General features: G+C 67.5%; 99 protein-coding genes (2 of these 99 cut by a window edge). 49 read left to right on the forward strand and 50 right to left on the reverse strand.

Annotation, left to right across the window (positions count from 1 at the left end; translation table 11 throughout):
- From U4Z64_RS15420 to U4Z64_RS15450, 7 genes are all read left to right on the forward strand, one after another.
- Nucleotides 1–212 carry the 3' portion of a class II aldolase/adducin family protein gene (locus U4Z64_RS15420; protein WP_124484933.1) on the forward strand. It extends 634 nt beyond the left edge of the window, so 212 of the gene's 846 nt are visible here — the last part of the coding sequence; its start codon lies beyond the left edge, outside the window; it ends in the stop codon at nt 210–212.
- 35 nt (nt 213–247) lie between these two features.
- Complete coding sequence (locus U4Z64_RS15425) at nt 248–1,282, forward strand: ABC transporter substrate-binding protein (RefSeq protein WP_044842987.1); 1,035 nt, start codon at nt 248–250, stop codon at nt 1,280–1,282.
- A 4-nt stretch (nt 1,283–1,286) separates the two neighbouring features.
- On the forward strand, nt 1,287–2,393 hold the full coding sequence (locus tag U4Z64_RS15430) for an ABC transporter permease (RefSeq protein WP_321820394.1): 1,107 nt from the start codon (nt 1,287–1,289) through the stop codon (nt 2,391–2,393).
- A complete protein-coding gene (locus U4Z64_RS15435) occupies nt 2,387–3,211 on the forward strand; it encodes an ABC transporter ATP-binding protein (protein ID WP_124484935.1) in 825 nt (274 codons plus the stop codon). The genes U4Z64_RS15430 and U4Z64_RS15435 overlap by 7 nt, the downstream gene beginning before the upstream one ends.
- Nucleotides 3,212–3,261: 50 nt before the next feature.
- Entirely contained in the window at nt 3,262–4,446 is a 1,185-nt protein-coding gene (locus U4Z64_RS15440; protein ID WP_321820395.1) for a cytochrome c, read from the forward strand.
- A gap of 37 nt (nt 4,447–4,483) precedes the next feature.
- Nucleotides 4,484–5,443 carry an ABC transporter substrate-binding protein gene (locus tag U4Z64_RS15445; protein WP_321820396.1) on the forward strand — a complete coding sequence of 320 codons (960 nt, stop codon included), beginning with the start codon at nt 4,484–4,486 and terminating at the stop codon, nt 5,441–5,443.
- Nucleotides 5,444–5,541: 98 nt separating this feature from the next.
- Complete coding sequence (locus tag U4Z64_RS15450) at nt 5,542–6,408, forward strand: MOSC domain-containing protein (RefSeq protein ID WP_124485076.1); 867 nt, start codon at nt 5,542–5,544, stop codon at nt 6,406–6,408.
- 22 nt (nt 6,409–6,430) lie between these two features.
- Here U4Z64_RS15450 and U4Z64_RS15455 read toward each other — a convergent pair whose 3' ends face one another.
- Both U4Z64_RS15455 and U4Z64_RS15460 read right to left on the reverse strand, forming a co-directional pair.
- Nucleotides 6,431–7,822, reverse strand: coding sequence for a sensor histidine kinase (locus U4Z64_RS15455; protein ID WP_321820397.1), 1,392 nt, complete (start codon nt 7,820–7,822; stop codon nt 6,431–6,433).
- Between the two features lie 196 nt (nt 7,823–8,018).
- Entirely contained in the window at nt 8,019–8,693 is a 675-nt protein-coding gene (locus tag U4Z64_RS15460) for a response regulator (RefSeq protein WP_044842980.1), read from the reverse strand.
- 125 nt (nt 8,694–8,818) lie between these two features.
- On the opposite strand from U4Z64_RS15460, the gene U4Z64_RS15465 reads away from it, so the two are divergent.
- The 4 genes from U4Z64_RS15465 to U4Z64_RS15480 all read left to right on the forward strand — a co-directional run bounded on the left by U4Z64_RS15465 (nt 8,819) and on the right by U4Z64_RS15480 (nt 14,122).
- Nucleotides 8,819–9,919 (forward strand): ABC transporter substrate-binding protein, encoded by a 1,101-nt coding sequence (locus U4Z64_RS15465; protein WP_044842979.1) that lies wholly within the window; start codon nt 8,819–8,821, stop codon nt 9,917–9,919.
- A gap of 122 nt (nt 9,920–10,041) precedes the next feature.
- On the forward strand, nt 10,042–11,814 hold the full coding sequence (locus U4Z64_RS15470) for an iron ABC transporter permease (RefSeq protein ID WP_321820398.1): 1,773 nt from the start codon (nt 10,042–10,044) through the stop codon (nt 11,812–11,814).
- Nucleotides 11,807–12,874 (forward strand): ABC transporter ATP-binding protein, encoded by a 1,068-nt coding sequence (locus U4Z64_RS15475; protein WP_321820399.1) that lies wholly within the window; start codon nt 11,807–11,809, stop codon nt 12,872–12,874. Before U4Z64_RS15470 ends, U4Z64_RS15475 begins: the two co-directional genes overlap by 8 nt.
- A 153-nt stretch (nt 12,875–13,027) precedes the next feature.
- Nucleotides 13,028–14,122 (forward strand): porin, encoded by a 1,095-nt coding sequence (locus tag U4Z64_RS15480; RefSeq protein ID WP_321820400.1) that lies wholly within the window; start codon nt 13,028–13,030, stop codon nt 14,120–14,122.
- A gap of 175 nt (nt 14,123–14,297) precedes the next feature.
- On the opposite strand, the gene U4Z64_RS15485 is transcribed toward U4Z64_RS15480, so the two are convergent.
- The gene (locus U4Z64_RS15485; protein WP_321820401.1) at nt 14,298–15,260 is read right to left on the reverse strand and encodes a zinc-binding alcohol dehydrogenase family protein; all 963 of its coding nucleotides are present in this window, start codon (nt 15,258–15,260) and stop codon (nt 14,298–14,300) included.
- Between the two features lie 46 nt (nt 15,261–15,306).
- Nucleotides 15,307–15,558 (reverse strand): hypothetical protein, encoded by a 252-nt coding sequence (locus tag U4Z64_RS15490; RefSeq protein ID WP_321820402.1) that lies wholly within the window; start codon nt 15,556–15,558, stop codon nt 15,307–15,309.
- 95 nt (nt 15,559–15,653) lie between these two features.
- On the opposite strand from U4Z64_RS15490, the gene U4Z64_RS15495 reads away from it, so the two are divergent.
- Nucleotides 15,654–16,433 (forward strand): AraC family transcriptional regulator, encoded by a 780-nt coding sequence (locus U4Z64_RS15495; protein WP_124665826.1) that lies wholly within the window; start codon nt 15,654–15,656, stop codon nt 16,431–16,433.
- A 104-nt stretch (nt 16,434–16,537) separates the two neighbouring features.
- Here U4Z64_RS15495 and hpaI read toward each other — a convergent pair whose 3' ends face one another.
- The 7 genes from hpaI to U4Z64_RS15530 are packed head-to-tail and all read right to left on the reverse strand — an operon-like array spanning nt 16,538 to nt 22,442.
- Nucleotides 16,538–17,344, reverse strand: a complete 807-nt coding sequence (gene hpaI / locus U4Z64_RS15500) for a 4-hydroxy-2-oxoheptanedioate aldolase (RefSeq protein ID WP_321820403.1) — start codon at nt 17,342–17,344, stop codon at nt 16,538–16,540.
- Between the two features lie 12 nt (nt 17,345–17,356).
- Nucleotides 17,357–18,160 carry a 2-oxo-hept-4-ene-1,7-dioate hydratase gene (gene hpaH / locus U4Z64_RS15505; protein WP_124484945.1) on the reverse strand — a complete coding sequence of 268 codons (804 nt, stop codon included), beginning with the start codon at nt 18,158–18,160 and terminating at the stop codon, nt 17,357–17,359.
- Between the two features lie 20 nt (nt 18,161–18,180).
- A complete protein-coding gene (locus tag U4Z64_RS15510) occupies nt 18,181–18,573 on the reverse strand; it encodes a 5-carboxymethyl-2-hydroxymuconate Delta-isomerase (RefSeq protein WP_044842970.1) in 393 nt (130 codons plus the stop codon).
- Nucleotides 18,574–18,602: 29 nt separating this feature from the next.
- Nucleotides 18,603–19,451: a 3,4-dihydroxyphenylacetate 2,3-dioxygenase gene (hpaD, locus tag U4Z64_RS15515; protein WP_321820404.1), complete on the reverse strand. Its 849-nt coding sequence runs from the start codon at nt 19,449–19,451 to the stop codon at nt 18,603–18,605.
- 54 nt (nt 19,452–19,505) lie between these two features.
- A complete protein-coding gene (hpaE, locus tag U4Z64_RS15520; RefSeq protein ID WP_321820405.1) occupies nt 19,506–20,969 on the reverse strand; it encodes a 5-carboxymethyl-2-hydroxymuconate semialdehyde dehydrogenase in 1,464 nt (487 codons plus the stop codon).
- A 22-nt stretch (nt 20,970–20,991) separates the two neighbouring features.
- Complete coding sequence (locus U4Z64_RS15525) at nt 20,992–21,756, reverse strand: fumarylacetoacetate hydrolase family protein (RefSeq protein WP_257772484.1); 765 nt, start codon at nt 21,754–21,756, stop codon at nt 20,992–20,994.
- Complete coding sequence (locus U4Z64_RS15530; protein ID WP_044842966.1) at nt 21,753–22,442, reverse strand: fumarylacetoacetate hydrolase family protein; 690 nt, start codon at nt 22,440–22,442, stop codon at nt 21,753–21,755. Before U4Z64_RS15530 ends, U4Z64_RS15525 begins: the two co-directional genes overlap by 4 nt.
- Before the next feature lie 153 nt (nt 22,443–22,595).
- Here U4Z64_RS15530 and hpaR point away from each other — a divergent pair, with 153 nt between their 5' ends.
- On the forward strand, nt 22,596–23,036 hold the full coding sequence (gene hpaR / locus U4Z64_RS15535; RefSeq protein ID WP_124665820.1) for a homoprotocatechuate degradation operon regulator HpaR: 441 nt from the start codon (nt 22,596–22,598) through the stop codon (nt 23,034–23,036).
- Between the two features lie 82 nt (nt 23,037–23,118).
- Here hpaR and U4Z64_RS15540 read toward each other — a convergent pair whose 3' ends face one another.
- On the reverse strand, nt 23,119–24,330 hold the full coding sequence (locus tag U4Z64_RS15540) for an SDR family oxidoreductase (RefSeq protein ID WP_321820406.1): 1,212 nt from the start codon (nt 24,328–24,330) through the stop codon (nt 23,119–23,121).
- Between the two features lie 641 nt (nt 24,331–24,971).
- Here U4Z64_RS15540 and U4Z64_RS15545 point away from each other — a divergent pair.
- Nucleotides 24,972–25,319, forward strand: coding sequence for a DUF3564 family protein (locus U4Z64_RS15545; RefSeq protein WP_044842963.1), 348 nt, complete (start codon nt 24,972–24,974; stop codon nt 25,317–25,319).
- A gap of 398 nt (nt 25,320–25,717) precedes the next feature.
- Nucleotides 25,718–27,610, forward strand: coding sequence for a peptidoglycan D,D-transpeptidase FtsI family protein (locus U4Z64_RS15550; RefSeq protein ID WP_321820407.1), 1,893 nt, complete (start codon nt 25,718–25,720; stop codon nt 27,608–27,610).
- 194 nt (nt 27,611–27,804) lie between these two features.
- On the opposite strand, the gene U4Z64_RS15555 is transcribed toward U4Z64_RS15550, so the two are convergent.
- The 5 genes from U4Z64_RS15555 to U4Z64_RS15575 form a co-directional block, all read right to left on the reverse strand.
- Nucleotides 27,805–29,520: a cation:proton antiporter gene (locus U4Z64_RS15555; protein ID WP_321820408.1), complete on the reverse strand. Its 1,716-nt coding sequence runs from the start codon at nt 29,518–29,520 to the stop codon at nt 27,805–27,807.
- Nucleotides 29,521–29,729: 209 nt separating this feature from the next.
- Nucleotides 29,730–31,157, reverse strand: a complete 1,428-nt coding sequence (locus tag U4Z64_RS15560) for a cytochrome c (protein WP_321820409.1) — start codon at nt 31,155–31,157, stop codon at nt 29,730–29,732.
- Nucleotides 31,154–32,932: a GMC family oxidoreductase gene (locus tag U4Z64_RS15565; RefSeq protein WP_321820410.1), complete on the reverse strand. Its 1,779-nt coding sequence runs from the start codon at nt 32,930–32,932 to the stop codon at nt 31,154–31,156. Before U4Z64_RS15565 ends, U4Z64_RS15560 begins: the two co-directional genes overlap by 4 nt.
- A complete protein-coding gene (locus tag U4Z64_RS15570; RefSeq protein ID WP_321795266.1) occupies nt 32,932–33,669 on the reverse strand; it encodes a gluconate 2-dehydrogenase subunit 3 family protein in 738 nt (245 codons plus the stop codon). The genes U4Z64_RS15565 and U4Z64_RS15570 overlap by 1 nt, the downstream gene beginning before the upstream one ends.
- A gap of 639 nt (nt 33,670–34,308) precedes the next feature.
- Entirely contained in the window at nt 34,309–34,725 is a 417-nt protein-coding gene (locus U4Z64_RS15575) for a DUF3995 domain-containing protein (RefSeq protein WP_321811217.1), read from the reverse strand.
- Between the two features lie 352 nt (nt 34,726–35,077).
- Here U4Z64_RS15575 and ald point away from each other — a divergent pair, with 352 nt between their 5' ends.
- Nucleotides 35,078–36,193 carry an alanine dehydrogenase gene (ald, locus tag U4Z64_RS15580; protein ID WP_321820411.1) on the forward strand — a complete coding sequence of 372 codons (1,116 nt, stop codon included), beginning with the start codon at nt 35,078–35,080 and terminating at the stop codon, nt 36,191–36,193.
- A gap of 33 nt (nt 36,194–36,226) precedes the next feature.
- Here ald and polX read toward each other — a convergent pair whose 3' ends face one another.
- A complete protein-coding gene (gene polX / locus U4Z64_RS15585; RefSeq protein WP_321820412.1) occupies nt 36,227–38,011 on the reverse strand; it encodes a DNA polymerase/3'-5' exonuclease PolX in 1,785 nt (594 codons plus the stop codon).
- A gap of 167 nt (nt 38,012–38,178) precedes the next feature.
- Nucleotides 38,179–38,571 carry a TraR/DksA family transcriptional regulator gene (locus U4Z64_RS15590; protein ID WP_124665810.1) on the reverse strand — a complete coding sequence of 131 codons (393 nt, stop codon included), beginning with the start codon at nt 38,569–38,571 and terminating at the stop codon, nt 38,179–38,181.
- Between the two features lie 342 nt (nt 38,572–38,913).
- Between U4Z64_RS15590 and U4Z64_RS15595 the strand changes: the two genes are divergently transcribed.
- Complete coding sequence (locus tag U4Z64_RS15595) at nt 38,914–39,087, forward strand: hypothetical protein (protein ID WP_185640812.1); 174 nt, start codon at nt 38,914–38,916, stop codon at nt 39,085–39,087.
- Nucleotides 39,088–39,160: 73 nt separating this feature from the next.
- Here U4Z64_RS15595 and U4Z64_RS15600 read toward each other — a convergent pair whose 3' ends face one another.
- On the reverse strand, nt 39,161–40,552 hold the full coding sequence (locus U4Z64_RS15600; RefSeq protein ID WP_321820413.1) for an undecaprenyl-phosphate glucose phosphotransferase: 1,392 nt from the start codon (nt 40,550–40,552) through the stop codon (nt 39,161–39,163).
- 32 nt (nt 40,553–40,584) lie between these two features.
- Nucleotides 40,585–41,367 (reverse strand): Crp/Fnr family transcriptional regulator, encoded by a 783-nt coding sequence (locus tag U4Z64_RS15605; protein ID WP_124484962.1) that lies wholly within the window; start codon nt 41,365–41,367, stop codon nt 40,585–40,587.
- A 904-nt stretch (nt 41,368–42,271) separates the two neighbouring features.
- On the opposite strand from U4Z64_RS15605, the gene U4Z64_RS15610 reads away from it, so the two are divergent.
- The 6 genes from U4Z64_RS15610 (at nt 42,272) to U4Z64_RS15635 (ending at nt 49,158) form a co-directional block, all read left to right on the forward strand.
- Nucleotides 42,272–43,054, forward strand: a complete 783-nt coding sequence (locus U4Z64_RS15610) for a Crp/Fnr family transcriptional regulator (protein WP_193759904.1) — start codon at nt 42,272–42,274, stop codon at nt 43,052–43,054.
- Between the two features lie 168 nt (nt 43,055–43,222).
- Nucleotides 43,223–43,474, forward strand: a complete 252-nt coding sequence (locus U4Z64_RS15615) for an acyl carrier protein (RefSeq protein WP_044842951.1) — start codon at nt 43,223–43,225, stop codon at nt 43,472–43,474.
- Entirely contained in the window at nt 43,471–44,667 is a 1,197-nt protein-coding gene (locus U4Z64_RS15620) for an acyl-CoA dehydrogenase family protein (protein ID WP_321820414.1), read from the forward strand. The genes U4Z64_RS15615 and U4Z64_RS15620 overlap by 4 nt, the downstream gene beginning before the upstream one ends.
- On the forward strand, nt 44,664–45,635 hold the full coding sequence (locus U4Z64_RS15625; RefSeq protein ID WP_044842949.1) for an amino acid--[acyl-carrier-protein] ligase: 972 nt from the start codon (nt 44,664–44,666) through the stop codon (nt 45,633–45,635). The genes U4Z64_RS15620 and U4Z64_RS15625 overlap by 4 nt, the downstream gene beginning before the upstream one ends.
- Nucleotides 45,632–46,687, forward strand: a complete 1,056-nt coding sequence (locus U4Z64_RS15630; protein ID WP_321795250.1) for a DUF1839 family protein — start codon at nt 45,632–45,634, stop codon at nt 46,685–46,687. Before U4Z64_RS15625 ends, U4Z64_RS15630 begins: the two co-directional genes overlap by 4 nt.
- Nucleotides 46,684–49,158, forward strand: coding sequence for a glycosyl hydrolase 2 galactose-binding domain-containing protein (locus U4Z64_RS15635; RefSeq protein WP_321820415.1), 2,475 nt, complete (start codon nt 46,684–46,686; stop codon nt 49,156–49,158). Before U4Z64_RS15630 ends, U4Z64_RS15635 begins: the two co-directional genes overlap by 4 nt.
- Nucleotides 49,159–49,221: 63 nt before the next feature.
- On the opposite strand, the gene U4Z64_RS15640 is transcribed toward U4Z64_RS15635, so the two are convergent.
- Together U4Z64_RS15640 and U4Z64_RS15645 are read right to left on the reverse strand one after the other, a co-directional pair.
- Nucleotides 49,222–50,613: a sigma-54 dependent transcriptional regulator gene (locus U4Z64_RS15640; protein WP_321820416.1), complete on the reverse strand. Its 1,392-nt coding sequence runs from the start codon at nt 50,611–50,613 to the stop codon at nt 49,222–49,224.
- A gap of 472 nt (nt 50,614–51,085) precedes the next feature.
- A complete protein-coding gene (locus U4Z64_RS15645; RefSeq protein WP_207671188.1) occupies nt 51,086–51,616 on the reverse strand; it encodes a hypothetical protein in 531 nt (176 codons plus the stop codon).
- Between the two features lie 293 nt (nt 51,617–51,909).
- Here U4Z64_RS15645 and U4Z64_RS15650 point away from each other — a divergent pair, with 293 nt between their 5' ends.
- Together U4Z64_RS15650 and U4Z64_RS15655 are read left to right on the forward strand one after the other, a co-directional pair.
- Nucleotides 51,910–52,494 carry a drug:proton antiporter gene (locus U4Z64_RS15650; RefSeq protein WP_321820480.1) on the forward strand — a complete coding sequence of 195 codons (585 nt, stop codon included), beginning with the start codon at nt 51,910–51,912 and terminating at the stop codon, nt 52,492–52,494.
- Nucleotides 52,491–54,065: a mannose-1-phosphate guanylyltransferase/mannose-6-phosphate isomerase gene (locus U4Z64_RS15655; protein ID WP_321820417.1), complete on the forward strand. Its 1,575-nt coding sequence runs from the start codon at nt 52,491–52,493 to the stop codon at nt 54,063–54,065. The genes U4Z64_RS15650 and U4Z64_RS15655 overlap by 4 nt, the downstream gene beginning before the upstream one ends.
- Before the next feature lie 125 nt (nt 54,066–54,190).
- On the opposite strand, the gene U4Z64_RS15660 is transcribed toward U4Z64_RS15655, so the two are convergent.
- Entirely contained in the window at nt 54,191–55,480 is a 1,290-nt protein-coding gene (locus U4Z64_RS15660; protein WP_321820418.1) for a right-handed parallel beta-helix repeat-containing protein, read from the reverse strand.
- 371 nt (nt 55,481–55,851) lie between these two features.
- On the opposite strand from U4Z64_RS15660, the gene U4Z64_RS15665 reads away from it, so the two are divergent.
- From U4Z64_RS15665 to U4Z64_RS15675, 3 genes are all read left to right on the forward strand, one after another.
- Nucleotides 55,852–56,901 carry a glycosyltransferase family A protein gene (locus U4Z64_RS15665; RefSeq protein ID WP_321820419.1) on the forward strand — a complete coding sequence of 350 codons (1,050 nt, stop codon included), beginning with the start codon at nt 55,852–55,854 and terminating at the stop codon, nt 56,899–56,901.
- 439 nt (nt 56,902–57,340) lie between these two features.
- The gene (locus U4Z64_RS15670) at nt 57,341–58,489 is read left to right on the forward strand and encodes a glycosyltransferase (protein ID WP_321820420.1); all 1,149 of its coding nucleotides are present in this window, start codon (nt 57,341–57,343) and stop codon (nt 58,487–58,489) included.
- Between the two features lie 27 nt (nt 58,490–58,516).
- Nucleotides 58,517–59,596, forward strand: a complete 1,080-nt coding sequence (locus U4Z64_RS15675; RefSeq protein WP_321820421.1) for a glycosyltransferase family 1 protein — start codon at nt 58,517–58,519, stop codon at nt 59,594–59,596.
- A gap of 59 nt (nt 59,597–59,655) precedes the next feature.
- Here the strand turns inward: U4Z64_RS15675 and U4Z64_RS15680 are convergent, their stop codons facing one another.
- The 8 genes from U4Z64_RS15680 to U4Z64_RS15715 form a co-directional block, all read right to left on the reverse strand.
- Nucleotides 59,656–60,825: an acyltransferase gene (locus U4Z64_RS15680; RefSeq protein ID WP_321820422.1), complete on the reverse strand. Its 1,170-nt coding sequence runs from the start codon at nt 60,823–60,825 to the stop codon at nt 59,656–59,658.
- A 111-nt stretch (nt 60,826–60,936) separates the two neighbouring features.
- The gene (locus U4Z64_RS15685; protein ID WP_321820423.1) at nt 60,937–62,367 is read right to left on the reverse strand and encodes an MBOAT family O-acyltransferase; all 1,431 of its coding nucleotides are present in this window, start codon (nt 62,365–62,367) and stop codon (nt 60,937–60,939) included.
- Between the two features lie 52 nt (nt 62,368–62,419).
- On the reverse strand, nt 62,420–63,340 hold the full coding sequence (locus U4Z64_RS15690; protein ID WP_185735438.1) for an SGNH/GDSL hydrolase family protein: 921 nt from the start codon (nt 63,338–63,340) through the stop codon (nt 62,420–62,422).
- Nucleotides 63,341–63,577: 237 nt separating this feature from the next.
- Entirely contained in the window at nt 63,578–65,521 is a 1,944-nt protein-coding gene (locus U4Z64_RS15695) for an HAD-IIIC family phosphatase (RefSeq protein WP_321820424.1), read from the reverse strand.
- 55 nt (nt 65,522–65,576) lie between these two features.
- A complete protein-coding gene (locus tag U4Z64_RS15700) occupies nt 65,577–65,822 on the reverse strand; it encodes an acyl carrier protein (protein ID WP_059666713.1) in 246 nt (81 codons plus the stop codon).
- Nucleotides 65,823–66,193: 371 nt separating this feature from the next.
- The gene (locus U4Z64_RS15705; RefSeq protein ID WP_321820425.1) at nt 66,194–67,528 is read right to left on the reverse strand and encodes an oligosaccharide repeat unit polymerase; all 1,335 of its coding nucleotides are present in this window, start codon (nt 67,526–67,528) and stop codon (nt 66,194–66,196) included.
- Nucleotides 67,525–69,798 (reverse strand): polysaccharide biosynthesis tyrosine autokinase, encoded by a 2,274-nt coding sequence (locus U4Z64_RS15710; RefSeq protein ID WP_321820426.1) that lies wholly within the window; start codon nt 69,796–69,798, stop codon nt 67,525–67,527. The genes U4Z64_RS15705 and U4Z64_RS15710 overlap by 4 nt, the downstream gene beginning before the upstream one ends.
- A 58-nt stretch (nt 69,799–69,856) precedes the next feature.
- The gene (locus tag U4Z64_RS15715; RefSeq protein ID WP_321820427.1) at nt 69,857–71,083 is read right to left on the reverse strand and encodes a polysaccharide biosynthesis/export family protein; all 1,227 of its coding nucleotides are present in this window, start codon (nt 71,081–71,083) and stop codon (nt 69,857–69,859) included.
- Here U4Z64_RS15715 and U4Z64_RS15720 point away from each other — a divergent pair.
- Nucleotides 71,070–71,630 carry a hypothetical protein gene (locus tag U4Z64_RS15720; protein WP_321820428.1) on the forward strand — a complete coding sequence of 187 codons (561 nt, stop codon included), beginning with the start codon at nt 71,070–71,072 and terminating at the stop codon, nt 71,628–71,630. The genes U4Z64_RS15715 and U4Z64_RS15720 overlap by 14 nt on opposite strands.
- 161 nt (nt 71,631–71,791) lie before the next feature.
- Here U4Z64_RS15720 and U4Z64_RS15725 read toward each other — a convergent pair whose 3' ends face one another.
- Complete coding sequence (locus U4Z64_RS15725) at nt 71,792–73,648, reverse strand: alpha/beta hydrolase (RefSeq protein ID WP_321820429.1); 1,857 nt, start codon at nt 73,646–73,648, stop codon at nt 71,792–71,794.
- A gap of 582 nt (nt 73,649–74,230) precedes the next feature.
- Here U4Z64_RS15725 and U4Z64_RS15730 point away from each other — a divergent pair.
- The 8 genes from U4Z64_RS15730 to U4Z64_RS15765 all read left to right on the forward strand — a co-directional run bounded on the left by U4Z64_RS15730 (nt 74,231) and on the right by U4Z64_RS15765 (nt 82,366).
- Nucleotides 74,231–75,490: an oligosaccharide flippase family protein gene (locus U4Z64_RS15730; RefSeq protein WP_321820430.1), complete on the forward strand. Its 1,260-nt coding sequence runs from the start codon at nt 74,231–74,233 to the stop codon at nt 75,488–75,490.
- A gap of 508 nt (nt 75,491–75,998) precedes the next feature.
- On the forward strand, nt 75,999–78,200 hold the full coding sequence (locus U4Z64_RS15735; RefSeq protein ID WP_321820431.1) for a glycoside hydrolase family 3 C-terminal domain-containing protein: 2,202 nt from the start codon (nt 75,999–76,001) through the stop codon (nt 78,198–78,200).
- A gap of 399 nt (nt 78,201–78,599) precedes the next feature.
- Nucleotides 78,600–78,671: a pyrroloquinoline quinone precursor peptide PqqA gene (pqqA, locus tag U4Z64_RS15740; RefSeq protein WP_124485082.1), complete on the forward strand. Its 72-nt coding sequence runs from the start codon at nt 78,600–78,602 to the stop codon at nt 78,669–78,671.
- Between the two features lie 84 nt (nt 78,672–78,755).
- The gene (pqqB, locus tag U4Z64_RS15745) at nt 78,756–79,667 is read left to right on the forward strand and encodes a pyrroloquinoline quinone biosynthesis protein PqqB (protein ID WP_321820432.1); all 912 of its coding nucleotides are present in this window, start codon (nt 78,756–78,758) and stop codon (nt 79,665–79,667) included.
- Between the two features lie 103 nt (nt 79,668–79,770).
- The gene (gene pqqC, locus U4Z64_RS15750) at nt 79,771–80,523 is read left to right on the forward strand and encodes a pyrroloquinoline-quinone synthase PqqC (protein WP_044843142.1); all 753 of its coding nucleotides are present in this window, start codon (nt 79,771–79,773) and stop codon (nt 80,521–80,523) included.
- Entirely contained in the window at nt 80,520–80,795 is a 276-nt protein-coding gene (pqqD, locus tag U4Z64_RS15755; protein WP_044842933.1) for a pyrroloquinoline quinone biosynthesis peptide chaperone PqqD, read from the forward strand. Before pqqC ends, pqqD begins: the two co-directional genes overlap by 4 nt.
- Entirely contained in the window at nt 80,767–81,939 is a 1,173-nt protein-coding gene (pqqE, locus tag U4Z64_RS15760) for a pyrroloquinoline quinone biosynthesis protein PqqE (protein ID WP_415750576.1), read from the forward strand. The genes pqqD and pqqE overlap by 29 nt, the downstream gene beginning before the upstream one ends.
- 133 nt (nt 81,940–82,072) lie before the next feature.
- The gene (locus tag U4Z64_RS15765) at nt 82,073–82,366 is read left to right on the forward strand and encodes a putative quinol monooxygenase (RefSeq protein WP_124484984.1); all 294 of its coding nucleotides are present in this window, start codon (nt 82,073–82,075) and stop codon (nt 82,364–82,366) included.
- A gap of 156 nt (nt 82,367–82,522) precedes the next feature.
- Here U4Z64_RS15765 and U4Z64_RS15770 read toward each other — a convergent pair whose 3' ends face one another.
- Nucleotides 82,523–83,443 carry a LysR family transcriptional regulator gene (locus tag U4Z64_RS15770; protein ID WP_044842930.1) on the reverse strand — a complete coding sequence of 307 codons (921 nt, stop codon included), beginning with the start codon at nt 83,441–83,443 and terminating at the stop codon, nt 82,523–82,525.
- A 120-nt stretch (nt 83,444–83,563) separates the two neighbouring features.
- On the reverse strand, nt 83,564–84,661 hold the full coding sequence (locus U4Z64_RS15775; RefSeq protein ID WP_321820433.1) for a porin: 1,098 nt from the start codon (nt 84,659–84,661) through the stop codon (nt 83,564–83,566).
- On the opposite strand from U4Z64_RS15775, the gene U4Z64_RS15780 reads away from it, so the two are divergent.
- The 3 genes from U4Z64_RS15780 to U4Z64_RS15790 all read left to right on the forward strand — a co-directional run bounded on the left by U4Z64_RS15780 (nt 84,614) and on the right by U4Z64_RS15790 (nt 86,493).
- Nucleotides 84,614–85,270 (forward strand): hypothetical protein, encoded by a 657-nt coding sequence (locus U4Z64_RS15780; protein ID WP_321820482.1) that lies wholly within the window; start codon nt 84,614–84,616, stop codon nt 85,268–85,270. The two genes, U4Z64_RS15775 and U4Z64_RS15780, sit on opposite strands and share 48 nt — an antisense overlap.
- A 126-nt stretch (nt 85,271–85,396) precedes the next feature.
- Nucleotides 85,397–85,984, forward strand: coding sequence for an IMPACT family protein (locus U4Z64_RS15785; protein ID WP_044842928.1), 588 nt, complete (start codon nt 85,397–85,399; stop codon nt 85,982–85,984).
- A 107-nt stretch (nt 85,985–86,091) separates the two neighbouring features.
- Nucleotides 86,092–86,493, forward strand: coding sequence for an H-NS histone family protein (locus U4Z64_RS15790; protein ID WP_235879370.1), 402 nt, complete (start codon nt 86,092–86,094; stop codon nt 86,491–86,493).
- 55 nt (nt 86,494–86,548) lie between these two features.
- Here U4Z64_RS15790 and ppk2 read toward each other — a convergent pair whose 3' ends face one another.
- The gene (gene ppk2 / locus U4Z64_RS15795) at nt 86,549–87,499 is read right to left on the reverse strand and encodes a polyphosphate kinase 2 (RefSeq protein WP_044842926.1); all 951 of its coding nucleotides are present in this window, start codon (nt 87,497–87,499) and stop codon (nt 86,549–86,551) included.
- Between the two features lie 218 nt (nt 87,500–87,717).
- A complete protein-coding gene (locus U4Z64_RS15800) occupies nt 87,718–88,167 on the reverse strand; it encodes a winged helix-turn-helix transcriptional regulator (RefSeq protein ID WP_124665981.1) in 450 nt (149 codons plus the stop codon).
- A gap of 336 nt (nt 88,168–88,503) precedes the next feature.
- Between U4Z64_RS15800 and U4Z64_RS15805 the strand changes: the two genes are divergently transcribed.
- The gene (locus U4Z64_RS15805) at nt 88,504–89,427 is read left to right on the forward strand and encodes an alpha/beta fold hydrolase (RefSeq protein WP_321820434.1); all 924 of its coding nucleotides are present in this window, start codon (nt 88,504–88,506) and stop codon (nt 89,425–89,427) included.
- A 124-nt stretch (nt 89,428–89,551) separates the two neighbouring features.
- On the opposite strand, the gene ggt is transcribed toward U4Z64_RS15805, so the two are convergent.
- The gene (ggt, locus tag U4Z64_RS15810; protein ID WP_321820435.1) at nt 89,552–91,273 is read right to left on the reverse strand and encodes a gamma-glutamyltransferase; all 1,722 of its coding nucleotides are present in this window, start codon (nt 91,271–91,273) and stop codon (nt 89,552–89,554) included.
- 401 nt (nt 91,274–91,674) lie between these two features.
- On the opposite strand from ggt, the gene U4Z64_RS15815 reads away from it, so the two are divergent.
- The 3 genes from U4Z64_RS15815 (at nt 91,675) to U4Z64_RS15825 (ending at nt 98,407) form a co-directional block, all read left to right on the forward strand.
- Nucleotides 91,675–92,199: a metal-dependent hydrolase gene (locus tag U4Z64_RS15815; protein WP_044842922.1), complete on the forward strand. Its 525-nt coding sequence runs from the start codon at nt 91,675–91,677 to the stop codon at nt 92,197–92,199.
- A 292-nt stretch (nt 92,200–92,491) separates the two neighbouring features.
- On the forward strand, nt 92,492–96,994 hold the full coding sequence (locus tag U4Z64_RS15820) for a DEAD/DEAH box helicase (RefSeq protein ID WP_321820436.1): 4,503 nt from the start codon (nt 92,492–92,494) through the stop codon (nt 96,992–96,994).
- A 138-nt stretch (nt 96,995–97,132) separates the two neighbouring features.
- Nucleotides 97,133–98,407: an APC family permease gene (locus U4Z64_RS15825; RefSeq protein WP_124484993.1), complete on the forward strand. Its 1,275-nt coding sequence runs from the start codon at nt 97,133–97,135 to the stop codon at nt 98,405–98,407.
- A gap of 96 nt (nt 98,408–98,503) precedes the next feature.
- On the opposite strand, the gene U4Z64_RS15830 is transcribed toward U4Z64_RS15825, so the two are convergent.
- From U4Z64_RS15830 to pcaQ, 3 genes are all read right to left on the reverse strand, one after another.
- On the reverse strand, nt 98,504–98,800 hold the full coding sequence (locus tag U4Z64_RS15830; protein WP_321820437.1) for a Fis family transcriptional regulator: 297 nt from the start codon (nt 98,798–98,800) through the stop codon (nt 98,504–98,506).
- Between the two features lie 70 nt (nt 98,801–98,870).
- Complete coding sequence (locus tag U4Z64_RS15835; protein WP_321820438.1) at nt 98,871–99,230, reverse strand: type II toxin-antitoxin system RelE/ParE family toxin; 360 nt, start codon at nt 99,228–99,230, stop codon at nt 98,871–98,873.
- Between the two features lie 107 nt (nt 99,231–99,337).
- Nucleotides 99,338–100,351, reverse strand: coding sequence for a pca operon transcription factor PcaQ (pcaQ, locus tag U4Z64_RS15840; protein WP_321795187.1), 1,014 nt, complete (start codon nt 100,349–100,351; stop codon nt 99,338–99,340).
- Between the two features lie 277 nt (nt 100,352–100,628).
- On the opposite strand from pcaQ, the gene pcaH reads away from it, so the two are divergent.
- Together pcaH and pcaG are read left to right on the forward strand one after the other, a co-directional pair.
- Nucleotides 100,629–101,336, forward strand: coding sequence for a protocatechuate 3,4-dioxygenase subunit beta (gene pcaH / locus U4Z64_RS15845; protein ID WP_124484995.1), 708 nt, complete (start codon nt 100,629–100,631; stop codon nt 101,334–101,336).
- Between the two features lie 3 nt (nt 101,337–101,339).
- The gene (gene pcaG, locus U4Z64_RS15850; protein ID WP_044842915.1) at nt 101,340–101,933 is read left to right on the forward strand and encodes a protocatechuate 3,4-dioxygenase subunit alpha; all 594 of its coding nucleotides are present in this window, start codon (nt 101,340–101,342) and stop codon (nt 101,931–101,933) included.
- Nucleotides 101,934–102,394: 461 nt separating this feature from the next.
- On the opposite strand, the gene U4Z64_RS15855 is transcribed toward pcaG, so the two are convergent.
- Nucleotides 102,395–103,174, reverse strand: a complete 780-nt coding sequence (locus tag U4Z64_RS15855) for an AraC family transcriptional regulator (RefSeq protein ID WP_044842914.1) — start codon at nt 103,172–103,174, stop codon at nt 102,395–102,397.
- A gap of 142 nt (nt 103,175–103,316) precedes the next feature.
- Between U4Z64_RS15855 and U4Z64_RS15860 the strand changes: the two genes are divergently transcribed.
- The gene (locus tag U4Z64_RS15860; protein ID WP_321820439.1) at nt 103,317–104,096 is read left to right on the forward strand and encodes an alpha/beta hydrolase; all 780 of its coding nucleotides are present in this window, start codon (nt 103,317–103,319) and stop codon (nt 104,094–104,096) included.
- Between the two features lie 35 nt (nt 104,097–104,131).
- Here the strand turns inward: U4Z64_RS15860 and U4Z64_RS15865 are convergent, their stop codons facing one another.
- The 8 genes from U4Z64_RS15865 to U4Z64_RS15900 all read right to left on the reverse strand — a co-directional run bounded on the left by U4Z64_RS15865 (nt 104,132) and on the right by U4Z64_RS15900 (nt 113,544).
- Nucleotides 104,132–104,959, reverse strand: coding sequence for a M55 family metallopeptidase (locus U4Z64_RS15865; protein ID WP_321820440.1), 828 nt, complete (start codon nt 104,957–104,959; stop codon nt 104,132–104,134).
- Nucleotides 104,956–106,047 (reverse strand): P1 family peptidase, encoded by a 1,092-nt coding sequence (locus tag U4Z64_RS15870; protein WP_321820441.1) that lies wholly within the window; start codon nt 106,045–106,047, stop codon nt 104,956–104,958. Before U4Z64_RS15870 ends, U4Z64_RS15865 begins: the two co-directional genes overlap by 4 nt.
- Nucleotides 106,047–106,940, reverse strand: a complete 894-nt coding sequence (gene gsiD, locus U4Z64_RS15875; RefSeq protein WP_044842910.1) for a glutathione ABC transporter permease GsiD — start codon at nt 106,938–106,940, stop codon at nt 106,047–106,049. The genes U4Z64_RS15870 and gsiD overlap by 1 nt, the downstream gene beginning before the upstream one ends.
- Before the next feature lie 13 nt (nt 106,941–106,953).
- Entirely contained in the window at nt 106,954–107,874 is a 921-nt protein-coding gene (gene gsiC / locus U4Z64_RS15880) for a glutathione ABC transporter permease GsiC (RefSeq protein ID WP_044842909.1), read from the reverse strand.
- A gap of 67 nt (nt 107,875–107,941) precedes the next feature.
- Entirely contained in the window at nt 107,942–109,504 is a 1,563-nt protein-coding gene (gene gsiB, locus U4Z64_RS15885) for a glutathione ABC transporter substrate-binding protein GsiB (protein WP_321811178.1), read from the reverse strand.
- Nucleotides 109,505–109,633: 129 nt separating this feature from the next.
- A complete protein-coding gene (locus U4Z64_RS15890) occupies nt 109,634–111,583 on the reverse strand; it encodes a dipeptide ABC transporter ATP-binding protein (RefSeq protein ID WP_321820442.1) in 1,950 nt (649 codons plus the stop codon).
- Nucleotides 111,584–111,610: 27 nt separating this feature from the next.
- Nucleotides 111,611–112,597 (reverse strand): isoaspartyl peptidase/L-asparaginase family protein, encoded by a 987-nt coding sequence (locus U4Z64_RS15895; RefSeq protein WP_124485004.1) that lies wholly within the window; start codon nt 112,595–112,597, stop codon nt 111,611–111,613.
- Complete coding sequence (locus tag U4Z64_RS15900) at nt 112,594–113,544, reverse strand: MurR/RpiR family transcriptional regulator (RefSeq protein ID WP_044842905.1); 951 nt, start codon at nt 113,542–113,544, stop codon at nt 112,594–112,596. Before U4Z64_RS15900 ends, U4Z64_RS15895 begins: the two co-directional genes overlap by 4 nt.
- 449 nt (nt 113,545–113,993) lie before the next feature.
- On the opposite strand from U4Z64_RS15900, the gene U4Z64_RS15905 reads away from it, so the two are divergent.
- Both U4Z64_RS15905 and U4Z64_RS15910 read left to right on the forward strand, forming a co-directional pair.
- On the forward strand, nt 113,994–115,265 hold the full coding sequence (locus U4Z64_RS15905; protein ID WP_321820443.1) for an MFS transporter: 1,272 nt from the start codon (nt 113,994–113,996) through the stop codon (nt 115,263–115,265).
- Between the two features lie 27 nt (nt 115,266–115,292).
- Nucleotides 115,293–115,343, forward strand: the beginning of a protein-coding gene (locus U4Z64_RS15910) for a glycoside hydrolase family 31 protein (RefSeq protein ID WP_321820444.1). Its footprint extends 2,370 nt past the window's final position; 51 of the gene's 2,421 nt are visible here — the first part of the coding sequence; the start codon lies at nt 115,293–115,295; its stop codon lies off the right edge, out of view.

The raw sequence follows: 115,343 nt of genomic DNA on the forward strand, positions 1-115,343 counted from the left end.
CGACGGTCGAGGCCGCCGCGTGGTGGTACATCGCGCTCGACAACGCCGCGCACACGCAGCTGCTGGCCGAAGCGGCCGGCACGCCGCAACCGATCGATCATGCGACCGCGCGACACACGCACGGCCAGATCGGCGGCCCCGACGGCGCATTGCACGCGTTCGACAGCCTGTTCGCGCGCGTCGTCGCCGACGAACCCGACCTGCTCGACTGAGCGCCCGCCGCACGACCGGAACCAGAGACCACACCATGACCAAAACCACCGCACCCGCGCCGACCGGCGCCCATGACGACAAGCGCCGCCGGCTGCTGCGCGCGGCCGGGGCCGCCGCGCTCGCCGCACCGGCGATCACGCTCGGCCGCAAGGCCTGGTCGGCGCCGCCGCTGAAGAAGCTCACGTTCGCGTGGAACCAGAACGCGTTCTGCCTGACGCCGATCGTCGTCGCGCAGGAGAACGGCTTCTTCGAGAAGAACGGGCTGAAGGTCGAACTGATCAACTACAGCGGATCGACCGACCAGCTGCTCGAATCGATCGCGACCGGCAAGGCCGATGCCGCGGTCGGGATGATCCACCGCTGGCTGAAGCCGCTCGAAGCCGGCTTCGACGTGAAGATCATCGGCAGCTCGCACGGCGGCTGCGTGCGGCTGCTCGGGTCGAAGACGGCGGGCGTGACGACCCTGCAGGCGCTGAAGGGCAAGACGGTCGGCGTCAGCGATCTCGCGGCGCCCGGCAAGCATTTCTTCTCGATCCTGCTCGCGAAGAACGGCATCGATCCCGAACGCGACATCACGTGGCGGCAGTATCCGGCCGACCTGCTCGGCGTCGCGGTCGACAAGGGCGAGATCCAGGCCATCGCCGACGGCGACCCGAACCTCTATCTGCTCGAGAAGCGCAGCAACGGCGCGTACACCGAACTCGCGACGAACCTGTCCGGCGAATATGCGCGCAAGGTGTGCTGCGTGATCGGCGCGCGCGGCGACCTCGTGCGCAACGACCGCCCGGCGGCCGCCGCACTCGCGCGCTCGATCGTGCAGGCCACCGAGTACACGCACGACAACCCGAACGAAGCCGCGAAGGCATTCGCGAAGTATTCGCCGAAGATCAACCCCGACGACCTGCGCAAGCTGTACGCGACGCTGACCTACACGCACCACCCGACCAACGTCGACCTGCAGCAGGAAATCGCGTTCTACGCGGACGATTTCCGCCGCATCAGCGTGCTGAAAAAGAGCACCGACCCGCAGCGCTTCGCGCAGCAGGTCTATGCGAACGTGCTGGGGTGACGCGATGTCGACGATCGAACACGCGTCCGCCGCGCGCACCGCGTCCGCCTCGGGCAATGCCGCCACCGCGGCGCCGCCCGCGACTGCCACGTCCCGTCCCGCGTGCACGGCCTGCGACGCGACGCTCGCGGCCGAAGCCCGCCGCGCACGCACCTGGCCGACCGGCGTCGTCGCGGCGCTCGCGTGGGCCGCGCTCGGCGCGGTGACCTACGTGTGGCCGAACCGCGTCGTCGGTTTCACCGACTGGGCGTACACCGACACGTTCGGCATCGCCGCGTGGGCGATCGGCGCGCTGCTGCTGGCCGCCGCGACGCTCGGCCATCGCGTGCCGGCCACGCGTGCGCGGCTCGCCCGCGTGCGCCCGGCCGGCCCGTGGCTCGTGGCGCTGCCGCTCGTGCTCGCCGTGTGGGAAATCGTCACGGCCAAGACCGGCTGGCTGCCAACGCCGTTCTTCGCGCCGCCGCAGGCGCTGATCGAGGTCTACGCCGACGACTGGCCGCGCCTTGCCGGCAGCGCCGGCAACACGCTGAAGCTGCTTTCCCTCGGCTTCGCGTACGGCGTCGCGGTCGGGTTCGCGGTCGGCGTATCGATCGGCTGGTCGCGCCGCATCGGCTACTGGGTGCATCCGGTGCTGCGCGTGCTCGGCCCCGTGCCGGCCACCGCGCTGCTGCCGCTCACGTTCTACTTCTTCCCGACGAGCTATTCGGCCGCCGCGTTCCTGATCGCGCTGTCGACCGGCTTCCCGGTCGCGGTGCTGACGTGGTCGGGCGTCGCGAGCGTAAACCGGCAGTACTACGACGTCGCGCGCACGCTCGGCGCGAACGCGCGCTTCCTCGTGTTGCGCGTCGCGATTCCGGCCGCGCTGCCGCACGTGTTCGTCGGCATCTTCATGGGGCTGAGCGCGTCGTTCACGGTGCTGGTCGTCGCCGAGATGATGGGCGTCAAGTCGGGGCTCGGCTGGTACCTGAGCTGGGCGCAGGGCTGGGCATCGTACGTGAACATGTATGCGGCGCTGATCGTGATGGCGCTGCTGTTTTCCGGGCTGATCGCGCTGCTGTTCGCGGTGCGCGACCGTGTGCTCGCGTGGCAGAAAGGAACCGTCAAATGGTAAGCGCCGCCGTTCTCGAATCGTCCGTTGCCACGCCGCCCGCCGCGCTCGACGCCACGGCGCCGCGCGGCGCGCGCATCGACATCCGCCGCGTGAGCCACGCGTTCGACGGCCCCGGCGGCCCGCTGCCGGTGCTCGACGACGTCACGCTGTCGGTCGCGGCCGGCGAATTCGTCGCGCTGCTCGGCCCGAGCGGCTGCGGAAAATCGACGCTGCTGCGGCTCGTCGCGGGCCTCGACGCCGCGCGGCAAGGCACGATCGCGCAGGACGGCACGCCGATCGAGCGGCCCGATCCGTCGCGCATCGTCGTGTTCCAGGATCCGACGCTCTACCCGTGGCGCCGCGTGCGCGCGAACGTCGCGCTCGGCCTCGAGGCGCGCGGCGTGGCCCGCACGTCGCAGCATCGCGTCGACGATGCGCTCGCGCGCGTCGGGCTGCAGGAATTCTCGAACGTGTTTCCGCATCAGCTGTCGGGCGGGATGGCGCAGCGTGTCGCGCTCGCCCGCGCGCTCGTCAACGATCCGCGCCTGCTGATCCTCGACGAACCGCTCGGCAAGCTCGATTCGTTGACGCGGCTGACGATGCAGGCCGAGTTGACCGCGCTGTGGCAACGCGACGGGTTCTCCGCGCTGCTCGTCACGCACGATGTCGAGGAAGCGCTGTTTCTCGCGCAGCGCGTGATCGTGTTCGGGCCGCGGCCCGCACGCATCGTCGCGGAACTGCGTGTCGACCTGCCGTATCCGCGCCATCGCGGCGACCCGCGTCTCGCCGAACTGCGTCACGAAGCGCTGCGGCATCTCGGACTCGATGCGAGCTGGTAGATGCGCAGTGCCTTTCGCAGGATGGCCGGTGCGCGGCAAGGGCCGCGCCGATGAACGCGCCGCCGTTCGCCGACTGGGCGCTCCTGTTCCTGCAACTGCTGTATCGCGCACAGATCGCGTTGGCCCGGGTGCTGCATGCGATCGGCCTGACCGGCGATGCCGACGGACAGGCCGCGTGGCCCTGGGCACACCGCATCGCGCTCGAAACGCTGCGCATCGACGCGGGGCTCACGCGACAGCTTGCATTCGCCGTCGCGATGACCACGCTCGCCGCGGCGCTCGGCTGCATCGCACTCGTGTCGCGCAAGTGGCGGGCGGCAGCGGCGATCGCCGCGCTGGCCGTCGCGTGGTTCGCGCCGTGGCCGCCGGCGTCGCTGTGGCTCGCGCCGGCGGTGCCCACGAGTTTCCAGCGCAGTCCCGCCGCGTTTTCCGTCGTGAACCTGATGCGCGGCGCGCATCTGTATGCGCAGCATTGCGCAGCCTGTCACGGCGCGGACGGCCGCGGCGAAGGCCCGCTCGCGGCGAGCCTCGCGCATTGGCCGCCGACCTTCGCGGGCGCACTGCTTGCCCGCCGGCTCGACGGCGAACTGTATTGGCGCATGCGGCACGGTACGCGCGACGCGCGCGGCGCGGCGTCGATGCCGGGCTTTGCCGCGACGCTCGGCCCGTCCGACACGTGGGCCGTGCTCGATTACCTGAAAGCGCTGTCGGCCGGCAGCGGCGCGCAGGCGGAAGGGGCGTGGCCCGTGCCCGTTCCGCTGCCGGCGCTCGACGTGCGCTGCGGCAGCGCCGCGCCGCAACCGCTCGAGCGCTGGCGAGAAGGCCAGCGCGTGCGCATCGTCGCGCTCGCGCCGGGCGGCACGCCGCCGCGGGAAGACCCGCGCTGGCAGACGCTGCTCGTCACCGCCGGCGATCCGTCCACGCCGCCACCGCCGGTCATCACGCGCGCGAACTGCGTCGCATCGACGCCCGATGCATGGCAAGCGTTCGCGACGATTGCCGGCGTGCCGCCCGCTGTGTTCGGCGGCACGCAACTGCTTGCCGACCGGCGCGGCTGGCTGCGGGCGCGCGCGTTGCCGGGCAGCGCGGGCTGGTCGGCCAACGACTTGCTGTGCCGCTCCGATGCCGCGGCGCGAGCGCCGGCCGGCGCCGCGAACGTCGATCCGCTGACCGCGCTGCTGCTGCGCGTGGACGCCGAACCCGTACGCGACGTGCAGGCCGGGCTCCCGCATTGAATCCCTGAACCGTTTTCCCGACGAACCGAACTTCACGATGAATCCGACCCGACGCCACTTCCTCGCGCAAGCGAGCGCCCTCGCCGCCGCCGCCCTCGCCGCCGCGCCGGCCACGCTGCATGCGCAATCGGACGCGCGGCCGCTGCTGCGTGCCGGCGACCAGAAAGGCGGCCTGCGCGCGCTGCTCGAAGCGGCCGGCGAACTGAACGGCCTCGCGTACGACATCGCATGGACCGAATTCCCGGCCGCCGCGCCCCTGGCCGAAGCGCTGAACGCGGCGGCCGTCGACTGCGGGCCGATCGGCGACGCGCCGGTGATCTTCGCGCTCGCCTCGGGCGCCCGCATCAAGGTGATCGGCGCGAACCGGTCCGACCCGTACGGCACCGCCGTGCTCGTGCGGCCCGACGCGACGCTGAAGGACGCCGCCGACCTGAAAGGCAAGCGCATCGGCACCACGCGCGGCTCGATCGGCCATTTCGTCACGTTGAAGGCGCTCGACGCGGCCGGCCTGCCGCCCGACGCCGTTTCGTTCCGCTTCCTGCCGCCGGCCGACACGATGCTTGCGCTCGCAACCGGTTCGATCGATGCGTGGGCGACGTGGGAACCCTATACGGCCCTCGCGGAAACGAGCGGCCGCGCGCGCGTGCTCGTCAACGGCCGCGGCCTGTGGTCGGGCTTCAGCTACATCGCGGCGACCGACGCGGCGATCGCGTCGAAGCGCGACGTGCTGCACGACTTCCTGCAACGGGTGGTGCGCGCGCAGGTCTGGTCGTACCGGCACGTCGACGCGTATTCCGCGGCACTCGCGCGCATCATCGGCATCCCGCCGGCGGCCGCGAAGCTGCAGTTCGAGCGCCGCAACACGCGCTGGCAGCCGATCGACGCGACGGTGATCGCCGGGCAGCAGCGTACGGCCGACTTCTACCTGAAGGCCGGGCTGCTGCGCCAGCCGCTCGACGTGCGCACGACCTTCGACCTCGGCTTTCCGCTGGCGTGACCGGCCGCGGCCGTGCGGCGGCCTGCAACCGCCCAAACGGCTTTCGCACGATCTGGCACAATCGCGATTCGACCATCCTGCCCGTGTCAGCCAGCGTCATGCCAGCCATCTCCGAACTCTTCGTCTACCCGATCAAATCCTGCGCCGGCATCGCGCTGTCGCGCGCGCAACTGCTCGAAACGGGCCTCGCGTACGATCGCCACTGGCTGATCACCACCCCGGACGGGATGATGATCACGCAGCGCACGCACCCGCGCCTCGCGCTGATCCGAACCGCGCTCGAGCACGACGCGCTCGTGCTGAACGCGCCGGGCATGCCCGAGATCCGCACGCCGCTCGACGGCGACGCGACGCCGGCCACGCCGAAGATGGCCGCGACCGTCTGGCGCGACACCGTCGACGCGATCGACACGGGCGCCGCGACAGCCGCATGGCTCACCGAATTCCTCGGCACGCCGCTGAAGCTCGCGCGCTTCGGCGCGGATGCGCGCCGCGGCTGCAACCGCAAATGGACCGGCGACATCGACACGCACACGCAGTTCGCGGACGGCTATCCGCTGCTCGTGATCGGCCAGTCGTCGCTCGACGACCTGAACGCGAAGCTCGTCGCGAAAGGCGCGCCGGCGATTCCGATGAACCGCTTCCGCCCGAACATCGTCGTGTCGGATCTCGATGCGTATGAAGAGGATTTCGTCGAGCATCTCGACGCCGAAGGCGACACACCCGTGCGGCTGCGCCTCGTGAAGCTGTGCACGCGTTGCCCGATGCCGACGATCGACCAGGTGACCGGCGCGCCGAACCCGGCGTGGCCGCACGAGCCGACCGACACGATGCAGACCTATCGCGCGAATCCGAACTACGACGACGCGCTGACGTTCGGCATCAATGCAATCGTCGTCGAAGGCGCGGGAGCCTGGCTGGAGGTCGGGCAATCGCTCGAGGCGGAGATTGGATTCGGCGATTGAGCGACTGAGCGAACCAGCCCTTCTACTGCGCCGCCGTCGGCAACATCACCGTCACGATCAACCCGCCTCCCGCCGCATCGGCCAGCGTCACGCTGCCCTGATGCACGCGCGCGATCCCGCGCACGATCGACAGCCCGAGCCCCGTGCCTTCGACCGTCTGCGTCTTGCTGCCGCGATGGAAGCGCTCGAACACCGCGTCGCGTTCGGCGGCCGGAATGCCCGGCCCGTTGTCGATCACGTCGAGCCGCGCATGGTCGCCATCGCGCGACACGCGCACCGTGATCACCGCGCGATCGCCCGAATAACGAATCGCGTTGTCGATCAGGTTGCCGATCAATTCGCCGAGCAGGTCCGGTTGGCCGAGCACGTCGACATCCGCCTCGTGCTCGAAGCCGAGATCGATGTCGCGCGCGCGCGCGACCGGCGACCAGTCGAGCGTCACGCTGCGCGCGAGCCGGTGCAGCGCGACCGGCTGGTGCGCGACCGCCTGGCCGCTGTCCGAATCGAGCCGCGACAGCGACAGCAGCTGCTGGACGATCTTCGCGGCCTGCCGCACCGCGCCGTTCACGCGCCGCAGATGCACGTTCACGCGCGGCTGCTCGTCCGGCCGCAACGCCAGCTCGACGCCGGCCTGCACCGCCGCGAGCGGGGTCTTCAGCTGATGGGCCGCGTCCGCGAAGAAACGCCGCCGCGCGACCTGCATCCGCTGCGTGCGGCCGATGTACTGGTTGATCGACTCGACGAGCGGCGCGAGTTCGCTCGGCATGCCGCCGGTATCGAGCGGCGTCGGATCGCCGTCGCTGCGCGCGGCGACCGTCGCCGACAGCCGGTTCAGCGGCCGCAGCCCGCGCCCGACGCCGAGCCACACGATCCCGAGCGCGAGCACGACGAGCAGCCCCTCCTGCAGCAGCGAGCCCATCAGGATCTCGCGCGCGAGCGCCTGGCGCGCCTCGATCGTCTCGCCGACCATCACCCACACGATGCGCGTCTGCGCGGTCGGCACGTCGTGCACCGGCACGCGCAGCGCGGCCATGCGCAATTGCTCGCCGCGATAGACGACGTTGTAGTAGCGCGTGACGAACAGCGTGCCGTCGCCCTGCGGCAGCGGCAGGTCCGGATAGCCGGTGATCGTGCGGCCGTTGTCCTCGCGGATCAGGTAATAGATCTTGCCGCCGTCGCCCGACTCGAACATCTCGAGCGCGAGATACGGCAGGTCGACCTCGATCTCGCCCTCGTTGAACCGCACGCCTTCGCGGATCGACTTCAGCGACGACGACAGCGTGCGGTCGAACGCGACGTGCGCGGCGCTCATCGCGCGCTGATACGTGAGCCACGAGTCGAGCGCGAGCAGCCCGAGCAGCGGCAGCAGCAGCCACAGCGCGACCTGCGCGCGCAGGTTCGGGCGTGTCACCATGCTGCCCGCCGGGCTGCACCGACCAGCGTGGCGGAAAACGCGTGCGGCCTCGCTCCGCGCCCGTGCAGCCGGCCGGCTTTGCCAGGCCGGCCGCGGATGGCAGACGCGCCCCCGGCAGGCCGCGAACGTGTTGATCCCGAGCAGCGCTTTGGCGCGTACCGCGGCCCCATGCAAAGAAGGCAAGCCCGGCGGTGGTTCATCCGGCCGCCTTCGCTTCGAGCAAGTATCCGAGGCCGCGCAGCGTGACGATCGCGACACCGGTGTTCTCCAGCTTCTTGCGCAGCCGGTACACGTAGATCTCGATCGCATCCGCGTTGACCGACTCGTCGAGCCCGAAGATCTTCTCCGACAGCGTCTCCTTGTTGATCGCGCGGCCGTTGCGCAGGATCAGCACCTCCAGCACCGAGCGCTCGCGCGGCGTGAGCGGCAGCGGTTCGCCGGCGAGGTGGAAGCTGCGGTCGATACTGTCATACGAAAGCGGCCCGCACTCGACCCGCGAATGCTCGTGGCCGAGGCTGCGCCGGATCAGCGCGCGGGCGCGCGCCTCCAGCTCGGTCAGCTCGAACGGCTTCGCGAGGTAATCGTCGGCGCCGAGATCGAGCCCCTTCACGCGGTCCTCGACCGAGCCGTGCGCGGTGAGGATCAGCACCGGCACCGGATTGCGGCGCGCGCGCAGCCGCCGCAGCACTTCGAGCCCGTCGAGCTTCGGCAGCCCGAGATCGAGGATCACCAGCGCGTAGTCCTGCGTGCGCAGCACGTGATCCGCCGCCTCGCCGTCCGCCATGTGATCGACCGCGAAGCGCGCGGCACTCAGCGCGTCGTTCAACGACTGCGCAAGGTTCGGGTTGTCTTCGACCAGCAGCACACGCATGGGGACCTCGGGAAATCCATGACACAAAGGACGCTATTGTGAACCGAAATGAAAGCAGGCTGAAAGTGCGTCGCAATTAACATCCGCGTCACTCGAACAACACACACGCATAACTGGAGGAAGACATGCCGTTTGCACCGAAGCAGCTCGCCGCCGCGCTGGCGATCGTCCTGGGCACCGCCGCCGGCGCCGCCACCGCACAGGTTCCGGCCGGGTATCCGGGTAACTACCAAGGTGTCGTCGACGCCGCGAAGAAGGAAGGCAAGCTGATCGTCTACTCGACGACCGACACGGGCCTCGTGCGCCCGCTGATCAAGGACTTCGAAAGCCTGTATGGCGTGAAGGTCGAGTACAACGACATGAACAGCACCGAGCTGTACAACCGCTACATCAGCGAGAACGCCGCGAGCAGCACCAGTGCCGACGTGCTGTGGAGCTCGGCGATGGACCTGCAGGTCAAGCTCGTCAACGACGGCCTGATGACGTCGTACGATTCGCCGGAAAGCGCGAACGTGCCGCAATGGGCGCAATACCAGAAGCAGGCATACGGCACGACGTTCGAGCCGCTCGCGATCGTCTACAACAAGCGGCTGATTCCCGAGAACGAGGTGCCGAAGACGCGCACCGACCTGATCAAGCTGCTCACGTCGCAACCCGACAAGTTCAAAGGCAAGCTGACGACGTACGACGTCGAGAAATCCGGTGTCGGCTTCAACGCGCTGACGCAGGACGCGCACCTGAACGAGAAGGTCACGTGGGAGCTCGTGAAGGCGATCGGCGCGACCGGTCCGAAGCTGCAGTCGAGCACCGGCGCGATGATGGAGCGCATCTCGTCGGGCGAGAACCTGATCGGCTACAACATCATCGGCTCGTATGCGTACGCGAAGGCGAAGAAGGACAAGTCGATCGGCTACGTATTCCCGAAGGACTACACACAAGTCGTGAGCCGCCTGGCCACGATCTCGAAGAAGGCGAAGAACCCGAACGCCGCGAAGCTGTGGGTCGACTACCTGCTGTCGAAGCGCGGCCAGACGCTGATCGCGAACCAGGCGAACCTGTACGCGATTCGCACGGACGTGACCGGCGAAACGTCGGCCGCGAGCCTCACGAAGGAACTCGGCGATTCGCTGAAGCCGATCCCGATCGGCACCGGCCTGCTCGTCTATCTGGACCAGTCGAAGCGGCTCGCGTTCCTGAAGCAATGGCAGCAGGCGATCAAGAGCTGATCCGCTGATTCGCTGATCGGCTTCGGCCGACCGACGGCCGCCCGCCGCACGCCGCGCGGGCGGCCCCTTCCCCATACCGACTTCCTAGAGGCGGCCATCCGGATGGCCGCAGGGGCGAACTCATGCTTTCAACCAGCACACGCGGAGCGGCGCCGGCCGTTCCGCCCACCACCGGCCAGGGCGGCGCGATTCCCGCGCTGCAGGTCAGCAACCTGCAGCCGCTCGCCGGCATGCTGCGCTGGATCGTCGTCGCGGTGCTCACCGTCGCGGTCGCGCTGCCGCTCGGCTTCATCCTGTTCCAGAGCCTGCTGTCCGCGCCGTTCTTCGACGCGAACAAGACGCTCGGCGTCGAAGGCTTCCGCTTCATCTTCACCGACCCGGACTTCTGGTCGGCCGTGAAGAACTCGTTCATCATCGCCGGCGGGATGCTGTTCATCTCGATCCCGCTCGGCGGCATCCTCGCGTTCCTGATGGTGCGCACCGACCTGCCCGGCCGTCGCTGGCTCGAGCCGCTGCTGCTCACGCCCGTGTTCGTGTCGCCGATGGTGCTCGCGTTCGGCTACGTGGTCGCGGCCGGCCCGGTCGGCTTCTATTCCGTGTGGTTCAAGGAACTGTTCGGGGTGCAGAACGTACCCTGGAACGTGTACTCGATCTTCGCGATCACGATGATCGTCGGCCTCACGCACGTGCCGCACGTGTACCTGTACTCGTCGGCCGCGCTGCGCAACCTCGGCTCGGACGTCGAGGAAGCAGCGCGCGTGACGGGGGCGCGGCCGTTCCGCGTCGCGCTCGACGTGAGCCTGCCGATGACGATGCCCGCGCTGCTGTTCGCCGGCGTGCTCGTGTTCTTCCTCGGCTTCGAGGTGTTCGGGCTGCCGCTCGTGCTCGGCGATCCGGAAGGCCACCTCGTGCTCGCGACCTACCTGTACAAGCTGACCAACAAGCTCGGCGTGCCGTCGTATCACCTGATGGCCGCGGTCGCGGTGTGCATCGTCGCGATCACGTTCCCGCTCGTGCTGCTGCAGCGCCGCCTGCTGAAGACCGCGAACCGCTTCGTCACGGTGAAGGGCAAGGCCGGCCGTGCGACGGTGCTGCCGCTCGGCGTATGGCGCTGGGTCGCGCTCGCGATCGTCACGCTGTGGCTGATGCTGACGGTGATCGTGCCGATCTCGGGCATCGTGCTGCGCGCGTTCGTGAGCAACTGGGGCGAAGGCGTCGCGCTCGCCGAAGCGCTGACGCTGTCGAACTTCATCGAGCTGTTCGAGCAGGACAACCTCGTGCGCGCGATCGTCAACACGCTCGGCATCGGCGTGATCGGCGGTGCGCTCGCGATCGGCTTCTACTCGCTCGTCGCCTTCGCCGGCCATCGCCGCAACGACTGGGCGACGAAACTGCTCGACTACCTCGTGCTGCTGCCGCGCGCGGTGCCGGGCCTGCTCGCCGGTCTCGCGTTCCTGTGGATCTTCCTGTTCGTGCCGGGCCTGCGCGAGCTGAAGAACTCGATGTGGAGCATCTGGATCGCATACACGGTCGTGTGGCTCGCATACGGGATGCGGCTCATTCAAAGCGCGCTGCTGCAGGTCGGCCCGGAACTCGAGGAAGCCGGCCGCAGCGTCGGCGCGACGCGCAGCCGCGTGTCGCTCGACGTGACGCTGCCGCTCGTGCGCTTCGGCCTGCTCGCCGCGTGGCTGCTGATCTTCATGATCTTCGAGCGCGAATACTCGACCGCCGTCTATCTGCTGTCGCCCGGCACCGAAGTGATCGGCGCGCTGCTCGTGTCGCTGTGGGCGACCGGCGCCGTCGACCAGGTTGCCGCGCTCTCTGTCATCAACATCGCGATGGTCGGCGCCGGTCTCGGCGTGGCCCTGCGCTTCGGAGTGAAACTTCATGGATAAGCTCATCGTCGACGACCTGCATCTCAGCTATGGCGCCAACCCGATCCTCAAGGGCGTGTCGTTCGAACTGAAGGCCGGCGAAGTCGTGTGCCTGCTCGGCGCGTCGGGCAGCGGCAAGACCACGCTGCTGCGCGCGGTGGCCGGCCTCGAACAGCCGTCCGACGGGCGCATCCAGCTCGACGACCGCGTGTTCTTCGACGGCGCGCGGCACGTCGACCTGCCGGTCGAACAGCGTTCGCTCGGCCTCGTGTTCCAGTCGTACGCGCTGTGGCCGCACCGCACCGTCGCCGACAACGTCGGCTACGGGCTCAAGCTGCGCCGCGTGGCGCCGGCCGAACAGAAGCGCCGCGTGCAGACCGCGCTCGACCAGCTCGGCCTCGGCCACCTCGCCGAGCGCTTTCCGCATCAGCTGTCGGGCGGCCAGCAGCAGCGTGTCGCGATCGCGCGTGCGCTCGTCTACAACCCGCCGGTGATCCTGCTCGACGAGCCGCTGTCGAACCTCGACGCGAAGCTGCGCGAGGAAGCGCGTGCGTGGCTGCGCGAGCTGATCGTGTCGCTCGGGCTGTCGGCGTTCTGCGTGACGCACGACCAGACCGAAGCGATGGCGATGTCCGACCGCATCCTGCTGCTGCGCAACGGCCGCATCGAACAGGAAGGCACGCCGGCCGAGCTGTACGGCGCGCCGCGCTCGCTGTACACGGCCGAATTCATGGGCAGCAACAACCGCATCGACGCGCGCGTCTCGGCCGTCGACGGCGAACGCGTGACGCTCGCCGGCGACGGCTGGGAGCTGCAGGCGCTCGCCCGCGACACGTTCGCGCCGGGCCAGGACGCGCAGGCCGTGATCCGCCTCGAACGCGTGCAGGTCGCCGACGGCCCGGGCGCGAACCGGCTGCAGGCCGACCTCGTCACGTCGATGTATCTCGGCGACCGCTGGGAATACCTGTTCCATTGCGGCGAGATGCGCCTGCGCGCGTTCGGCCACGTGCCGCGCGCGGCCGGCAAGCACTGGATCGAATTCCCGACCAACGACTGCTGGGCGTTCGCGAAAGCGGGCTGACCCGCTTCGCGGCGGCTCGTGTGCCGCCGCGCGTGCATTCAACATGCTTTTGCGACTCGAATCGGCGGACGCTTCATGGCGTCCGCCGATGGCGTGTCGAATACGCGTTTTACGTTTCGACCAACCCACAACAACCAAGGAGACACCGTCAAAATGAAGTCACGTGCAGAACGTTCTATTCGAACAGTAGTCCTCACCAGTTCAGCCGCGGCAGTAGCCTCTCTCGCCGCGCCGGTCGCGCACGCGCAGTCGTCGGTCACGATCTACGGGATCATGGACGCCGGCATCGAATACACGAACCATGCGGCACCGGATGGCGGCAATTCGTTCAAGCTGAAGTCGGGCAACAAGAACACGTCGCGCTGGGGCTTGCGCGGCGTCGAGGATCTCGGCGGCGGTTTGAAGGCGGTGTTTCGCCTCGAAAGCGGCATCGATCTCGCGAATGGCGCGTCCGACGACGGCCCCGACTCGATCTTCGCGCGCCGTGCGACGGTGGGCCTGAAAGGCAAATGGGGCGAGCTGACGCTTGGCCGCAACTTCACCGTCACGTACGACTACATGATGCCGTTCGACCCGATGGGTTACTCGCAAAACTATTCGTGGGCGTCGTCGTCGATGGCGACCGGCGGGCGCAAGGACGGCATGTTCACGCGCTCGTCGAATGCGGTGCGTTACGACGGTGAATTCAGCGGCTTCAAGTTCGGCGCGCTGTATGGCTTCGGCAATGTGCCGGGCAGCGTGAAGACCAGCTCGAAATACGACTTCGCGCTCGGCTACGAGACCGGCCCGTTCGCGGCGGTGCTCACGTTCGACCGGCAGAACGGCGCGGCCGACAGCGTCACGCCGGCCGATACCGTCAACTACATCCAGGGGATTCACGCGGGCCTGAGCTACGATTTCGGCAACCTGAAGACGATGGCCGGCTATCGCAACTACAAGCGCACGTTTCGCACCGCGGCGGCGAACCAGCTGAGCGATATGTACTGGCTCGGCGGGTCGTACCAGTTCACGCCGACGTTCTCGCTGATCGCGGCCGTCTATCACCAGAACATCAAGGGCGGCACGGATGCCGACCCGACGCTGGTATCGGTTCGGGCGCAATACGCGCTGTCGAAGCGCACGGTGCTGTACGCGGCCGGCGCGTTCGCGATCGCGAAACACGACCAGAAGGTCGGCGTGTCGCGCGATTTCGCCGGGTATGGCACGACGCAGGTCGGCGTGACCGCGGGGATTCAGCAGCGGTTCTGAGTGTGACGACGCGGGCGGCGGGTGACTTTGATGTCGCGCCGCCCGTTGTCGGTACGCACCACCGCCCTGCTTCGCACCGCGCGTTCGCAATCGTCTAACGGCTCGACGCGACGGTGGATGCCAGTCTGCCGCCGGTGCGCGCACCGATCGCGTCATGTCCACGGACTGCGGCCGGTCAATCGCCGCGCATCGTGAATACCGGGCGCACCCGACTGTTCGCATCGCCCCAGTGTTCGCCGACCGCCGACAGCGGCACCGTCCGCGTTTCGAGCGTCAGCCCCGCCGGGCCTGCCGCGTCGAACACGCCGCGCACCGAAGCCAGCAACCCCGGCAGCGACACGCTGCCGATACCGCTGCCCAGCAATTCGATCGCGGTGGCACGCAATACGGCGCCCGGCAGCAGCACGTCCGCGCCGCCGATCGAGCCGATCTGCACGAAGCGCAACCGACGGCCGTCGGGCGTCGCCTTCGCGGCGGAAATCAGCAGTGCGAGCGCGCTCGCCCCCCAAAGATAGTCGAGCACGACGTCCACACCCGCGCGGAAATGCGGTTCGAGCGCGCGGGCCAGATGCGCGTCGTCCTGTTGAAGCGACACGACGGCGTCTGCACCGGCGTTCAGCAACGCGTCCAGCGCGGCCGCGTTGCGGCCCGTCGCGATCACCTTCGCGGCGCCCAGATGCTTTGCGATCCGCACCGCGAGCCCGCCCGAGGCGCCCGTCGCGCCGTTGACCAGCACCGTCTCGCCCGCGACCAGCCGCGCGCGCTCGGTCAGCGCCGCCCAGGACGACATGCCGGGAATTGCGATAGCGGCGGCCGTCACGTCGTCGAGGTTGTCCGGCAGCGGCACGCACTGCGCGTCGGGCACGATCGTGCGTTCGGCCATCGCACCGAACGGCGCGGGCGCGCCGAAGAAATAGACGCGCCGGCCGTCGTCGCCGCGCCCCACGCCGTCGACGCCGACGACGAACGGATAGCCGCCGCCGGACGAATAGTGCGTGCCCGCCGCGCGCGCCTGCGCAAGACGGCTCAACGCGGACGCCGTCACGTCGATCAGACGGTGGCCGGGTATCGCATGCGGCGCTTCGAACTCCATATGAACGGGGCGCTCGCCGGCGCCCGTCACGACTGCTGCTTTCATGCCGACTCCTTGATTGATGGATCTCGATCGACGGTTCCGTCGTGTATCAGCGTGCGTCGAGCCACGCGCGCAGTGCTGGATCGCGCACTTCCAGCACGTCGAACAGGCCGAGCGCACGCACCGCGGGCAATGCGTCGAGCGCGTCGGCTTCGGCACGGGCGCGCTCGGCGGGCGCCGCATCCGGATCGGTCAGCACGCGCGCATTGACCAGGAACGCGCCGACGGTGCCCTTGCGGATCGTCGTTCCGCCGGCCTCGATCCGGTCGGCATGGTCGGGAAGCATCTGTTCGGCTCGCATCGCGTCGTACTCCGGTTGTCATCGATGGACGCAGTTTAGGCGTGCGCAGCCGGCCGATGTCCGGTATAACAGTCATTCGATACTGAAATCCGGCCATGACCGATCCACTCCTGCCCGCCCGATTCGTCACGTCCGACGACGGCCCGTTCGTCGTCGCCGCCGTGCTGTCGCAGCGCGACCCGCGCATCACGCCGCCGCATGCGCACGCGCGCGGCCAGCTCGTCGGCGCACTGAGCGGCGTGGTGTCGATCGGCCTCGACGACCAGGACTGGGTCGTACCGGCGATTCATGCGATCTGGATTCCGCCGCATTGTCGGCATTCGCTGCGCTCGTTCGGGCCGATTTCCGGATGGTCGGCGTTCGTCGCCGAAGCGCGGTGCGCGGGGTTGCCTGACGCGCCGCGCGCGATCCGCACCACGCCGCTGCTTCGCGAAGCCGTGCAGCGCGCGGCAAGCTGGGGCGATGCGGAACTCGATGCCGCGCAGGCGCGCATTGCCGACGTGATCCTCGACGAGATCGCGTCGTCGGAGGTCGAAGCACTGGGGCTGGTGCGGCCGCAGGATCCGCGGCTCATGAAGATCACCGATGCGCTCGCCACGAACCTCGCGAACAACCGGCGACTGGAGGAATGGGCAGCATGGGCCGGCATCGGTGCCCGGACGATGAGCCGCCGCTTCGTCGCCGAGACAGGGCTGACGTTCGCGCAGTGGCGTCAGCAGGCACGGCTGCTGCGGGCGCTGGAGAAAATCGCCGACGGCGTGCCGGTCACGACGATCGCGCTCGATCTCGGGTATGACAACGTGAGCGCGTTCATCGACATGTTCCGGCGGGCGACGGGGACGACGCCGGGAAGGTATATGGAAGCGGGACGATAAGGTCGGCGCGATGCGCGGCGATGACGCAAGCCGATTCCCGTATCCCGTACGATTCAACAAACGAAACAGAATGCGTCCCTTATAAAAGATCCCGTCCGCTTCGCTCAATACGTCCCATCCCCCTTCTTCACCGCGCCCCCACCGTTCCCCTTGAACTGCGCCGCCAACCGCTCCGCACTCCTCGCCAGCAGCGTCGTATCGACCCCCACCGCAACAAACAGCGCCCCCGCTTCCAGATACCGCCGCGCCGCCGCCTCATCCGCGCTGAGAATGCCCGGCGCCTTGCCTGCCGCCTTGATTGCCCGGATCGCGCCGTCGATCGCCGCCTGCACCTCCGGATGCCCCGGATTGCCGAGGTGCCCGAGATCGGCCGCCAGATCGGCCGGCCCGATGAACACGCCATCGACGCCGTCCACCCGCGCAATCGCATCGATCGCGTCGAGCCCGGCACGCGTCTCGACCTGCACGAGCACGGCCATTTCGTCGTTCGCGCGATGCAGATAATCGCCGACGCGGTTCCACCGCGACGCACGCGCGAGCGCACTGCCGACGCCGCGGATCCCGTGCGGCGGATAACGCGTCGCGGCCACCGCCGCGCGCGCTTCGTCGGCGCTCTGCACCATCGGCACGAGCAACGTCTGCGCGCCGAGATCGAGCACCTGCTTGACGATCACCGGATCGTTCCACGGCACGCGCACGACCGGCTGCGACGGATACGGTGCGATCGCCTGCAACTGCGCGAGGATCGTCGGCACCGTGTTCGGCGCATGTTCGCCGTCGATCAGCAGCCAGTCGAAACCGGCGCCCGCGACGACTTCGGCGCTGTACGGATTCGCCAGGCCGAGCCACAACCCGATCTGCGCGTCGCCACGCGCGAGCGCGGCCTTGAAGACATTCGACGGAATCTGCATCGCTCGCTCACCTCATGCGAAATAGCACTGGATCGTCCCGAGCGGGCCGTAGTCGACGCTGAACGTGTCGCCCGAGCGCGCCGCGCACGGCCGCGTGAACGAGCCGCCGAGCACGACCTGCCCCGGCTCCAGCGCGACGTCGAAGCGCGACAGCCGATTCGCCAGCCACGCGACGCCATTGGCCGGATGGTTCAGCACGCCGGCCGCGACGCCCGTTTCCTCGACCACGCCGTTGCGCGACATGATCGCCGCGACCCAGCGCAGGTCGACGTCCTGCGGCCGCACCGGCCGCCCGCCGATCACGACGCCCGCGTTCGCCGCGTTGTCGGCGATCGTGTCGAACACCTTGCGCGGCCGCTTCGTATCGGGGTCGATCGACTGGCTGCGCGCGTCGATGATCTCGAGCGCGGGCACCACGTAATCGACCGCGTCGTACACGTCGAAGATCGTGCAGTTCGGGCCGGTGAGCCGCTTGCCGAGCACGAACGCGAGTTCGACCTCGACGCGCGGCACGATGAAGCGCCCGGCCGGGATCGTGCCGCCGTCGTCGAAGAACATGTCGTCGAGCAGCGCGCCGTAATCGGGCTCGTCGATCTGCGACGTGTTCTGCATCGCCTTCGACGTGAGGCCGATCTTGTGCCCCTTGAGCGTGCGGCCTTCCGCGAGCTTGAGGGCGACCCACGCGCGCTGGATCGCATACGCGTCGTCGATCGTGATGTCGGGATGGTCGAGCGAGATCTGGCGGATCTGCTTGCGTTCGCGCTCGGCGTCGTGCAGACGCTGCGCGAGCTGGTCGATGATGGCGGGTTCGAGCATGGTCGGATCGGGAATGGGGTTCAGCCGGCCCGCTTGTAGCGGGCGTGAATGTTGTTGTGCTTGTACGAGCCGCTTTCGCTGAACTCGGTCAGCTCCATCGACAGCGCGAGATAGCGCTTCGCGTACAGCTCCGCGAAATGCGCCTTGATCGCGTCGAACAGCGCGTCGCACGCGGCCTGCTTGGTCTCGTCGCTGCGGCCCGAGCCGATCTTCAGCGTCACGTGGACGAACGCGTCGTCCTCCGTGCCGTCGGCGACGCAGTAATCCTGCAGCTCGATCGCGCGCGAGCGGATGCCGCCGGTCGGAAACACGCCGCCCTGCGCGATCAGCGTCGCGTTGATCGTGCGCAGCAGCGCGGGAATGCGCGCGTCGTCGCGGATGTTCGCGGTGTATTCGACGACGATGTGTGGCATGGCAACGCTCCGGATAGGTGATGCGGCGCTCAGGCGAGCGGGAAGATCGCGTTGATCTGCCCGGTGCCCGAGCTCGCGAAATAGTCGGTGACGATCTCGACGGGCTTGTCGTAACGATCCCAGCCGAGCAGGCCGAGCAGCATCGCGGTGTCGTGCATGCCGCCTTCGCCGTGACAATGCGTGTTGTACTCGGGCAGCATCGCGCAGAAGGTCCTGAAATCGCCCTGCTTCCAAAGCTCGACCACGCGCAGGTCGACCTGCCGGAAGAACTCGCGGCTGATCTGGTGGATCGATTCCTCCGGGCTGCCGTTGTCGTTGAAGCGATGCGACAGCGAGCCGCTCGCGAGGAACGCGACGTTCGAATCGCTCTTTTCGATCGCCTCGAGCAGCGCCTCGCCGAAGCGCCGGCTTTCGTCGAGCGTATGCCACATGCACCAGCCCGCGATCGACACGACCTTGAAGTGCTGGTCGGCGTTCATGTAGCGCATCGGCACGAGCGTGCCGTATTCGAGTTCGAGGCTGTCGATCTCGTGTGCGCGCGTCGCGATGCCGCGTGCGCTGGCCGTCTCCGCGATCAGGCGGCCGAGTTCGGGGTTGCCCGGATACGCGTACTGCATGTCGCGAATGAAGTGCGGCAGCTCGTTGCTGGTATACGTACCCGCGAACCGCGCATTGCAGTTCACGTGATAGCCGGCGTTGACGAGCCAGTGCACGTCCGACACGACGATCGTATCGACGCCGAGCGCGCGGCAGCGCTCGCCGATCAGCTGGTGGCCGCGGATCGCCGCTTCGCGGCAGCCGTGATGCCTGCCGGGCAACTCCGACAGGTACATCGACGGCACGTGCGTGATCTTCGCGGCGAGGGACAGTTTGCCCATCGTTCAAGTCTCCGTATCGTTCGTTCTTGCTGGCAGCGCCACGACCCGCGCCCGTCACACGCCCCAGCGGGGAATGTGATGCGAACCCATCGAGATGCACACGTTCTTGATCTCCGCGAACACCTCGAAGCTGTACTCGCCGCCTTCGCGCCCGGTGCCCGACTCCTTCACGCCGCCGAACGGCTGGCGCAGGTCGCGCACGTTCTGGCTGTTCACGAACACCATCCCGGCCTCGATCCCGCGCGCGAGGCGATGCACCTTGCCGACGTCCTGCGTCCAGATGTACGACGCGAGCCCGTAGGACGTGTCGTTCGCAAGCCGCAGCCCGTCCTCCTCGTTCTCGAACGGAATCAGGCACGCGACCGGCCCGAAGATCTCTTCCTGCGCGATGCGCATCCGGTTGTCGACGTCGGCGAACACGGTCGGGCGCACGAAATTGCCGTTGCGCAGATGGTCGGCGAGGCCGGCCGGCTTGTCCGCGCCGCCTGCCACCACGCGCGCGCCTTCCTGCTCGCCGATCCGGATGTAGCCGGTCACCTTCTCCCAGTGCTGGCGCGTGATCATCGCGCCGAGCTGCGTCGCCTGATCGGACGGATCGCCGACCACCAGGTTGTTCGCACGGCGCGCGAATTCCTGCACGAAGCGGTCGTAGACCGTGCGCTGCACGAAGATCCGCGAGCCCGCGGTACAGCGCTCGCCGTTGATCGAGAAGATCGTGAACAGCGACGCGTCGAGCGCGCGGTCGAAATCGGCATCGTCGAAAATCAGCACGGGCGACTTGCCGCCGAGCTCCATCGAATATTTCTTCAGGCCCGCGCGCTCCATGATTCGCTTGCCTGTGACCGTGCCGCCCGTGAACGACACCGCGCGCACGTCCGGATGGCGCACCAGCGCGTCGCCGGCCGTCGCGCCGTAACCCTGCACGACGTTCAGCACGCCCGCCGGAATGCCGGCTTCGAGCGCGAGCCGGCCGAGCTGGTCGGCCGTCAGCGGCGACAGCTCCGACATCTTCAGCACGGCCGTGTTGCCGAGCGCGAGACACGGCGCCGTCTTCCACGTCGCGGTCATGAACGGCACGTTCCACGGCGACACCAGCGCGCACACGCCGACCGGCTGGTACAGCGTGTAGTTCAGCATCTGGTCGTCGACCGGATACGTGCGGCCGTTCATCTGCACGCACACTTCCGCGAAGAAGTTGAAGTTCTCGGACGCGCGCGGAATCAGCTGCTTGCTCGTCTGCGCGATCGGCAGGCCGGTGTCCTGTGTCTCGAGCGCGGCGAGCATCGGCACGTTCTTCTCGATCAGCTCGCCGAGCTTGCGCATCAGCTTCGCGCGCTCCTTCGCGGGCGTGTTCGCCCACTTCGGGAATGCGTCCTTCGCCGCGCGCACGGCCGCGTCGACTTCGGCCTCGCCGGCCGACGCGACGTCGGTGATCGCGTCGCCCGTCGCGGGATTCAGCGTCGTGAAGGTCTCGCGGCTCTCGACCTCACGGCCGCCGATCCAGTGCTTGATGGTCATGTGCTCTCCTTGGGCGACGGGCTCAGCCGGCGCGATAGTAGTCTGCTTCGCCGACGATCGTGTTCACGAGCCGGCCGATTCCTTCGATTTCGGTCACCACTTCGTCGCCGGGCTTCGTATCGGCCAGCCCTTCCGGCGTGCCGGTCAGGATCAGGTCGCCCGGCGAGAGCGTCATGAAGCTGCTGATGTGCTCGATCAGCGCGGGCACGTCGAAGATCATGTCGCGCGTGCTGCCGCGCTGCGTCTCCCGGCCGTTCACCGTCGTGCGCAGCGTCAGGTCGCCCGCGTCGCCGATCTCGTCGCGGCTGACGAACCACGGCCCGAGCGGCGTGCAGGTGTCGCGGTTCTTCACGCGCAGGTTCGGGCGGTAGTAGTTTTCGAGGTAATCGCGGATCGCGTAGTCGTTCGCGACCGTGTAGCCGGCGACGTGGTCGAGCGCCTGCGCGCGGCTCACGTTGCGCGCCGGGCGGCCGATCACGACGGCCAGTTCGCACTCGTAGTGCATGTGCGTCGCGTCCGCCGGGCGCACGGTGCGCGAGCGGTGACCGATGAACGTGTTCGGCCCCTTCAGGAAGATCAGCGGCTCGCTCGGCGCGTTGAACGCGAGTTCCTTCGCGTGGTCCGCGTAGTTGAGGCCGAGCGCGAACGTCGTGCGCGGCGCGACGGGCGGCAGCCACGTCACCACGTCCTCGGCGACCACGCGGCCCGTGTCGAGGCGGATCGCGCCGTCGCCGGCCGGTTCGGCCGCATGCAGTGCGCCGTTGTAGATCACGCGCGCCGTCTTCATCGTGCTTCCTCCGCAATCAGCGTATGCCGCAACGTGCCGATGCCGGCGGCGGCAATCTCGATCGTGCTGCCCGCGCGGGCACGCGGTGCGCCACCCGCGACGCCGAGCAGCAGCACGTCGCCCGCGTCGAACGACATGAACGCCGTCACGTCGGCGATCAGTTCCCGCACCGGGCGGATCAGCGTGGCGGTCGACGCGGACACCACGGCATCGCCGTCGATCCGCACGGTCAGGCCGATCGCGTCGACATCGCCGAGCGCGGCCGCCGGCACGATCGCCGGGCCCAGCGGGCAGAAGCCGTCGCGACACTTGAAGCGCACGGCCGGACGGTAGTAATCGGGATGCGGGACCGACACGTCGCTCGCGAGCGTGAAGCCGTGCACATAATCGAGCGCCTGCGCGGCCGGCACGCGCGTCGCGCGCCGCGAGAACACGACGGCCAGCGACGCGCCGATCTCCAGCGCGTCGACGCCCGCGGGCACCACGACGGCCGCGCCATCGGCCGCATGCGTGTTGGCCGGTTTGATGTAAAGGATCGGCGCCTGCGGCGGACGACCGTAAGGCGGTGCGTGCACGGCATCGCCGAGCGCGTCGAGTGCGGCGCGCTCGTTGAGCAGCGCACCGTAGACGGTACCGATGGCGACCGGCAGCGGCGGCGCCGCGGCGGTCCTGCAAGACAGCTCCATGCGTCATTCCCCTGCCGCGCGTCGCGGCGCATCGTCAATAGTTAACATCTTAAGTAAACAATCGGACGCTGGCAACCGCGATTACCCTGATACATGAAATTCAGCACCGTCGGCTGTTAAGATTGATGCGTCCCCGTCCATTCCCCACCCCCGATGAACCGTACGCTCGACCATCGCAACCTGGCCATGCTGCTGCTCGAGGCCCGCGAAACGCTGATGGGCCTGTTCCGCCCCATTCTCAAGGAATTCGCGCTGACCGAACAGCAATGGCGGATCATCCGCGTGCTCGACGGCGAGCCGGCGAATGCGCTCGAAGCGGGACAGATCGCGCGCCGCTGCTGCATCCTCAGCCCGAGCCTCACCGGCGTGCTGGAACGGATGGAGCGCGACGGCCTGATTACGCGCACACGCGCGCAGGAAGATCAGCGCCGGCTGCTGGTGAGCCTGACGCCGCAAAGCAGGAAGCTGGTGACCGAAATCGGCCCGCGCATCGACGAGCAGTATCGCCAGCTCGAAGCGCGTTTCGGCCAGGACGGCCTGGACGACATCTACCGTGCGCTCGACCGGCTGATCGAACTCGGCAGCGCGTCGTAGGGCCTGCCGCGGCCGGACCGCGGCGAGCAGCGGCGGGCGAACCCGAACCCGGGAACCGGCAAGCCGCTGATCGCGCGGGCCGTCAGTGCAGCGCCCCGCGCATCAGTTGGGTCACCGCGACGCCGCGGGACGTGCGCATGCATTCCTCGACGTAATCGATGAACGGCAGCGGCTCGAAATCGATTTCGTCGCGCACGCGGCGGTTGTCGAACACGCGATCGACCGTCGCGAACTCCGCGCCACGCTGCAACGCCCGGCCGATCACGCGCTCGAGCGCCGGATCGGACCGCCCGAGCACGTCGCGCACCACGAGCGGCAGGTCGGCCGGCGCACACGCGGCGTAACGCGGCGCACCCGTCATGCCGGCCGCCTCGTCCATCGCGCGTACGATCTGCGCGACCTGCGGCGCCTCGTCGCCGGCCGACACGTGGTACACGTCGTGCATCAGCGTCGGCTTCACGGCCAGCAGCATCGTCGCGCGTGCGACGTCGTCGACCGACACGATGTCGATGCGCGTCATCGGCCGTGCCGTGAAGCGGCGCGCCGCGTGCGCGACGCGGAACATCCAGAACGAATTCGGCGCGGGCCGCGTGCCGAGCACCGTGTGACCGACGACGTGCGACGGACGCACGACGACGAGCGGCAGCCCGAGCGCGCGCAGGCGCTGCTCCGTTTCCGCCTTCGCCTGCAGGTAGCCGGCCGCGAGCACCGCGCCGTGCAGCCCGTCGCTGCCCTGCGCCGCGTCGCTCGCGGCCGCACCCGCCATTTCCTCGTAAACGATCCCGCCGCGGCCCGCATGCGCGTAAGCGGTGCCGACGTACACGAAACGCTGCAGTTGCGGTGCGTGCGCGAACCGCTCGGCAAAGCGCAGCGAATCGGCGAGATCAGCCCGCAGATGCGAACCGTCGGCCGGCGACGCGTGGCCCGCGCAGTGAATCACGTGCGTCGCGCCGGCGAGACGCGGCGCGTCGGCGCCCTGCCACACGTCGCCGAGTGTACCGACGACCACGTTCGCGTCGCCGAGACGCGATGCCCAGTACGGCGCGAGCCCTGCGCGCAGCGCCGCTTCACGCAAACGCGCGACCGCGTGGCCGCGATTCCCGGCGCGCACGACACACACGATGCGCTCGAGCAAGCCTGCGTTGACGAGCGCCGTCAGCACGGTACTGCCGATGAAGCCGGTCGCGCCGGTGAGCACCAGCCGCCCGACGTTGGCCGCCGCGACCGGTGCGCTGGCCGGCGACACGAGGCTCGTGCGCCAGTTGAGCGACAACGCGGTTTTCCAGATCAGCACGATAGTCTCCTTCGAAGAATCGGCCGGACGGCGCGCCAGCCCCGGATCGCGGCGCTGCGCACGGCGGTCGGCCGGGCCGGGGCCGACGCTCGCCCCGGCAGTCCCGACCGGCTGCGGCCCGCGATCGCGTCGATCGCGTCTCTGACACGAGGTGGCGGCTTGCCACGGACGGGCCGTCCGCGGCCCAGGATCGGGAAAATCCCAGTGTGGGGCCGGATCGTCCGGAAGTCTGTCCTGAAAGTTTCGTGAAAGTGTGTGGATTTGTGCACGAATGTCGGGGTGTGTCGTGCCGGCCGGGTCGTCAACTCGGTGAAACGCCCGGTCGGGCAGCTTGCGACGGAGGTTCGCCGGCGTGCTGCGGGCCAGCGCTTCGGCGCGACACATCGACGCGCCCCGGCCTAGTCATCGCATATCCCGGGCCGACCCGGAGCGAGGCCGCGGCACGCAGATCGCGGTGTCGTCTGCGTTTGCACGCGGGGCCGGAATCCGCGCGTATCGTCAGACGTCCTTTCATCCGAGACACCAATAGACACAATGCGGATTTATTGAGGATTATCGCTTGCGTTTCACTGCAGTCTATCTAGACTATCCAAACCAAATCGGTCGAATGTGTCATTTTCTACTTTCCAGGAGACGTTCCAATGCGCCTCACTATCCGGATTAATGGCAGCGAATCGGCAACCCGGCACTCGTACGCGGTGTTGTGGGTCGATACCGACGAGCGGCTGTGGTCGCGCGAGGCACACCAGGGCATCGATCTCCCGGCCTGGGGCAAGGTTCGGGACGTGGAAGGCGCGATGGCCCTCTGCGCCGCCGACAGCGGGAATGCCGTGTGCCAGTTGAAGGGCCTGTCGTTCAGCGCGATGCAGCGCGAACAAGGTCCCGCGGTGCTCGCCGGCGAGCACCCCGACGGCGCGTGGCGCCTGCAGGCGGTCGATCGCTCCACGGCGGAGCCGGAATACCACGAATTCATTTCCGTCGCGCGATAGGTATTTTTGACGGCAATCCTCTGCGGTTTTCGGGTTTATTCCGGTTTCCGTGATATTCATTTCGATATTCAGAAATAACGGCGCCTCTCTTCGAGGCGTTTTTATTTTTCCGTCCCGAAAATAATCGGGGCCGGGTTGATTGAGTCGCCCCCCGGTCACGACCCGCCGCGCGATTCCGATTCGTCGGCGACATCGGGCAATGCCCGCGCGGCCATTCCTGCCTTCGTTCCCGCCTTCGTTCCCGCCTTCGTCCCGCCTTTTCCGCCCGAAGCCCGGTCGCCGACGCGCATCTTTTACGGGGCCGAAGCACAGTTTCCCCACACGACGTTTACTCATTTATTACAATCACATTATTCCAATTGACTTGCCGCCGTCCGGCGGCCCGACCCGGCCCTTGCATGCGCGTGAAAAAGAAGACCCACCCCGCCGATCCGTACGCCGCCGCGACCAAGCACCCGATGCTCGCGTCGCGCTTGCCGATGTGGCGCTCGAAGCTGGTCGTGATCATGGTGTCCCTCGGTTTCGCCGCGCTGATCGGACGCGCGTTCTGGGTGCAGGTCGCGAATCAGGATTTCTATGTCGGTGAGGGCCAGAAGCGCTACCAGCGCACGATCGAGCTCGACGCGATGCGCGGGCGCATCGTCGACCGCAACGGCGCGATGCTCGCGGTCAGCCTGTCGACCTATGAAATCTGGGCGAACCCGAAACAGGTCGCCGAAATCGACTATCCGCAGATCGCGAAGCTGCTCGACATGCCGCTCGCGGAGGTGAAGCGCCGCCTGCGCAACGACCGTACGTTCGTGCTGCTCAAGCGGCAGATCGACGCCGAGACCGCAAGCCGGCTCGGCAAGCTCGAGATCGACGGCATCACGCAGATCGCCGATTCGAAGCGCTTCTATCCGGAGGGCGAATCGGCCGCGCACGTGGTCGGCTTCACCAACGTCGAGGACAAGGGTCAGGAAGGCGTCGAGCTCGCGGCGAACGGGCGGCTGTCGGGTACGTCCGGGCAGCGCGAGGTGATCCGCGACCGGCTCGGCCGCATCGTGTCCGACACGCGCCCGCTCGTGCCCGCGCAGCACGGCGCGACGATCGAACTGACGATCGACCGGCGGATCCAGCAACTCGCGTTCAGCCAGCTCAAGGCCGCGGTGCTCGAGAACAACGCGGTGGCCGGCAGCGTCGTCGTGCTCGACGCGCAGAACGGCGAAATCCTCGCGCTCGCGAACTATCCGACCTTCGACCCGAACGACCGTGCACGCCTCACGGGCCAGCAGCTGCGCAACCGCGCGGTGATCGACACGTTCGAGCCGGGCTCGACGATCAAGCCGCTCGTCGTCGCGCTGTCGATCGACGAGCGCAAGGTCACGCCGAACACGATCATCAACACGTCGCCGGGCACCTACAAGATCGGCCCGGCCGTGATCCACGACACGTCGAACCACGGCTCGCTGACCGTCTCGCAGGCACTGCAGAAGTCGAGCAACGTCGCGCTCGCGAAGCTGGCGCTGAACCTGCCCGCCGAAACGATCTGGAACAAGTACCAGGAATACGGGATCGGCCGCGCGCCGGAACTGACGTTCCCGGGCGTCGCGTCGGGCCGCCTGCGCGGCTACAAGCGCTGGCGGCCGATCGAGCAGGCGACGATGGCGTACGGCTACGGGCTGTCGATGTCGCTGCTGCAGATCGCGCAGACCTACACCGCCTATGCGGGCGACGGCACGCTGCACCCGGTGTCGCTGCTGAGGAACGGTTCCGACCCGCAGACGGTCGAGGCCCATCGCGGCCATCGCGTGACGTCGCCGCAGACCGCGGCGGCGATCCGTTCGATGCTCGAGTCGGCCGTCGGCGAAGGCGGCACGGGGCGCCGCGCGCGCGTCGACGGCTACCGGATCGGCGGCAAGACGGGCACGGCGCGCAAGCAGGTCGGCGCAACCTATGCGAAGGGCAAGTACCGCGCACTGTTCGCGGGGATGGCGCCGATGAGCAACCCCCGCCTGATCGTCGCGGTAATGATCGACGAGCCGCGCGGCAAGGGTTATTACGGCGGCACGGTGGCCGGCCCGGTGTTCTCGTCGGTCACGAGCGGCTCGCTGCAGCTGCTCGGCGTGCCGCCGGACGCGCCGGTCGAGCCCACGCCGAATGCGCCGCTCAAGGCTGCCGCGCCGCAAAAGACGGTCGCGGCGCCGAAGGCCGCCGTGCAACCGAAGACGGCAGCCGGGCAACAGGCGTCGGCACCTGTGAAAACGGCCGCGCAAGCCGGCGCGGCCGTACAGACGAAGGCGGCGGGCTGAAGCCGCCTGGGTGTTGGTGGAGTCGCCGGGCGTGGCGCGGCGGCGAACAGGTCGGCTGACCGATCGAGATCGGCCGTTCGCTACGTAGAACCCGCCGCACGCGCCGTTCCGAGAGGCCGGCGCAATCCTGTAATCCCGGCGATCCGCGCAGTCGCGGCGATCCTGTCGATCCGAGCGATCCCGGCCGCTAACCATCAATGCGCGGCCGCCACCGGCTTCGCCATCCTGCCGAGCACGTGCTCGGTCATCCCGCGCGCGAGTTCGCTCTCGCCCATGAACACGGTGCCGATGCCCTCGCTCGACAGCAGGTCGGCCTCGTCGCTGCTGTTCGTGCACAGCACGACCTCCAGCGCCGGATTGAGCGTGCGCGAGATCTCGACGATCTGCCGCACGTCGAATACGTCCGGCAGCGTGACGACCAGCATCCCGGCGCGCGCGATATGCGCCTGCACGAGCACGATCGGCTCGATCGCGTCGCCCGACACGGCCGCGACGCCGTCCGCGCGCAGCTTCTCGACGAGCTCGCGATTCTGCTCGACGACGACATAGGCGATCCCGCGCTCGTCCAGCGCATGCGCGATCCGCGTGCCGACCTTGCCGTAGCCGACGATCACGACCTGGCCGGTCAGGTGCGTCTGCGGCGTCGACATCGGCAGCGCGGCGAGCGGATCGTCGCGTGCCTCGAGCTTGCGCGCGAACACCGAATGCTTGCGGATCCATGCGAGCGCCGGATCGATCATCGCGAACAGCAGCGTGTTCATCGCGATCGAGATCAGCGCGACCGCGAGAATCAGGCTTTGCCCCTCGGCCGACAGCAGCCCGAGCGCACGGCCGAGCCCCGCGAGGATGAACGAGAACTCGCCGATCTGGGCGAGACCGGCCCCGACCGTCAGCGCGGTGTTCAGCGGATAGCGGAACGCGATCACGAGCGCGACCGCCGCGAGCGTCTTGCCGATCAGCACGATCGCCGCGACCTCGATCACATGCAGCGGCTCGGCGAGCAGCACCTTCGGGTCGAACAGCATCCCGACCGAAATGAAGAACAACACCGAGAACGCGTCGCGCAGCGGCAGCGTCTCGTCGGCGGCACGCCGGCTGAACTCCGACTCGCGCATCATCATCCCGGCGAAGAACGCGCCGAGCGCGAACGACACGTCGAACATCTTTGCCGCGCCGAACGCGATGCCGACCGCCGCGGCGATCATGCACAGCGTGAACAGTTCGCGCGAACCGGTGCGCGCGACGAGCCACAGGATGCGCGGGAACACGCGCTTGCCGACCACGAGCATCAGCGCGATGAACGCGGCGACCTTCAGCATCGTGACGCCGAGCGTGCCCCACACGCTGCCGCCGGCCGCGTGCGCGTCGCCGGGCGGCGTGCCGCCGAGCAGCCCCGCGACGGGCGGCAGCAGCACGAGCACGAGCACCATCACGAGATCCTCGACGACGAGCCAGCCGACCGCGATGCGTCCGTTGACGGTCTCGACGAGCCCGCGCCCCTCGAGCGCCCGCAACAGCACGACCGTGCTCGCGACCGACAGCGCGAGCCCGAACACGAGCGCCGCGCCGAGGCTCCAGCCCCAGGTGAGCGCGAGCCCGCCGCCGAGCAGCGTCGCGACGGTAATCTGGACGACGGCCCCCGGCAGCGCGATCTTCCTCACCGCGAGCAGGTCGCCGAGCGAAAAATGGAGGCCGACGCCGAACATCAGCAGCATCACGCCGACTTCCGCGAGCTGCTGCGCGAGCGACAGGTCGCCGACGAAACCGGGCGTGCCGGGGCCGATCACGATCCCGGCGAGCAGATAGCCGACGAGCGGCGGCATTTTCAGCAGCGACGCGAGGTAACCGAAGATCATCGCGAGACCGAAACCGGCCGCGAGCAACGCAATCAGGCTGATGTCATGAGGCATCCCCCCTCCCGAGTTCTTGTAACGATTTAGTAAGGTTCAAGAATGGAAGGATAAGGGATGAGGCGAAAAATTGGCGCGCCACCGCGAAAAATTCACGCATTGGTGCGCCATTGCGGGGTGCAACCCCGGTCGGGCGGAACGCGCCCCGCGGGCCGGCCGGCGCCGCGAGGCGGAGCGGGTGGGCGGGGCCGGATGCCCCGCCGCGTGGGTCAGCGCGACGCTTGCGGGAACCGCGCGCCCGGCGGCGGCTCCGGCCGCGTCGACGGCACGCTCTTGCGCACCTTCGCGACCTGCGCGGCCGTGATCGCCGTCCCCGTATTGCCCCAGCTCGTGCGCACGAAGTTCGACACGTCCGCGACTTCCTGGTCCGACAGGCGCCAGCCGAACGGCGGCATCGTGAAGGTCGACGGCGCGGTGTGCGTGCCCTTCAGCGCGCTGCCCGACAGCACGACGTGGATTACCGAAGTCGGATCGTCGCCCTGCAGGACCGGGTTGCCGGCGAGCGCCGGGAACACCCGCGCGTAGCCGTGGCCGTCGCTGCGGTGGCAGGCCATGCAGTTGTCGCGATAGACCGCCGCGCCCGGCTTGCTCGCGTCGCCGGTCTGCAGCGCGTGCGCGGCCGTCGCGTCGTACGCGTACGGTGTCTCGCCCTGCACCTTTGGCGGCAGCGTCTTCAGGTAGCGTGCGATCGCCGTGAGATCGTCGTCGCTCATGTGCTGCATGCTGTGGCCGACCACGTCCGTCATCCCGCCGAACGCGGCCGTGCGCAGCGTGCGGCCGGTCTTCAGGAACTGCACGATCTCGGTTTCGTTCCACGTGCCGAACCCGGTGCGCGGCTCGCCGCGCAGGCTGGTCGGCACCCAGCCGTCGATCGCCGCGCCGCCGGCCAGGAAGTCGAGGCCGCCCGCGTCGGTCAGCGCGCGTTCCTGCATCGTCGCCGCCCGCGGCGTGTGGCACGCGCCGCAATGGCCGAGTCCCTGCACGAGATACGCGCCGCGCGCGACCACCGGATCGGTGTACGGCGCCGCATCGAACGGCTTCGGCGCCGGCGCGAACATCTTGCGCCAGAACGTCAGCGGCCAGCGCATCGACAGCGGCCACACGATGTCGACCGCGCGGTTCTCGTGCTCGACCGGCGCGACGCCGTGCATGAAGTACGCGTACAGCGCCTTCATGTCGTCGTCGGTCAGCCGCGAATACGACGGGAACGGCATCGCCGGGTACATCGTGTCGCCGTTCTTGCGCACGCCCTCGCGCACCGCGCGGGTGAAGTCCTCATACGTCCAGCCGCCGAGGCCCGTCTTCGGGTCCGGCGTGATGTTCGTCGAGTAGATGCCGCCGATCGGCGTGTCGAACTTCAGCCCGCCCGCGAACGGCTTGCCGCCGCTCGCGGTGTGGCACGCGATGCAGTCGCCCGCGCGGGCCAGATATTCGCCGCGCTTGACGAGGTTCGCGTCGGCAGACTGCGCGACCGGTGCGGCGGCCGGGCCCGAAGCCGCGGCGGGCGCGGATGCCGGCTGCGCGAACGCGGCGCCGCCCGCGAGACCGAACGCCGCCCATGCCGTGCCGATCGCCAGTGCGCGCCGCAGCGGGGAAATCCGGCGCGCGGCGTTGTGGTGGTTCACTGTCCTCTTCATACGGTCACCAGCGGGGCGGGATTTTTCAGGTATTGCTCGCGGATCGCACGTGCCGACCAGTAGGCCAGCGCCGCGATGATCCCGGTCGGGTTGTAGCCGATGCCCTGCGGCAGCGCCGACGCGCCCATCACGAACACGTTGTGCACGTCCCAGCACTGCAGGTAGCGGTTCAGCACGCTCGTCTTCGGATCGGTGCCCATGATCGCGCCGCCGACCAGGTGAGTCGTCTGGTACGCGCGCGAATCGAAGTGCTTGCCGAACTCGCGCGTCGACACGCCGATCGCCTTCGGCCCCATCGCCTCCGCGATCTTCTTCATCTGTCCGGTCACGTATTGCGCCATCCTGATGTCGTTGTCCTTCCAGTCGAAGGTCATCCGCAGCAGCGGCTGGCCGTACGAATCGCGATAGGTCGGATCGAGGTCGAGATACACGTCGCGGTACGACATGTTCGTGCCGTGCGCGTCCATCGAGATCGTGTGCGCGTAGTTGTCCTTCACGGCCTTCTTCCACGCCGAGCCCCACTGCGGCGTGCCGGGCGGCGTCGCGATGCCGCTGATCGGCTTCACGCCGGCCTGGTTCACCCACAGCGGCGAGCCGCCGACGAAGCCGAGCGGGCCGTGGTCGAAGTTGTCGGCGTTGAAGTCGTCCACCGCGACGCCGTTGCCGCCCGCGCCGATGAACGGGTTCGTGTAGGTGTCCTTGTCGAAGAACGCCTTGATCGTCGACAGGTTCTGGTACGCGAAATTGCGGCCCACCACGCCTTCGCCCGAGATCGGGTCGTACGGCTTGCCGATGCCCGACAGCAGCAGCAGGTGCACGTTGTGATACTGGAACGCGGCGACGATCACGAGATCGGCCGGCTGGTGCACTTCACGGCCGGCCGGGTCGACGTAGGTGACGCCCGTCGCGCGCTTCTTCGTGTCGTCGAGGTCCACGCGCAGCACGTGGCACTTCGAGCGCAGCTCGAAGTTCGGCACCTGCTTCAGCGCCGGGAGGATGTTCAGGTTCGGCGACGCCTTCGAGTACATGTAGCACGCGTAGCCGCTGCAGTAGCCGCAGAAGTTGCACGGCCCCATCTGCACGCCGTACGGGTTCGTGTACGGACCCGACGTGTTCGCCGATGGCAGCCGGTACGGATGCAGCCCGAGCGACTTCGCGGCATCGGAGAAGCGCTGCGCCGAATACGTATTGAGCTGCGCGGGCAGCGGGAAGTTGTCGCTGCGGTTCGCCTCGAACACGTTGCCGTCGCCGACCACCTTGCCGCCGACCTTGTACGCCTGCCCCGACGTGCCGAACACCTTCTCGGCGAAGTCGAAATACGGCTCGAGTTCGTCGTAGGTAACGCCCGTGTCCTGGATCGTCATCCCTTCGGGGATGAACTTCTTGCCGTAGCGCTCTTCGTAGTGGCTGCGCAGGCGCAGCTCTTCCGGCGTGATCCGGAAATGCACGCCCGACCAGTGCAGCCCCGCGCCGCCGACGCCCTCGCCCGGCAGGAACGCGGCAAGCTGCCGGTACGGCAGCGCGGTGTCCTGCACGCCGTGGCGGATCGACACGGTCGTCTTCGACAGGTCGAGGAACAGCTTCTTGCGGACGTTGTAGGTCAGCTCGTCGATCGTGTTCGGATACGCGCCGTCCGGATAGGTGTCGCGATACTCGCCACGCTCGAGCGCGACGACGTTCAGGCCCGCTTCGGTCAGTTCCTTCGCGAGAATCGCGCCGGTCCAGCCGAAGCCGACGATCACCGCATCGACGTGCGGCTTCTTTTCTGCGGCCATCAGGTGCGCTCCCCGTTGATCGAGACGGGGCCGTACGGGTACGGCTTGCCGTTCTGGTTGACGAAATCCATGAAGTCGGCGCGCGCGCCCGGAAAACCGATCATCTTCCACGCGGCCATGTCGTGATTGCCGCCATGCACCGGATCGCAGAAGTAGCCTTCGCGCGTGTTCTGCAGCAACAGGCCGAAGAACACCGCGGACGGCACGTCGTCGATCTGCGCGCCGCCTTTTTCCAGTTCGCCGAGCACGGTGTCGCGGGTCGGAGCGTCGAGGTCGGCGAACGCCTTGCCGTGGGCCTTTTCGCAATAGCGGTTGACCGCCGCGATGCCGAGCCGGTAGATGTCGCGCGGCACGAGCTTGAGCTGGTAGCCGAGCTCGGGCACGCCCTGCTGGAACGGCCCCTGCATGTACCACGTCGCGCCGTGCGCGTACGGGGTTTCCATCTGGCGGTCGATGAATTCGGGCACGCCGGATTCGAGCGCGCCAGGGCCTTCGGCATCGGCCGGGATCAGCCGGTCGACGGCGGCCTGGACGAACGCCCACTCCTTCGCATCGAAGAAGGTCGGCTTGTACGGCGCGCGTTCAGCGCCGGCCGACGCGGTGGAGGCATTGCCGGCCGTGGTCGAGGACGACGACGAGCGCAGGTCGCAACCGGCGACCGACGCGATCGGCACGAGCGCGACCGACGTGCGCAGGAAGCGGCGACGCGAGTTGGGTTTGTCGGGTGGCGTGGACATGGTCGGATGTTGATCGTTGGGGAGCGTGATTCGGGAACCCGCATTCCGGATGCGGCATACCCGACACGGTAGCCATGCCGCGCGCGGCCGGCCGTCCTTTCTTGCGATGTTGCGAGCAAGCTCGATGCAGGCGCCGGCCGCGCACTGCGCGGTGGCGCCCGTCATGCAGCCGCGCGGCGCGCCGGTTCCGGCAGCCGCGCGGGGTCGACCTCTTCGCGGGTCTTATCGTCGGACAAATACAGGCTTGCCGCCCGCATCTGCCCCTCATCGCCATGGCCTATTCAACTTAGACGCCGCGCCGGCCGACGGCAAGCGCAACGTGCACGACCCTCAATTCGGGCCCGGCGACAAACGCCGCGAATTATAGATGGAACCGGTTCCATTTCCAAAGGGTTCAACGCAATTCATTGCATCGAAAACCGCAATAATGAGGAAATCGTTTTCCGGAATACGCAAGAGCCGTGGCGCGGCCGCGGCGTCGATCGCAGGGCCGGACGCACGCGCGGGCGTCGCCCGACCGGCGCCCGTCGTTTTTCAGGGTTGCCCTGCCCGCGCCGCTCGGCGCTTTCCGATGCGGCGCCCGCGACGCGCGTTACCGCGTCGCGCGCGGCAAAACGGCCGTCCCGCTCGACGCGGTGCTCACCACGGCCACAGCATCGATGCGATCGACAACGAAAGCGCCGCGCACAGCGGCGAGTAACAGAGGCTGTCCATGCGCGCGAAACGCGACCCGCGAACCCGCTTGAAGAAGCCGACGTAGCGGAAATCGCCGACCGCGCGCACCGCGAAGATCAGTGCGAGCGCAACGATCGCGAACGCGATCGCGCCGGGATACAGGTTCGGCCACAGCCAGCCCGCGCGCGACGCCACCGCGCTTGCGCCGGCCAGCAACGCCGCCGCGACGGCGAGCGTGCCGGGCACGGTCGGCCGCAGCAGCGGTACGCCGTCCTGTTCCGGAATGGCCGCATGCTTGCCGAGCCGTCCACCGAACGCCCAATAGACGTGAACGAGTGCGATCGCACAAAGCGTCGGCACGCTGAAATACGCGCCCGTCATGTCGGTAAGCTTCCTTGTCTCATCGTGTCGTCGTGTCGTGATCCAGCCGGAAGGAATCCGGCGCGCGGCCCCGCTCCGCGCCATCCGAGACGATACCCAAACAGCGTGCCGCATGCAGTGCGACGTCCGGTCGCAATACGCCATGCCGCGTGTTGCGGTGCAGTGCGCGCGCACCGTCGCATCGGGCCGCCGCTTGACTTCCCTCCGGGCGCCGCTACCCTCTTATTCCAGTACGGCACGCGAACCGTGCATGCGCAACCGTCGCTCACGTGCCGTTCGCCGGCACGCACGATCGGACGATCGGGGCGCGCCCGGGCACGACAACCATAACGAATACCCATGGAGGCGACTCATGCTGATCGGTGTGCCGAAGGAGATCAAGAATCACGAATACCGCGTCGGCCTCACGCCGGCCGGCGCACGTGAGCTCACGCGACACGGCCATCACGTGCTCGTGCAACGCGGCGCGGGCACGGCAATCGGTCTGCTCGACGACGACTACACGGCAGCAGGCGCCGCACTGTGCGACGACGCGCGCGACCTCTTCGCGCGCGCCGACATGATCATCAAGGTCAAGGAGCCGCAGGCGGCCGAGTGCGCGATGCTGCGGCGCGGACAGATTCTTTATACGTATCTGCATCTCGCGCCCGATCCCGGGCAGGCGGCCGCGCTCGTGAAGTCCGGCGCGGTCTGCATCGCGTACGAAACCGTGACGGGCCCGGGCGGCGGACTGCCGCTGCTCGCGCCGATGAGCGAGGTCGCGGGGCGCATGTCGATCCAGGTCGCGGCAACGCACCTCGAAAGCCCGCGCGGCGGCCGCGGGGTGCTGATGGCCGGCGTGCCCGGCGTGCCGGCCGCGCACGTCGTGGTGCTCGGCGCGGGCGTGGTGGGCACCGGTGCGCTGCAGATGGCGGTCGGCCTCGGCGCGCGCGTCACCGTGCTCGACACGAACGTGGGCCGGTTGCGCCAGCTCGATCTGGTCTTCGCGAACCGGATCGCGACCGTCTGCTCGAACGCGCATACGATCGACGAAGCCGTGCGCGACGCCGACGTCGTGATCGGCGCGGTGCTCGTGCCGGGCGCGTCGGCGCCGCGGCTCGTCACGCGCGACATGATCGCGACGATGCGCACGGGCGCCGTCGTCGTCGACGTCGCGATCGACCAGGGCGGCTGTTTCGAGACCTCGCATGCAACGACGCATGCGCAGCCGACCTTCGTCGTCGACGGCGTCGTGCATTACTGCGTCGCGAACATGCCTGGCGCGGTCGCGCGCACGTCGACGTTCGCGCTGAACAACGCGACGCTCGGCCATGCGCTCGCGCTCGCCGACAAGGGCTGGAAACGCGCAATGGCCGACGACCCGCATCTGCGCGCGGGCCTGAACGTGTGCGACGGCCACATCACGTACGAGGCCGTCGCGCTGGCGCTCGGGCTGCCGTACGTACCGGCGGAAGACGTGCTGGCCTGACTTCGGCATGCGTGACGGCGCGTACGCGCGCCGTCACGCGCCCTTCGGGCGGCCGCGCTTCGACGCGATGCTTGTGCCGGTTGTGCCGGTTGTGCCCATCGTGCGCGCCAACAGCGGCCGCAGTTGCGTGAGCGTGCGCGTGTTGAGCACGTCCTGTCGCGTGAGCCACCCGCGCCGCGCCTGGCCGATACCGTATCCAAGATTGTCCAGATCGTCCGCGCACCGCGCGTCCGAGCCGATCGCCACCGCGACGCCGGCCTTGGCGGCCTCGCGGCACCAGACGTCCGGCAGATCGAGCCGCCGCGGGTCGCCGTCGAGTTCGACGAAGCAGTGGCGCGCGGCGGCCGCGGCGAGCACGCGCGGCACGTCGAGTTCGCATGCGTCGCGTTCGCCGAGCAGCCGGCCGGTCGGATGCGCGAGGATCGTGAAATACGGGTGATCGATCGCGCGCAGCAGCCGCTCGGTCTGCGCGTCGCCCGGCAGGTCGAAGCGGTCACGTACCGCGCCGACCACGAGGTCGAGCCGGCCGAGCACGTCGTCGGCCACATCGAGGCTGCCGTCCTCGCGAATGCCCGCCTCGACGCCCTTCAGCAGCACGAAGTCGTCGAATGACGCATTGAGGCGGTCGATCTCGTCGATCTGCCGTACGAGCCAGTCGGCATCGGTACTGCCGCCGCCGGACTCCGGCATGCGATCGGTGACGGCCAGATACGCGAGCCCGCGCGCACGCGCCGCGTCCGCCATCGCGCGCAGGCTGTCGCGCCCTGCCGACGCGTCGGTATGCGCATGCAGATCGCCATGAACGTGCTTGCGTTCGACCAGCGCCGGCAGCGCGCCGACGCGCGACGCGTCGATCTCGCCGCGGCCCTCGCGCAACTCGGGCGGCACCCAGTGAAGGCCGATCGCCTCGTAGACGGATGCCTCCGTCGCGCCCGCGATCCGCTCGTCGCCGCGGAATACGCCGTATTCGTTGATCTTCAGCCCGCCGGCCTGCGCGATCCGGCGCAGCGCGATGTTGTGCGCCTTCGATCCCGTGAAGTAGACGAGCGCCGCGCCGAACGCGTCGGCGTCGACGACGCGCAGGTCGACCTGCAGCCCGTTGCCGAGCACGACGCTCGAACGCGTCTTGCCGTTCGCGAGCACGCGTGCGACCTCGCCGTAGCCGACGAACGCGTCGGCCACGGCGGCCGGATCGCGTGCGGTCACGAGGATGTCGAGATCGCCGACCGTCTCCCGGCAGCGGCGAAAGCTGCCGGCCGGCACCGCTTCGCCGACGCCGCCCACCTTGCGCAAGCGCTCGAGCAACGGCATCAGCGATTGCGCGGCATCCGGCAGCAGAAAGCGCTGCGGCTCGCGCTTCAGGCGCTCGTCGAGCGCGTCGAGCAGGTGCGCTTCGGTCTTCGCGCCGAAACCCGGCAGCGCGCGCACGTGCCCGCTCTTCGCTTCGACGCGCAGCTGCTCGAGCGAGTCGACGTGCAGTGCGTCATGCAGCGCCTTGACGCGTTTCGCGCCGAGCCCCGGCACGTCGAGCAGTTCGACGATCGCGCCCGGCAACGCATGGCGCAGCGTTTGCTGCAGTTCGCAGGTACCGGTCGCGGCGATCTCGCGCAGCTTCGCCGCGAGATCGGCACCGATCGATGGAATCCGGCCGAGATCGCTGCCGCTCTCGATCATCGCCGGAATGTCGCGCCCGTAGTCGGCGATCGTACGGGCCGCGTTGCGGTAGGCACGCACGCGGAACGGGTTGGCGCCCTGGATCTCGAGCATGTCGGCGATTTCGGTGAAGACGGCCGCGCACTCGGCATTGTGGATCGGCATGATCGGCGTGGCTCCCTTCCACGTGGATGGCGCCGTGCGCCGGCGTGCCGGCGTCGGCCCGCCCGGCGCCGCATGTCGACGGCGGCGGGTGCCCGTTGGTCATCCTGCGCCGATTGCCCGTGTCGTGCCGCGCGGGGCTCGCTGCTTGCGTGGCCCCTGCACCGGCGTCACAGCGATGCGCGCGGTGTCGTCGCGTAGCGCCGCTCGTATATCGACTGGCAATGCGTGCAACGCTCGGCGGTCGGGCGCGCGAGCAGTCGCTCGTAGCCGACCGGTGCATCGCAATCGATGCACTCGCCGTAGCTGCCGTCGCGCATGCGCTGCTGCGCGCGCCCGATCGCGCGCAACTCGGCCAGCTTCATCCCGATCAGCGCGTGATCCATGTCGACGAACAGATCGGCATTGGCCTCGTCGCCCTCGTCCGGCGCCGCGCCGGCAAGCTCCGCATAGGACTCCGACGCGCGCTGGTCCTCGCTCGCCCGGATCTCCGCACGCAACGCCTGCTCGCTCTCGGTCAGCCGTCGCTGCAGCGTCTGCCGTTGTTCTCGATCGAGCGCCATCGCCGTCCCTCCTTTTCCGGGTTCCGCGCAATGAGGCATGCGGCGCGCGGTTGTCGCGCCGGTGCACGGCGGCCCGGGATGCCCGGCTCGTCGTGCCCGGATGCGCGTCCGGCCACATGAAGTGCGGGACGCATTCGACGCAGCATAAACCCAATGCACACGCATGTGTTGACCGGCGTCAGCGCCCCCATCGCGCATCAGAAACCGGGGACCGATGCGAAAACCTCGCGGGGCAGCATTCGTCTGACGCAGCCCCCGTTGAGGTCGATCAATCCCCTGTAAAAAGTTGCGTCGTAGATTGAGAGCATGCGCGGCGAATCCGCGGCTTTCCGGGAGAACGTCATGTTGTTCGGCGTCGTCATCTGGGTGGCCCTTGCGGCCCTGTTCCCGACGATGGTCGTGCCGACGATCCAGCACGCCATCCAGCCGTCGAGCGCGCAGGCCGCGCCCGACGCCAGCCCCGCCGTCTCGCCCGCTGCGTTGCCGGCAGCCGCTCAGCCGCCGGCGCACAGCTGAAGCGCGGTTGCGGGACGCGTCGTATCGAGGCCGGAAGCACGAGTCGACGCTCGATACTTCGCACTCCTCTTCATCAAAACGCGTTGCGCCCGACGAAGCCGCGCACGACCGTCATCAGGATGATCTTCATGTCGAACCAGAAGCTCCAGTTCTGCATGTAGAACAGGTCGAACTTCACGCGCGCGGCCATCGCCTCGACCTTGCGTGTCTCGCCGCGATAGCCGTTCACCTGCGCCCATCCCGTGATTCCCGGCCGGACGCGATAGCGATACATGTAGCAGTCGATCAGTTGCCGGTAGAAGTCGTCGTGTTCGATCGCGTGCGGACGCGGGCCGACCACCGACATCTGGCCGAACAGCACGTTGAAGAACTGCGGCAACTCGTCGAGCGACGTGCGTCGCAGGAACGCGCCGACCGGCGTGATGCGCGCATCGTTGCGCGAGGCCTGTCGCACGATACCGGGCTGTACGCGATGCACGCGCATCGTCCTGAACTTGAGGATATGGAACTCGCGCCCGTCGGCGCCCTTGCGGCGCTGCCTGAACAAGACGGGCCCCGGCGACGACAGCTTCACCGCGATCGCCAGCGCCGCGAGCAGCGGCAGCAGCGGAATCAGCACGGCGCCGGCGAACAGCCGGTCGAACGCGAACTTCGCCCACAGTTCCGGCGCGGAACGCGGCGTGGTCGCGAGGTTGATGGCCGGCATGCCGAGCACATCGGTCGCGGATCGCTCGACGACCGCCATCTGCCGCACGTCCGGCAACAGCCGCAGCTCGACGAACTCGTCGCGCAGTTCGCGCACGATGCGCTGGATGCGTGACTCGTGCGACATCGGCAGCGTGAGCCACACTTCGTCGATCTCGCCGCCGCGGATCATGCGCCGCAACGCGACCCAGTCGTCGATCACCGGCACGCCGCCGATCCCGTCAGCCGTGGCCGCGGCCGGTGCATCGTCGTCGAACACGCAGGCAGCCGCGAACGGCCCGGCCGGTTCGAGCTGCATGCGCTCGATCGCCACCCGTCCGTAAGCGGTCGCCCCGACGACCGCAACCCGCCGCTGCCGCGCGCGCGGATCGCCACGCTTCATCGCCAGCGCGCAGAGTGCCAGCCTGCCGAGCAGCAGTGCCGCGTCGCCGGACAGCACCGTCCGCGCGATCCAGCGCGTCGTGACCGTGCCGCCGCGGTTCATGATCCACATCGTGCCGGCCACCGTCAGCGTACCCACGCACAAGACGGCCACCACCGTGCGCGTCAGCACGGCACCGCCGTCGTGCGGCGACGCCGCGCCGCGCGTCACGCGCACGCTGCGCGGCAACAGCGCGACGGTCAGCACGCACAGCAATGCGACCGTGCCGCGCTGCGCGTCCGACAAATCGTGCCACGCGAGCCCCATCGCAGCCTGCGCGGCGAGCGCACCTGCCAGCACCAGCGCAACATCGACCGCGGCGATCGCGGCGCGTCGCATCGCATTCGTTCCACCTGCCATCGCATGCATCGTCACACACCGTGCGCGGGGAAACCGCCGTGCAGGTCCTGCATGCGCGGCCGCACCGGCAACGCACGCGCGCCGGCCCGCGTGCCGAGCAGCCGGCGATAGTCCGCGCGAATCAGCTCGTAGCACTCGCATGCCTGGCGCTCGAGACCGTCGCGATCGAGCACGGTGATGCGGCCGCGACGCTGACGGATCAGCCCGGCTTCCTGCAGGTTGCCGGCCGCTTCCGTCACGCCTTCGCGACGCACGCCGAGCATGTTCGCGATCGTCTGCTGCGTGACGGCCAGTTCGTCGCCGTCGATCCGGTCATGCGCGAGCAGCAGCCAGCGGCTCAACTGCTCGCTGACCGAGTGATGCCGGTTGCACAACGCGCTGCGCGAAATCTGCGCCATCGTCGCCTGGCAGTAGTTCAGCAGCAGCCGATACGTCGCCGGCGAACGTTCGAATTCCGAGCGCATCACGCAGGTCGGCACGCGGTAGGCCATCCCGCCGATCCGGACTTCAACGCGGTTCGATACCGCGGTGCCGCCGACGAGCGTCGCGAGGCCGACCACACCTTCGCGGCCGACCACGGCGACCTCGACCATCGCTCCGTCCTCCATCAGGTGCTGCACCGACATCATGGCGGTGGTCGGGAAATGCAGGTGGCGCATCGGTTCCCCGACACGGTCGAGCATGCCGGCCTTGATCCGGACCAGTTCGAGGTGCGGTGCGATGGCACGGATGCTGTCCTCCGGAAGGGCATCGAGGATGGCATTCGCCGAATAGCTCGAGTGAAGATGAAGCATGTCTGTATCCCTTTTATCGTCCGCGCCGCATGCAGCCGCGTCAGCGGAATTCGTTATCGCGATGCGCGCCCGGACGGCGACGCGGGTTGCGGCCCACAACCCTCGATCCAATCGACCCACGGCGTCTCGCCGCTGGATCGAATCGGCAGTCCCGTTTCGACACGCCCGTTTCGATAAGCGATTTACGTGCCAATACCGGCTCCATCCTTAATATATAAATGACTTGCGATTTAGCACCCCCGAATAGCCGGTCGAAAACCGCAAAAAACGTCTCATTTCCGGACACCCGCTTGCGTCGCGGACGCAGCCGGCGATTCGACTGATCATTGGGCGCGGGGCCGGCAGTGGAACCGGCAGCGGCGCGGGAGTCTTATCGTTCAATAACTTACACCCGGTTTTCAATTGTTTCCATGATGTCTCAAACGGGCCAGAGTCGCGTGCCGCACGCTCGAATGGTCGTTTGAAACTGTCTCAAATATGAATCGCCGGATTAATTTACAACACTGTAATCAAACGCACACATCTCACGCAACACTATGATTCAATTAATAAATCATACCCGCGAATCTCAATTGTCAAATAATGTTCAATGCATTCTAGATAATTTTCTTGTACGATGCACTTCGTTGCCGGATTGATTCTCGATCAGCACCGAATTCGCGATTCACCCTCCAGTGCAATTAATTCATACGAAGACGATCTTCAAATACCTATAACCTTTTCATTTACCCCGAACCGTCAAACATTGTGAAGTGACGTAATGCGCAATTTATCGAATTGAATTGCGTGCTAGCCTTTTCCGCCATCGGCATTCGAATTTCTATGAACACGAATCCGCACGTGCGTGCTAAATCCCCGTGGATGGCGCCGCGCGATGTGCGATCGCTCCCTACGAGGATCCGCCGTGACCCACCAGGCCAATGACGCCGTCGCCCACGCGAGCGGCATGATCGAGCTTTCCCACAGCTTCGACGCCAACCGGTTCGTCGCGGCCCTCGACCGCGACGAACGCGCGACGCTGATTGCCAACCTCCAACTCGTTCACCTGAAATCGGGCCAGGTGCTGTGCGAACCGGGTGAAATGCTCAACGCGGTCTACCTGCCCGTCACGACGGCGATTTCGCTGCAGTACGTGTCGTCCGGCGGCATGACGCTGGAAGTGGCCGAGATCGGCAGCGAGAGCGTCGTCTGCGACGACGTGATCGGCGGCAGCGGCCGGATGCCGTGCCGTGCCGTCGCCTGCCGCGACGGCTTCGTCTACCGGCTCGACCGGCGCATCTTCGCGGCCGCGTTCGACGCGTCGCCGGTGATTCGCCATCTAGTGTTCGTCTGCGTGCGGCTGCTGATGGCCCAGGTCTCGCAGATCACGTTCTGCAGTCGCCATCACGTCCTCAAACATCAGCTATGCAGATGGTTCCTGCTCGCGTACGACCGGTCGCGCAGCATCGAGATCCAGATCACCCACAGCATGCTCGCGCAGATGCTCGGCGTGCGGCGCGAGACGGTCACGGATGCGGCCGGGGAGATCCAGAAACTCGGCCTGATCCGTCAGTACCGGAGCTCGATCGAGCTTGCCGACCTTGCGGGCCTCGAGAAAATGTCGTGCGGCTGCCGCGCGATCGTGCGCGACGAGATGAAGCGCATCCTGTCGGCCGACTCGGGCGTGAGCGCCGCGGCACGCGCGTGATGCGCACGGCGTGCCGGCGCACGCGTGCGACCCGAGTCAGCCGATTGTAGGGTGGCGAACAGAACGCCGGGCGTGCGAATGGTCTACTGATGCCGGACTGCCGGGGGGATGTCAGCGCGCTGCGCGCGTCCGCCCTTGCGGACGACACCTCACACGCCGGAGCAGCACGTGAAAAACGAAATCAGAACCATCCTCAAGCACGTCGCCCACCTCGAAGCCGCGATCGACTCGATCGGTGACGGGGATGACCTCTACGAAGCGGGCCTCTCCTCGCTCGATACGATCCAGCTGATGCTCGCGATCGAGAAGCAGTTCAACATCGAGATTCCCGACGAGATGCTGAACCGCAATCTGTTCCGCAGCGTCGACGCGCTCGCGGACACCATCGCGACCCTGCAACGCGCCGAGCATTCCGCATGAGCGCGCTGCTTCCCGAACTCGCGGCCGACGACGAACCACGCCGGCTCGACGAGGCCGCGCACGCCGTCGCGCAAATCGCCGCCCAGCACGCGGATGCGGTCGACCGGGACGCGCGCTGCCCCGTCGAGGCGATCGAGGCCATGCGTGCGCGCCGCCTGCTGAGCGCAATGGTCCCGACCCGGCTCGGCGGCGCCGGCGCGTCGCTGGCCGACGTCGCATCGGCATGCTCGATCCTCGGCCAGGCCTGCGCATCGTCGGCGATGGTGTTCGCGATGCACCAGATCCAGGTGGCCTGCATCGTCAATCACGCGGCCGACCAGGGCTGGCACAAGCTGTTCCTGCAACAGCTCGCGCGCCATCAGTGGCTGCTCGCGTCGGCGACGTCGGAGGACGGCGTCGGCGGTAACCTGCGCGCGAGCCAGTGCGCGCTCGAGACCAACGGCGGCGAATTCCGGCTGCACAAATCCGCGCCGACGATCTCGTACGGCGACTACGCGGACGGCATCCTCGCGACCGCGCGGCGCGACGCCGACGCGCCGGCGTCCGAGCAGGTGCTCGTCACGGTGCTGCGCGACGGCTATACGCTCACGCGCCGCGGCGAATGGGACACGCTCGGCATGCGCGGCACGTGCAGCAACGGCTTCGTGCTCGATGCACAGGGCACGACCGTGCAATGCCTGCCCGTGCCGTTCGCGCAGATCGCGGAACAGACGATGGTGCCGGTTTCGCACATCCTGTGGGCGGCGGTGTGGATCGGCGTGGCCGGCGACGCGTTCCATCGCGCGCACCAGTTCTTCCGCACGCAGGCGCGCCAGACCGACGGTGCGCCGTCGCCCGCGTCGCGGCGCATCGCCGAATCGCTTGCGCTGATGCAGGCGATGCAGGCCCGCGTCGACAGCGTGCTGCGCCTCTATGCCAGCGCGTCGCCCCGCTCGTGGTCGGCCGGCATGGCCTGGGCCGCCGAGATCAACACGCTGAAGACCTATGTGTCGTCGACCGCGCTCGAAGTCGCCCAGCAGGCGATGATGATCTGCGGGATGGCCGGCTACAAGCACGGCACGCCGTTCAGCATCGGCCGCCACCTGCGCGACCTGCACGCGGCGCCGCTGATGATCAGCAACGACCGCATTGCCGCCAATACCTCGAGCCTGCTGCTCGCACTGCGTCCCGCGACGCTGGAGAAACATTCGTGAACGATCGCCTCTCCGTGCCTTCCGCCGCCACCCCGTCCGACGCGCCGCTCGACCGCGCGGGCGTCAATCCGCTGCGCGACGAGCTGATCGATGCGGGCCTGCTCGTGTCGACCGGCATCCAGGGCCTGTTCGGCCGCAGCGAGCGGTTCGAGCGCGTCGTCGAAGCGCTCGACGCGTTCGTCACGCGCCTCGGCGCCGACCAGCAGGCCGAAGTGCTGCGCTTCCCGCCGGCGATGAGCCGCACCGAATTCGAGCGCAGCGAATACATGAAGAGCTTCCCGCAACTCGCGGGCAGCGTGCATGCGTTCTGCGGCGACGAACAGCGGCACCAGCGCGTGCTGCAGTGTCTCGACCGCGGCGAGGACTGGACCGAAAGCCAGAAGCCGACCTACGTCGTGATGACGCCGGCCGCCTGCTATCCGGTCTATCCGGTCGTCGCGCGCGCCGGTGCGCTGCCCGGCGACGGCCGCATCGTCGACGTGTTCTCGTATTGCTTCCGCCACGAGCCGTCACTCGACCCGACCCGCATGCAGCTGTTCCGGATGCGCGAATACATACGCATCGGCACGCCCGAGCAGATCGTCGCGTTCCGCGCGACGTGGATGGAGCGCGGCACACGGATGATCGAGGCGCTGCAACTGCCGAACGCGATCGATCTCGCGAACGATCCGTTCTTCGGGCGCGGCGGCAAGATCGTCGCGAACAGCCAGCGCGAGCAGAACCTGAAGTTCGAGCTGCTGATCCCGATCGAGCACGACGACCGCCAGACCGCGTGCCTGAGCTTCAACTACCACATGGATCACTTCGGGCTGCTGTGGGACATCCGCACCGCGACAGGCGACGTCGCGCACACGGGCTGCGTCGGCTTCGGCCTCGAGCGGCTGACGCTCGCGCTGTTCCGTCATCACGGTTTCGACCTCGACGCATGGCCGGCCGACGTTCGCGACGTGCTGTGGGGTACGCGATGAAATTCGTGTCCCGCGACGGCGAGGACGCGTCGTTCGAGGACGTGCGCCACCGCGCACGCCACTATCGGCCGCACCCGCTGCACAGTCAGGAGATGGTCTGGAAACAGACCAACTGCTATGTCGACATGTGGCTCGAGGTGCTCCGCTGGTGGGGCCTCAACCCGTACGCGGCGCTGCCGTTTACGATCGCGCTCGACTTCGAGGGCGACCAGTTCACGTTCTTCAAGTTTCCGCACGACGAACTGGAGCGGCTGTACGGCATCGTCGTGCAGGAACACTCGATCTACGAGCCGCTCGACCAGCACATCGAGACGCAGGTCGCGCGCGGTCACCTGATGATCGTCGAGGTCGACGCGTGGTTCCTGCCGGACACGCGCGGCAGCAGCTACCGCACGCAGCATACGAAGACGACGATCGGCATCGACTCGATCGATCGCACGCGCCGCCAGATCGGCTACTTCCACAACAGCGGCTATTACGTGGCCGAGGACTTCGACTACAACGGGCTCGTCGGCGGCTGTTCGCCGATGCCGCTTCCGCCGTACGTCGAGTGCGCGAAGCGGCGTTTCGCACCGCTCGACGAGCGCGCGCTGTGCGAAGTCTCGCTCGCGTCGCTGCAGCGGCATCTGCGCCGGCTGCCGGTCGTCAATCCGGTCACAGCGTTCCGGCGCCAGTTGCAGCTCGATGCGAAATCGCTCGCCGATTCCCCGCTCGAACGCTTCCACGCGTACTCGTTCAATTCGGTGCGGCAACTCGGCGCGAACTTCGAACTGTTCGGCCATTACGCGCGCTGGCTGCAGGCGAGCGGCTGCGTCGGGCCGTTCGCCGAGATTCGTACCGCCTGCGACCGCATCGCGTCCGAAGCGATGGTGCTGGAGTTCCGGCTGGCGCGGGCGTGCGCGCGCGGCAAGGAAGAGCGCGGCGACGCGACGCTCGAAGCGATCGAAGCGGCTTACGCCGACCTGATCGACTGCGCACGGCAGATCGCCCCGCCGCTGCAGCACGCGGCGCCCGTGCGCGTCGACGCGGCCGCCGTGCCGTTGCTGCGGTGACGCGCGCGCATGCCGCGCTCGCGTGGTCGCTGCTCGCCACGCCCGCGGGTGCCGCGCGCGGGCCGCTCGATCTTCCCGCCGACGGCTGGATCGCCGCCCCCGTCCCCGGCACGGTCGCGCAGGCGCTCGCGCTGGCCGGCCGGGCCGACGATACCGCGTCGCTCGACGAGCGCGACCACTGGTATCGCGTCGAACTGCACGGGCACGGGCCGCGCGTGCTGCGCTTTCACGGCCTCGCGACGCTCGCCGAGGCATGGCTCGACGACACGCCGATCCTGCGTTCGCACAGCATGTTCGTCGCGCACGACGTGCCCGTGTCGCTCGACGGCACGCACCGGCTGACCGTCTGCTTCCGCGCCCTCGCGCCGCACCTGCGCGATGTGCGCGCACCGCGCCGCGCACGCTGGCGCACGCGGCTCGCCGAACCGGCGACGTTGCGCACCGTTCGCACGTCGCTGCTCGGGCATATGCCCGGCTGGTTTCCGCGCTGCGTGCCGACCGGTCCGTGGCGGCCCGTCGACGTGCTGGACCCTGCCGACGGTCCCGTTCTCGTTCATTGCGACCTGCACGCGCGCATCGACGGCGATACCGGCTGGCTCGATGCGGAACTCGCGTTCGCCGGGCCGCTGCCCGATGCGTTTGCAGCCCGGCTGTCGTGCGGCGAGCACCACGCGACGCTCGAACGACGCGGCGCCGACCGGCTCCATGCGACCGTCGCGGTGCCGAACGTGCGCCGCTGGTGGCCGCACACGCATGGCGAACCGGTGCTCTACGAGGTCGCATTGCACATCGGCGCCGAACGGCGGCCGCTCGGCGCGACGGGCTTTCGCACGATCGAACCGGACGCGGGCGACGACGGCAAGGGATTCGGGTTGCGCGTCAACGGCGTGCGCGTATTCGCGCGCGGCGCATGCTGGAGCAGCGCCGCACCGCTCGCGCTGCACGCGGACGACGCGACCTATGGCCGCCTGCTCGGATACGCGCGCGACGCCGGCTTCAACATGATCCGCGTCGGCGGCACGATGACCTACGAGGCCGACGCATTCCATGCGTGGTGCGACCGGCTCGGACTGCTCGTCTGGCAGGACTTCATGTTCGCGAACTTCGACTATGCGCTCGACGATCGCGCCTTCGCGGACGCCGTCGGTCGCGAAGCCGAACAGTTCCTCACGCGCGTGCGCGCGTCGCCGTCGCTCGCGGTGCTGTGTGGCGGCAGCGAGATTGCGCAGCAGGCCGCGATGTCGGGGCTCGGGCCGAAGCAGCGCTTCCTCGAACTGACCGCCGAGCGCCTCGCCGACCACGCGGCGGCACGGCGGCCCGACGCGCTGTACGTCCCCGACTCGCCCGACGGCGGCGTGCTGCCGTTCATGCCGCGCGAGCGCGTGTCGCACTATTACGGTGTCGGCGCGTACCTTCGCCCGCTCGACGACGCGCGTCGCGCCGACGTGCGCTTCGCGAGCGAATGCCTCGCGTTCGCGAACGTGCCGTGCGATGCGATGCTCGCCAGCCTCGGCTGGCCGGGCGTGCACGAGCCGCGGTGGAAAGCGGCCGTGCCGCGCGACCCCGGCACGTCGTGGGATTTCGACGATATTCGCGATCATTATCTGCAGACGTTGTACGACGTGGCGCCCGACCGCCTGCGGCGCGAGGATCCGTCGCGCTACTTCGAGCTGTCGCGCGCGGTGATCGCGGACCTGATGCGGGACACGTTCTCGGAGTGGCGGCGCACCGGCTCACGCTGCGCGGGTGCGCTCGTCTGGCAGTTCCAGGATGTGATGGCGGGCGCCGGATGGGGCTTGCTCGATGCGGCGCATCGGCCGAAATCGGCGTGGTATGCGCTGCGCCAGGTACTTCAGCCCGTGCAGGTCCTGCTCGTCGACGAAGGGCTGAACGGGCTCGACGTGCACGTGATCAACGAGCGGCCGGCGCCGCTGTCGGCGGCCGTCGAGCTGGTCGCGCTGCGCGACGGCCGCACACCGCTCGCGCGTGCCGGCGCTCCGGTCCGGATCGCCGCGCACGACACGGTGCGGCTCGATTCGGCCGAATTGCTCGGCCGCTTCTTCGACTGGACCTACGCGTATCGCTTCGGCCCGTGCGAGCACGATACCGTCGTCGCGACACTGCGCGCCGACGACGGCACGCTGCTGTCGCAGGCGTTCTACTTCCCGTCCCGCACGCACCCGGCCGTGTTCGCCCGCCGCGAGCCCGGCATCGACGCATGCGTGTCGCGCACCGGCGACACGTGGCACGTCGATATCGGCACGCGCCACGTCGCACGTCACGTGCAGATCGATGCACCGGGCTTCGTGCCGCGCGACGACTGGTTCGATCTCGCGCCCGGCACGCCGGCGCGTGTCGCGCTCGTGCCGCTCGCGAACACCGGCGGCCAAGCTGCCGCCGGCGCGCCGCCGACCGTCGAAATCCGCGCGGTCAACGCCGCGCGAACCGTGCGTGCGGCGTTGACCGGCTGACGCGAGCCGGCGCGGGACCCGGATCACGCACGCGCACACGCTCGCACGGCCGCACCGCGCGCGTCAGTCCGACGACCCCGTGCCGCGCGGCCGCTCGATGCCGTACGCTTCCATCCAGCGATAGAGCGTTGCACGCGACACGCCGAGCTCGCGCGCGGATGCGGCGACGCGTCCGCGCGTGCGCAGCAGTGCGGTTTCGATCGCTTCGCGCTCGATCGACTTGCGGATGTCGGCCACCGACGGCGACGCCGCGTCGAGACAGTATTCGAGCTCGAGGTCCTGCGCCGTGATCAGGCGCCCTTCCGTCATCACGACCGCGCGCCGCACGCGGTTGATCAGTTCGCGCACGTTGCCCGGCCAGTCATGCTTGTAGAGCGCCGTGATCGCATCCGTCGAAAAGCCGCGCACGCGATGGCGCGCGTCGCCGCGAAAGCGTTCGAGCATGTGATCCGCGAGCAGCTCGATGTCCTTGCCGCGCGCGCGCAGCGGCGGCTGGTCGATGCGCATCACGCAAAGACGGTGGAACAGGTCCGCGCGGAAACGCCCTTCTTCCATCGCTTCGCGCAGGTCGACGTGCGTCGCGGAGACGATCCGCACGTCGACCGGCACCGGGTCGCTGCCGCCGAGGCGATGAATCGCGCGCTCCTGCAGGAAGCGCAGCAGGCTCGCCTGGCTCTCGTGCGGCAGGTCGCCGATTTCGTCGAGCAGCAGCGTGCCGCCGTTTGCGGCCTCGACGTAGCCGATCTTGCGCGCGTTCGCGCCGGTAAACGCGCCGCGCTCATAGCCGAACAGTTCCGATTGCAGCAGGTGGGGCGGGATCGCACCGCAGTTGACCGCGACGAACGGGCCGTTGCGCCGTTCCGAATGACGATGGATCGCGACGGCCGTCAGTTCCTTGCCGGTTCCCGTCTCGCCGAACACGAACACGGGCGCGTCGGTGCGCGCGAAGCGCCGCACCGTATCGAACAGCCGCAGCATCGCGCTGCAGGTGCCGACGATGCCGTTCTCCTGCGATTCGAGGCGTTCCCGATCGCGCGCGAACAGGCATTCCATTCCGTACGCATGGCCGACCGTATCGGCAATGCGTTGGTGCGACGCGGGCAACGTGATGTAGTCGAAGCAATAGTCGCGCAACAGCGCGCGCACGTTCGGCGAGGCGGTCTGGCCGGTCTCGACGAGTGCGACCCACACGACGTCGCGCATCGACGCGCAGGTCGACGCGATGCTGCCGATCGCGTCGGCGTGACCGCCGCTCAGGTCGAGGATGCCGCAGGTGATTTCGCCGGAGGTATCGCGCAATTCGCTCGCGTGCGCGACGACCGTCACTTTCCAGTCGCGTCGCGCGAGTTCCTTGCGCAGCATGACGGACGGCGTCTGGGTCCAGTAAATCAGAGGACGCTGCCCGGTAATCCTCTCCCCGCCGGCGCTCTTATCGCGCGTTATTGGCATATTCATAGCGAACCATCACTTTCTCCACTCCGCGAACCGTTCGCGTGCGCTGCGGCCGGCGGCGCATGGCCACCTGTCCGCGCCGCGTTTCCGCAGCTTTGGCGAAGATCGAAACTGCACACGGCGAGAGCCCCCGGAGGTCGAGCCGGATGTCATCCGGCCTCGTTGTCATCGAACTCGAAGGGAACGCGCGGCCGCGGGAGCCGCGGCGTTCCGGCTTTCATACGACGCGCCGTCAGGCGGAGCGCGTCGGCAAACGGGATTTCCGTCCGCATTTGCGTCGCGTCGTACACGACAGCCGCGCCCGATGCTGAACCGGATGGCCGCCAACCCGCTTTCGGAATGGTGGCCTCATTTCATCCGTTCCTGAATCTACACCCCGTATCGAGATGGCCTTGTTACCAAAAGATAAAATCGATTCAGCCGATTACGCTGCCGCCCCGGCGCGCGCGGCGCGCGTTTAGCGCCTCAGATTTGATTATCCACGACCATTCCCGTCAATCAGTGCCAAATACCACTTTTCTGCAAGATCGGCGCCTTCCATTGCCCGCGATTCTCGCTTGAATCGCGCAAATAATCCGGGAAGCGTTTTGCATCCGTGGATAATCGCGCGCCCCTGCGACACCGCCATCACGCATCGAACGCGGGCGAACCGCGCGTGTTCGTTACAACATCGTAACGAAGCAGCCGGTCGTGCCGTCCGTCTCCTGACGCGATGCAGCATGGCGTCCATGCGTGTCGCGCCGCCAACGATCGCTGCCGACAGGCCGGCGCGACGGGCACTGTGCTGGTGCAGGGCCGCATGCAGCGCGAAAGCATCGGGCAGCGCACCGTCGCAAGTATGCGCGTGTTGTCCGGCGCGTCGAAACGATCGCGTCCGGATGAAGGATGCGCGCATCGCGAGGACATCGACGATGCGGCAGATGCTGGCCTGCGAGCAACCGGTCGCGATGCGCGGCCGACCCGCCGTGAACGATCGCAATCTCAAGTACAGCCCCCGATTCTTCAATCGCGTTCGATGCAGACTGCCCGCTGCGCGGTTCGCAGCGGACAGTCGCGACGAATCAATTATGGGAAAGCCGGCATGCGGCCACTGTGTGATACCGCACAGTGCCCCGCTCACACCACGGCCCGTTTCGCGCTGCCGGCATCGCCCGCACGAAACGGGCATAACGAGAGTGTGAGTATGCTTTCGAACAGACCGGCGCGCCCCGCATCCGCATCATGGACATCGGCGAGCCGCACCGGACGAACGCGTTCATGCGGCTCGGCGTGCTGAAGGCTTCACACGAGGACCGCATCATGGAATGGCATTGTTGTGAATTCGAACATCTGAGCGCCGTCGATCTCTATGCAATCCTGCGCTCGCGCAACGCAGTGCTGGTGGTCGAGGATGCGCATACGCATCTCGACATCGACGGCAAGGATGCGCATGCGCTGCACGTGTTCGCGTGCATGCACAAGGGTGACACGACGGAAGTCGTCGCCTACGCGCGCGTGCTGCCCGGCGACGACGCCGATCCGGACGTCGTGATCGACAAGGTGCTGACGAGCGAGGCATGTCGCGACGACCGCACCCTCGAGCAACTCATGCAGCGCGCGCTCACGGCCGCGCAGGCCACATGGCCCGCCGTGGCGGTTCGCACGCACGTTCCCGCACAACGCCAGGACTTCTATAAGCGTTTCGGATTCCGAAAGGCATACGGTCCCTATCTCGAACAGGGCGCACCGTTCGTCGGTCTCGTCCGGCCCGCCGACCGCGCCGCCGGCGCGCTGCGTCAGCTGCTGTCCCGGACCGTCGCGGCGCCGCGATCGCGCAACGAGGACGCGCGCGTCGACGGCCGCGCACACAACCGGCTGCCTGCCGATACCGGAGCCAATCGATGAACGCCAACCTTCGCCCGGTTCCCGATCCCGAGCTGCCCTGCGTCCTGCCCGTCATACTCGCCGGTGGTTCCGGCACGCGCCTCTGGCCGCTGTCGCGCGAGCAGTATCCGAAACAGCTGATCGAGCTGACCTCGAACGAATCGCCGCTGTCGGCGACCGCGCGCCGCCTGAACGGCATCGCGAACGCGGCGCTCGGCGACACGCTGCTGCTGGTGTGCGGCGAACAGCATCGCATCATGAGCGCCGCGCAGGTGCTCGGGCGCGCGGCCCCCGCCCGCATCCTGCTCGAACCGGCCGCGCGCAATACGGCGCCTGCGCTGACGCTCGCGGCGCTCGACGCCAGCGTGCTCGCGGACGATCCCATCCTCGCGGTCATGCCGGCCGATCACGTGATCGGCGACGTCGCCGCATTCCAGGAAGCGGTCGGCCGCGCGGCGCGCTACGCGCAGGAAGGCGCGATCGTCACGCTCGGCGTGCTGCCGCGCCGCGCGGAAACCGGCTACGGCTACATCCAGGTCGGCGAACCGCGCGCCGGCCGCCTTGGCGGACAAGGCGGCTATGCGATCGGGCGCTTCGTCGAGAAGCCGAACGCGGCGCTCGCCGAGCGCTACCTGCATTCGGGCGATTACTGGTGGAACAGCGGGATTTTTGTCACGCGCGCATCGACCTGGCTGAAGGCGATCCGTGCGCTCGCACCCGACATCCATGCGGCCTGCGACGCGGCATGGCGCGCGGGCACCGCCGAGCATCCGTTCTTCCGGATCGACGCGGCGGCCTTCGACGCGTGCCCGTCCGACTCGATCGACTACGCGGTCATGGAGCGCCTCGCGGAGCACCCCGAACTCGGCATCGAAGGCATCGTGGTACCGCTGTCCGCAGGTTGGTCGGACGTCGGCACCTGGGATGCGATCTGGGAAATCATGCCGAAGGACGATCAGGGCAACGTCGCGCGCGGCCCGATCGTGTTCGAGGACACGCAGGACAGTCTCGTGCGCTCGGAGGGCCGGCTGATTGCGTGCGTCGGCATGAAGGACGTCGTCGTGATCGAGACGCCCGATGCGGTGCTGGTCGCGAACAAGCACGACGTGCAGCGCGTGAAGAACATCGTCGCGCGCCTGAAGACCGAGCAGCGCCCGCAGGCGAGCGAACACCGCAAGGTGCAGCGGCCGTGGGGCCACTACGATTCGATCGATCTCGGCGAGCGGTTCCAGGTGAAGCGGATCGTCGTCGAACCCGGCAAGCGGCTGTCGCTGCAGATGCACTATCACCGCGCCGAGCACTGGATCGTCGTGCGCGGCACCGCGAAGGTCACGCGCGGCAACGAGACCTTCCTGCTCAGCGAAAACGAATCGACCTATATCGCTGTCGGCGAGGTCCACCGCCTCGAGAATCCCGGCCGGATTCCGCTCGAGATCATCGAGGTGCAGTCGGGTGATTATCTCGGCGAAGACGATATCGTGCGGTTTGATGATCAGTATGGAAGGCCGGTCGTCGAGAGCGTGCGGCAGCGCCCGTCGCTCGCCTCGCGCGAACCAGACGAGGAAACCGCGGAACGCAACGTCATCCGGTAAGCGCATGCGGATCGAGGCGGCGTGCGCGGTGGCGATGCGCGCCGCCGCGCGAACAAGGGGTGGCCGCCTGTTCGCCACCTGTTCACCGCATGGCGTCGCCGACCGGCGGCCCACGCGACGCACGATCAGTCGATGCCGCCTTGCGACCAGCGCGCTTGCCTGACCGATTCGCGCACGCGCGGCAACAACGACGTATCCGCGCCGATCGCGTCACCTGCCGCCGACAACGGCTGACGCGCGGCCGCACACGGCGCGCCCCTCGCCTGCCCTCCCGACGCCCCCGCCGGTCGGCCGGTCGCGCAATCGTGCGCGGGGTCGACCCGGACCGGCATTCCGCCGATCCCCGACAGTTGATTGTCCGCGAGCCGCACGCCCGACACGTTTCCCCACAGGCGAATGCCGTCGAATCGCGCATGCGACACACGGTTGCCGATCACGGTCACGCGCGACACCGAACCCGACCACGTGCTGACCTCGATCGCCGCCTGCTGCGTGACCGGACGAGGATCGGCCCGGCCCGTCGCTGTCTGGATATCCGCGATCGAGTTGCCCTCGATGCGGATGTCGGACGAGCCGGCAGTTCGATTGCTGTCTTCCTGCGCGACGAGAATGCCCGAGCTCACCTGTACGTTGCGCACGATATTGTTCGAGATGGTGACGTTCGCACCGCCGACCACCGTGATGCCCCGGCCCCACGGGTTGCCCTCCAGCGAGTTGCCGGTAATCAGCACGTTGCGCGTCAGCACGCCTTCCGCCTGGTAACTCACCACGGCGATCATGTCGTCGCCGGTCCCGCGCACGACGTTGCCCTGCACGAGCACGTTGTGTGAGCCGTGCGTCATGTGAATGCCGTCGGCCAGCGTCGACAGCACCTCGTTGCCGACGATCGCGACGTCAGCGCCGCCGAACACGAAGATCCCGCCGCCCGCGCCACCGTCGATGACGTTGTCGAGCACCTGCACACCGCGCCCCGTCACCTCGACCTTCGAAGACTCCGGCGTCGTGAGGCGTGTCGTGCCGGTTCCGGTGAGCCGAAAACCGACGAGCGTCGTACCCTCGCCGCGCATCTCGACCGTCTGGTCGCCCGGGATTGTCGCGATCAGCGTCGCGCCGTAGCCCGACAACACCACATTCCGCTGCCGCACGACCAGCGACCGGCCGACCACATACCGCCCCGGCGCGAACACCAGTCGCTGGCCAGGCTGCAACGCGTCCAGCGCATGTTGCAGCATGTCGGCCTGATCGGCCGCGTCCGCAGCGGGACGAACGTACGCATCCGGTACAGCCGAATGAAACGCACCAGGCGCAGGCGTGCCGGATGCTGCCGCGGCACTGCCCGGCCAAGCCAGCCCGCCTGCCACGCACATCGCGGCAAGCGCCACACGCGCAAGAAACGGGCCGTGTGATCTATGCATGTCGAGTCGACTCCCTGGAATGACTTCGCGCGCGTCCGCCGGCGCGCCCGAATCGCTGCATGCCGGCCGAGTTGTCGGCCCGCGATACCGCCGAAACAGGCGGTGTACTACGTTCGATTGGATCATTCGAACCCGCCGCGTTTCAGTGCGTCAACAGACCAATACATCCCGCCTGCGCGGCGGATCCGACATGCCGTTGACGATTCATCGCGCTTCCAATGAAGCGAATCGCGGAACGGTAGGCTCGCGAACCGAGTGCCGGTCTGCGACACGTATCATGGCCACCATGCGACGCGACCGTGCGCCGGGGCACCGCACCCTGCGCGCCGGGCTCCCGGATCGTCCGCACTTCGCTCGTCCAGAATCCGTTCATGACCGACCTGACCATCGCAATCTGCAACTACAACCACGGCGCATACCTGCGCGACGCGATCGATTCGGCGCTCTCGCAGGGCGCGCACGGTGTACGCGTGCTGGTCGTCGACGACGGTTCGACCGACTATTCGCGCGACATCATTCGCTCGTACGGCGAGCGCGTGACGGCGGTGTTCCAGGAGAATCGCGGTCAGGTCGCCGCATACAACCGCGCGCTCGAACATGTCACGACGCGCTACGTGATCCTGCTCGACGCTGACGACCTGCTCTATGCCGACGCCGCGGCCCGCGTGCTCGCCGCATTCGCGTCCGGCGACTTCGTGAAGGTGCATTTCCGGCTCGACGTGATCGCGCGGGACGGTGCGATGACCGGGGCGAGCGTGCCGCAGTCGGCCGTCGACACCGATTGCGGCCGCCTGTTGCGCGCGGGCTGGCTGTACCCGTCGCCGCCCGCATCGGGCAACGCGTATCGGGTCGATGCGCTCAAGCGCATCTTTCCGGTACCCGTCACCCCGGACAACCTGCATGGCGCGGATTTCTATGCGATCTACGGTATCGCGTTGCTCGGTGCCGTACACATGATCGATGCAACGCTCGGCGGCTATCGCGTCCATCAGCAACCGGGGACGCGCCCGTCCGCCGACACGCCGGCCCTCGCCCTCACCAATTCGGAAGACGCCGCGACGGGCGCGCTGAAAGCCGAACGCCGATGGGCGACGCTGCGCATGCTTGCCGGCACACGGCTGCACCAAGCATTGCCGATCGCGCCGCTCGACTTCGCGATCGAGAAGGCCCGCTTCGCAAGCACGCTCTATCACGCCCCACTCGTGCGGCGCTGGCGCTGGTTCCTGTGCGAATCCGGACGCTACTGGCAAACCGTGCTGCGCAACCCGTTCTGGGGGCCCGCCAAGAAAGCGGCCGTGGCCGGGCTGTCGCTCGCATGCTTGCTGCCGTCGGCAACGCTCAGCAACCGTGCGATTCGCTATATCTCCAATCCGCTCGCGCGCGTGCGGAAGTCGTCCGGCCATCACGCCGACGCTCGATAGCGTCGCCGAGTCGCGCCTTCGGTAAGCCATCGCACCCAGCGGGTCGCGCATGCGCTGCACAATGATCCGGACCAGTGGATTCACGCGCACTGACCGGATTTCGTCGTTGTCTCGTCTCCAGTCGTCGTAGTCGAACGCCGGTATCCGATGTTCGGAGGAATCGAGCCGACACGTAGAACGCGGCATTGATTCGTCACGCTGCGTCGTGTTCGGCACGCTCCGGCAACGTCGACCCGATATTCCATCGGCGGAAACCATCCGGCTGCCTCGTCAGCTCGAACAAGCGACTGCGACAGCAGGATCCAATGGCCACGGCAGCCATGCATTTATCAATCAGGAATGCATAGTTTAACGAACTCGACACCGAGACAACACGATTCGCGGGCGGCTCATCGTCACGACGGGCGATGAATGTGCGATCGGATCGCTAGACCGAAAGATGACCCAAGAAAAGATCGTTCATATCGCCGAAGCGTTTGGTGGCGGCGTGCTTTCGATGCTGACCCATCTCGCCAACCATGCCGCGGCGACCGGCGTCGACGTGACGGTTCTGCATTCGATCCGACCGGAAACCCCGACCGATTTTTCAACGCTATTCCTGCCTGACGTGAAGCTCGTGTACGTCGACATGGCGCGCGAGGTGAGCGTCAGACAGGATCTGAGGAGCTTGCGTGCGCTGGTCCGCAACCTGCGCGACTGCAAGCCGACCGCGATTCATCTGCACTCGTCGAAGGCCGGCGTGCTGGGGCGAATCGCCGCACGGATCGCCGCCCCGAATGCGAAGGTCCTCTACTCGCCGCACGGACTCTCGTTCCTGCGCCGCGACGTGTCGCGCATGAAGCAGTACGCCTATCTGAGCTTCGAGCGCATCGCGGCGCACATCGGCGGAACCATCGTCGCGTGCTCCGGCAGCGAACTCGCCGAGATCCGGGGAAAGGTCCGGGCGAAGTCGGCAGTCCTGGTGGAAAACGGCGTCAATGCAGCGGAGATCCCACCGCGTCGAACGCGCGACGATCGCAAAGTCGTCATCGGGATGAGCGGCCGGGCGTCGTTCCAGAAAAATCATGAAGCATTCGTGCGCCTTGCCGACACGCTGCACGGCGCAGACGTCGAGTTTCTCTGGATCGGCGGCGATGCCGCCGAGATTCCGGACCCCGGCCAGCGCCGGGCAGTCGTCTGCAGCGGCTGGGTCACCCGCGCACGCGCGCTCGCGCTGACGTCGGAACTGGATATCTACGTCCAGACCTCCCGATGGGAAGGCATGCCGGTCGCGTTGATCGAAGCGCAGGTCGCCGGCATACCGGCCGTGGTGACGGACGTCGTGGGCAATCGCGACGTGGTGATTCACGGCGTGACCGGCTATGTCGCGTCGAACGCCGACGAGATGGCCACGTATCTGACGACGCTCCGTGATGACCGGCAGCTTCGCGAGCAAATGGGCGCGGCAGCTCGAAAACGGGCGATTCAGCGGTTTTCGATGAGCGCGATTTTCCGGCAGTGGAATGCCCTTTACGGACTCGATACCGAAGAGCCGCGTGTCGACACGCGCGACTTCAAGCCGGTTGCACCGGATCACGTCAAAGCCTGACTCCGATTTCGAAATCTCCTTATTGACATGATCGCTTTCAAGAAACCGAAGCAACTCGTATACAACGGCCGCTTCACCACGCAGAAGACAACCGGCGTGCAGCGCGTCGCGCGCGAGCTGATCGCCGCATTGATCAAGTTTCAGCCGCAGGATCCGGTGACCGTGCTGGTGCCTCCGCAGCCCGGCGTCGAGGTAAGCGGTGCGAGGACGGTCAAGGTCGGTTTTTACAAGGGCGTGGTCTGGGAGCAGCTGGTCCTCCCGTTATTCTCACGCCGCGGCCGCATCGTGAATCTCAGCAATTCGGCATCCATTTTCATCGGCAACCAGATCATCTACATGCACGATGCGGCGGTGTTCGACACGCCCGCGCATTTCTCCCGGCCATTTCGCGTGTGGTACCGGATCATGTTCTGGATTCTGGCGCGAACCTCCGTTTGCGTGCTGACCAACTCCTATTTCTCGCGGGATCGCCTCGCGCATCACTGCGGCGTCTCCGCGGAGAAGATCAGCGTCGTGCCGCTCGGTGCGGATCATCTCGATGCCCTGGAAGCGGACACGAGCGTGCTCGACAAGCATGCGCTGACGCCCGGCCGCTTCGTGCTCGCGGTCAGCAGCATGAATCCGACCAAGAACTTCGGGCGGCTGATCGCGGCATTCCGGCAGATCGACGATCCGTCGGTCGATCTCGTCATCGTCGGCATGCAGAACGCCACCGTGTTCGGCAAGCAGGATCATCTCTCGGCATCCGAGCCGAACATCAAGTACGTGGGCTACATCAGCGACGAGCAATTGAAGGCGCTGTATCAGAACGCAGCGTGCTTCCTTTATCCGTCGATCTACGAAGGGTTCGGCATACCGCCTCTCGAGGCGATGCGCTACGGCTGTCCGGCGGTTGTCGGCAAATCGGCCGCACTGCCGGAAGTCTGTGCCGATGCGGCGCTGTACTGCGATCCGTATTCGCAGGACGACATCGCGCAGAAATTGCGGAGCCTGCTCGATTCCGCCGAGCTCAGGGCCGAGCTCAAACGCAAGGGAAGCCTGCACGCGGAGAAATATCGCTGGAGCCGAAGCGCCGAGATGATGACGGAGATCTTCGAGGGGCTGTAAAAGCGACTCCCGCGCTCCGGCGCCGCAACGACGCCGGTGTGCTCCGCGAACTGCTCCGGTTACCCGACGTTGACCGGGTTGCCGGTCGCGGCCCGATGATTTCCGAACATGCGCTTGCCCAGATACGACCTGATCGGTTCTTCAACAAATTTCGCCAGGATGGCGGCGGACACGATCGAAAGAAACGCGGCGATCATCGCGGTTCGGACAACGTGGATGTCGGCCTGTGGCGCATACGCGAACACCAGCCTTCCGATCGGATAGTGCACGCAATAAAGCGGATACGAGATCCAGCCGAGGAACGCGCTGAGCCTTGCAATCGTCTTGCCGCTGGGCGCGAGCATGGCCCCCCGGTAAACCAGCGCAGGTGCGACGAACAGCAGGATAGCCACTGAATACATCCCCTTGATCGACGACGGAAACGCGACGACCAGCAGGAAAACGACAAACAGCATGTAGTCGTTCTTCACGAGCCCGGCGATGAACCACTGCGGCTTCGCCGGAAGATCCGAGTCGTACATCTTTCCAATCGCGATGCCCAACAAGAACCCGTAGCCCACCCTGAAGAAGCCGCCGATGAAGTTATCCGCCGCCCAGCCCTGGTTCATCATGATCGCCAGCTTGGCGTTATCGAGACTGGCAAGAAACCCATATACGAGGAATGCAACGAGACAGGCGTAGGCCCATCTCGACAGATTCCGCGCGGTCATCTTGATTGCCGCGATCAGGATGACGCTCGCGAACAACTCGAAGAACAGCGACCAGGCAGGCGGATTCAGCGGGAATACGCCAGGATCATTGACGGACGGCAAGCTGTGATTCGCCGCGCCGACGAAACCCGACACCGAAAAGCGACCGAGGTATGGAACGAGAAAAAAATTCTGGCCGGTGGCGGCCGCCAGGTTGCCCAATGAGAACCGGGCGGACGAATTGGCCTGCATGACGATCAGGCTCGCGAAGCCGATCGCGAACCCGATGAAAATCATCGGGTACAGGCGTATTAACCTGCGCTTCAGATACTCGCCACGCCATGCGTCCTGGCGCAATCTTTCACCATAGGAATACGAAAGAATGAAGCCGCTCAGCATGAAAAACATGTCGACGGAAAGATAGGCACCCTGCAGGATCGTGCTCGATAGTTCCTGCAGGAAATGCATGAACATCACGCTTATCGCAGCGATGCCTCGCAAGCCGTCCAGGATTTCGAACTTCTGCTTGTGACTGGCCATGAAAGTGAGTGGCTCCGGGAAATATCGATCTTGCAGGTTCGGCGCGCGTCGGCGCACACTTCACGTTTCCGGCGACCCGGCACCGTACGATCGCCGTGCCGCCGCCGCGAGTCAGAAAGTCTTGTAGACGATGTCCGGCGCGGGCGAATCGGAAATGACCAGCACCAGCACGGTCACGACCGCCAATACCGTGCACCACGAGGTACGGGCGTAACGCGACAGGAACAGTCCGGCCATGCCGCCTTGCGTCACACGCTCGTATACCGCGTTGAGCACGGCAAGCGTCACCGTCGCGCCCACGAATACCAGCAGCCATACGAACGCGACGAGCGCCGGGCCGAGCGTCGTCGCGATGGTCTGGATTTCGCTCCAGGTCGACCAGAACCACAACAGGCTGAATGCGAAAAACGTGAACGTCAGCCCGCGCGCGCAATGGGCGTAGAGCGGCGTGTTGCACAGCGCGACGTACCGCTTCTTGCCAAGCCATTTGGTCATGCGGATCTGATACAGCTTGTTGACGCTGACGCCCCCGCCCTGCAGGACACCGAAGAACAGAAACATCGACGTCTGTCCGTGCCAGGCGCCGACCAGGAAGAACGTCACGAAGAACGCGACGACACCCAGATACGGCTCCAGTGAGCGCGACGGAAAGCGACGCATAAGTGTCATCAGCAGCGGGTTGTATACGTAGGTCTTGAGCCAGCCGGAAAGCGTGATGTGCCAGCGACTCCAGAATCCGATGAAGTTGGTCGACGAGAACGGCCGGTCGAAATTCTCCGGCAGTGAGATCCCGAAGAAGCGCGCGACACCGACGACCGTGTCCGTGTAGCCGGAGAAGTTGAAATACAGATAGACCGGGTAGATCGCGGCGATCGTCAGCCCGGTCAGCATGCGCTCGCCGAGCGGTTGCATCGGCGACAGTTGCGCAAGCGCCTGATGATGGACGTGCGACAGTGCCGCCGACACGATCGCCACCTTGAAGAATCCCACGATGATACGCTCGAGCGCGACGCCGTAGTCGATTGCATCCGGCCCCGGCCGCTCGTTCGTCTGCGTCACGCTGTAATCCTGAAAGCGTTGAATCGGCCCCGACACGAGCGACGTGAAGTTGAGCACGTAATTCAGATACACCACCGGCGTCACGCGAACCGACAGGCCCGGACTGCGAGCGTCGATGATGAGATGGAGCATCCGGAAAAAGATGTAGGACACGCCGATCGTCGCGTAAGGGTGCGACAGCAGCAACGCGGACGGCACGAACGTATAGCGTTTGAGCCAGAAGAACAGCGCGATCACGATCGCAACGATCGGCGCGAACGCTGACAGCCACTGCTTCGTTTGCATGCAGCGGACGCTCAGATAACCGACGATCAGGAATGCGGCGAACGGAATCCACGCGACCGGATCGCGGGAAAACGTCGCCAGGAACAGCAGATTGACGACGAGAAATACCGCGTTTTGCCAGGTCAGCGAGCGAGACAGGTTGAAGATCAGCGCGGCAACGGCTGCAAAGGCGAAGAACTGGAAGGATGGAATATTCATCGGACGGCCTGGAAACGGTTCGAAACGATGGCGGCGGCATGCGCCGCCAGGTTCAATGTGACCCGCATGCCGACAACGCGGGCGCCCCGCCGGCGGTAAGCGCCGTCACCATGCTTCGCGCGACAACGCGCGCGCCGGCGGCGTTCAGATGGTTGTCGACCGGATAGTAGTAATCGGCCGGGTTCGCCGACTGCTTCAGGCTCGAGGCCAGATCGATGTAGCGCATGCCGTGCTTCGCGGCGATTTCGGCCATCGCGTGATCGAGCGCCAATGGATCGATGCCCGTCGGCAGCGATTTCGCGGCCAGGAGCCCGGCCTGCGTCCGTTGCGGAATCAGCATCAGCGCCACCGGCACGCCCGTCGCGCGAAACCTGTCCGCGACCGTTGCGGCCACTTTGTCGAACGTCTCGAGCCGCTCGCGCCAGGCGGTCGAAAATGGCGGCCGAAGGAAATCGGCCTTGTCGCCGTATTTCAGATACATCGGCACCTGAATGTCCGGATTTTCGAACATGTAGTGCTGTGCGACGGCGACGGCACGGCTGCCGCTCAGCCAGCCCTTGGCACGCGCCATCAGGTCGCTGCGCGGTTCCGGCGCGACGGTGGCCGCGGGCGCATCCGCGACGTCCGGCAGATTGATCTTTTCCAGATCGAACGGCGCAACCGTGAGTACCGCTGCATCCGGCTGCAAGGCCAGCGCCGGCCCGATCCGGTTCAGCACCTTGCGGAACGGCAGTTCGTAGACACCGAGATTCTGGACCTCCACCGGTGCGCCACACATCCTGCTCAGGTCATGTTCCGCCAGCGCCGCGAACGATTGGTCGTACGGGAGGCTCGTGCCTTCGGCAAACGACGTGCCGAGCAACGCAACGCGTCGCGTACCGGCCGGCTTCGGTCCGCAACCCTCGGTCGAGCGGAAACCGCAAGCGTTGTAGTGGTAAGTGATCCACGGGGTTTCCGGAGTCTTGACCGTCATCGTGCAATTCGGGACGTTGCGCATGCCCTCCCTGGCATCGGCCACATGGCATTCGCCCCCGCGCGTACCCGCGCTCCAGATCGCCCTCGTCGCGAATTCAGCGGCAACGAAAAGGCAGACCACCGTCGCCACGACGATCAACGGCAGCAATACATAGTCACGGCGCGTCAGCTTGCGAGAAGCCGCAACGTCATCCGTCTCGCGCAACGACGTCAGTGATACGGTGTTTTTCATGATTCAGGCGGCAGCAATCGTATCGAAACCCGCCCGCGTCACGGCGAAATGACCCGGCGCGATCTCGCGGTCGCTGGCCATTTCCCAGACCGTCGTGCCGTCCGGCTCTTCGCTCACGGCTTCGAAACCGAGCTTCGCATAATGATCCTTGACCAGCGCATTGCGGTCGGTCGGGATATAACGCCCGATCACGCGCGTGACATCGCGCTGGCGCGCATGCTGCAGCACTTCGCGCAACACCATCTGCTCGACCTGGCGCCCCAGCACGCGGCAGCTCATCAACCACGAATCGATCTGCCAGGTACTCGGCGCACGTTCGTCGGGCCGGCAAATCACGACCGAGATCATGCCGTTGTCGCCGAACGTATCCGTCAGGCGAACCTGCAGCGTGAAAACCCGCCCGTCGCCTTCGAGCGCGTGGATCTCCGCGTCTGTATAGCGGCGCGTCGTCAAATTGAACTGGTTCGACTTGTTGATCAACTGAACAATGCGTGCCCGTCCGGTATCGTCGAACGGTGCGAAATCGATCTTCATGTCGAGCGAACGCAGGTACGCATCCATGTCGCCGGCCTGACTGCGCAGCGCCACGCGGCGCGCATTGTCCTGGTACATATCGGCGCGCTTCTGATCTTCCGGCAAGAACGCGAGGGACTCGAAATAGCCCGCGGCGGCAAGGGTCCGCGCGTACAGCGAAGGATCATCGGGCAACTCGGGAACGGCGACTTCGGGCAACGTCGTACGGACCAGATTCCGCTCGACCGGATTGTCGTCGAGGAACACCATCGAATCGATACCGAGCGACAGCTCGTCGGCAATCGCGCGAATATTGGTAGCTTTGTCGTTCCAGTTGGCCTGGAACACCGCAAAGTGTTGCTCGCGCAACAGCATTTCAGGGTGCTTTTGAAACGGCAGACGCGCCGTATCGTCGTTGTTCTTCGACGACACCGCGAGCACGATGCCGCGCGCCCTCAGCGAAAGCGCGAGCTGCTGTACAGCGAGATGGGCTTCACCGACCGCATCGCCCTGCGCCACCTTGATGCCTTCGAGCAAGTCGTCGCCGATCACCCCGCCCCAAAGGGTGTTGTCGAGATCGAGTACCAGCACACGCCGGCTCTTGCCGCGCGCCGCGCCCAGCAGCCGGCCCACGTGATCCGCATAGAGCGGCACGTAGTCGCCGGCAAACGGATACTTGGCCAGATTCCATTGGGCGGGCGAATGCCAGTTCGCCAGTCCGACAGTCCCCGCGACATGCGCAACGTCGAACAGGATGTCGTTCGATTCCGCCACACGCTGCGCGAGCGCTCGATTGAAACGTTCGACGAGATTGAGCGGCGTGCCGGCAATCAGCGCATCCCGATTGCCGAACAGCGTGTCGGACGGCGGCGCGAGCGTCTGGACGATCGACGGCGCATTGCCGTGCTGCCTGAAGCCGGCGCGCAGTGCATCGATCTGGTCCAGTGCCGCGGCCACGCTGTGCTGCGCCGCTTCCTCGTCGCCCGGTTGCGCGTTGAGCGGCAGCCCACGGTAGTCCAGGGCCACCAGCACGGCATCGACTTGCGCGCGATTGATCGTCGAATCCGGCGCAAGGGCTTCCTGCATGACCTGCCCGTAGTGCCCCGACACGATCTCCAGCGCGACGCCATGACGCGCGGCGCTCGCGACGAGCGGCAACACGAGATGATCGAGCGTGCCGTTGCCGACCAGCCCGAGCCGGAACGGCGTGAGCGGCGCGAGCGTGCGCCCCGCGCCCTGCAAGGCAATGATCGCGCGCCCCAGCTTGATCAACTGATTTTCGCCGAGCGCGCAGTTGGCCAGTTGGCGTAAGCGGCGGCCCAATCCGGCACCCGGATCATCGTCGATCGATTCGACGAGCGTGCGGCATCGCGCGGAGAAATCGTCAGGCGGGCGCGGCAACCAGGCCAGCGCAGTGTACAAATCATCTTTCATCGAAGGGCGCTCTCGGCAAAGCGGGTTCTGGACGGGACATGCGGGCCGACCTGCATCATGCGGCGTGGCGCTTGCTGATCAGATCTGCAAATTCACCGACGTTCTTCAGGCCGGAAATATCGGCTGCGGCAAGCTTGATTCCGAACGCGCGCTCGACGCTCAGAACCAGGCGGATATGCGACAGGCTGTCCCAGCCGTCGACGTCAGCGGCGGTCAGTTGAGGCGTTGCCACCAGCTCGTCGTCGTCGAATACGTCCCGCAATACATCGGTCAACTTGGCATAGACGGCAGATTGGCTCACGGCGAAGGCATCCTTTGACGTAGGGAAAAATGAACGATGCGATGTGCTCGGTCGAGGTTGTTCGCGTGCAGGTCATCGCATTGCATCGGTCAGCGGTCCGCAGCGGCACGACAACCTCGACCATCGTGCAAATGCTAGCCCGGCGATCGAATCACTAACGTGCGAAAAGCTACTTTTCCGGGAGGTGACCTGGCTGGAACGCAGGTTTCGACTCGCGAACGCGATGTCGAACGGGCACGCGGCTGCTCGCCGTTTCTCGCACGACAGGCACCGCGACGCGAGGCCGAACGTCGACTGGTCATCGGCGGCATTCGTGCTGCGATACGCTGCGGACCAGGCCGTCGATCGACACGTCAGCGCGCCCGTGCGCCTCACGGTGCGGCAGGATGGGTGGCCGGCGCGACCGATGCCGGTCGCTTGACGAAATAGCGGAACACGGCGATCAGCAAGACAATCGGCACGAAATTCCGTCCGCTGAACAAATTCGGAATTCGAAGAATCTCCATGATCGAAACGTAGAGCACGGCATGCGCGCAACACCAGAACCCTGCTCCGCTCCGCCAGCCTGCGTAGCTCCGTCCGAACACCCAGCCGAGGACAACCGCATCGAGCAGCCCGAACCAGCCCCATTCGTAAAAGTGAACGAAGATCCCGGAGGGATTGTTGAATTCCGGGTCGGCGTAGCTGTTCAGGAACACGGTGATGCTGTCGGTCGAGTCGAGCCACGGCTGCAACGGTGCGCCGATGATCGGAAAATGCAGCAGCCAGTCGAAAGTGAACATCGGATGGCCGCGGTCCCACCCGAGCACGCTCAGTATCCCCGCACCGTTGTTCAGCGCCGTCGAGTAATAGAGGCCGAGACGTTCGAGCGCGAAATCGAAAAGGTTGTCGTAGATGGTGACGTAATAGGCCTCCCACGACCGGTTGTACTCGTTCGCGATGAAGAGCCCGAACAGCAACGGAATCGCGGCGTACGGCCCGAGCGTCAGCAGTCGCGAGAACCGGCCGCCGAGCCGGAACCGCACGATCATGAGCGCGCATGGCAGCGCCACCTCGATCAACGCGAGCCGCTCGGCAAAGATGAAGCTGCGCAGCAGCGTCAGCACCGCGAGCACGCCCAGGTAAACCTTGTAGCGGTTCACCCCTTTGACCGGCGTCTTGAACACGTAGAAATACAACGCGACGTACGGCGCGGCTGCCTGCGTGAACGAGCTCAGGCCCGTGAAGTGCCCTTTCTGCTCGAGCATGACATACGCATTCGCTTCGCCGTGCAGGAACGCCAGCAACAACGCCGGACGCGCGAGAATCCCGCCCAGCAGCATGAGATTGCCGAACAGCGCGAGCACGAACACGAAATCGAGTACGCCGGCGGGCAACTCGGCGGGCGCGGCCGGCGGCCCCCGGCGCGACTGCGCCTCGGTCGTCGCCAGCCACGCCGTCACCACGACGACCAGCAGGAACAACGCGCCGACCAATGCGTAATAGCCGTCGAAGTAGAGCCGCGCGATCGATTTCTGATTGACCAGCAGACTCAGCGACAACATCCCGTACAACGGCAGGATGAAGATCAGCACGAGGCGGGCGGGATCTTCCCACCAGTAACCTGTGTAAGCACCTGCCTCGCGACGGACACGCGCCGCCCTGCGCGCCGTCGCCCCGCCCTGTCGCGGACGGAGCCTGCCGTCGCCCGCACGCCGCCGTCTCATGAAGCCCGTTCCATCTGTTGTCGCGATACCGCCATTCCCTTGGCGACCGCCGCGGCCTGATGCGTGTTCGTATCCGCATAGCCGTAGTCGTACCGTCCCGGCGCGCCCTTGTAATCGTTCAGGACCACGCCGCGCACGTCGATATGCGCGTGTTCGAGCCGTCGTGCGCTTTCGTCGAGTTCCGCCAGTGTCGTCACGCCGCTGCGCGCGACGAGGAACACGGTTCCCGCGAGGCGGCCGAGCACCAGCGCATCGGCCACCGGCAGCAACGGCGGGCCGTCGATCACGACCATGTCGTAGCGCGATGCGACCTGCTCGATCAGTTCGGCGAGCGCGGGCTGCAGCAGCAGCTCGCCCGGATCGGGCACGACGCTGCCCATCGCGATGAAATCGAGGCCCGGCACGATGCCGCGCTTGATCGCCTCGTCGAGCCGGTGGGTGCCAGCCACCACGTCCGACAGGCCCGGTGCGCGGCTGTAGCGGAATCGTTCGTGCAGCGACCCCTTGCGCAGGTCGGCATCGATCAGCAGGACTCGCCGCTTCGCCGCGCCGACGAGCGACGCGATATTCGCGGCGACGAACGACTTGCCGACACCCGTCGTCGGCCCGGAAATCAACACGACGGGATTCGACGCGTGCGGCATCGACAGTTGCAGTGCCGCACGGAAATTGCGCAGGCTTTCGAGCGCCGCGTCCTGCACGGCGACGGGCGGCACCGGCGCGCGCGCGCCGCGCCGTCCGGCCTTCGGGCCCAGCTCCGCTTGCGCCACGCCCGGGCTGTGCGGCACGGTCGCGAACACCGGCAGTCCCGTCGTCCATTCGATTTCCTCGGCATCGCCGATCGTGCCGACGATGCGCTGCCGGACGATCACGATTGCCGCGCCTGCCAGCAGGCCCACCATCAGCAGGGCGATCACGGCGACCCCGCGATGCGGGCCGATCGGCTGCTCGGCGACCTTCGCCGTATCGACGATCCGCACGGTGCCGGTCTTGCTGGCCCGCGCGAGGATCATCTGCTGGCGCGTGTTGAGCAGGTTCGTGTACAGCGCCGTGTCGACGGCCACGTCGCGCTGCAACTGCAGCACGCCCTGTTCGACGGTCGGCAGTTGCTGGATCTGCTTGCGTGTCGTGTCGAGCGAACGCTGCACGTCGGAGAGCTGAGCATCGACGGCCACCACGGCCGGATGCTTCGGCATGAAGCGCGTCAGCAATTCCTCGCGCCGCTGCTGCAGCGTCTGCACGCGCGTCTCGATGTCGACCGACTGCTGGCGCAACGCCAACGCCTCGTCGCTCGTATTGACCGTCCCGTGCGAGGCCCGGAACGCGTTGAAGCGGCTTTCCGCCTTTTCGAGCTGCGCCTTGAGCTGCGGCAACTGGGCGTCCATGAAGCGGATCAGCTTGTCGGCCGCCTCGGACTTGCGCTGCGTGTTCTGCGCCAGGTATGCGTCGCCGATCGCGTTCAGCACGCGGCTGTCGTGCACGGGATCGGTTCCGTCAAGCGTCACGCCGACCATGTTCGACTGCTTGCCGCGCTCCGAGATCAGCGCGTTCTTCTGCAGCCAGGCCGTCGCCTCCTCGTCGCTGTAGCGCGTCAGGTCGAAGCGTGCGCCGGGCTTGCCGGCCACGCCGCGCACGAATATGTCGAGCGGCCCCTGCGGCGTCTCGACATGTAGCGGCTGCCCGATGCGGCCCTGCCATGCCGGCCCCTTGCGGCCGAACCAGCCCGTACGCTGCAGCGTGTAGGCGCCGTCGTCGCCGACGGTCAGCGCGAACCGCTTGCCGAGCAGGCGCTTCGGCACGTCGAAGGTCGGCACGTCGATGCGCTCGGTGCCGTACACATAGCCGCCCGGCAGCGGCGACGACAGCCCGTCGGCCGCGTTCACGAACCGCCAGCCGATCAGCGGCAGGTAATGCGGCCTGGCGTCGACGGCCAGATTGGTGCTGTCGATCGCGCGATCGAGCACCGCGCGGGATTTCAACACTTCGATCTCGGTCGACGCATCCGTCTTCAGGTCGAATACCGACGACGGATCACCGGTCGGCGACGTCGATTTCGAGTCAGTCGGGCTTTGCTCGACCTGGAACAGGATGTCGGTCCGGTAGACGGGGGCCGCACACAGCGCATACACGGCGCCAACGAGTGCGCCCGCGAGCGCCGTGCCAAGGATCAGGCGCCGGCCGCCGTACAGCATGCCCCAGTAGCGGCGCACCGGATAGGACGGCCGCAGGGCGGGCCCGCTGTGCGGGTCGGGCAGGGTCGAGGAAGTCATACGGCATCAGTCCCGTAGGCGCGACGCGCGGTCGCGATGACGAAATGGGTCATGAGGGTCACGGCGAAATCGCCTTGGCCGTCAGCGCACCCTGCGCGGACGACGGAATCAGCAGGTTGACGACGCGGCTCCAGCGCACCAGCGACGACGCATCGACGAACACGACGTCGCGACGCTCGAGCGGAAACTGGTCGGCCAGCGCGAACGACGCGGGCGAACTGCCGTCGAGGTGGTACACCCGCGGGCGGTTGTCCGGGCCACGACGCACGACGAACACCTGGCGCGCGTCCGACGTGTACTGGCTCGCGCCGCCCGTGTCGCCGAGTGCTTCGCCGAGGCTCATCCGGCCGTCGGTCAGCGTCAGCGTCGCGGGCCGCGACACCTCGCCGAGCACGAACACCTTCGCGTCGCTCGCCGCGCGCACGCGCACGAGATCGCCGTCGCGCAGCAGGATGTTCGACGGGTTCACGCCCGCGGCGATCAGCGCCGGCAGGCTCACGTTCACGGTCTTGTCGCCGCGCGTCACCGAGACCTGCGAGCGATCGGCCGTCGGGGTAAAGCCGCCCGCGCGGTCGATCGCCTCGGGCAGCGTCATCGGCATGTCGTTGACGATCTGCAGACCCGGCGTGCGCACCTCGCCATCGAGATAGACACGCTTGCTGCGATAGGTCTGGACGCGCAGCGCGATCTGCGGCTTGCGCACGTATTCGCCGAGCCGCTTCGTCAGCAGCGCGCGCGCCTGCGCCTCGGTCAGCCCCGCCACGTGCACGAGGCCGGCATACGCGAACTGCACGTTGCCGTTTGCGTCGACCGTGTAGCCGGTCGCGACCGAACTGGCACCGACACCGTCGCCGCCCGCCGTCGTCTGCGTCGTCGGCAGGTTCAGTTCGGGGTGGTCCCATACGACGATGCCGAGCACGTCGCCGGGGCCGATCGTGTACGGCTTCGGCTTGCCGAACAGCTGGCGGATTTCCGCATCGACATCGGGCGGCCGGCTCGCATGCTGCTGCGCGACGAACGCCGGCGTGATTTCGATCAGCTCCTCGCTCGACACGTTCTGCACACCGTCGAGGCCGCCCGCGCCCGATGCATCGGCGCTCACGCGCGCATTCGCGTCACGGTCGGCAGGCGCCCGGTACGTCATGCCCGGCGACAACGCACATGCGCTCAATGCGCACGCGGCCGCCACGATCGCCATGCGCGACAGCCACGGTGCGCGACGGGTGCCGGCCATGCGTGGCTGCAGCGCTCCGTGCGTCGATTCGGGTTGCGTGGTGATTGACATCGTGCCCTTCCAAAACTGTGCGGTAACCCGCCGAACGCGGCGAATTCCGGCATTACGCTTGCCGGCGCGGCTCGCATCGCGGTGCCGCACCTCCCTCTACACCGCACGTCAAACCGTACGATTCGTCATGAACTGCTCTTCGTCGCTTTCGTTACTCGTCTGCATCGCCTCGGCCGGCATCGTCTGCGCCGTCGATGCGCAGACGTTGCCCGCCGTCCCGGCCGACGCGCCGACGTTCGCATCGGCGGCGGCGCTCCCGCCCGTACCGTTGCAGCGTTCGGCGCAAGTCGCCGCGACAAGCGACAGCGTCGAACCCGCTGCAGCCGCCTCCGGAGTCGCGATGTCCGCTTCCGCGCGTCCCGTCGCCAGCACCGCCGTCCAGCCCGAAACGCGCGCCCGCGGCGCGCTGCGCCGGCCGCTCGTGCCGGGGCGGCCGCATCGCCCGCAAGCGGCCATTGCACCCGCCGACGACGTATGGCGCAGCGACAGGTTGTATGCGTCGCCCTACGCGAAGTCGCCCTATGAGCAACCGGACGATCCGGACTGAAGCATCCCGGCCGGTCATGCCTCGGCATGACCGGCGATGCACCGATACGGAATTGGACACCACGGCGAACGGCACGTCTGTGAGGGACCCCACCGAACGCCGATCTTCATGCGTAGAGGGGATCGCACCCCGATGCGCCGCCGCGTGCGACGCGGCGCGCATCACGACCGGCCAACGGACACGCTCGTGTACGATCGCGCGGCCGCTTCGGGTGCGGCCGGATCGGCGACGCGCGCGACCGGCCGGATCGAGTCGCGACCGAGCGCCTGCATGCACCGGTCGATCACGATGTCCGTGCCCACCGCGCCGTACACCGCATGGTCGACCTGCGGCTCGAGGTACAGACGCACGTGACGCGAGCACCGGAACGCGCGCTCGATTGCACCGAAGTGACGCCGGACATCGTCGATGCCGGGATCGAGCGCGCCGTACACCAGCGTCGTCCATACGTTGCGCTGCGCAAGCTCGTGCATCACGCCGCGCGGCGTGCCGATGCCGGGCTTCCAGCCGGCGCGCGCTGCAAGCGCCTTCGCCGGCACGCTGACCCGCGCGATCGCATTCGCGGCCACCGCCCGCACGATCGGCCGCAGGTCGCGCCGATCCCGCACGAGGCGCTTCCATTTCTGCCAGTCGCGCACCGACAGCCAGTAACCGCGCACCGAGTTGTTCCGCTGCTTCTGCACTGCCTCAAGCGAGAGTCCGGCCGGCCACACGAAGCGGGCGAGATTGATCGCGATCACGCCGCCGAGCGACGGCGTCTTCACGGCCGCATGCAACGCCGCATAGGCGCCGGAACAAATGCCCGCCGCGGCCACCTCCGGGTGACCGAGCGCGCGCAGCCAGTCCGCGGCAGCGGCCACGTCGTCGCTCGACCGCGCCGAATACACGACGCCCGACTGGTCGTCCAGCGCGGCGGGCCCGCTATCGCCGACGCCATGCACGTCGATCCGCAGTGTCGTCACGCCGGTGCGTGCCAGCGCACGCGCGAGGCGCACGCTGAAGCGCCCTTCGCCGCTGCGCGGGTTCGTCGACGTGTTCGCGATCACGAGCGCCGGGCCGACCGGATTCGCCGGCCGCGTGTCGGCGGGACGGCACAGCACGCCGACGAGCCGGTCCGGACCGACCGCGACGACCTGCTCGGTCATGTCGTGCAGGTCCAGCGCGACGGCCGACTCGCCATTCCACGCCGAATCCGTTTGCATCGGGGTTTCGGTGCCAGCCGACATACGCGGCGCGCGTTCGGCGATCCAGTTCGCGAGCGTGTCGATCGCCGCGAGCGGCAAGCGCGAGCGCGTGCCGTCCAGCATCGTCGTCGGCCATTCGCGGAATGCATCGCTCGCCACGTCCACACCGCGCTCGAACAGCGCTTCGCGCAATGCCGGCCCGTCGCCCTGATCGGGCTGGATCAGCAGCATCGCGCCAGGCAACGTCGGCGCATCGCGCACGACGTCGCACAGATCGACCGCCTTCAACGCATCGACGAAGTCGTCGGGAAACCGGTGTCCGAGCACGTTCATGCACGGTTCGTCGCGATGCGCGGCGCGGATCGCGGGCGACGTGATATCGAGCCACTGGCGATGCACGAACGACAGCTCGCGCAGGTAGGCGCGACCACGCACGACCGGCGCCAGCGCCACCAGTGCGTCGACGCGCGGCGCCGGGCGCGGGCCCACGCCCGCGGCGGCCAGCATCGCGAACAACGCGCCCGCGCGGATCCCGACGAGCGTCAGCGTGGTTACGCCAACCTGATCGCGCAACAGGTCGATCGCGTCGTGAATGCTGGCGATGCTCGCGACATACCGACCGGCGTCGCGATCGTCTCCCGCCGAGTCGCCGGTGCACGGGTAGTTGAATCGCAATACCGTGACGCCCTCGCGGGCCAGCCGCTCCGCGATCGCCCGCATGAGCTTGTGCGTCCACGATGCCTCGTGACCCAGCGATTCGCACAGGATCACGCCTTGTGTCGTATGTCCTTCGTGCAGCCACCCCACGCAGCTGCCGAACGTTATCGGCTTCAATCGGTACTCCTCGGCTCGGTATTTGTTATCGGATGCGGACACGCGTCCGGCGGCTCCACCGGAATCGGCCACTCCACGGTCATGTGACTGCTCCACGACGCACGGCCTTCACGCAACGGACCTCCGCCGCGCCCCTGCGCAACCCGTCCGCCTTTCGCGATGCGTTGTCCTGCCCCCCCGCTGCCTGGCGGCGGCAGGTCGCCGGCCCGAGTCGTCGTCAAGCCATTTCCTCCGCACACCCAAACAGTCGTTCGATTAGAGCACTCGGTCCGAGCGCCCTTCGGTGCGCCAGCTTACAAATGCATTCATTACCGTGGCGATACAACGAGGCGCCCGCTGTTCCGATTCGCGCCGCGCGTGTGCGCCGAATCCGCGAAAGGTAGGCTCGCGAACACAGTCGTCCCGCTCGCCCCGTATCATGACCGCCATGCGATGTGGCCGTGTCCGGCATCGCCGGACGAAACCGGCGCCAGCCGGAACGGGCCGCGAACCCACGCAGCCGGGTCAGCGCCGACCGGCCGCGCGAGCGCACGGCGGCCCGCACCTCGCCGCCCTGCGACACCCACGGCGCCGACCAAGCGAATGTCAAACCTCAAGAAGAATTTCCTGCTGCTGCTGACGCTGCAGATTTCGATGTATGCGGTGCCGCTGCTGATCGCACCGTTGCTCACGCACGCGCTGGGCCCGGAAGGCTACGGGCAGCTCGCGTTCTCGCTCGCGGTCATCGCGTACCTCACCAACTGCACGAGCTACAGCTTCGACCTGACTGCCACGCCGCGCATCGCGCTCGCGCGCGACAACCGCGCCGAACGCTCCCGCATCTTCTGGGCGACGCTGTATGCGCAGATCGGCATCGCGGTGATCTGTTTCATCGTGCTGGTCGGGCTGATCGTGCTGGTCGGCCGCTTCGGCGAAGACCGCGACCTGCTGCTGATCGGCTTCGGGATGGTGGCCGGCGTGGCGTTCACGCCGGGCTGGTATTTCCAGGGCATGGAGAAGTTGCGCGCGCTGAGCGTGATCCTGTTCGTCGGCCGCATCCTGAGCCTGCCCGCGATGTTCGCGCTCGTGCACAGCCCGGCGGACATCGACCGCGCGATGATCGTCAACGCGGCCGTCCCGACGCTGTCAGCGCTCGTACTGGCCGTCTATCTGTATGCCCAGCGCGAAATCGACTTCGTTCGCGTAGGTTTCGCCGACATCGCCGAATCGCTGAAAGGCGGCTGGCAGGTGTTCCTCGCATCGACGTCGATCGCGTTCTATGCGTCGACCAACACCGTGCTGCTCGGCTTCGTGTCGGGCAACGTCGCGGCCGGCTACTTCGCCGCCGGCGACAAGCTGATCCGCGCGGCGCTCAGCATGCTCCAGCCGCTGAAGGCCGCCACCTATCCTCGCATCAGCTATCTGATGCGGCATGCGCGAAACGACGCGTTCTCGTTCCTGCGCAAGCTGTTCGTCGTGCAGGTCGCGATGGTGCTCGGCATCTCGCTCGCGATCTTCTTCGGCGCGCCGCTCGCCGTGCGCATCCTGTACGGCCCTTCGTACGAACCGACGGTCCAGGTGCTGCGCTGGATGGCCTTCATTCCATTCATGGCCGGGATGACCGACCTCTTCGGTGTGCAGACGATGCTGCCGCTCGGAATGAAGTCCGAATTCACGCGTGTCCTGATGTCATCTGGCATTCTGAATATCGTGCTCGTGCCGGTGCTCGCGAAGTACTTCGCCGAACTGGGCGCCGCCGCCGCCGTGCTGACGGCCGAGGCTGCGGTCGCAGCGGCGCTCGCGACCGTCGTCTATCGCGCCGGGATTCCGCTGCCGGGCAGTCCCGTCGCTCGGCGCGGTTAGCTGGCGCAGCGTCCGTGCTGCCGGTTTTCCCCGAGGCGACCGGAATTCGACGGGGTTCCATTCGATGCACACGCAACGACTCCCCCACACGCCCCGTCGCCAGCACCGATCCGCCTCCCCTCGAAACGACCGCCCCCGGGTACTTCTTACCCTGCTGCACACGCACAATCAGGAACGCTTACCGGCTTTTCCCCACATCGCACACCCGCATCGAAAAAAGATCATACGTATCAGTAGAAACACCGATGCTGTAGTCAAACTACATTCGTACGATTGGGCATCTGCAGAGAATCGCTACATCCGATTCGGCAGTGTCGGACGGTCCGCGTCGCCGTCCGCGTTGTCCGATCGGGCCCAACCGGCCGTAACGATTCCCCGCCTGGCCTGGCATGCCGACGCGCAACTACCCTGCATCGCCAGCCGAATGCGTCCGGTGCGAATCCACCGGACGTGCGCAGCTCCAGACATCATCCGAACAACAACCGGCAATACGATCATGGAGAGCAACATGCGGGACAAACACTGGCCGGCCGTCGTGCTGGCAGCGACCCTCTGCACCACCGCCTACGCAGGCAACGCCGATTTCAATTCGCAGGGCGACGCCGCCGACACATTCGCGTCGTCCGCCGCGCAGCGGCGCGCCGACCTCCTCGTGCGCAAGATGACGCTCGACGAGAAACTGCAGTTCATCCATTCGCAATACGAAATGTCGAAGGTGCAGAACGGCGGTGCCGGCTACATCCAGGGCGTGCCGCGGCTCGGCATTCCCGATCTCAACATGGTCGACTCCGCGACCGGCTCCGGCAGCACGTCGCTCGCGAGCACGACCTTCCCCGCCACGATCGCCGTCGCCGCGAGCTGGGATCGCCGCCTGTCGTACGACTACGGCAAGCAGGTCGCGATCCAGTTGCGAGCGCAAGGGTTCGGCATGGGTCTCGGCGGCGGCACCAACCTCGCGCGCGAGCCGCGCGGCGGCCGGCTGTTCGAGTATCTCGGCGAGGATCCGCTGCTCGCAGCCGACCTGCTCGCGGAGCGCACGCTCGCCACGCAGCGGCAGAAGGTCATCGCGACCATCAAGCACTATGCCGGCAACGAACAGGAGCATGGCCGGATGGGCGGCAACACGCAGATCGACGAACGCACGCTGCGCGAGCTCTACCTGCTGCCGTTCGAGATCGCCGCAAAGCGCGGGCAGCCAGGCAGCGTGATGTGCAGCTACAACCGCCTGAACGGCGCGTACGCGTGCGAGAACACGCATCTGCTGAACGACGTGCTGAAGAACGAATGGGGCTTCCAGGGCCAGGTGCAATCCGACTGGGGCGCGACGCACAGCACGGCCGCCGCGATCAACGCCGGGCTCGACGAGGAAGAAGACGTCGGCCCGTCGGTCTACCTGACGCCGGCGGCCGTCAAGCAGGCGATCGCGAACGGCTCGGTATCGACCGCGCGCCTCGACGACATGGTGCGCCGCAAGCTCGCCGTGATGATCCGCGTCGGCGTGATGGACGATCCGGCCAAGGGCGGCGGCACGATCGATTTCGCGGCCGCGAACCGGTTCGCGCAGAGCGTCGCCGAGCAGTCGATCGTACTGCTGAAGAACGACGGCAACCAGTTGCCGTTGGCGGCCGCGGCCTTGTCGCGCATCGCGGTGATCGGCGGCCACGCCGATGCGGCCGTGCTGTCCGGCGGCGGCTCGGGCAACACGCGCGATCCGGTCACCGGTTCGTTCGCGGGCTGCGGCGGCCTGACGTTCGGGGTGTCGACCGGCTGCAGCTGGTGGCGCAATCCGTGGCTCAAGGTCGACGTGCCGATCGTCGCGGCGATCCGCGCGCTCGCGCCGGCGGCACAAGTCACGTTCGCGGGCAACAGCGACCAGCAGTCGCCGTTCCGCGCGTACACGCAGCAGGAAATCGACCAGGCCGCGGCGCTCGCGGGCCGCTCGGACGTCGCGATCGTCGTGGTCGCGCAGCCGGCCGGCGAGGATTTCGGCGATCTGCAAAGCCTGAGTCTCGCGAATCCGTCGAATCAGGATGCGCTCGTCGAAGCGGTCGCGCGGGCGAACCCGCACACGATCGTCGTCGTCCAGAGCGGCAATCCGGTGCTGATGCCGTGGAAGGACAACGTGTCGGCAATCGTCGAGGCGTGGTATCCGGGCGAAGGCGGCGGCAAGGCTATCGCGAACGTGCTGTTCGGCGCGGTCAACCCGTCCGGCAAGCTGCCCGTCACGTTCCCGGCGCGCGACCAGGATTCGCCGGCTTGGGGGCAAAGCGGCGCGTTCGAGAACGACCCCGTCTACGCGGAGAAGCTGAACATGGGCTACCGCTGGTACGACGCGCGCAACATCAAGCCGATGTTCGAATTCGGCCACGGGCTGTCGTACACGCACTTCGCGTATTCCGGGTTGTCGGTGTCGCGGCAACGGGACGGCTCGCTGAGTGTCGCGTTTACCGTGCGCAACGACGGCCGCGTCGCCGGCGCGGAAACGCCGCAGGTCTATCTCGGCGTGCCGTACAAGGACGAGCCGCCGAAGCGGCTGGTCGGCTGGGAAAAGATCCGGCTGAACCCGGGCGAGGCACGGCATGTCCGCGTGACCGTGTCGCCGCGGATGCAGAGCGTGTGGGATACGTCGCGCAATGGCTGGAAGGTCGTGCCGGGCGGGACGGTGTATGTCGGCGCGTCGTCGCGCGATATCCGGCTGCAGGGCAGCTAGGCAGCCGGCCTGACGATGCCGGTGTCGGGTGGAACGCCGCCCGGCACCCACGCACAACGCGTCGATTCGTACGATTAAAGAGGCGCCACCGGCCGGCAAACAATGCGCAATCGCGGTGTTTCGTTCGCATTGTCGACCAGGTGTCGGCAATGCGTGCGCGATGCGCACATGAATGAAAACCGGGAATGCCATCGATGCCCGGATTGACTTGCTCGTGCGATCCGTTCGGGTAGGATGTGAACGTGCGATTTACCGGACTTCGTACCGGCCGCCCACCGCACGAATGTGATAGCGTAGTGAAGCCGCAGCACGGTCTCGTCGCCGATGGTCGGGGTAGAACATGTCGGCAGGTCCGCGAGCGCGCTTCGTCGTCAGTCGTCATTGCAAAGGAGTTCTCCCATGTGGACCAAACCTGCCTACACTGATCTGCGACTCGGTTTCGAAGTCACGATGTACGTGTCGAATCGCTGATTCGGGCACGCCATCCGGTAAGGAAAGCCTCGGCCTGCCGAGGCTTTTTCTTTGCTTCGCACCCCGGCCCCTCGTCGCACCGTCATGCTCATACACATCCTCGGATCCGCCGCGGGCGGCGGCTTTCCGCAATGGAACTGCAACTGTGCGAACTGCGCGGGTTTTCGCGCGGGCACGATCGACGCGCAGGCCCGCACCCAGTCGTCGATCGCGCTGTCCGACGACGGCGCGAACTGGGTGTTGTGCAACGCGTCCCCCGACATTCGCGCGCAGCTGCAAGCCTTCCCGCCGTTGCAGCCGGGCCGTGCGCTGCGCGACACCGGCATCGCCGCCGTCATGCTGATGGACAGCCAGATCGACCATACCGCCGGCCTGCTCAGCCTGCGCGAAGGCTGTCCGCTGCAGCTGTGGTGTACCGACATGGTCCACCATGACCTCATCAGCGGCTTTCCGCTGTTCAACATGCTCGCGCACTGGAACGGCGGGCTGGTCTGGAACCGCATCGTGCTCGGCGACAGCTTCACCGTGCCGGCCTGCCCGAGCCTGCGCTTCACGCCGCTGCCGCTGAGCAGTGCGGCGCCACCCTATTCGCCGCATCGCTTCGATCCGCATCCCGGCGACAACATCGGCCTGCTCGTCGAGGATCGCCGCACCGGCGGCACGCTGTTCCATGCACCCGGGCTCGGCACGGTGGACGACGCGCTGCTGCAACGGATGAACGACGCGGACTGCGTGCTCGTGGACGGCACGCTGTGGGACGACGACGAGATGCTGCGACGCGGCGTCGGTGTACGCACCGGCCGCGAAATGGGTCATCTCGCACTGAACGGTCCGGACGGCATGCTCGACGTGCTGGCCCGGGTGCCGGGCCCGCGCAAGGTATTGATTCACGTCAACAACACCAATCCGATCCTCGACGAAGGTTCTCCCGAACGCGCGGAATTGCGGCAGCGCGGGATCGAGGTCGCCTTTGACGGGATGGACATCGTGCTATAAAAAACGCATGGTCCCGCTGCCGCGACGCGCATCGTGATGCATACGACGTCGATTGCGGTACGACGCACGCCCTTCCACTGTCCCCAACGTCATGGAACCGTCGATGAGCCAACCCGCTCTCACTCCCGCCCAGTTCGAGCAGGCGCTGCGTGCCAAGGGCGCCTTCTATCACATCCACCACCCGTACCACGTCGCGATGTTCGAAGGCCGCGCGACCCGGGAGCAGATCCAGGGCTGGGTCGCGAACCGCTTCTACTATCAGGTCAGCATTCCGCTGAAGGACGCGGCGATCCTCGCGAATTGCCCCGACCGCGAGGTTCGCCGCCAGTGGGTCCAGCGCCTGATCGATCACGACGGAACCGCCGGCGACGAAGGCGGTATCGAGGCGTGGCTGAGGCTCGGTGAAGCGGTCGGGCTGGACCGCGCGCAGTTGCGCTCGCAGGAACGCGTGCTGCCCGGCGTGCGTTTCGCCGTGGACGCCTACGTGAATTTCGCGCGCCGCGCGAACTGGCAGGAAGCTGCGAGCAGCTCGCTCACGGAGCTGTTTGCGCCGCAGATTCACCAGTCGCGCCTCGACACCTGGCCGCGCCACTACCCGTGGATCGATCCGGACGGCTACGCATATTTCCGCACGCGCCTCGGTCAGGCGCGCCGCGACGTCGAGCACGGGCTCGACATCACGCTGCGGCATTACACGACCTACGAGAGCCAGCAGCGGATGCTGGACATCCTGCAGTTCAAGCTCGACGTGCTGTGGACGATGCTCGACGCGATGTCGATGGCCTACGAACTGCATCGGCCGCCTTATCACACCGTCACCGACCAGCCGGTCTGGCACAAGGGAATCGCACCATGAATTTCGACAGGAATCGCGTGCCGCGCTGGCGGCCGGGTTTTCGCTTCCAGTTCGAGCCGGCCCAGCATGCGCACGTGCTGCTGTACCCCGAAGGCATGGTCAGATTCAACGAAAGCGCGAGTGCGATCGGCGGGCTGATCGATGGCACGCGCACCGTCGCGGACATCGTTGCGCATCTCGAACGGCAATTCCCCGACGTGCCCGAACTCGGTACCGACGTCGAGGATTTCATGGAGACCGCCCGTGCCCAACACTGGATCGAACTCGCGTGAACCGGTGACGCCCGACGCCGCGCGGCCGGCAACCGGATTGCCGCTGTGGCTGCTGGCCGAACTGACGTACCGGTGCCCGCTGCAGTGCCCATACTGCTCGAATCCGCTCGATTTCTCGCGCCAGGGCGCGGAGCTCGACACGGCACAATGGTTCAGGGTCATGGCCGAAGCGCGCGAGATGGGCGCCGTGCAGATCGGCTTCTCGGGCGGCGAACCGCTCGTCCGTCCGGATCTTGCCGCACTGATCGGCGAGGCGCGCCGCCTCGGTTACTACACGAACCTGATCACGTCGGGTATCGGCCTGACCGAGCAGAAGATCGAGGCGTTTCGCCGCGCCGGCCTCGATCACATCCAGATCAGCTTCCAGGCGAGCGACGCGACGGTCAACGACATGCTGGCCGGATCGGAAAAGGCATTCGCCCACAAGCTCGCGATGGCCCGCGCGGTCAAGGCGCACGGCTATCCGATGGTGCTGAACTTCGTCACGCACCGGCACAACATCGACGACATCGACCGCATCATCGAGCTGTGCATCGCGCTCGACGCGGACTACGTCGAGCTCGCGACGTGCCAGTATTACGGATGGGCCTACCTGAACCGTCAGGCGCTGCTCCCCACCCGCGCGCAGCTCGAGCGCGCGGAGCGCATCACGAACGCGTATCGGGCGAAGCTCGCCGCTGCGAACAACCCATGCAAGCTGATCTTCGTCACGCCCGACTACTACGAGGAGCGGCCGAAGCCCTGCATGAGCGGCTGGGGCAGCCTGTTCCTGATCGTCACGCCGGACGGCACCGCACTGCCGTGCCACGGCGCGCGGCAACTGCCGATCGCCTTTCCGAACGTGCGCGATCACGACCTGCGACACATCTGGTACGAATCGTTCGGCTTCAACCGCTTCCGCGGCGACGACTGGATGCCCGAACCCTGCAGGTCGTGCGACGAGAAGAAGAAGGACTTCGGCGGGTGCCGATGCCAGGCGTATCTGATGACGGGCGATGCAAGCCTCACCGATCCCGTCTGCGGCAAGTCGCCTCATCACGGCCTGATCGAGAAAGCACGCGAGGCCGCGCTCGCGCCGCTGCAACCCATGACGCAACTCGTGTTTCGCAACGTACGCAATTCGCGTGAATTGACGAAGACCTGAACGGCGCCGCGCGCTCGCCGCCGATCGCCGGTGTTTCCTGATTTGGAACGCAATGTTCGCGCATCGCGCCGGGCCGGCTCACTATAATTCGTTCGATCGGATCCGATCGTCAGACCCATTACCGGAGCAGACCATGAACGACCTTCATATCGTCGCCGTGCTGTACGCCAAGGCGGGGCAGGAGGCGCAATTGCGCGAAGACCTGATCGCCCTTGCCGGTCCGTCGCAGAATGAAGAAGGCAATCTGCGCTACGAGGTGCACGTCGATAGCGAAGATCCGCGCCGGTTCGTTTTTGTCGAGCATTGGGCAGATCCCGCCCTGCGCGAAAAGCATCACACGCAAGGCGCACACATCCTGAATTTCCACGCCAACGGCGTGAAGAATGTCGAGCGCTCGGAAGTCTTCAAACTGTCTCGCCTCGCCTGACCCTCCCTTCCCGCGCTGACCACCGTTTCATGCGCGTGCGCGCGACGCCGGACATCTCGCCGCGCGCCGCGTCGTCGCCCCGGATTCAGCGGGGAGCGACGCGGTGTCCGGCAACCCATCGAATCCGTTTTTGCAACGTTCCGCACCGACGGCCCGTCACGCGCCGGCTACCGCCCATGGCGCGGCAGCGAGGCGCTCCGCCAGATAGTCCAGGAACGCGGTCACGCGCAACGGCCGCAAGCTGCTCGGCGGCGTCACGAGATTCACGCCCACCGGATCGATCCGCCACTCGGGCAATACGTCCACCAGTTCGCCTCGCATCAACGCGTCCCTGACGACGAACTCGGGTTGCAACGCGACGCCCCGGCCAGCCAGCAGCGCGGGAACGATCACGTCGGCGCTGTTGCTGCGAATGATGCCGCGCACCGTGACCGCGAACGCGTCTCCGCACGCATGACGGAATTGCCATAACTCGGGCGTCGCCAACCCCGTGTAGACGAGACACGCATGCCGGGCCAGGTCGCGAGGATGCGTCGGTCGCCCCCAACGTTTCAGATAGGCCGGCGAAGCCACCAGTGGATGATTCACCGCGCAGAGCCGGCGCGCCCGCAGCGACGAGTCGGCGAGTTCCGCGATGAGCACCGCCACGTCGAACCCGCCGCCGACCACATCGACGATGCGGTCGGTGACGCAAAGGTCGATCTCCACCTGCGGATAGCGTTCGAGAAAGGCGGGGATCAGCGGCGCGACGTGGCGGCTCGCGAACGACATCGGCACGGCAACGCGCACCAGACCGCGCAGTTCCGTCGCGTGCGACGACGCCTCGTTCTCCGCCGCCGCGGCTTCGCTGAGAATGCGAATCGCTCGCGATTTGGCGATTTCGCCGGCGGCCGTCAGCGAAACCTGACGCGAGTTTCGATAAAAGAGCGCCGTGCCGAGCCGGCGCTCGAGTCGGGAAATGGCTTTCGACACGGTCGGCTGCGAGAGGTCGAGCGCCTCCGCGGCCCTGACGAAAGAGCCCGTTTCGAGCACGTGCGCGAAAATCGCCCACGCCTCGAGGTCAGGAAGTATCTGCATCAGACAGCAAGCCTCCGGTTGGCCGATCCGGCCCGTTCCTGCCGATACCGGTGCCGCGCCCTGCAGCGTTCGCGCTGCATGAGCACCGCCGCCGATACCGGCTGCGCGATGTGCACACCGCTAGAAAAGCGTATGAAGGCCGATGCGGGCAATGGCCTGGTTCGCGCCGGACGACGCGCCATCCGGATCCATCACACCGTTGATTTGCGCCCGGGCACCGCTGCTTGCCCGCTGCCACACACCGGTCGCGTACACCATCGTTCGCTTCGACAGCGTGTACTGCACCGTCGCCGTGACCTGGTGAGCGTGGTCGTTGTCGAGCGCCGCATTGCCCTTCATGTACAGGTAATCCGCGCCGATCCTGACCGGACCGGAGAGTTGCCAGGTACCGCCCGACTCGGCCATCCACACCGAGCCACCGGACGCAGCGTTGTGAACGGTCGTCACCAGCGCGCTCAGGTTCGCCGGTCCGATCCGGTAGTGCGCCCCTGCGCCCCAGTTACGCACACTCGTCGCGACGGAACCCGGCTGTGCGCCATATTTCTCGTTGGTGTACGCGGCGGCGGCGCCGAACGGTCCGGCCTCGTAGTCGAGACTGGCGCTCACCGTATTGCCCGCGCCGATCGAGCCCGGCACGCCGCCGAACGCATAAAGCGCGCCCGCCTTCAGCCCATGGATGACAGGGCTCACGAACTTGACGGCGTTCGCCACACGCTGACTGCCCGCCATCCGGTCCCAGTCGAACGCGCCGGTCGGATTGCCGGGCAGCGCGAGCTTGCGAAAGGGTCCGTGGCGCAGGTTGTACAGTCCGGCGACATCGGCCGCCGCGTCGGTGCCGCTGAAGAACAGCGTATCGGCCATGAATTCATACTGGTTGCCGAAGGTCAGCGTGCCCAGCCGGTCGTTCTGCACACCGACGTACGCGGTACGCGCGAACAGGCCATTGCCGATCAGCGCGCCGGTACCCGGTGAAATCTGGCTGACCAGCTGGAAAATGACCTTTGAGCCGCCGCCGACATCTTCGCTTCCGCGCAAGCCGAGCAGGCTCGGCGTAAAAATCCCGTCGTCGAATTTCGCATTGCCGTGGCCACCTTCGTTACTGACGTAACTCAGTCCCACGTCGAGCGCGCCGAACAACGTGACGCTGCTCTGCGCGCATGCGATCGGCACATGCGCAACCATCAACAGGGCCGGGACATAGAAACGCTTTCCGAACATGAACCGCCTTCTTCATTGCTTCGCAATCCGAATCACAACGACCGGACCTTCCAATCATCCCGCGCAATGCAGGTACGCACACGCACGCCGCCGTCATGCCCGATCGCGCGACAGGCGGCACGCATCGACGGCACGAGTCTAGCGCACGGAATGACGCTTCGACGTTCGGCCGGCGAGAACACAATGTTCTGCATCTCCCGGCTACGCAACGCATCGCGGTTCACATACACTCGTTCGGTGCATCGGCAGATGCGCCGCGATTCGAGCGACGATCCGAGCCGCGATCCGTCGCCGACGAGAATCGAATGCGCATGCGATCGCGCCCCCCCTCCGCCGCGCACGATGCTTCGCGCTCACGTCGAGCCAACCGGCGCACGCGAGGTCCCCACTTGCCAGGCACGGAACCCCTTCTTCCGGATTTTCCGCTTTCGTCCTCCGGAAAGTCCCGACCGCGCTTCACGTCCGATGTTTGAACCCGGGCGAAGCGCTCCGCTGATCGATCGTCACCCGGCGGTCGCGTTCGTCGCACCCGTTTTCACGCTCCTGAGCGGCCGGCGCGGCGACCGCGCCGAATCACTCGACACGCGCCACGGTAAAATTCCGTCGTGACCCGTTGCTCATCCCGTTCAGGCGCCCTGCCGGGCCTGACTGCGGCATGCATCGCCTGCCATCGGAAGCGCGCCGCACAGGAGCCCCTATCTCCTTGATTCTTATACATTCACCGTTTCCCGGAACATGACTTACTCGCTTGCCACCCTCTACACCCGGGAACTCGAGATCCGCAAGAGCCGCTTCATCGCGTTCGCGATCCCCGTCGAGGACCGCGATGCCGCGATGCAGGCGCTGCAGCGCCTGCGCGACGAACACCCGGCGGCCACCCACGTGTGCTGGGCCCTGCTCGCCGGCGGCCAGTCCGGCATGTCCGACGACGGCGAACCGTCGGGCACTGCCGGCCGACCGATCCTCGAAGTGCTGCGTCATCACGATCTCGACGGCGTGCTCGGCGCGGTGGTCCGCTACTACGGCGGCGTGAAGCTCGGCGCGGGCGGCCTGGTGCGCGCCTATACGGACGCGATCGCGTCGGCGCTGCTCGATGCCGAGCGCGTCGAACGCATTCGCCACACGCGGTTCGCGATCGAAATCGGCTACCCGGACGAGGCGCGCGTGCGCCGCTGGATCGAGCAGGCGGGTTACGCGCTGGTGGACAGCGCGTACGGGATGACGGTGAAGCTCGTGATCAAGCTGCCGGAAACGGCCGAGGCGGCGGCGAAGACCGAACTGTTCGACCTGACGCAGGGGCGCTCGGGCTTCCCCGACCTGTGAGGATCGGGCAACCCGCCCGGCCTCGCCGCCACGGGTTTCACACAGATTCCCGTGAAAATTCAGATGCGTCCGATAGAAAACCCGCGCGCCGAAACTTAATCTCCCCCGTGTTCCTCGCGACGCGTCCTGCAAACGCCTGGCCGGGCGTGCAGACATGCGGCACACCGCGCGTCGCCAACGATCGCCAACAATCAGAATTCAGCTACGGGGATATCGGACGCATGCAACTGCAAAAACTGCAAGCCCAGCTCGCGGAACTCGATCGACGCATCCGGGCGGCGCGCCGCCATGAACGCCAAGCGGCACTGGTGCAGGTACGCCAGCTCGTGACGGACCATGCGCTGACCGCGCGGGAAATCTTCGGGCAGGGTTACAGCGATCGCGCAAAGCTGTTCACGATGGGCACGAAATATCGCGATCCGGCGACGGGCGCGACCTGGAGCGGCCGCGGTCGTGCGCCCGCCTGGATCGCCGGGCGCGACCGCGCCGCGTTCCTGATCCGGGAGTAACGCGCGCCGCATTGCACGGCGCGCCTCCGTGGTCGATGCAGTCGACCCGAACCGCTCAATAAACGTCCGGGACGATCATGCTGTCCGGCGTCGGACGGCGAATGTAGTCCTCGTGATGCTCGCGCTGCGGCAGATCGATCGTCGGCCGCGGCACCTCGTGATACGGCACCTGGGTCAGCAGGTGATGGATGCAGTTCAGGCGCGCGCGCTTCTTGTCGACCGCCTGCACGACCCACCACGGCGCCTCGGGAATGTGCGTGCGCAGCATCATCTCTTCCTTCGCGGCCGTATACGCTTCCCAGCGGCGGCGGCTCTCGAGATCCATCGGGCTCAGCTTCCACTGCTTCAACGGATCCTCGATCCGGCTCTGGAAGCGCAGCTCCTGCTCATGGTCGGTGATCGAGAACCAGTACTTGACGATCTGGATCCCGCTGCGCACGAGCATTTTCTCGAACTCGGGTACCGAGCGGAAAAACTCCTCGTATTCGTCGTCGGTGCAGAAATTCATCACGCGCTCGACGCCTGCGCGGTTGTACCAGCTGCGATCGAACAGCACGATCTCGCCGCCGGCCGGCAGATGCGCGACATAGCGCTGGAAATACCATTGCGTGCGTTCGCGATTGTTCGGTGCCGGCAGCGCCGCCACGCGGCACACGCGCGGGTTCAGGCGCTGCGTGATGCGCTTGATCGCACCGCCCTTGCCTGCCGCGTCGCGCCCCTCGAAAATCACGACGAGCCGGTGCCCCGTGCTCACGACCCAGTCCTGCAGCTTCACGAGTTCGCCCTGCAGCCGGAACAGCTCGCGGAAATACTGCTTGCGCGCTTCGCGGCGCTCCGGCGAGAACAGCAGATCCTCGTCGTTGTCGAAGCGTCGGTCGTCGAGCTCCATTTCGAGTTCTTCGTCGTACGCGTCGACGAGGTCTTCCTCAAAACGGCGCTGGCGCGATTCGAGCGATGCCGTATCGGTGAAGTCGTCGGTCTCGGTGCGGGTATCGTTATCGCCCATGGGGCCTCCTTCCTTCAATTGACGCAGCCAAACACCGCCATTATCCCAGCGTCTCGCGTCAAATTGATGAAAAAGGGGGTCGATCCGCCCCTCAGAAGCGGAATCCGGGCCGCGCGCTCGCCGAGATCGTACTTGAACGCGATCGAACCGCCGCTCCCGAGCGGATCGGGCACGCACATGCGCCGCTGGCGCGGTGACGCCCGCCCGCTGGCGGTGCGTCAACCGGGCGGCGGCAGCACGACCGTGTCCTCGGGCCCGAGCACGCGGCCGTCCTGCGCGCGAAGCTCGAGTTTCCTGACGGGCAAGCCGGTCTTGCGGTCGACGAGAAGCACGTGCGCCTCGTCCGGTTCGAAGAAGAAATCCTCGCCCCACTGCCGCAGCGCGACGAGCAGCGGAAACAGGCCTCGCCCCTTTTCGGTCAGTACGTATTCGTGATGCGCGCCGCCGTCCGCGGCCGGCACCATGTCCATGATTCCGTGCGCGACGAGGTTGCGCAAACGCGCGGCGAGGATGTTCTTCGCCAGGCCGAGATTTTTCTGGAATTCGCCGAAACGGCGCAGCCCGTCGAATGCATCGCGGACGATCAGCAGCGACCACCAGTCGCCAATCGCATCCAGCGGGCGGGCAACGCCGCAAAGGGAATCTTCGTGGGTGGTTCGTCTGGTCATCGATGGAAGTCGAACGGCGGATGGTGCCATGGGCAATGAAGGTTTCAATATAAAACCAACAATACTGAGAATCAATCGCCGTGCGTCCATTGTTCGAGGAGCACGAACGAAACCGGGTTCCTCATCGGAATTGGTTAGTCGGGGTTAGTCGGCTCATTCATTTCGATGCCAAAAAATTGCCGAATTTCCGATTTTTCCTACCTGAAGTCATCCCGTCGTCGAGGCGTTCGATCGTGTCCTGATCATTCATTCGGTTGCAACTTGAAACCTCATGTCATACGCTCCAAATGGTTTCAACATGAAACCACTATCCACGACCATACGAAGGAGCGCTCGATGATTTCATCCGATGCCACGTTCGACGGCACCTTTCCATTCGCTCCGCACTTCAGCGACGCGCCCGGTTTCCGGATGCACTACGTGGATGAAGGCCCGCACGACGGCGAAACGGTTCTGTGCCTGCATGGCGAACCCACCTGGGGTTACTTGTTCCGCCACCTGATCGCGGCACTGAGCCCGACACACCGCATCGTCGTGCCCGACCACATGGGATTCGGCAAAAGCGCGACGCCGCAGGATCGCAACTACGGGTTGCAGGACCATATCGACAACCTGGAGCGCTTCGTTCTCGCGCTCGACCTCGAGCGCGTGACGCTCGTGATGCACGACTTCGGCGGCCCGGTCGGCATGGGGCTCGCCGCGCGGCACCCTGACCGGATCCGGCGCATCGTGTCGGCGAACGGGCCGACGCCGTTCGGCCAGCCCGATCTGGTCGAGCGCGTGACCGCGAACGGTCGCGACGCACCGTGGTTCCAGTGGATCGTGCGCGCGGCAACGGACGGCTCGCTCGAAACCGTGCTCGGCCAGCTCGGCTTCAATATCCTGAGCACGCTGAAGCTGAACGGCTTCGAGAATCACGCGATCGTCACCGAGACATGGATTGCCGCGTACGGCGCGCCGTTCGCGCGGCCGGCCGATTGCCTGGGCGCAATCGGATGGGCGCGCGGATTTGCCGACGGCACGCACCGGTTCGAGGAGCCCGATGCGGCAGCGGTACGCGCGATACGCGACAAGCCCGCGCTCGCGATCTGGGGAGACGCCGATCGCACTCTCGGCGCCGAGCACTTCCTGCCGCTGTTCACTGCGCTGTTTCCGTCGGCGCCCGTCGAGCGGCTGGCCGGCGTCGGGCACTATTGCTTCGAGGATGCGCCCGACGCGGTGACCGACCGGATCGCCGGATTCATCCGCGCCACCGCCTGAGCGCGTTGCACCGCGCGTCCGAGCCCTCCGACGCGGCTGCCCGGCCGGCACCGGAATGCATGCCGGCCGCGGAACCGCGTGCGCGACCGCTTTCGCGCACGCGTCACTCACCCGCTACTCGCCGTCACCGAATGATCCGCGTGACCCCGCGCCCACGCGGATCGGCCATCGCCTCCGGCGTCCTGCCGTCGATCTTGATCACCTGGATGTCGCCGCTGAAGTCCTGCCCCGTCAGCGTGTAGCCGCGGGCCTCGATCTGTTTCGCGAGTTCGCCTTCGATCGGGTGGTACGGCTCCCAGAAAATCGTGTTCGGCGGCAGCAGCTGATGGTGGAAACGCATCGCGCCGACAGCCTCCTTCAACGGCATCCTGAAGTCGTAGATGTTGTTGATCACCTGGAAGATCGACGTGAAGATCCGCGAACCGCCCGGTGTGCCGATCACGAGCGACACCTTGCCGTCCTTCGTCATGATCGTCGGCGACATCGACGACAGCGGACGCTTCTTCGGCTCGATCGCGTTCGCGTCGCTGCCGACCACGCCGAACATGTTCGCGACACCCGGCTTCGCGGAGAAGTCGTCCATCTCGTCGTTCAGCACGATCCCGGTGCCGTCGGCGATCACGCCCGACCCGAAATAGCCGTTGATCGTGTACGTGTTCGACACCGCGTTGCCCCACTTGTCGACGACCGAGAAGTGCGTCGTCTCCGCCTTCTCCGGCATCGACGTGCCGAGGCCCGGCTGCACGCTCTTGGTGTCCGACGGTTCCTTCGGATTGACTTCCGCCGCGCGCTTCGCGATGTACGCGTCGTCGGTCAGCTGCGCGATCGGCACCTTGTAGAAGTCGGGGTCACCGAGGTATTGCGCACGATCCGCGAACACGCGCTTCTCGATTTCCGCGACGAGGTGGATGTATTGCGGCGAGTTGAGCTTCACGCCCTCGAAGTCCTGCTTGAGGTCCGCCTTCATCTTCAGCAGCTGCACGAGGCCGATGCCGCCCGAGCTCGGCGGCGGCGCGGTGATCACGTCATAGCCGTTCCACTTCGCCTGCACCGGCTGGCGCCACACCGCGCGGTATTGCGCGAGATCCTCGGTGGTGATCAGCCCGTTGCCGTCGCCGGTCTTCATCGACGCGGCGATCAGCTCGGCCGTCTTGCCCTTGTAGAACCCTTCCGCGCCGCCATCCGCAATGCGCGTGAGGACCGCCGCGAGATCGGGTTGCTTGAAGTTCGTGCCGGCCTTCATCGACGCGAAGTACTTGTCGAAGTTGGTCTTGCCGCCGAATTCCTTCGACGCGTCGACGCCGCGCTGCGCCAGCTGCTCGTCGACGACGAAGCCGTCGCGCGCATAGTGGATCGCCGGCGCGAGCACCTGCTTCCACTTCAGCTTGCCGAAACGCTTCTGCGCTTCCCACATGCCGGCGACCGTACCCGGCACGCCGGCCGCGCGCGGGCCGTACAGGCTCATGCCCTTGACGACGTTGCCGTCCTTGTCGAGATACATGTCCTTCGTCGCGGCGAGCGGCGCGCGCTCGCGGTAATCGATGAAGTACGGCTTGCCGTCCTTGTAGATCGTCATGAAGCCGCCGCCGCCGATGTTGCCGGCTTCAGGGTACGTGACGGCGAGCGTGAACGCGATCGCGACGGCCGCGTCGATCGCGTTGCCGCCTTCCTTGAAGATCCGCTCGGCGGCGTCCGCGCTGAACTTGTCGGCCACCGCGACCGCCGAGCTCGTCAGGACCGCCGGCTGCGGCCCTTTCGCGTAGGCCGGCGTGTTCGGCAGGAAGCCGATGCCGGCCATCGTCGCGAGCACGACGGCGGATGATTTGAAGCGATTCAGCGTAGTCATTGCATGTCCCCCATGTAGGTCTCCGGCGGGCTGGAAATAGCCCCTGATCCGCTTATAGCCGCTGGCGCACGGTCAGCCCTATGCCGGTTTCGTAGTGAATCGGGGAATGCGGCCGGAAAACTCGCCGCACACTACGAATTGCCGTGGATCGTGTGCGGTCGGTCACACGGCGGAGCAAAAAATGAGCCGGCGGATCAGTCGAAATGGCATGCGGCGGATTCGCAGCGCACCCGCGCGATCGGAAATCACGGCACGCGCCGCTTGCGCGGCTCCGGCACATGTAAAAAAATGCGATCGAACCGCCCGCTGCGCAGGCCGATCTGAGAAGATAGCGCCCCGCTTTCGCGCCCGATCGTTCCCGCTCGTCCGCGGCCGCTTCACGCTTCTTCGTCTCGTTTCCTATGGCATCACACAATGCGCATCACGCGTCCGGCTTCGCGGCCGGCGTCGCCGCCGCCGTCCTCGTCGCGCAAACCGGCGCGACCGGCCCCTGGCACGCGGGCCTGCTCGCCGCGTTCGCGGCCGGCGTCGCGGGCGGCACCGCGCCCGACTGGCTCGAAGTCGCGTGGTGGACCCGCAAGCGCCGCTTGTGGATCACGCACCGCACCATCACGCACTGGGGCATCGGCTGGATCGCGCTGCTTGCGCTGGGCTGGCACGGGCTCACGCATCATCCGCATCCGCTGTGGGCCGCGCCGCTGTTCGGCTTCGCGTGCGGCGGCGTGATGCACCTGCTCGCCGACTGGCCGAATCCGCTCGGCGTGCCGTGGATCTGGCGGCGCCATTCGCTGAACCTGTGGAACAGCGGACATTGCGACCTGATCGTCGTGGCCGCCGCCTGGGGCGGCACGCTGTGGCTCGCGCAATCGCTGTGGACGCGCGCGCCGTTCCTCGAACACTGGCTCGGCTGGCTGCATCGCGTGTAGTGACACGTCGTAGCGCATAGTCGCGCGCCGATACATGTCGTCACGCCTCGTGCTCCGCACCCGCCCGGCGCGCGTCGAACCCGACGTCCTTCTCTCCCCCATCCGGCACCCGTGAACGAGCAGGTGCCGCTGCGCGCGCACGCCCGTTGAAATGCCGGCGCCGCGCCTCATCTGAATCTCCGGCGCGCGCGTTCCCCCCCGCGCGCGGTGCCCGGCACGCGCACGCGACGTCTGGCACACTGACGATTCGCGCGCGGCCGCCCGCGCGCTCGCACCCCATTTCAACGCTCCGATGGACGTCACAGCCACCCGCCCCGCCCACGCGCTCGACGTGTTCCACCCGGCCGTCGCCGCGTGGTTCCGCCGCACGTTTGCCGCGCCGACCGGCGCGCAGGCACTCGCATGGCCGCACATCAAGGCCGGCCGGTCGACGCTCGTCGCCGCACCGACCGGCTCCGGCAAAACGCTCACCGCGTTCCTGTGCGCGCTCGACGACCTCGTGCGCGATGCGCTCGCGCACGACGGCGCGCTGCCCGACGCGACGCTCGTCGTCTATGTGTCGCCGCTGAAGGCGCTGTCGAACGACATCCACGTGAACCTCGACGCGCCGCTCGCCGGCATCGCCGACTCGCTCGCGCAGCTCGGCCTGCCGGTGCCGGCGATCCGCACCGCCGTGCGCACCGGCGACACCACGCAGGCCGAACGCGCGGCGCTGCGCAAGCGCGCGCCGCACATCCTCGTGACGACGCCCGAGTCGCTGTACGTGCTGCTGTCGTCCACGTCGGGGCGGCAGATGCTGTCGAACGTGCGTTCGGTGATCGTCGACGAGATCCACGCGCTTGCGTCGTCCAAGCGCGGCAGCCATCTCACGTTGTCGCTCGAACGCCTCGACGCGTTGACGGGCCGCGCGTTGCCGCGCATCGGGTTGTCGGCCACGCAGAAACCGATCGACGCGGTCGCGCGCTTCCTGGTCGGCGGCCCGGCCGATGCGCCGCGCGAATGCACGATCGTCGACACCGGTCACACGCGCGAACGCGACCTCGCGCTCGAACTGCCGAACGTGCCGCTCGAGCCGGTGATGGCGACCGACGTGTGGGGACAGGTGTACGACCGGATCGCCGCGCTTGCCGCCGCGCATCGCACGACGCTCGTGTTCGTGAACACGCGGCGCACCGCGGAACGCATGGCGCGCCATCTCGCCGACCGTCTCGGCAAGGACGCGATCGCCGCCCACCACGGCAGTCTCGCGAAGGAGCATCGCTTCGACGCCGAACAGCGGCTCAAGCGCGGCGAGCTGAAGCTGCTCGTCGCGACCGCGTCGCTCGAACTCGGCATCGACATCGGCGACGTCGATCTCGTGTGCCAGGTCGGTTCGCCGCGCGGGATCGCACCGTTCCTGCAGCGCGTCGGACGCTCGGGGCACCATGTCGGCGGCGTGCCGAAGGGCCGCCTGTTCCCGCTGTCGCGCGACGAGCTGGTCGAATGCGCGGCGCTGCTCGATTGCGTGCAACGCGGCGAGCTCGACGCGTTGCGGATTCCCGAGGCACCGCTCGACGTGCTCGCGCAGCAGATCGTCGCCGAAGTCGCCTGCGCGGAATGGCAGGAGGACGCGCTGTACGCGAGCTTCACGCGCGCGGCGCCCTACGCGCGCCTGTCGCGCGAACGCTTCGACGACGTGATGAAGATGCTCGCCGAAGGCTTCACGAGCCGCCGCGGCGTGCGCGGTGCGTACCTGCATCGCGACGTGGTCGGCGGCACGGTGCGCGGGCGCCGCAACGCGATGATGACCGCGACGACGTCGGGCGGCACGATTCCCGACATGGCCGACTACGCGGTGCTGCTCGAACCGCAGGGTATCCAGGTCGGCACCGTCAACGAGGATTTCGCGGTCGAGAGCCTCGCGGGCGACGTGTTCCAGCTCGGCAATCAGTCGTACCGGATCATTCGCGTGGAAACCGGCCGTGTGCGCGTCGAGGACGCGCAAGGTCAAGCGCCGGGCATTCCGTTCTGGCTCGGCGAGGGGCTCGGGCGCAGCGACGAGCTGTCGGCGGCGGTCGGCCGGCTGCGGGCGCGGCTCGACGGGCTGTTCGCCGAAGGCGATCGGCACACGGCGGCGGCCGAACCGAAGCGCGCAGGCGGCGACACGGCTGGCAAGTCGGGCACGCGCGGCAAAACCAGGAAGGCGGCCGAAGCCGACACCGCGACCGATTCGCGAAGCGATCCCGCCGGCACCGCGATCGCCCCGCCCGCAAGCCGCCTTGCGCCGGCGCTGCGCTGGCTCGTCGACGATCTCCGCCTGTCGCCCGATGCGGCCCGCCAGATCGCCGACTACCTCGCGCGCACGCGCGCGGCGCTCGGCGCCCTGCCGACGCAGGACACGCTCGTGATGGAGCGCTTCTTCGACGAATCGGGCGGCACGCAGCTGGTGATCCATTCGCCGTTCGGCAGCCGTATCAACCGCGCGTGGGGGCTCGCGCTGCGCAAGCGCTTCTGCCGCACGTTCAACTTCGAGCTGCAGGCCGCCGCGACCGACGACGCGATCATTCTTTCGCTGTCGCTCGCGCACAGCTTCGCGCTCGACGAAGTGTGGCGCTACCTGCGCTCGGCGAGCGCCGAGCACGTGCTGGTGCAGGCGCTGCTCGACGCGCCGATGTTCGGCGTGCGCTGGCGCTGGAACGCGACGACCTCGCTCGCGCTGCCGCGCTTCACCGGCGGCCGGCGCACCGCGCCGCAACTGCAGCGGATGAAGAGCGACGACCTGCTCGCGACCGTGTTCCCCGACCAGGTCGCGTGCGTCGAGAACGTCGTCGGCGAACGCGAGATTCCGCACCATCCGCTCGTCGACCAGACGCTCGACGATTGCCTGCACGACGCGATGGATACCGACGGCTGGCTCGCGCTGCTGCGCCGGATCGAAAGCGGCGCGATCGAACTGATCGCGCGCGACCTGCCCGCGCCGTCGCCGCTCGCGGCCGAGATCCTGAACGCGAAGCCCTATGCATTCCTCGACGATGCGCCGCTCGAGGAGCGCCGCACGCAGGCCGTGCAGTCGCGCCGCTGGAGCGATCCCGAATCGGCCGACGATCTCGGCGCGCTCGACGCCGATGCCATCGATGCGGTGCGCGACGAAGCGTGGCCGCTCGTACGCGATGCCGACGAAATGCACGACGCCCTGCTCACGCTCGCGTGCGTCGCCGACGGCGAAGCGCACGCGCACGAAGGCTGGCCCGAACGGCTCGCGGAACTGGCCGAGCGCCGTCGTGCGACGCAACTCGTCACGCCGGACGGCGCCGTGCTGTGGGTGCCGGTCGAACGGCTGGTCTGCATGCGCGCGCTGCATCCCGACGCACGCGTCGCGCCCGCGCTGAAGGTGCCGGCCGCGTGCGCGCAACCCTGGGAAGCCGATGCCGCGCTCGTCGACGTGATCCGCGCGCGGCTCACCGGCTTCGGGCCATCGACGCTCGACGCCATCGCGCGGCCGCTCGGCCTGCCGTCCGCGGCGATCGCGACCGCGCTCGCCGCACTGGAGCGCGAAGGCTACGTGATGCATGGCCGCTTCACGCCGGGCGCCACGACCGACGAATGGTGCGAACGCCACCTGCTCGCGCGCATTCATCGCTACACGGTCAAGCGGCTGCGCCGCGAGATCGAACCGGTCGAGCGCGCCGATTTCATGCGCTTCCTGTTCCACTGGCAGCACCTGACGCCCGATACGCGCGGCACGGGCCGCGACGCGCTCGCGGCCGTCGTCGAGCAGCTCGAAGGCTACGAAGCCGCGGCAAGCGCATGGGAAGACGCGCTGCTGCCCGCGCGCCTGACCGACTACACGGCCGGCGGCCTCGACGAGCTGTGCCGCTCGGGCAAACTCGTGTGGACCCGCATCGGCACGCCGGCGCGCGCGGCCGGCACGCCCGTGAAAACGACGCCGGTCGTGCTGCTGCCGCGCCGCCACCTCGGCGCATGGCAGGCGCTGCGCGACCCGGACGCGCAGCCGGCGCTGTCGGCGCGTGCGACGCAGGTGCGCGATGCACTTGCCGCACACGGCGCGATGTTCTTCGACGCGCTGCTCGACGAACTGCACATGCTGCCGGTCGAACTCGAGCAGGCGCTCGGCGAACTCGTGTCGGCCGGCCTCGTGAACGCAGACAGCTTCGCCGGGTTGCGCGCGCTGTTGAAGCCCGCGGTCAAGCGCAGCGCGACCTATGCGCCGCGCACGCGGCGCGGTGGCGCGCTGATCGGCGGGATGGACGACGCCGGCCGCTGGGCGCTCGTGCAACGCATGTCGGCGCCTGACGATGCGCCAACCCCGGCACCGAAGCGCGGTGCGCCCGCGACCGATCCCGATGCGCTCGAACACATCGCGTGGACGCTGCTGCGCCGCTATGGCGTGGTGTTCTGGCGGCTGCTCGAACGCGAAGCCGACTGGCTGCCGAGCTGGCGCGAACTCGTGCGGGTGCTGCAACGTCTCGAAGCGCGCGGCGAGATTCGCGGCGGCCGCTTCGTCGCGGGGCTCGCGGGCGAGCAGTTCGCGCTGCCGGAAGCGATCCCGGTCCTGCGCGAGCTGCGTCGCCAACCGGGCGACGGCCAGTACGTGTGCGTGACTGGGGCCGATCCGCTGAACCTTGCCGGCACGCTGTTGCCCGGCGACAAGGTGCCCGCGCTGGCCGGCAATCGCGTGCTGTTCCGCGACGGCGTGCCGGTCGCGTCGCTCGTGGCGGGCACGTTCCATTACGCGCCCGAGCTGCCGCCTGCCGCGCGCGAGGATGCGCGCCTGCGGCTCGCACGCCGCCACTGACTCCTGACATCGGCTGACACACGGCACATCGCGGACTACTGAACGCCGCGCGGCAGCACCGCGTACGTTCGGGTAGCATCGAACGATTCATTGCGCGCCCGAGCGTGCCCATAACGAGCCTTCAGGAGACTGCCTTTCATGCCCTCGCATGCCGATTCGCCCGCCGTTCATCACGCGGGCTCGCTGACGATTTTCCAGGGCGCCGCGCTGTATATCGGCGCGGTGCTCGGCACCGGCGTCATTGCGTTGCCCGCGCTCGCGGCCGAGGTTGCAGGCCCTGCATCGCTGCTGGCGTGGGCCGCGCTCGTCGTGCTGTCGGGGCCGCTTGCCGCCACCTTCGCCGCACTCGGCGCGCGCTATCCGGACGCGGGCGGCGTATCGACCTACGCACGACGCGCATTCGGGCCGAAGGCCGCGGCAATCGTCGGCTGGTGTTTCTATTTCGCGGTGCCGGCCGGTGCGCCGGCCGCCGCGATGTTCGGCGGCGCGTACGTCGCCGCCGTCACGGGCGGCGGACACGTCACGGTGATCGTCACGGCTGCCGCGCTGATCGCCACGGTGTCGGCCGCGAATGCGTTCGGCGTCACGGTGTCGGGCCGCATGCAGCTCGTGCTGTCGGCGCTGCTCGTCACGCTGCTGCTGGCCGCCGTGCTCGCGTCCGCGCCGCATGCGAGCACGGTGAACCTGCATCCGTTCGCGCCGCATGGCTGGCTCGCGGTCGGCCAGGCTGCCGCACTGCTCGTGTGGAGCTTCGCGGGCTGGGAAGCGATCACGCACCTCGCGGCAGAGTTCCGCCGGCCCGCGCACGACATGCCGCGCTCGGCCGGTATCGCGGTCGTGGTCGTCGGCTTTCTGTACCTGTCGGTCGCGGCCGCGAGCGTCACGGTGCTCGGGCCTTCGGCCGGCGCGTCGGGTGCGCCGCTCGCGGAACTCATCGCGGGCGGCATCGGCGGTCACGCGCAGGTGCTGGCGGCAGCGGCCGCGCTGCTGCTCACGCTCGGCACGATGAATGCGTATTTCGCGGGCGCGGCGAAGCTCGGCGCAGCGCTCGGGCGCGACGGCGCACTGCCTGCGTGGCTCGCACAAGGCAGCCAGGTCGGCGGCGTGCCGCGCCGAAGTCTTGGCGTGATCGCGGTGCTGGCCGTCGTCGCGCTGGCCGCGACGACGCTCTCGGACGTCGGGCCGAAGCCGCTCGTGCTCGTCACGTCCGGATGCTTCGTGATGGTGTACGGACTCGGCGCGGCGGCCGCGCTGAAACTGCTGCCGCGCGGCGGCATCGCATATCGCTGCGCGTGGATTTCGCTGGTCGCCGTCGCCGGGCTGTTCCTGACGACGGGGTGGTTCATCTTGTGCCCGCTGCTGCTTGCGGGCGGTGCGCTGCTTTATCTGCGGATGGCCGGGCGACGCACGTGAACGCGTGCCGGCGCCCGTGTGCGGACGAGCAAACGTGCGCTCGCCGCGCTGCGCCGGCACGCCGCGAACCGGCCGCGCACCGCTGCGCCGCGGGCGTCAGGCCGGCACCAGTTTGAAGCTGAGCCGCTTGCCGAGTGCGGTGGCCGCGCTCGCGAGCGTCGCGAGCGTGAGGCTCGTGTCGGTTTCGTCGAGCAGCCGGTTGAGCGCGGCGCGGCTGGTCTTCATCCGCGCGGCCATCGCGGTCTTCGTAATGTGCTGCGCCTTCATTTCCTGGCCGATCTGCCACGCAATCACGCGCTTGATCGCGGTGGCGGTGGCCTCTTCGAGATGGCCTTCGTCCTCGAGGAAGCTGTCGAAATCGCTGCCGATATGCGGGTTGTTCGTGGTCGTCATGGGTACTCCAGTGCATGGCGTGGCCGGCCGGCACATCGCCGATCGCATGTGCCGGCGCAGCCGGAGGAATTCAGATGGCGCGCGTCAACGCTTTCAGCCGCGCGACGGTCACGTCGAGATCGTCGGACGGCGTGGCCTGCGACTGCTTGAAGAACGCGTGCAGCAGCACCATCGTGTCGCCGACGACCGTGAACAGCACGCGCGCGCTTCGCTGCGGCAACATCACGCGGATTTCCCACAGATCCTGCGACATCTTCCGGACCAGCAGCATGCCGAGCGGCCAGCCGAGTTGAACGGTCTTGATCTCTTCGCCGATCACCCTGCGCTCGACCTGCCCGAGCGCCTTGAGCCATTCGCGCACCGGCTCGTTGCCACGCGCGGTGCGGAAGAACCGCACGTCGAGCGTGATCTGAATCTGCTGTCTCGCCATCGTCGTGTCATCGAGTGTATCAAAAACGGTACGATACGCCAAGCACGACGACACCCGCTACTGACCGAATGGCTAACGAATGACGGTGAAAGAGCGGCAGCCGGACGTCATCCGTCCACGCCCTGCCCGGCGTCTCGACGCTGGCGGCGAGCCGGCTTGCGCGCGCCACGGGGGGCGCGATGGGCGTGCGCATCGCCGAACCGCGCCTGCGCGATGTCGCGCACGGCGTCGATCAGCGTCCGGGCGACGGGAGACGGTTGCGCATCGGTGCGCAGCACGAGCCCGACCGGCTCGTCGGTGCCCGCGGACGGCAGCGGCAGCCGCGCGAGCGCGCCGGCCGACAAGTCGTATTCGGCCGCATAGAGCGGCACGAACCAGACTGCGTCGTTCTCGAGCGTGAGCGCACGCGCGACCGACACCGACAGCACCTCGATGAACGAATCCAGCGGCGGCGCGCCGCACGCGCCGAGCAGCTGCTCGGCCGACTGGCGGATCAGCGTGCCGAACGGCGGCAGCACGACCGGATAGCGCGCGAGCTCGGCGGCCGGCGCGGCACTCGCCAGCAGCGGATGGCCGGCGCGCACGACCGCGACGAGCGGTTCGTTGTACAGCTGCTCGAACGCGAGCCCGATCATCCGTTCCGGCTCCGACAGGCGCCCGATCGCGCATTCGATCGCCCCTGCCTTCAGACGCTCCAGCAGCTCGGTATTCGCAGCCGTCGCGATCCGCACCACGATGCGCGGCCAGCGTGCGGTCAGCGCCTTCATCAGCGCGGGCGCGAGCGATGCCGCGACCGTCGGCAGCATGCCGATTTCGAGCGTCGCCGCGGCCGCGCCGCCTTCGCGCGCGAGCAGCCCGACACCCTGCCGCAGCGCCAGCACGCACGCGTTCGCGTGCGGGATGAACAGTTGGGCTTCGCGGGTCGGCTGCGCGCCGTGCCGCCCGCGTTCGAACAATTTCACGCCGAGGATCGACTCCAGTTCGGCGATCGTCTTCGACACGGCCGGCTGCGTGATCGACAGGCTTTCGGCCGCCTTCTGCACGCCGCCCAACTGCGCGACCGCGAGAAAACACTGCAGGTGCCGGAATTTGACGCGGCCGTCGGCGATACGGTTATTCATAACGGGCGGTTATGCGAATGGTGATATCACGCCATTTTGCATAACTTTCCGGAAAGGCCCAAGCATTCGGCGCGACGTCACGCATGACGCCGCAGCGCATGGAATCCGGTCGCCGGGCAGCAGCGCGATCACGCCGCCTGTCCGGCGGATTTTCATGGGTACCGCCAAACATAACGAACAGTTATGCGATTCGCGAAAAAAGGTCATTTTGCATAACTTTCCGGATTGGCTAAAGTCTTGCCATCCACTTCGCGAAATACCTAACAGGAGACGCCCGATGGATTCCCCCACGATCCTCACGCCGCGCGACTGGCCGTCGCATCCCGCGTATATCCACCCCGAGTACCGTTCGTCGGTCAAGCGCGGCCCGACCCGCCCGCTGATCCCGCTGAAGGAAAAGCTGCGCGACCAGTACGTGCCCGTCTACGGCACCGACGATCTCGGCGCGCTCGACCACGACCTGACGAAGAACGCCGTGAAGAACGGCGAACCGCTCGGCGAGCGCATCGTCGTCACCGGCCGCGTGCTCGACGAAGGCGGCAAGCCCGTGCGCAACACGCTCGTCGAGGTATGGCAGGCGAACGCGGCCGGCCGCTACGTGCACAAGGTCGACCAGCACGACGCGCCGCTCGACCCGAACTTCCTCGGCGCAGGCCGCTGCATGACCGACGCCGAAGGCCGCTACCGCTTCCTGACGATCAAGCCCGGCGCGTATCCGTGGGGCAACCATCCGAACGCATGGCGCCCGAATCACATCCACTTCTCGCTGTTCGGCGACTACTTCGGCTCGCGCCTCGTCACGCAGATGTACTTCCCCGGCGATCCGCTGCTCGCGTACGACCCGATCTTCCAGGGCACGCCGGAAGCGGCGCGTGACCGCCTGATCTCGCGCTTCTCGATGGACATCACCGAAGAAGGCTATGCGCTCGGCTACGAATTCGACATCGTGCTGCGCGGCCGCGACGCCACCCCGATGGAGCGCTGAACCATGACGACGCTGAAGCAAACCCCTTCGCAGACGGTCGGCCCGTACTTCGCGTACGGCCTGTGCCCGCAGCAATACGACTACGACCTGAAGAGCCTGTTCACGCCGGCGATCGCCACGCCCGACGCCGAAGGCGAGCACGTGCTGCTGGTCGGACAGGTGTTCGACGGCGACGGCAACGTCGTCAGCGACGCGGTGCTCGAATTCACGCAGGTGGACGGCGCGGGCCGCTATCCCGCGTCGCGCGACGACATCGCGAAGTCCGGCTTCACGGGCTTCGCACGCGTCGGCACGGGCACCGATGCGCAGCACCGCTTCGTCGTCCAGACGGTCAAGCCGGGCCGCGCCGCCGCCGACGAAGCGCCGCACATCAACGTGACCGTGATGATGCGCGGGATCCTGACCCACGCGTTCACCCGCGTGTATTTCGACGACGAAGCCGCGGCGAACGCGGCCGATCCGGTGCTGAACCTCGTGCCGGCCGAACGCCGCGCAACGCTCGTCGCGAAGCGCGACGCGCAACCGGGCCGGCCCGTCGTGTACCGCTTCGATATCCGCATGCAGGGGCCGGACGAGACCGTGTTCTTCGACGTGTGACGCGCGAGCCGGCGCACGCCGGCTGCCCGCACCGAACCGCCGTGTGGCGCGATACCGACAGGCATCGCGTCGTGCGGCGGTTTTCGCTTTGGGGCCGCCACATTCGATGCCGTGCCGCAGCACGCCCGATCGGGTCGGCCGACGCCCCTTGGTTGACTGCTCCCGCCTCCGGCATCAAACGCGCGATTGAAACGCATGCTGCGACAGCACATGAATCGTCGGGCCCGCACGATATCGTTTGCGCGTTACACGGCGTATGCTTTGCTATCTGCCCGACATCGACGGGATTGAATCGGAACAGGCAACAATTTCACCCGCAATGCGCGAACACTGCCCCGCTGCCTGAGCGCGCATTTTTCTGACCGAGTGCCTTCAAGCGCGTCTGACCGAAACCTGGCAGACGCGTTTTTTTCGTCCGCGACCGGAGCACGCCGCCGCACTCGCTGCCGCCTCCGTTCCGGCTAGCGGCGAACCTCCAGATACCGGCTCGGCGTTTCGCCGAGGATGCGGCGAAACGCCGACGTAAAGGCGCTCGCGCTCGCATAGCCCAGATCGAACGCGACCCGCGTCACCGGCTGCCCGTCGCTCAGGCGGGTAATCGCCGCCAGCATGCAGACCTGCTGACGCCAGGCGGCGAAACTCACGCCGGTCTGCGCGCGGAACAGCCGCGTAAACGTGCGCCGGCTCACGCCCGCGTCGGTCGCCACCTGGTCGAGATCGGCGGCGATCGACGGCGACGCGAACAGATGCCGGCAGATCTTCGCGAGGCGCGCGTCGGCCGGCAGCGGCGCGTGCAGCGACAGCCGCGGCATCGTCGCGATTTCCGCGACCAGCAGCGCCATCAGCTTGCCCGCTCGGCCGTCGACGTCGTACATCGCCGGCAGGTCGATCGCATCGTCGATCAGTTGCCGCAGGAGCGGCGACACGCCGTACACGCCGCACTGGTCCGGCAGCCCCGCGGCCTCGGCCGTGTCGTCCGACACGAACGTGTTGAGCATTGTGACCGGCCCGGTCATCGTCATTTCGTGCCGCACGCCGGCCGGCACCCAGCACGCGCGCTGCGGCGGCACCAGCCAGCGGCCGTGCGGCGTCGACACGCTGATCGTGCCGCGCGACGCGAACGCGAACTGCCCGCGCCGGTGCGCGTGCTCCGGAAACGTCGTGCCCGCCGCGTAGTCGTTGGCGGTCACCACGACGCTACGGGGAATGTCTTCGTAGGGATCCAGCAGCGTATTTCTCAAGGCCCGAATTCCATCATGAATGACCCGATATCGAAGGCGGGTCACCTTCGATCGGTCTACGATCCGCTCCACGCTTGCGCGGCCGGATGGCCGCAAGACCCGACGGCCGCATCGGCCGGATAGCGACTTCTTCGGAGCGGAGATGCCCAATACGTTTCATCGCATGGGGGACGGCCCCCACCCTGTTCTCGTGCTGCACGGCTGGTTCGGCGACGCGCGTGCGTTCGAGCCCGTCGAGACGTGGCTGTCGCACGAACGCTTCACCTATGTGTTCATGGACTACCGCGGCTACGGCGGCATGCGCGGCGCGCACGGCGCGTACTCGATCGCCGAAATCGCCGCCGACACGCTCGCCCTCGCCGACGCGCTCGGCTGGCGTACGTTCAGCCTCGTCGGCCACTCGATGGGCGGCATGGCGATCGAGAAGGTCGCCGCCATGGCGCCCGACCGGGTGCGCGCGCTGGTGCCGATCGCGCCGGTGCCGTGCGGCGGCTTGCCGTTCGACGCCGCGCGACGCGCGCTATTCGAACGCGCCGCCGACCACCTCGCCGATCGCCGCACCATCATCGATCGCAGCACCGGCGGCCGGTTGCCCGCCGCCTGGGTCGAGTGGAAAGCCGCGTATTCGGCATCCTGTTCGTCGCCGCACGCGTTCGGCGCGTATTTCCGCGCGTGGGCCGACACGGATTTCAGCGACGACATCACGGGCCACCATCCGGTGAAGGTGCTGATCGGCGAGCACGACCCGGCGTTCGACGCGGCGCTGATGGCGCGCACCTATCTGCGGCGCTATCCGCGCGCAACCGTCGACGTGCTGCGCAATGCCGGTCATTACCCGATGAACGAAACCCCGCTCGCGCTGGTCGCCGCGATGGAAGCATTCCTGCTCGACACGGCGGCAGACCGCGCGCCCGGTGTATGACGCGCCGCGCACCGACGGCATCCGGTCGGCACGCATCACCGCAGCATGAACGACATGGCCGACAGGCTGTTCAGCGTGCGCACCACGTGCTCGACCGACGGCCCGTCGAAGCGCAGCGTCACCGCATCGACCCGCTCGAGCGACGGCAGCACGCAGAACAGATCGGCGAGCGCGGCCGTCTGCACGCGCAGCGTGCAAGCGGCCGGCGCGGGCCGGTGCGCGCCCGCACGCCAGCCGGACGAGAGCGCATGCGCGACCGTTTCGCGTGCGGCGGTCGCGATGCGCGCGCAGGACGCGGCCGGCGTGAGCGTGTCGCCGCTCGATGCGCCGCCGGCCGTCTTGACCGTCTCGAAACGCGCGTCCGGAAACAGCGGCCGGGTTTCCTCGGCGAATACGTCGTCGCCCGACGCCAGCGCGACGTGCGCGCCGTATTCGCGCGCCAGCGCGCCGTACAGCCCGGCTTCGCCGAGTTCGACGCCGTCCAGCCAAACCTGCGTGAACGCGAAGCTGTTGATGGTGTGTGCAAGCACGCCGCGCGTCTGCGACTTCGCATGGAAGCCGATCATGAACACGAGGTCGGGCTGCTGCTCGAGGCCCGCCATCATCCCCAGCATGCGCGGCTTGCCGAGCACGACGCGGGCGCGGGCATCGAGCCCGTCGGGCAACAGATTGCGGAAGCCGCCGTGCGAATCGTTGACCCAGACGGCCTTCGCGCCGCCGGCGAACGCGCCTTCGATCGCCGCGTTCGCCTCGGCGGTCATCCAGCGGCGCGCGCGTTCGTATTCCGGATTGCCGGCACGCGTCTGCTCGAGGGCGAACACGCCGGCGACACCCTCGATGTCGGTCGAGATCAGAATCTTCATGAATGGCTCGGACGTCCTTCGTTGCCTGCGTTGAATAACCGTTCGAGATCGGGCACCGCATCGCGCAGCGATTGCCGTACGTGGCCGTCGCGGCCGGTCACGGTCACGGCCTGCAGCAGCGCGTCGGCGATCGCGTGCTCGACGCTTTCGGCCGCGGCCATGAACAGCGGGTCGAGCGCCGCATCGGCCACGAGGGCCGGCAGCGCGACGGTCGACGCATCGTGCGCGATCGTGTACGCGGTGGAAAAGGCGAGCGCGATGTCGCCGCTGCCATGTCCGTAGACCGAGCCGGTGCGGGCGAGCCCCGCGCCCGCGCGGCGCGCGAGCCGCGACAGTTGCCGCGCGTCGAGCGGCGCATCGGTCGCGAGCAGCAGGATGATCGAGCCTTGCTCGGGCGGCGCCGCGTGCGTCGGCTGAGCGTCCGCTGCGGCACGCCGCTGCGCGACGATCCGACCGACCGGCACGCCGCCGAGCGTCAGCATCGGCAGCCGGCCGAAATTCGCGAGCACCAGCGCGCCGACCGTATACGGCCTGCCGGCCGCGACGGCCACGCGCGACGCGGAGCCGATCCCGCCCTTCAGGTCGAAACACGACATCCCGCGCCCGGCGCCTGCCGCGCCACGTGCGAAATCTCGCGCCGCGGTATTGCAGGCTTCGTCGTAATGCGCGGCCGTCACCGCGAACGCCTGGATGTCGTTCAGATAGCCGTCGTTGCACTCGAACACGAGCGGGTTGACGGTCGGCCAGTCGCGGCCGATTTGCGGGTTCTCCGCGACCGCCGCGCGGATCTGCGCCTGCGCCACCGCGCCGACGCCGAACGTGTTGGTCAGCGCGATCGGCGTTTCGAGCGTGCCCAGTTCGTCGACCTGCACGAGCCCGACGCTCTTGCCGAAGCCGTTGATCACGGCCGCGCCGGCCGGCACCTTGCTGCGGTACAGGTCGCCCGGGTGCGGCTTCACGACGGTGACGCCCGTCTGCACGTCGCCCGCATCGAGCGTCGCATGGCCGACCGTCACGCCCGGCACGTCGGCGATCGTGCCGCGCGGCCCGGCCGGCAGCGTCGCGGCCCACATGGGCACGGCTTTCATCAGCGCCGCTCCAGCTTCGGGTCGAGCGCGTCGCGCAGCCCGTCGCCGAGCAGGTTGAACGCGAGCACGGTCAGGAAGATCGCGAGGCTCGGGAAGATCGCGACGTGCGGCGCGGTCACCATGTCCGCGCGCGCCTCGTTGAGCATCGCGCCCCACTCCGGCGTCGGCGGCTGCGCGCCGAGCCCGAGGAACGACAGGCTCGCGGCCGTGATGATCGACGTGCCGATCCGCATCGTGAAGTAGACGACGACCGACGACACGGTGCCCGGCAGGATGTGCCGCATGATGATCGTCCAGTCGGACGCGCCGATGCTGCGCGCGGCTTCCACGTAGGTCATGTGCTTGAGCATCAGCGTGTTGCCGCGCACGAGCCGCGCGAACGCCGGAATGCTGAAGATCGCGACCGCGCAGATCACGTTGACCATCCCGTTGCCGAGGATCGCGACCACGCCGATCGCGAGCAGGATCCCCGGGAACGCGAACAGCACGTCGGCCACGCGCATCGTGATGCGGTCCCACCAGCCTTCGTAGTAGCCGGCGAGCAGCCCGAAGAACGTGCCGATGAGCGCGCCGAGCGCGACCGAGAAGAAGCCGGCCGCGAGCGAGATGCGCGTGCCGGTCACGATCCGGCTGAAGATGTCGCGGCCGAGCGAGTCGACGCCGAACCAGTGCACGGCCGACGGCCCCGCGTTCAGCGCGTCGTAGTCGAAGTAGTTCTCCGGATCGAACGGCACGATGTGCGGGCCGACGAAGGCCAGCACGACGAGCGCGAGCACGAAGCCGCCGGCGACCAGCGCGACGGTCTGCTTGCGGAACTTGCGCCAGAATTCACGCCACGGCGTGCGGATCGTGTTCGATGCGGCCGGCGCCGCGGGCTGGACAGTCGCGTTCATGCTGGCCTCACGCTCACTTGAACCGGATGGTCGGGTTGATGACCGCGTACAGCACGTCGACGGTCAGGTTGATCAGGATGAATTCGAGCGAGAACAGCAGCACGATCGCCTGGATCACCGGGTAGTCGCGCATCGTGACCGCATCGACCAGCAGGCGCCCGAGCCCCGGCCAGTTGAACACGGCCTCGACGACGATCGAGCCGCCGAGCAGGAAGCCGAACTGCAGCCCCATCATCGTGACGACCGGGATCATCGCATTGCGCAGGCAGTGCTTGAGCACCACCAGCGGCTCGTGCACGCCCTTCGCGCGCGCGGTGCGCACGTAGTCCTCGTTGAGCACCTCGACGAACGACGCGCGCGTGAAACGCGCCATCACGGCCGCGACCGCGGCGCCGAGCGTCAGCGACGGCAGCACATAGCTCTTCCACGTGCCGTCCGGCACGACCGGCAGCCAGCCGAGCTTCACCGAGAAGATCTCCATCAGCAGCATGCCGAGCGCGAACGCCGGAAACGAGATGCCCGACACCGCGATCGTCATCCCGAGGCGGTCGGGCCAGCGGTTGCGCCATACCGCCGACGCGATCCCGATCGCCATCCCGAACGCCGTCGCCCACACCATGCTGACGAGCGTGAGCAGCAGCGTCGGCATGAAGCGCTCGCCGATCTCGGTCGACACCGGCCGCTTGCTGCGCGTCGACGTGCCGAAATCGCCGTGCGCGATCTTCACGAAGAAGTTCGCGAACTGCGCGGGCAGCGGCCGGTCGAGCCCGAGATCGGCACGCACCAGCGCGACCGTCGCGTCGTCGGCTTCGGGGCCGGCCGCGAGCCGCGCCGGGTCGCCCGGCAGCAGGTGCACGAACAGGAACACCAGCACCGCGACGATCGCGAGCGTGGGCAGCAGGCCGAACAGGCGTTTGACGAGAAAATTCAGCATGGGACACCGATCGAATCAGCGCGCCGGCAGCTTGCGCCGCCGGCGCCGGACAGCGGGCGAGCTGCCGTCATTTCACCGAGATTTCGTCGAAGTTGAACGAACCGTCCGGCATCACGTACATGCCGTGCAGGCGCTTGCTGCGCGCGTAGACGATCTTCTCCTGCACCAGGAAGATCCACGGCGCGTCGGCCCACACCAGCTTCTGCGCGTCGGCGTACAGCGCGGCCTTCTTCGCGTTGTCGGTCGTCTCGAGCGCCTTCGCGAGATCGTCGTCGACGGCACCGTTCTTGTAGTACGCGGTGTTGTAGAGCTTCGGCGGCGCCGACGTGGACGCGAGCAGCGGCGACAGCGCCCAGTTCGCCTCGCCCGTCGAGGCCGACCAGCCGCTGTAGTACATCCGCACCGGCGCCGCCGCCGCATCCTGCGCGCTCTCGACCTTCGCGACCCGCTCGCCGGCCTCGAGTGCCTGCACCTGCACCTTCACGCCGACCTGCGCGAGCTGCTGCTGGACGAACTGGATCAGCTTCTGCGCCGTCGAATGGTTGTACGCGGACCAGAGCGTCGACTCGAAGCCGTTCGGATAACCGGCCTCCTTCAGCAGCGCGCGCGCCTTCGCCGGATCGTACGGCCAGGGCCCGAGCTTGGTCGCGTATTCGACGCCGACCGGGGCGACGCCCGTCTGCGGCGTCGCGTAGCCGGCGAACACGACCTTTGCGAGCGCCTCCTTGTTGACCGCGTAGTTCAGCGCTTCACGCACCTTCGGATTGTCGAACGGCTTCTTCTGCGTGTTCAGCGAGATGTAGCGCTGGATGATCGACGGCCGCTCGATCAGCTCGACCTTCGGATTGCTCTTCAGGTCGGCCGCCTGCTCGAACGGAATCGTGAACGCGAAATCCGCCTCGCCGGTCTTGAGCAGCGCGGCGCGCGTGTTGTTGTCGACCACCGGCTTCCAGTCGATCGAATCGACCTTCGGATAGCCCTTCTTCCAGTAGCCGGCAAACTTCTTCACCTTCATGTCGTCGGTCTGCTTCCATTCGACGAACTCGAACGGGCCCGTGCCGACCGGATGCAGCGACACGTCGCGCCCCCACTTCTTCAGCGCGGCCGGCGAGATCATCACCGCCGACGGGTGCGCGAGCGTGTTGATGAACGCGGAGAACGGCTCGCGCAGCGTGAAGCGCACCGTCATCGGATCGACCACCTCGGTCTTCTCGATCACGCGGAACAGCCCGTAGCGCTTCAGCTTGTTCGCCGGATCGGTCACGCGGTCGAAGTTCGCCTTCACCGCGTCGGCGTTGAAGTCGGTGCCGTCGTGGAACTTCACGCCCGGGCGCAGCTTGACCGTGTAGACCTTCGCATCGGGCGACGCCTGGTAGCTCGTCGCGAGCACGTTCACGAGCTTCATGTCCTTGTCGAAGCCGAACAGCCCTTCGTAGAACGACTTCACGACGGCCTGCGACACCGTGTCGTTCGCGTCGTACGGATCCATCGTCGTGAACGTCGAGTACACGGCGACCACGACGTTCTGCTGCGCGAACGCGGGCGCGGCGACCGACAGCGCGAGCGCGCCTGCCCCCGCGGCGAACAGCGCGCGCGGGCGGAACATCGGGAACGAATGCGGCTTGTTCATTTTGTCTGGCTCCTGTGGATGATTCGGTAACGCGTGGTGGAAATCGCGGCGCGACTGCATCCGCTCCGGGAAGTGACGCCGTTGCCTGGCGCGTGCGCAGCTACGGTCCATATGCGCCTCGCCGCTCGATCAATACGCGCCGCCGACGCGATGCGTCGCGACGTAGTGATCGGGGCCGACCGCGACGAGCGGTGCGACGATCGGCTCGTCGCCGACCGCGCGGATCGGGCTCGGAATCTCGTCCGCCGCGAGCTGGCGCGGCGCATGCCGGCGTGCCGGGTCGGCCACCGGCACCGCGCTCATCAGCTTCCTCGTGTACGGATGCTGCGGCGCCTCGAACACCGCACGGCGCGGGCCGATCTCGACGATCTGGCCGAGATACATCACCGCGACCCGATGGCTGACGCGCTCGACGACGGCCATGTCGTGCGAGATGAACAGATACGCGACGCCGAGCTCGCGCTGCAGGTCGAGCATCAGGTTCACGATCTGCGCCTGCACCGACACGTCGAGCGCGGACACCGATTCGTCGGCGATCACGACCTTCGGATTCAGCGCGAGCGCGCGCGCGATGGCGATCCGCTGGCGCTGGCCGCCCGAGAATTCGTGCGGATAGCGGCGCGCGGCCTCCGGCGGCAGGCCGACCTTGTCGAGCAGCCAGTCGACGCGCGCCTGCGCTTCGCGGCCGCTCGCGACACCGTGCACGAGCAGCGGCTCCATGATCGAGAAACCGACCGTCAGGCGCGGGTTCAGCGACGCGAACGGATCCTGGAAGATGAACTGGATGTTCCGGCGCAGCGCCTGCAGGTCCTGGCCCTTCAGCGCGCTGATGTCGCGGCCGTCGAATTCGATCGAGCCGCTCTGCGATTCGACGAGGCGCAGCAGCGAGCGGCCGGTGGTCGACTTGCCGCAGCCCGATTCGCCGACGAGCGCCAGCGTCTCGCCCGCACGCAGCTCGAAGCTCACGCGCTCGACCGCATGCACGTACTGCGACACGCGGCCGAACACGCCGCTCTTCACCGGGAATCGCGTAACGAGATCGCGCACGCGCAGGATCGGCGGCGCGGCCGGATCGACGCGCGGCTGCCCGGCGGCGGGGACCGCGGCGGCATCGTTCGCATCGTTCGCATCGGCCGCATCATTCGCGTCGTTCACGGCAGGCGCCGGCGCGGCCGCGCTCGCGCCGTCCACCTTCAGCAGCGGAAACTTCTCGGGGATATCGGTGCCGTGCATCGAGCCGAGCCGCGGCACGGCCGCGAGCAGCGCACGCGTGTAGCGATGCGCGGGCGTCGCGAAAATGCGCTCGGACTCGCCCTCCTCGACCTTCTCGCCGCGATACATCACGAGCACGCGATCGGCCACTTCGGCCACCACGCCCATGTCGTGCGTGATGAAGATCACGCCCATGTTCATTTCGTCCTGCAGGCCGCGGATCAGTTGCAGGATCTGCGCCTGGATCGTCACGTCGAGTGCGGTCGTCGGTTCGTCGGCGATCAGCAGCGCGGGCCGGCACGACAGCGCCATCGCGATCATCACGCGCTGCCGCATCCCGCCGGACAACTGGTGCGGATAGCGCGCGAACACGCGGCGCGCCTCCGGAATGCGCACGAGATCGAGCAGCCGCAACGCTTCCGCGCGCGCTTCGGTCGCGCTCTTCGACTGGTGCAGCGCGATCGCCTCGCTGATCTGGTCGCCGACCGTAAACACCGGGTTCAGCGACGTCATCGGCTCCTGGAAGATCATCGCGATGTCCGCGCCGCGGATCCCGCGCATCGTCGCCGCACTCGCCTGCGCGAGGTCGACGAGCGCGCCGCCGCGGCGCCGCAACGCGATCCGGCCGCTCGTGATCTCGCCGCCGCCGTGCTCGACGAGCCGCATCAGCGCGAGCGACGTGACCGACTTGCCGGAGCCCGATTCGCCGACGATCGCGAGCGTCTCGCCGCGATCGACGTGAAACGACACGTTGCGCACCGCGTCGAACGTCGCGTTCTCTCGTCGGAACATCACCGACAGGTCGTCGACGGCGACCACGCGCTGTTCCGGCAGCACCAGCGCGGACGGGGTTCGGCTCGAAGTCATGCGAAGGTCTCCTCGTACGATCCGGAATCAGGCCGCATCGTCGCGATAGATGCCGACCACGGGCGTCTCGCCGACGCGCGCGTAGCCGCGATACATCCCTTCCGTGTTGAACGGCATCGCGACGTTGCCGTGCGCGTCGACCGCGACGATCCCGCCGCGCCCGGCCAGGCGCGGCAGCTTGTTCATCACGACGTCGTGCGCGGCGTCGGCAAGCGACGCGCCGCGATACGCCATCTGCGCGGCCACGTCGTGCGCGGTCGCGAGCCGGATGAACATCTCGCCGGTGCCCGTCGCGGAGACCGCGCAGGTCGCGTCGTCCGCGTAGCAGCCGGCACCGATGATCGGCGAATCGCCGACGCGTCCGGGCTGCTTGTTGGTGATGCCGCCGGTCGACGTCGCCGCCGCGATATGGCCGCGCAGGTCGCACGCGACCGCGCCGACCGTGCCGTGCTTGCGGTCGGGATCGAGCGGCTCGGCCGGCTGCCCGGCGCCGAACGCGAAGGTCGCCGCGTCGTGGTCGAGCATCATGCCGGCCGCCTCGCGCGCCTTGAGCCACTGCGCACGACGCGCTTCCGTGTCGAAGTAGCCGGGCTCGGCGAGTTCGAGGCCCTGTGCGGCCGCGAACGCATCGGCGCCCGCGCCCGCGAACAGCACGTGCTCGCTCGCCTCCATCACGCGCCGCGCGGCGAGGACCGGATTGCGCACGCGGGTCGCGCAGCAGATCGCGCCGGCCGCGAGCGTCGTGCCGTCCATTACCGCCGCGTCGAGCTCGTGCTTGCCTTCGGCCGTATAGACGGCGCCGCGCCCGGCGTTGAACAACGGACAGTCCTCGAGCATCCGCACCGCGACGGTGACGGCATCGAGCGCGCTGCCGCCGTCGGCGAGCACCTTCTGCGCGGCCTGCAGGATCGCGGTGAGTTCGGCGCGGTAACGGCGTTCGGTGTCGGTGTCCATCGCCTCGCGCAGGATCGTGCCTGCACCGCCATGAATCGCGACGATCGCGGATGAAGTCATGATTTTTTCGGACCGGAAGAAGAAGGGTTGGCGGCCGGCAGCGCCGCTTGCGGCTGGACCAGCCACGGCAACAGGAATTCGGTCATTTCGGCGGCGGACTTCGCGGAGCGGTGCGTGCGCAGCGCGACCGCGTCGATCAGCGCCTCGATCATCGTCAGCACGGCCGCTTCCGACGTGGCCGCGAAACGCCGCTCGGCCTTCACGTACAGGTTCAGCGACGCGATCGGTGCCAGCGGCGAACCGGGCCCGTCGGAAATGCCGAGCACGCGCGCGCCGCGCGCCGCCGCGCGGCGGGCCAGCTCGATCGTGTCCTTCACGTAGCGCGGAAACGCGAGCGCGATCACGAGATCGCGCGAGTCGGCCGTGTACAGGCGCCGCGCCGCATGCGACGGGCCGCCGAGCAGCGCGAGCGACTGCACGTTGTCGTGACACACCGACAGGCCGTGTTCCATCAACCCGGTCAGAAACGCGCTCGAACCGGCGCCGAGGATCAGCACGCGCCGCGCGCCGACGATCGCCTCGACGGCCGCTTCGACGTCGGCCGCATCCAGCTGCGCACGCGTGTTCTCGATGTTCGTGACGGCCTGGTCGAACACCGCGTCGATCCACGCGGCGCCGCGCACGCCCTGCTCCTGCTCTTGTTCCTGCGCGGAACGCAGCCGTTCGACCGGGCCGAGCGTCGCCTCGAAGCCGCGCACGAGCGCCGCGCGCATCGCCGGATAGCCGTCGAAGCCGAGCGCCTTCGCGAAGCGGTTCGCGGTCGCGATCGATGCATTCACCGCCTGCGCCAGCTCGTCGATCCGCATCGTCGCCGCGCGGAACGGATTCGCGAGCACGAACTCGCCCATCCGGCGGTGGATCGGCGTCATCCGCGGCATGGCCGAGGCGATGCGCTCCGCGATCGCGGATTCCTCGTGACTGACATCGTGCGGTACGAGCGGCGTCATGCGAATGGTTTTGCAAGGTGGATGAAAATCAATTTACACAATCCGCCGGCAGGAAAAAAATAAATTTTCATCAGGGTTGTCACGCCCATTGCCGGGCCCGGCTGATGCAGTCGGCCCGTCGACGGCCGCTCGGCCCCGGCAAGCGGGCGTTCGGCGCTCGGTCGTCACGCAACGCGCCGGATACCCCATCTGCACGCCTATCGGGAATACCCCAAGCATGTTCGTTCGAATGCAGATTCACGTTGACCTGATTCGAATTCGAACATAGGATGCTCGAAAATGATCAGTCGTCTGATAACATCGACTTTCGACAGCATCGAAATGTTCGATTGAATGTGGTCATTTCGAGGAAAGCCGGGCGAATCGGCGCTCATTAAGATCGGACATCGTACGAATAAGACTGGACGAGACGCCCTGGCCGGGCGACTTGCATGGATCAGGAGACAGCAGTGAAAACAGTCAAGGCGTTGCGCTGGTGGATCATCGTGCTGGTATGCCTCGGCACGATCCTCAACTACCTCGCTCGAAACTCCCTCGCGGTGCTCGCACCGGAACTGAAGCAGGTGTTCGCGATCTCGACGCAGCAGTACTCGTATATCGTCGGCGCGTTCCAGATCGGCTACACGATCATGCAGCCGGTGTGCGGGTTCATCGTCGACCTGATCGGGCTGCGGCTCGGGTTCGCGCTGTTCGCGATGCTGTGGTCGGTGGTCGGCGTCGCGCACGGCTTCGCGTCGGGCTGGCTGTCGCTCGGCATCCTGCGCGGCTTGCTCGGGCTGTTCGAGGCCGCCGCGATTCCGTCGGGGATGAAGGCCGTCGCCGAATGGTTTCCCGATCGCGAGAAATCCGTCGCGGTCGGCTACTTCAATGCCGGCACGTCGCTCGGCGCCGCGATCGCGCCGCCGCTCGTCGTGTTCCTGTCGATGCGGTTCGGCTGGCAATCCGCGTTCATGGTCACCGGCGCCCTCGGCTTCCTGTGGGCCGCGCTCTGGTACACGCAGTACCGCTCGCCGGCCTATCATCCGCGCCTCACGTCGCAGGAGCGCACGCTGATCCGCGACGGCCAGGCCACGATGCCGGCCGTGTCGAAGCGCCGGATTCGCGACGTCGTCACCGCGCGCCGCTTCTGGGCGATCGCGCTGCCGCGCTTCTTCGCGGAACCCGCATGGCAGACCTTCAGCTTCTGGATTCCGCTGTACCTCGCCACCGAGCGCCACATGGCGCTCACGCAGATCGCCGTGTTCGCGTGGATGCCGTTTCTCGCGGCCGACCTCGGCGGCATCGCGGGCGGCTACCTGTCGCCCTGCCTCGCGAACCGGTTCAAACTGCCGCTCGTGTGGTCCCGCGTCGCCGGCGTCGCGCTCGGTTCGGTGCTGATGCTCGGGCCGGCGATGATCGGGCTCGTGTCGTCGCCGTACACGGCCATTGCCCTGTTCTGCGTCGGCGGCTTCGCGCACCAGATGATCTCCGCGCTCGTCAACACGCTGTCGGCCGACGTGTTCGATCCCGAGGAAGTCGGCACCGCCAGCGGCTTCGCGGGCATGGCCGCGTGGATCGGCGGACTCGGCTTCTCGCTGCTGGTCGGCGCGCTCGCCGACAAGATCGGCTATGCCCCGCTGTTCGCGTGCCTCGGCCTGTTCGACCTCATCGGCGTCACGCTGCTCGCGGTGCTGATCCGCGGGCAGTCGAAGCAGGAACGCCTGCTCGCGCAACACGCCTGACCTCCGTTTTCACCAGGAATCGCCTTCATGACTTCGCTTCTTCATCCGCCCGTGTTCCGCGTCGCCGCCCGGCAGGCG

Origin of the sequence: Burkholderia sp. BCC1996 (assembly GCF_905339955.1) — a bacterium.
Taxonomy (GTDB): Bacteria; Pseudomonadota; Gammaproteobacteria; order Burkholderiales; family Burkholderiaceae; genus Burkholderia.

Excerpts from the sequence above, each read along its gene's own strand:
- ggt (WP_321820435.1), bottom strand. The coding sequence starts at position 91,273 with ATGACTACGCTGAATCGCTTCAAATCATCCGCCGTCGTGCTCGCGACG.
- U4Z64_RS15550 (WP_321820407.1), top strand. The coding sequence starts at position 25,718 with ATGCGCGTGAAAAAGAAGACCCACCCCGCCGATCCGTACGCCGCCGCG.
- U4Z64_RS15575 (WP_321811217.1), bottom strand. The coding sequence starts at position 34,725 with ATGACGGGCGCGTATTTCAGCGTGCCGACGCTTTGTGCGATCGCACTC.
- U4Z64_RS15460 (WP_044842980.1), bottom strand. The coding sequence starts at position 8,693 with ATGCGTGTGCTGCTGGTCGAAGACAACCCGAACCTTGCGCAGTCGTTG.
- polX (WP_321820412.1), bottom strand. The coding sequence starts at position 38,011 with ATGCCGATCCACAATGCCGAGTGCGCGGCCGTCTTCACCGAAATCGCC.
- U4Z64_RS15445 (WP_321820396.1), top strand. The coding sequence starts at position 4,484 with ATGAATCCGACCCGACGCCACTTCCTCGCGCAAGCGAGCGCCCTCGCC.
- U4Z64_RS15800 (WP_124665981.1), bottom strand. The coding sequence starts at position 88,167 with ATGACCAGACGAACCACCCACGAAGATTCCCTTTGCGGCGTTGCCCGC.
- U4Z64_RS15600 (WP_321820413.1), bottom strand. The coding sequence starts at position 40,552 with ATGCGACGCGCCGCGATCGCCGCGGTCGATGTTGCGCTGGTGCTGGCA.
- U4Z64_RS15695 (WP_321820424.1), bottom strand. The coding sequence starts at position 65,521 with ATGAAAGATGATTTGTACACTGCGCTGGCCTGGTTGCCGCGCCCGCCT.
- U4Z64_RS15710 (WP_321820426.1), bottom strand. The coding sequence starts at position 69,798 with ATGACTTCCTCGACCCTGCCCGACCCGCACAGCGGGCCCGCCCTGCGG.
- U4Z64_RS15735 (WP_321820431.1), top strand. The coding sequence starts at position 75,999 with ATGCGGGACAAACACTGGCCGGCCGTCGTGCTGGCAGCGACCCTCTGC.
- U4Z64_RS15495 (WP_124665826.1), top strand. The coding sequence starts at position 15,654 with ATGACCGATCCACTCCTGCCCGCCCGATTCGTCACGTCCGACGACGGC.
- U4Z64_RS15830 (WP_321820437.1), bottom strand. The coding sequence starts at position 98,800 with ATGACGACCACGAACAACCCGCATATCGGCAGCGATTTCGACAGCTTC.
- U4Z64_RS15565 (WP_321820410.1), bottom strand. The coding sequence starts at position 32,932 with ATGGCCGCAGAAAAGAAGCCGCACGTCGATGCGGTGATCGTCGGCTTC.
- U4Z64_RS15555 (WP_321820408.1), bottom strand. The coding sequence starts at position 29,520 with ATGCCTCATGACATCAGCCTGATTGCGTTGCTCGCGGCCGGTTTCGGT.
- U4Z64_RS15435 (WP_124484935.1), top strand. The coding sequence starts at position 2,387 with ATGGTAAGCGCCGCCGTTCTCGAATCGTCCGTTGCCACGCCGCCCGCC.
- U4Z64_RS15595 (WP_185640812.1), top strand. The coding sequence starts at position 38,914 with ATGTTGTTCGGCGTCGTCATCTGGGTGGCCCTTGCGGCCCTGTTCCCG.
- U4Z64_RS15570 (WP_321795266.1), bottom strand. The coding sequence starts at position 33,669 with ATGTCCACGCCACCCGACAAACCCAACTCGCGTCGCCGCTTCCTGCGC.
- U4Z64_RS15640 (WP_321820416.1), bottom strand. The coding sequence starts at position 50,613 with ATGAATATGCCAATAACGCGCGATAAGAGCGCCGGCGGGGAGAGGATT.
- U4Z64_RS15870 (WP_321820441.1), bottom strand. The coding sequence starts at position 106,047 with ATGAAAGCCGTGCCCATGTGGGCCGCGACGCTGCCGGCCGGGCCGCGC.
- U4Z64_RS15480 (WP_321820400.1), top strand. The coding sequence starts at position 13,028 with ATGAAGTCACGTGCAGAACGTTCTATTCGAACAGTAGTCCTCACCAGT.
- U4Z64_RS15620 (WP_321820414.1), top strand. The coding sequence starts at position 43,471 with ATGAGCGCGCTGCTTCCCGAACTCGCGGCCGACGACGAACCACGCCGG.
- U4Z64_RS15860 (WP_321820439.1), top strand. The coding sequence starts at position 103,317 with ATGCCCAATACGTTTCATCGCATGGGGGACGGCCCCCACCCTGTTCTC.
- hpaH (WP_124484945.1), bottom strand. The coding sequence starts at position 18,160 with ATGCTCGAACCCGCCATCATCGACCAGCTCGCGCAGCGTCTGCACGAC.
- U4Z64_RS15485 (WP_321820401.1), bottom strand. The coding sequence starts at position 15,260 with ATGAAAGCAGCAGTCGTGACGGGCGCCGGCGAGCGCCCCGTTCATATG.
- U4Z64_RS15690 (WP_185735438.1), bottom strand. The coding sequence starts at position 63,340 with ATGACGGTCAAGACTCCGGAAACCCCGTGGATCACTTACCACTACAAC.
- U4Z64_RS15440 (WP_321820395.1), top strand. The coding sequence starts at position 3,262 with ATGAACGCGCCGCCGTTCGCCGACTGGGCGCTCCTGTTCCTGCAACTG.
- U4Z64_RS15430 (WP_321820394.1), top strand. The coding sequence starts at position 1,287 with ATGTCGACGATCGAACACGCGTCCGCCGCGCGCACCGCGTCCGCCTCG.
- pcaQ (WP_321795187.1), bottom strand. The coding sequence starts at position 100,351 with ATGAATAACCGTATCGCCGACGGCCGCGTCAAATTCCGGCACCTGCAG.
- hpaI (WP_321820403.1), bottom strand. The coding sequence starts at position 17,344 with ATGCAGATTCCGTCGAATGTCTTCAAGGCCGCGCTCGCGCGTGGCGAC.
- U4Z64_RS15900 (WP_044842905.1), bottom strand. The coding sequence starts at position 113,544 with ATGACGCCGCTCGTACCGCACGATGTCAGTCACGAGGAATCCGCGATC.
- ppk2 (WP_044842926.1), bottom strand. The coding sequence starts at position 87,499 with ATGGGCGATAACGATACCCGCACCGAGACCGACGACTTCACCGATACG.
- U4Z64_RS15465 (WP_044842979.1), top strand. The coding sequence starts at position 8,819 with ATGCCGTTTGCACCGAAGCAGCTCGCCGCCGCGCTGGCGATCGTCCTG.
- U4Z64_RS15820 (WP_321820436.1), top strand. The coding sequence starts at position 92,492 with ATGGACGTCACAGCCACCCGCCCCGCCCACGCGCTCGACGTGTTCCAC.
- U4Z64_RS15650 (WP_321820480.1), top strand. The coding sequence starts at position 51,910 with ATGGAATGGCATTGTTGTGAATTCGAACATCTGAGCGCCGTCGATCTC.
- U4Z64_RS15630 (WP_321795250.1), top strand. The coding sequence starts at position 45,632 with ATGAAATTCGTGTCCCGCGACGGCGAGGACGCGTCGTTCGAGGACGTG.
- pqqC (WP_044843142.1), top strand. The coding sequence starts at position 79,771 with ATGAGCCAACCCGCTCTCACTCCCGCCCAGTTCGAGCAGGCGCTGCGT.
- U4Z64_RS15665 (WP_321820419.1), top strand. The coding sequence starts at position 55,852 with ATGACCGACCTGACCATCGCAATCTGCAACTACAACCACGGCGCATAC.
- U4Z64_RS15490 (WP_321820402.1), bottom strand. The coding sequence starts at position 15,558 with ATGCGAGCCGAACAGATGCTTCCCGACCATGCCGACCGGATCGAGGCC.
- U4Z64_RS15825 (WP_124484993.1), top strand. The coding sequence starts at position 97,133 with ATGCCCTCGCATGCCGATTCGCCCGCCGTTCATCACGCGGGCTCGCTG.
- pqqB (WP_321820432.1), top strand. The coding sequence starts at position 78,756 with ATGCTCATACACATCCTCGGATCCGCCGCGGGCGGCGGCTTTCCGCAA.
- hpaD (WP_321820404.1), bottom strand. The coding sequence starts at position 19,451 with ATGGGCAAACTGTCCCTCGCCGCGAAGATCACGCACGTGCCGTCGATG.
- U4Z64_RS15730 (WP_321820430.1), top strand. The coding sequence starts at position 74,231 with ATGTCAAACCTCAAGAAGAATTTCCTGCTGCTGCTGACGCTGCAGATT.
- U4Z64_RS15670 (WP_321820420.1), top strand. The coding sequence starts at position 57,341 with ATGACCCAAGAAAAGATCGTTCATATCGCCGAAGCGTTTGGTGGCGGC.
- U4Z64_RS15530 (WP_044842966.1), bottom strand. The coding sequence starts at position 22,442 with ATGGAGCTGTCTTGCAGGACCGCCGCGGCGCCGCCGCTGCCGGTCGCC.
- U4Z64_RS15660 (WP_321820418.1), bottom strand. The coding sequence starts at position 55,480 with ATGCATAGATCACACGGCCCGTTTCTTGCGCGTGTGGCGCTTGCCGCG.
- U4Z64_RS15890 (WP_321820442.1), bottom strand. The coding sequence starts at position 111,583 with ATGACTTCGAGCCGAACCCCGTCCGCGCTGGTGCTGCCGGAACAGCGC.
- gsiD (WP_044842910.1), bottom strand. The coding sequence starts at position 106,940 with ATGAACGCGACTGTCCAGCCCGCGGCGCCGGCCGCATCGAACACGATC.
- U4Z64_RS15780 (WP_321820482.1), top strand. The coding sequence starts at position 84,614 with ATGCGCAACCATCAACAGGGCCGGGACATAGAAACGCTTTCCGAACAT.
- gsiC (WP_044842909.1), bottom strand. The coding sequence starts at position 107,874 with ATGCTGAATTTTCTCGTCAAACGCCTGTTCGGCCTGCTGCCCACGCTC.
- U4Z64_RS15805 (WP_321820434.1), top strand. The coding sequence starts at position 88,504 with ATGATTTCATCCGATGCCACGTTCGACGGCACCTTTCCATTCGCTCCG.
- U4Z64_RS15765 (WP_124484984.1), top strand. The coding sequence starts at position 82,073 with ATGAACGACCTTCATATCGTCGCCGTGCTGTACGCCAAGGCGGGGCAG.
- U4Z64_RS15675 (WP_321820421.1), top strand. The coding sequence starts at position 58,517 with ATGATCGCTTTCAAGAAACCGAAGCAACTCGTATACAACGGCCGCTTC.
- U4Z64_RS15835 (WP_321820438.1), bottom strand. The coding sequence starts at position 99,230 with ATGGCGAGACAGCAGATTCAGATCACGCTCGACGTGCGGTTCTTCCGC.
- U4Z64_RS15450 (WP_124485076.1), top strand. The coding sequence starts at position 5,542 with ATGCCAGCCATCTCCGAACTCTTCGTCTACCCGATCAAATCCTGCGCC.
- U4Z64_RS15680 (WP_321820422.1), bottom strand. The coding sequence starts at position 60,825 with ATGGCCAGTCACAAGCAGAAGTTCGAAATCCTGGACGGCTTGCGAGGC.
- U4Z64_RS15770 (WP_044842930.1), bottom strand. The coding sequence starts at position 83,443 with ATGCAGATACTTCCTGACCTCGAGGCGTGGGCGATTTTCGCGCACGTG.
- gsiB (WP_321811178.1), bottom strand. The coding sequence starts at position 109,504 with ATGAACAAGCCGCATTCGTTCCCGATGTTCCGCCCGCGCGCGCTGTTC.
- pcaG (WP_044842915.1), top strand. The coding sequence starts at position 101,340 with ATGACGACGCTGAAGCAAACCCCTTCGCAGACGGTCGGCCCGTACTTC.
- U4Z64_RS15685 (WP_321820423.1), bottom strand. The coding sequence starts at position 62,367 with ATGAATATTCCATCCTTCCAGTTCTTCGCCTTTGCAGCCGTTGCCGCG.
- U4Z64_RS15715 (WP_321820427.1), bottom strand. The coding sequence starts at position 71,083 with ATGTCAATCACCACGCAACCCGAATCGACGCACGGAGCGCTGCAGCCA.
- U4Z64_RS15865 (WP_321820440.1), bottom strand. The coding sequence starts at position 104,959 with ATGAAGATTCTGATCTCGACCGACATCGAGGGTGTCGCCGGCGTGTTC.
- U4Z64_RS15545 (WP_044842963.1), top strand. The coding sequence starts at position 24,972 with ATGCGCCTCACTATCCGGATTAATGGCAGCGAATCGGCAACCCGGCAC.
- U4Z64_RS15655 (WP_321820417.1), top strand. The coding sequence starts at position 52,491 with ATGAACGCCAACCTTCGCCCGGTTCCCGATCCCGAGCTGCCCTGCGTC.
- hpaR (WP_124665820.1), top strand. The coding sequence starts at position 22,596 with ATGAACCGTACGCTCGACCATCGCAACCTGGCCATGCTGCTGCTCGAG.
- U4Z64_RS15560 (WP_321820409.1), bottom strand. The coding sequence starts at position 31,157 with ATGAAGAGGACAGTGAACCACCACAACGCCGCGCGCCGGATTTCCCCG.
- U4Z64_RS15775 (WP_321820433.1), bottom strand. The coding sequence starts at position 84,661 with ATGTTCGGAAAGCGTTTCTATGTCCCGGCCCTGTTGATGGTTGCGCAT.
- U4Z64_RS15815 (WP_044842922.1), top strand. The coding sequence starts at position 91,675 with ATGGCATCACACAATGCGCATCACGCGTCCGGCTTCGCGGCCGGCGTC.
- U4Z64_RS15590 (WP_124665810.1), bottom strand. The coding sequence starts at position 38,571 with ATGGCGCTCGATCGAGAACAACGGCAGACGCTGCAGCGACGGCTGACC.
- U4Z64_RS15425 (WP_044842987.1), top strand. The coding sequence starts at position 248 with ATGACCAAAACCACCGCACCCGCGCCGACCGGCGCCCATGACGACAAG.
- U4Z64_RS15785 (WP_044842928.1), top strand. The coding sequence starts at position 85,397 with ATGACTTACTCGCTTGCCACCCTCTACACCCGGGAACTCGAGATCCGC.
- U4Z64_RS15705 (WP_321820425.1), bottom strand. The coding sequence starts at position 67,528 with ATGAGACGGCGGCGTGCGGGCGACGGCAGGCTCCGTCCGCGACAGGGC.
- U4Z64_RS15510 (WP_044842970.1), bottom strand. The coding sequence starts at position 18,573 with ATGCCACACATCGTCGTCGAATACACCGCGAACATCCGCGACGACGCG.
- pqqD (WP_044842933.1), top strand. The coding sequence starts at position 80,520 with ATGAATTTCGACAGGAATCGCGTGCCGCGCTGGCGGCCGGGTTTTCGC.
- pcaH (WP_124484995.1), top strand. The coding sequence starts at position 100,629 with ATGGATTCCCCCACGATCCTCACGCCGCGCGACTGGCCGTCGCATCCC.
- ald (WP_321820411.1), top strand. The coding sequence starts at position 35,078 with ATGCTGATCGGTGTGCCGAAGGAGATCAAGAATCACGAATACCGCGTC.
- U4Z64_RS15475 (WP_321820399.1), top strand. The coding sequence starts at position 11,807 with ATGGATAAGCTCATCGTCGACGACCTGCATCTCAGCTATGGCGCCAAC.
- U4Z64_RS15525 (WP_257772484.1), bottom strand. The coding sequence starts at position 21,756 with ATGAAGACGGCGCGCGTGATCTACAACGGCGCACTGCATGCGGCCGAA.
- U4Z64_RS15605 (WP_124484962.1), bottom strand. The coding sequence starts at position 41,367 with ATGCTTCATCTTCACTCGAGCTATTCGGCGAATGCCATCCTCGATGCC.
- U4Z64_RS15455 (WP_321820397.1), bottom strand. The coding sequence starts at position 7,822 with ATGGTGACACGCCCGAACCTGCGCGCGCAGGTCGCGCTGTGGCTGCTG.
- hpaE (WP_321820405.1), bottom strand. The coding sequence starts at position 20,969 with ATGACCATCAAGCACTGGATCGGCGGCCGTGAGGTCGAGAGCCGCGAG.
- U4Z64_RS15895 (WP_124485004.1), bottom strand. The coding sequence starts at position 112,597 with ATGACTTCATCCGCGATCGTCGCGATTCATGGCGGTGCAGGCACGATC.
- U4Z64_RS15470 (WP_321820398.1), top strand. The coding sequence starts at position 10,042 with ATGCTTTCAACCAGCACACGCGGAGCGGCGCCGGCCGTTCCGCCCACC.